The organism is Azohydromonas lata (assembly GCF_034427735.1).
Lineage (GTDB): Bacteria > Pseudomonadota > Gammaproteobacteria > Burkholderiales > Burkholderiaceae_C > Azohydromonas > Azohydromonas lata.
This window is the reverse complement of sequence record NZ_JAXOJX010000009.1, coordinates 1-112,542: the sequence shown is the minus strand read 5'-3', so window position 1 is coordinate 112,542 and position 112,542 is coordinate 1. Positions and strand designations below refer to the sequence as shown.

At 69.3% G+C, this 112,542-nt stretch carries 108 protein-coding genes (1 of these 108 only partly in view); 47 read left to right on the top strand and 61 right to left on the bottom strand.

What is annotated here, in order from left to right; translation table 11 throughout:
* From fabF to SM757_RS08185, 8 genes are all read right to left on the bottom strand, one after another.
* Window positions 1-516: the 5' end (the start) of a beta-ketoacyl-ACP synthase II gene (fabF, locus tag SM757_RS08220; protein WP_066337794.1), read on the bottom strand. 729 nt of this gene lie to the left of the window's left edge; only the first 516 of its 1,245 coding nucleotides appear in the window; it begins with the start codon at window positions 514-516; its stop codon lies beyond the left edge, outside the window.
* Between the two features lie 7 nt (window positions 517-523).
* The gene (acpP, locus tag SM757_RS08215; protein WP_066337796.1) at window positions 524-763 is read right to left on the bottom strand and encodes an acyl carrier protein; all 240 of its coding nucleotides are present in this window, start codon (window positions 761-763) and stop codon (window positions 524-526) included.
* Window positions 764-870: 107 nt separating this feature from the next.
* Window positions 871-1,620 (bottom strand): 3-oxoacyl-ACP reductase FabG, encoded by a 750-nt coding sequence (fabG, locus tag SM757_RS08210; protein ID WP_066337798.1) that lies wholly within the window; start codon window positions 1,618-1,620, stop codon window positions 871-873.
* Window positions 1,617-2,555 (bottom strand): ACP S-malonyltransferase, encoded by a 939-nt coding sequence (gene fabD / locus SM757_RS08205; protein WP_322465080.1) that lies wholly within the window; start codon window positions 2,553-2,555, stop codon window positions 1,617-1,619. Before fabD ends, fabG begins: the two co-directional genes overlap by 4 nt.
* 54 nt (window positions 2,556-2,609) lie before the next feature.
* Complete coding sequence (locus tag SM757_RS08200; protein ID WP_066337802.1) at window positions 2,610-3,605, bottom strand: beta-ketoacyl-ACP synthase III; 996 nt, start codon at window positions 3,603-3,605, stop codon at window positions 2,610-2,612.
* Window positions 3,602-4,648 (bottom strand): phosphate acyltransferase PlsX, encoded by a 1,047-nt coding sequence (gene plsX, locus SM757_RS08195; protein ID WP_259375522.1) that lies wholly within the window; start codon window positions 4,646-4,648, stop codon window positions 3,602-3,604. The genes SM757_RS08200 and plsX overlap by 4 nt, the downstream gene beginning before the upstream one ends.
* A 210-nt stretch (window positions 4,649-4,858) precedes the next feature.
* Window positions 4,859-5,041: a 50S ribosomal protein L32 gene (gene rpmF, locus SM757_RS08190; RefSeq protein ID WP_066337804.1), complete on the bottom strand. Its 183-nt coding sequence runs from the start codon at window positions 5,039-5,041 to the stop codon at window positions 4,859-4,861.
* A gap of 291 nt (window positions 5,042-5,332) precedes the next feature.
* Window positions 5,333-5,914 (bottom strand): YceD family protein, encoded by a 582-nt coding sequence (locus SM757_RS08185; RefSeq protein ID WP_066337805.1) that lies wholly within the window; start codon window positions 5,912-5,914, stop codon window positions 5,333-5,335.
* Between the two features lie 49 nt (window positions 5,915-5,963).
* Here SM757_RS08185 and SM757_RS08180 point away from each other — a divergent pair, with 49 nt between their 5' ends.
* The 3 genes from SM757_RS08180 (at window position 5,964) to SM757_RS08170 (ending at window position 8,705) form a co-directional block, all read left to right on the top strand.
* Window positions 5,964-6,560, top strand: a complete 597-nt coding sequence (locus tag SM757_RS08180) for a Maf family nucleotide pyrophosphatase (RefSeq protein ID WP_322465079.1) — start codon at window positions 5,964-5,966, stop codon at window positions 6,558-6,560.
* 163 nt (window positions 6,561-6,723) lie between these two features.
* A complete protein-coding gene (locus tag SM757_RS08175; protein WP_322465078.1) occupies window positions 6,724-7,932 on the top strand; it encodes a capsule assembly Wzi family protein in 1,209 nt (402 codons plus the stop codon).
* Window positions 7,929-8,705, top strand: coding sequence for an SAM-dependent methyltransferase (locus tag SM757_RS08170; protein WP_066337811.1), 777 nt, complete (start codon window positions 7,929-7,931; stop codon window positions 8,703-8,705). Before SM757_RS08175 ends, SM757_RS08170 begins: the two co-directional genes overlap by 4 nt.
* Window positions 8,706-8,731: 26 nt before the next feature.
* Here SM757_RS08170 and SM757_RS08165 read toward each other — a convergent pair whose 3' ends face one another.
* Together SM757_RS08165 and SM757_RS08160 are read right to left on the bottom strand one after the other, a co-directional pair.
* Window positions 8,732-10,258, bottom strand: coding sequence for a DEAD/DEAH box helicase (locus SM757_RS08165; RefSeq protein WP_322465077.1), 1,527 nt, complete (start codon window positions 10,256-10,258; stop codon window positions 8,732-8,734).
* The gene (locus SM757_RS08160) at window positions 10,203-11,387 is read right to left on the bottom strand and encodes an MraY family glycosyltransferase (protein ID WP_322465076.1); all 1,185 of its coding nucleotides are present in this window, start codon (window positions 11,385-11,387) and stop codon (window positions 10,203-10,205) included. The genes SM757_RS08165 and SM757_RS08160 overlap by 56 nt, the downstream gene beginning before the upstream one ends.
* A gap of 185 nt (window positions 11,388-11,572) precedes the next feature.
* On the opposite strand from SM757_RS08160, the gene SM757_RS08155 reads away from it, so the two are divergent.
* From SM757_RS08155 to SM757_RS08010, 30 genes are all read left to right on the top strand, one after another.
* Window positions 11,573-13,552 carry an SLBB domain-containing protein gene (locus SM757_RS08155; protein ID WP_322465075.1) on the top strand — a complete coding sequence of 660 codons (1,980 nt, stop codon included), beginning with the start codon at window positions 11,573-11,575 and terminating at the stop codon, window positions 13,550-13,552.
* 13 nt (window positions 13,553-13,565) lie between these two features.
* A complete protein-coding gene (locus SM757_RS08150) occupies window positions 13,566-14,726 on the top strand; it encodes a Wzz/FepE/Etk N-terminal domain-containing protein (protein ID WP_322465074.1) in 1,161 nt (386 codons plus the stop codon).
* 39 nt (window positions 14,727-14,765) lie between these two features.
* Window positions 14,766-15,827 carry a dTDP-glucose 4,6-dehydratase gene (rfbB, locus tag SM757_RS08145; protein ID WP_322465073.1) on the top strand — a complete coding sequence of 354 codons (1,062 nt, stop codon included), beginning with the start codon at window positions 14,766-14,768 and terminating at the stop codon, window positions 15,825-15,827.
* A 33-nt stretch (window positions 15,828-15,860) separates the two neighbouring features.
* Window positions 15,861-16,757, top strand: a complete 897-nt coding sequence (gene rfbD / locus SM757_RS08140) for a dTDP-4-dehydrorhamnose reductase (RefSeq protein WP_322465072.1) — start codon at window positions 15,861-15,863, stop codon at window positions 16,755-16,757.
* Window positions 16,758-16,798: 41 nt separating this feature from the next.
* Window positions 16,799-17,692, top strand: coding sequence for a glucose-1-phosphate thymidylyltransferase RfbA (gene rfbA / locus SM757_RS08135; RefSeq protein ID WP_174548630.1), 894 nt, complete (start codon window positions 16,799-16,801; stop codon window positions 17,690-17,692).
* Window positions 17,693-17,720: 28 nt separating this feature from the next.
* The gene (gene rfbC / locus SM757_RS08130; RefSeq protein ID WP_322465071.1) at window positions 17,721-18,272 is read left to right on the top strand and encodes a dTDP-4-dehydrorhamnose 3,5-epimerase; all 552 of its coding nucleotides are present in this window, start codon (window positions 17,721-17,723) and stop codon (window positions 18,270-18,272) included.
* Between the two features lie 107 nt (window positions 18,273-18,379).
* Window positions 18,380-18,769, top strand: coding sequence for a MarR family EPS-associated transcriptional regulator (locus SM757_RS08125; protein ID WP_322465070.1), 390 nt, complete (start codon window positions 18,380-18,382; stop codon window positions 18,767-18,769).
* Window positions 18,770-18,862: 93 nt separating this feature from the next.
* Window positions 18,863-19,843 carry an NAD-dependent 4,6-dehydratase LegB gene (locus SM757_RS08120; protein ID WP_322465069.1) on the top strand — a complete coding sequence of 327 codons (981 nt, stop codon included), beginning with the start codon at window positions 18,863-18,865 and terminating at the stop codon, window positions 19,841-19,843.
* A gap of 15 nt (window positions 19,844-19,858) precedes the next feature.
* Window positions 19,859-21,007, top strand: coding sequence for a LegC family aminotransferase (locus SM757_RS08115; RefSeq protein WP_322465068.1), 1,149 nt, complete (start codon window positions 19,859-19,861; stop codon window positions 21,005-21,007).
* 2 nt (window positions 21,008-21,009) lie between these two features.
* Window positions 21,010-21,810 (top strand): GNAT family N-acetyltransferase, encoded by an 801-nt coding sequence (locus SM757_RS08110; RefSeq protein WP_322465067.1) that lies wholly within the window; start codon window positions 21,010-21,012, stop codon window positions 21,808-21,810.
* A gap of 3 nt (window positions 21,811-21,813) precedes the next feature.
* Complete coding sequence (neuC, locus tag SM757_RS08105; RefSeq protein ID WP_322465066.1) at window positions 21,814-22,983, top strand: UDP-N-acetylglucosamine 2-epimerase; 1,170 nt, start codon at window positions 21,814-21,816, stop codon at window positions 22,981-22,983.
* On the top strand, window positions 22,970-23,656 hold the full coding sequence (locus SM757_RS08100; protein WP_322465065.1) for a PIG-L deacetylase family protein: 687 nt from the start codon (window positions 22,970-22,972) through the stop codon (window positions 23,654-23,656). The genes neuC and SM757_RS08100 overlap by 14 nt, the downstream gene beginning before the upstream one ends.
* Entirely contained in the window at window positions 23,653-24,732 is a 1,080-nt protein-coding gene (gene neuB, locus SM757_RS08095) for an N-acetylneuraminate synthase (RefSeq protein WP_322465064.1), read from the top strand. Before SM757_RS08100 ends, neuB begins: the two co-directional genes overlap by 4 nt.
* A complete protein-coding gene (locus tag SM757_RS08090; protein WP_322465063.1) occupies window positions 24,729-25,424 on the top strand; it encodes an acetyltransferase in 696 nt (231 codons plus the stop codon). The genes neuB and SM757_RS08090 overlap by 4 nt, the downstream gene beginning before the upstream one ends.
* On the top strand, window positions 25,421-26,476 hold the full coding sequence (locus SM757_RS08085) for a nucleotidyltransferase family protein (protein ID WP_322465062.1): 1,056 nt from the start codon (window positions 25,421-25,423) through the stop codon (window positions 26,474-26,476). The genes SM757_RS08090 and SM757_RS08085 overlap by 4 nt, the downstream gene beginning before the upstream one ends.
* The gene (locus tag SM757_RS08080) at window positions 26,469-27,197 is read left to right on the top strand and encodes an acylneuraminate cytidylyltransferase family protein (RefSeq protein WP_322465061.1); all 729 of its coding nucleotides are present in this window, start codon (window positions 26,469-26,471) and stop codon (window positions 27,195-27,197) included. The genes SM757_RS08085 and SM757_RS08080 overlap by 8 nt, the downstream gene beginning before the upstream one ends.
* Before the next feature lie 63 nt (window positions 27,198-27,260).
* On the top strand, window positions 27,261-28,370 hold the full coding sequence (gene gmd, locus SM757_RS08075; RefSeq protein WP_322465060.1) for a GDP-mannose 4,6-dehydratase: 1,110 nt from the start codon (window positions 27,261-27,263) through the stop codon (window positions 28,368-28,370).
* A gap of 50 nt (window positions 28,371-28,420) precedes the next feature.
* Window positions 28,421-29,833: a lipopolysaccharide biosynthesis protein gene (locus SM757_RS08070; RefSeq protein WP_322465059.1), complete on the top strand. Its 1,413-nt coding sequence runs from the start codon at window positions 28,421-28,423 to the stop codon at window positions 29,831-29,833.
* A gap of 3 nt (window positions 29,834-29,836) precedes the next feature.
* Window positions 29,837-31,453 (top strand): capsular polysaccharide export protein, LipB/KpsS family, encoded by a 1,617-nt coding sequence (locus SM757_RS08065; protein ID WP_322465058.1) that lies wholly within the window; start codon window positions 29,837-29,839, stop codon window positions 31,451-31,453.
* Window positions 31,454-31,465: 12 nt separating this feature from the next.
* Complete coding sequence (locus tag SM757_RS08060) at window positions 31,466-32,179, top strand: acyltransferase (RefSeq protein ID WP_322465057.1); 714 nt, start codon at window positions 31,466-31,468, stop codon at window positions 32,177-32,179.
* A 20-nt stretch (window positions 32,180-32,199) separates the two neighbouring features.
* The gene (locus SM757_RS08055; protein WP_322465056.1) at window positions 32,200-33,135 is read left to right on the top strand and encodes an NAD-dependent epimerase/dehydratase family protein; all 936 of its coding nucleotides are present in this window, start codon (window positions 32,200-32,202) and stop codon (window positions 33,133-33,135) included.
* Window positions 33,123-34,346, top strand: coding sequence for a glycosyltransferase family 4 protein (locus SM757_RS08050; RefSeq protein ID WP_322465055.1), 1,224 nt, complete (start codon window positions 33,123-33,125; stop codon window positions 34,344-34,346). Before SM757_RS08055 ends, SM757_RS08050 begins: the two co-directional genes overlap by 13 nt.
* Window positions 34,347-34,386: 40 nt before the next feature.
* Entirely contained in the window at window positions 34,387-35,598 is a 1,212-nt protein-coding gene (locus tag SM757_RS08045; protein ID WP_322465054.1) for a hypothetical protein, read from the top strand.
* Complete coding sequence (locus SM757_RS08040; RefSeq protein ID WP_322465053.1) at window positions 35,595-36,461, top strand: glycosyltransferase family 2 protein; 867 nt, start codon at window positions 35,595-35,597, stop codon at window positions 36,459-36,461. Before SM757_RS08045 ends, SM757_RS08040 begins: the two co-directional genes overlap by 4 nt.
* Window positions 36,458-37,228, top strand: coding sequence for a glycosyltransferase family 2 protein (locus SM757_RS08035; RefSeq protein WP_322465052.1), 771 nt, complete (start codon window positions 36,458-36,460; stop codon window positions 37,226-37,228). Before SM757_RS08040 ends, SM757_RS08035 begins: the two co-directional genes overlap by 4 nt.
* A gap of 33 nt (window positions 37,229-37,261) precedes the next feature.
* Window positions 37,262-38,296, top strand: a complete 1,035-nt coding sequence (locus SM757_RS08030; RefSeq protein ID WP_322465051.1) for a polysaccharide biosynthesis protein — start codon at window positions 37,262-37,264, stop codon at window positions 38,294-38,296.
* Between the two features lie 124 nt (window positions 38,297-38,420).
* Window positions 38,421-39,542 carry a UDP-2-acetamido-2,6-beta-L-arabino-hexul-4-ose reductase gene (gene wbjC / locus SM757_RS08025; RefSeq protein ID WP_322465050.1) on the top strand — a complete coding sequence of 374 codons (1,122 nt, stop codon included), beginning with the start codon at window positions 38,421-38,423 and terminating at the stop codon, window positions 39,540-39,542.
* Window positions 39,542-40,678: a non-hydrolyzing UDP-N-acetylglucosamine 2-epimerase gene (gene wecB / locus SM757_RS08020; protein WP_322465049.1), complete on the top strand. Its 1,137-nt coding sequence runs from the start codon at window positions 39,542-39,544 to the stop codon at window positions 40,676-40,678. The genes wbjC and wecB overlap by 1 nt, the downstream gene beginning before the upstream one ends.
* A 12-nt stretch (window positions 40,679-40,690) precedes the next feature.
* Window positions 40,691-42,007 carry a glycosyltransferase family 4 protein gene (locus SM757_RS08015; RefSeq protein ID WP_322465048.1) on the top strand — a complete coding sequence of 439 codons (1,317 nt, stop codon included), beginning with the start codon at window positions 40,691-40,693 and terminating at the stop codon, window positions 42,005-42,007.
* 4 nt (window positions 42,008-42,011) lie between these two features.
* Window positions 42,012-43,808 carry an acyltransferase family protein gene (locus SM757_RS08010; protein ID WP_322465047.1) on the top strand — a complete coding sequence of 599 codons (1,797 nt, stop codon included), beginning with the start codon at window positions 42,012-42,014 and terminating at the stop codon, window positions 43,806-43,808.
* Between the two features lie 112 nt (window positions 43,809-43,920).
* Here the strand turns inward: SM757_RS08010 and SM757_RS08005 are convergent, their stop codons facing one another.
* From SM757_RS08005 to SM757_RS07945, 13 genes are all read right to left on the bottom strand, one after another.
* Window positions 43,921-45,513 carry a hypothetical protein gene (locus tag SM757_RS08005; protein WP_322465046.1) on the bottom strand — a complete coding sequence of 531 codons (1,593 nt, stop codon included), beginning with the start codon at window positions 45,511-45,513 and terminating at the stop codon, window positions 43,921-43,923.
* Window positions 45,514-45,702: 189 nt separating this feature from the next.
* A complete protein-coding gene (locus SM757_RS08000) occupies window positions 45,703-47,745 on the bottom strand; it encodes an acyltransferase family protein (RefSeq protein WP_322465045.1) in 2,043 nt (680 codons plus the stop codon).
* Window positions 47,746-47,752: 7 nt separating this feature from the next.
* Entirely contained in the window at window positions 47,753-49,183 is a 1,431-nt protein-coding gene (locus SM757_RS07995; RefSeq protein ID WP_322465044.1) for a mannose-1-phosphate guanylyltransferase/mannose-6-phosphate isomerase, read from the bottom strand.
* Between the two features lie 152 nt (window positions 49,184-49,335).
* Complete coding sequence (locus SM757_RS07990; protein WP_322465043.1) at window positions 49,336-51,222, bottom strand: polysaccharide biosynthesis protein; 1,887 nt, start codon at window positions 51,220-51,222, stop codon at window positions 49,336-49,338.
* Entirely contained in the window at window positions 51,219-51,809 is a 591-nt protein-coding gene (locus tag SM757_RS07985; RefSeq protein WP_322465042.1) for a sugar transferase, read from the bottom strand. Before SM757_RS07985 ends, SM757_RS07990 begins: the two co-directional genes overlap by 4 nt.
* A gap of 17 nt (window positions 51,810-51,826) precedes the next feature.
* Window positions 51,827-52,981, bottom strand: a complete 1,155-nt coding sequence (locus SM757_RS07980; protein ID WP_066342550.1) for a DegT/DnrJ/EryC1/StrS family aminotransferase — start codon at window positions 52,979-52,981, stop codon at window positions 51,827-51,829.
* Window positions 52,978-54,336, bottom strand: coding sequence for a UDP-glucose dehydrogenase family protein (locus SM757_RS07975; protein ID WP_322465041.1), 1,359 nt, complete (start codon window positions 54,334-54,336; stop codon window positions 52,978-52,980). The genes SM757_RS07980 and SM757_RS07975 overlap by 4 nt, the downstream gene beginning before the upstream one ends.
* Before the next feature lie 18 nt (window positions 54,337-54,354).
* Entirely contained in the window at window positions 54,355-55,056 is a 702-nt protein-coding gene (locus SM757_RS07970; RefSeq protein ID WP_322465040.1) for a class I SAM-dependent methyltransferase, read from the bottom strand.
* A 22-nt stretch (window positions 55,057-55,078) separates the two neighbouring features.
* Window positions 55,079-56,107, bottom strand: coding sequence for a glycosyltransferase family 2 protein (locus SM757_RS07965; RefSeq protein ID WP_322465039.1), 1,029 nt, complete (start codon window positions 56,105-56,107; stop codon window positions 55,079-55,081).
* Window positions 56,104-57,252: a glycosyltransferase gene (locus SM757_RS07960; RefSeq protein WP_322465038.1), complete on the bottom strand. Its 1,149-nt coding sequence runs from the start codon at window positions 57,250-57,252 to the stop codon at window positions 56,104-56,106. The genes SM757_RS07965 and SM757_RS07960 overlap by 4 nt, the downstream gene beginning before the upstream one ends.
* Window positions 57,249-57,824: an acyltransferase gene (locus SM757_RS07955; RefSeq protein ID WP_373862994.1), complete on the bottom strand. Its 576-nt coding sequence runs from the start codon at window positions 57,822-57,824 to the stop codon at window positions 57,249-57,251. The genes SM757_RS07960 and SM757_RS07955 overlap by 4 nt, the downstream gene beginning before the upstream one ends.
* Before the next feature lie 35 nt (window positions 57,825-57,859).
* The gene (locus tag SM757_RS07950) at window positions 57,860-59,116 is read right to left on the bottom strand and encodes an MATE family efflux transporter (protein ID WP_322465037.1); all 1,257 of its coding nucleotides are present in this window, start codon (window positions 59,114-59,116) and stop codon (window positions 57,860-57,862) included.
* 72 nt (window positions 59,117-59,188) lie between these two features.
* On the bottom strand, window positions 59,189-59,749 hold the full coding sequence (locus SM757_RS07945) for a Uma2 family endonuclease (RefSeq protein ID WP_322465036.1): 561 nt from the start codon (window positions 59,747-59,749) through the stop codon (window positions 59,189-59,191).
* A gap of 99 nt (window positions 59,750-59,848) precedes the next feature.
* Between SM757_RS07945 and lysS the strand changes: the two genes are divergently transcribed.
* Both lysS and SM757_RS07935 read left to right on the top strand, forming a co-directional pair.
* A complete protein-coding gene (gene lysS / locus SM757_RS07940; protein ID WP_066337452.1) occupies window positions 59,849-61,387 on the top strand; it encodes a lysine--tRNA ligase in 1,539 nt (512 codons plus the stop codon).
* A 197-nt stretch (window positions 61,388-61,584) separates the two neighbouring features.
* On the top strand, window positions 61,585-62,151 hold the full coding sequence (locus SM757_RS07935) for a pyridoxamine 5'-phosphate oxidase family protein (RefSeq protein WP_322465035.1): 567 nt from the start codon (window positions 61,585-61,587) through the stop codon (window positions 62,149-62,151).
* Between the two features lie 115 nt (window positions 62,152-62,266).
* Here the strand turns inward: SM757_RS07935 and SM757_RS07930 are convergent, their stop codons facing one another.
* The 8 genes from SM757_RS07930 to SM757_RS07895 all read right to left on the bottom strand — a co-directional run bounded on the left by SM757_RS07930 (window position 62,267) and on the right by SM757_RS07895 (window position 69,735).
* Window positions 62,267-62,662, bottom strand: a complete 396-nt coding sequence (locus tag SM757_RS07930; protein WP_322465034.1) for a PilZ domain-containing protein — start codon at window positions 62,660-62,662, stop codon at window positions 62,267-62,269.
* A 168-nt stretch (window positions 62,663-62,830) separates the two neighbouring features.
* On the bottom strand, window positions 62,831-63,226 hold the full coding sequence (locus SM757_RS07925; RefSeq protein ID WP_322465033.1) for a PilZ domain-containing protein: 396 nt from the start codon (window positions 63,224-63,226) through the stop codon (window positions 62,831-62,833).
* Window positions 63,227-63,263: 37 nt separating this feature from the next.
* Window positions 63,264-64,040: an enoyl-CoA hydratase gene (locus tag SM757_RS07920; RefSeq protein ID WP_322465093.1), complete on the bottom strand. Its 777-nt coding sequence runs from the start codon at window positions 64,038-64,040 to the stop codon at window positions 63,264-63,266.
* 130 nt (window positions 64,041-64,170) lie between these two features.
* Window positions 64,171-65,421 (bottom strand): DUF3108 domain-containing protein, encoded by a 1,251-nt coding sequence (locus SM757_RS07915; RefSeq protein WP_322465032.1) that lies wholly within the window; start codon window positions 65,419-65,421, stop codon window positions 64,171-64,173.
* Window positions 65,422-65,474: 53 nt separating this feature from the next.
* On the bottom strand, window positions 65,475-67,226 hold the full coding sequence (locus tag SM757_RS07910; RefSeq protein ID WP_322465031.1) for a M61 family metallopeptidase: 1,752 nt from the start codon (window positions 67,224-67,226) through the stop codon (window positions 65,475-65,477).
* Window positions 67,227-67,303: 77 nt separating this feature from the next.
* Window positions 67,304-67,756 carry a DUF3429 domain-containing protein gene (locus tag SM757_RS07905; protein ID WP_066337436.1) on the bottom strand — a complete coding sequence of 151 codons (453 nt, stop codon included), beginning with the start codon at window positions 67,754-67,756 and terminating at the stop codon, window positions 67,304-67,306.
* Between the two features lie 101 nt (window positions 67,757-67,857).
* Window positions 67,858-68,613 carry a DsbC family protein gene (locus SM757_RS07900; RefSeq protein ID WP_322465030.1) on the bottom strand — a complete coding sequence of 252 codons (756 nt, stop codon included), beginning with the start codon at window positions 68,611-68,613 and terminating at the stop codon, window positions 67,858-67,860.
* A gap of 9 nt (window positions 68,614-68,622) precedes the next feature.
* Complete coding sequence (locus tag SM757_RS07895) at window positions 68,623-69,735, bottom strand: FAD-dependent monooxygenase (protein WP_322465029.1); 1,113 nt, start codon at window positions 69,733-69,735, stop codon at window positions 68,623-68,625.
* Between the two features lie 94 nt (window positions 69,736-69,829).
* Here SM757_RS07895 and SM757_RS07890 point away from each other — a divergent pair, with 94 nt between their 5' ends.
* From SM757_RS07890 to rpoH, 6 genes are all read left to right on the top strand, one after another.
* A complete protein-coding gene (locus tag SM757_RS07890) occupies window positions 69,830-70,675 on the top strand; it encodes an MOSC domain-containing protein (RefSeq protein WP_066337432.1) in 846 nt (281 codons plus the stop codon).
* A 142-nt stretch (window positions 70,676-70,817) separates the two neighbouring features.
* Window positions 70,818-71,912 carry a redox-regulated ATPase YchF gene (gene ychF / locus SM757_RS07885; RefSeq protein WP_066337430.1) on the top strand — a complete coding sequence of 365 codons (1,095 nt, stop codon included), beginning with the start codon at window positions 70,818-70,820 and terminating at the stop codon, window positions 71,910-71,912.
* 175 nt (window positions 71,913-72,087) lie between these two features.
* Complete coding sequence (locus SM757_RS07880) at window positions 72,088-72,690, top strand: RNA polymerase sigma factor (RefSeq protein WP_322465028.1); 603 nt, start codon at window positions 72,088-72,090, stop codon at window positions 72,688-72,690.
* Window positions 72,687-72,953, top strand: coding sequence for a hypothetical protein (locus SM757_RS07875; RefSeq protein WP_322465027.1), 267 nt, complete (start codon window positions 72,687-72,689; stop codon window positions 72,951-72,953). Before SM757_RS07880 ends, SM757_RS07875 begins: the two co-directional genes overlap by 4 nt.
* An 89-nt stretch (window positions 72,954-73,042) precedes the next feature.
* A complete protein-coding gene (gene lepB / locus SM757_RS07870; RefSeq protein ID WP_322465026.1) occupies window positions 73,043-73,993 on the top strand; it encodes a signal peptidase I in 951 nt (316 codons plus the stop codon).
* Between the two features lie 82 nt (window positions 73,994-74,075).
* Window positions 74,076-75,005, top strand: coding sequence for an RNA polymerase sigma factor RpoH (gene rpoH / locus SM757_RS07865; RefSeq protein WP_322465025.1), 930 nt, complete (start codon window positions 74,076-74,078; stop codon window positions 75,003-75,005).
* Window positions 75,006-75,104: 99 nt separating this feature from the next.
* On the opposite strand, the gene SM757_RS07860 is transcribed toward rpoH, so the two are convergent.
* The 5 genes from SM757_RS07860 to SM757_RS07840 are packed head-to-tail and all read right to left on the bottom strand — an operon-like array spanning window position 75,105 to window position 79,305.
* On the bottom strand, window positions 75,105-75,773 hold the full coding sequence (locus SM757_RS07860; protein ID WP_322465024.1) for an SCO family protein: 669 nt from the start codon (window positions 75,771-75,773) through the stop codon (window positions 75,105-75,107).
* Window positions 75,770-76,732, bottom strand: a complete 963-nt coding sequence (gene cyoE, locus SM757_RS07855) for a heme o synthase (RefSeq protein WP_322465023.1) — start codon at window positions 76,730-76,732, stop codon at window positions 75,770-75,772. The genes SM757_RS07860 and cyoE overlap by 4 nt, the downstream gene beginning before the upstream one ends.
* Window positions 76,729-77,901, bottom strand: a complete 1,173-nt coding sequence (locus SM757_RS07850; protein WP_322465022.1) for a COX15/CtaA family protein — start codon at window positions 77,899-77,901, stop codon at window positions 76,729-76,731. Before SM757_RS07850 ends, cyoE begins: the two co-directional genes overlap by 4 nt.
* An 8-nt stretch (window positions 77,902-77,909) precedes the next feature.
* Complete coding sequence (locus SM757_RS07845) at window positions 77,910-78,608, bottom strand: SCO family protein (protein WP_066337418.1); 699 nt, start codon at window positions 78,606-78,608, stop codon at window positions 77,910-77,912.
* Complete coding sequence (locus tag SM757_RS07840) at window positions 78,565-79,305, bottom strand: SURF1 family protein (protein ID WP_322465021.1); 741 nt, start codon at window positions 79,303-79,305, stop codon at window positions 78,565-78,567. The genes SM757_RS07845 and SM757_RS07840 overlap by 44 nt, the downstream gene beginning before the upstream one ends.
* Before the next feature lie 42 nt (window positions 79,306-79,347).
* Between SM757_RS07840 and SM757_RS07835 the strand changes: the two genes are divergently transcribed.
* Window positions 79,348-79,581, top strand: a complete 234-nt coding sequence (locus tag SM757_RS07835; RefSeq protein WP_066337415.1) for a twin transmembrane helix small protein — start codon at window positions 79,348-79,350, stop codon at window positions 79,579-79,581.
* A 58-nt stretch (window positions 79,582-79,639) separates the two neighbouring features.
* Here SM757_RS07835 and SM757_RS07830 read toward each other — a convergent pair whose 3' ends face one another.
* The 8 genes from SM757_RS07830 to SM757_RS07795 all read right to left on the bottom strand — a co-directional run bounded on the left by SM757_RS07830 (window position 79,640) and on the right by SM757_RS07795 (window position 86,071).
* Entirely contained in the window at window positions 79,640-80,524 is an 885-nt protein-coding gene (locus tag SM757_RS07830) for a cytochrome c oxidase subunit 3 (RefSeq protein ID WP_066337412.1), read from the bottom strand.
* Window positions 80,525-80,562: 38 nt separating this feature from the next.
* Entirely contained in the window at window positions 80,563-80,808 is a 246-nt protein-coding gene (locus tag SM757_RS07825; protein ID WP_066337411.1) for a DUF2970 domain-containing protein, read from the bottom strand.
* Window positions 80,805-81,401 (bottom strand): cytochrome c oxidase assembly protein, encoded by a 597-nt coding sequence (locus SM757_RS07820; protein WP_322465020.1) that lies wholly within the window; start codon window positions 81,399-81,401, stop codon window positions 80,805-80,807. Before SM757_RS07820 ends, SM757_RS07825 begins: the two co-directional genes overlap by 4 nt.
* 27 nt (window positions 81,402-81,428) lie before the next feature.
* Window positions 81,429-81,563: a cytochrome oxidase small assembly protein gene (locus tag SM757_RS07815; protein WP_373862993.1), complete on the bottom strand. Its 135-nt coding sequence runs from the start codon at window positions 81,561-81,563 to the stop codon at window positions 81,429-81,431.
* 19 nt (window positions 81,564-81,582) lie between these two features.
* Window positions 81,583-83,199 (bottom strand): cytochrome c oxidase subunit I, encoded by a 1,617-nt coding sequence (ctaD, locus tag SM757_RS07810; RefSeq protein WP_322465019.1) that lies wholly within the window; start codon window positions 83,197-83,199, stop codon window positions 81,583-81,585.
* A gap of 29 nt (window positions 83,200-83,228) precedes the next feature.
* Window positions 83,229-84,398 carry a cytochrome c oxidase subunit II gene (coxB, locus tag SM757_RS07805; protein ID WP_322465018.1) on the bottom strand — a complete coding sequence of 390 codons (1,170 nt, stop codon included), beginning with the start codon at window positions 84,396-84,398 and terminating at the stop codon, window positions 83,229-83,231.
* Window positions 84,399-84,403: 5 nt separating this feature from the next.
* Window positions 84,404-84,973: a DUF2244 domain-containing protein gene (locus SM757_RS07800; RefSeq protein WP_322465017.1), complete on the bottom strand. Its 570-nt coding sequence runs from the start codon at window positions 84,971-84,973 to the stop codon at window positions 84,404-84,406.
* 189 nt (window positions 84,974-85,162) lie between these two features.
* Complete coding sequence (locus SM757_RS07795; protein ID WP_322465016.1) at window positions 85,163-86,071, bottom strand: methyltransferase domain-containing protein; 909 nt, start codon at window positions 86,069-86,071, stop codon at window positions 85,163-85,165.
* A 27-nt stretch (window positions 86,072-86,098) separates the two neighbouring features.
* Here SM757_RS07795 and SM757_RS07790 point away from each other — a divergent pair, with 27 nt between their 5' ends.
* Window positions 86,099-86,836 carry a ComF family protein gene (locus tag SM757_RS07790; RefSeq protein ID WP_322465015.1) on the top strand — a complete coding sequence of 246 codons (738 nt, stop codon included), beginning with the start codon at window positions 86,099-86,101 and terminating at the stop codon, window positions 86,834-86,836.
* A gap of 40 nt (window positions 86,837-86,876) precedes the next feature.
* The gene (trmL, locus tag SM757_RS07785; protein ID WP_322465014.1) at window positions 86,877-87,347 is read left to right on the top strand and encodes a tRNA (uridine(34)/cytosine(34)/5-carboxymethylaminomethyluridine(34)-2'-O)-methyltransferase TrmL; all 471 of its coding nucleotides are present in this window, start codon (window positions 86,877-86,879) and stop codon (window positions 87,345-87,347) included.
* Window positions 87,348-87,428: 81 nt separating this feature from the next.
* Here the strand turns inward: trmL and SM757_RS07780 are convergent, their stop codons facing one another.
* The 4 genes from SM757_RS07780 to SM757_RS07765 all read right to left on the bottom strand — a co-directional run bounded on the left by SM757_RS07780 (window position 87,429) and on the right by SM757_RS07765 (window position 89,851).
* On the bottom strand, window positions 87,429-88,415 hold the full coding sequence (locus SM757_RS07780) for an NAD(P)H-dependent glycerol-3-phosphate dehydrogenase (protein ID WP_322465013.1): 987 nt from the start codon (window positions 88,413-88,415) through the stop codon (window positions 87,429-87,431).
* A 22-nt stretch (window positions 88,416-88,437) separates the two neighbouring features.
* Window positions 88,438-88,893 (bottom strand): protein-export chaperone SecB, encoded by a 456-nt coding sequence (gene secB, locus SM757_RS07775; protein WP_322465012.1) that lies wholly within the window; start codon window positions 88,891-88,893, stop codon window positions 88,438-88,440.
* 99 nt (window positions 88,894-88,992) lie between these two features.
* Window positions 88,993-89,250 (bottom strand): glutaredoxin 3, encoded by a 258-nt coding sequence (grxC, locus tag SM757_RS07770; RefSeq protein ID WP_066337400.1) that lies wholly within the window; start codon window positions 89,248-89,250, stop codon window positions 88,993-88,995.
* A 187-nt stretch (window positions 89,251-89,437) separates the two neighbouring features.
* A complete protein-coding gene (locus SM757_RS07765) occupies window positions 89,438-89,851 on the bottom strand; it encodes a rhodanese-like domain-containing protein (protein ID WP_066337463.1) in 414 nt (137 codons plus the stop codon).
* A 133-nt stretch (window positions 89,852-89,984) separates the two neighbouring features.
* Here SM757_RS07765 and gpmA point away from each other — a divergent pair, with 133 nt between their 5' ends.
* Window positions 89,985-90,728 (top strand): 2,3-diphosphoglycerate-dependent phosphoglycerate mutase, encoded by a 744-nt coding sequence (gene gpmA / locus SM757_RS07760; RefSeq protein WP_322465011.1) that lies wholly within the window; start codon window positions 89,985-89,987, stop codon window positions 90,726-90,728.
* Window positions 90,729-90,824: 96 nt separating this feature from the next.
* On the opposite strand, the gene SM757_RS07755 is transcribed toward gpmA, so the two are convergent.
* The 7 genes from SM757_RS07755 to SM757_RS07725 form a co-directional block, all read right to left on the bottom strand.
* Window positions 90,825-91,718 (bottom strand): ribose-phosphate diphosphokinase, encoded by an 894-nt coding sequence (locus SM757_RS07755; RefSeq protein ID WP_322465010.1) that lies wholly within the window; start codon window positions 91,716-91,718, stop codon window positions 90,825-90,827.
* A 63-nt stretch (window positions 91,719-91,781) separates the two neighbouring features.
* Window positions 91,782-92,585, bottom strand: a complete 804-nt coding sequence (locus SM757_RS07750; RefSeq protein ID WP_322465009.1) for a lysophospholipid acyltransferase family protein — start codon at window positions 92,583-92,585, stop codon at window positions 91,782-91,784.
* Between the two features lie 25 nt (window positions 92,586-92,610).
* On the bottom strand, window positions 92,611-93,918 hold the full coding sequence (locus tag SM757_RS07745) for a dihydroorotase (RefSeq protein ID WP_322465008.1): 1,308 nt from the start codon (window positions 93,916-93,918) through the stop codon (window positions 92,611-92,613).
* 22 nt (window positions 93,919-93,940) lie between these two features.
* Window positions 93,941-94,903, bottom strand: coding sequence for an aspartate carbamoyltransferase catalytic subunit (locus SM757_RS07740; RefSeq protein ID WP_322465007.1), 963 nt, complete (start codon window positions 94,901-94,903; stop codon window positions 93,941-93,943).
* Entirely contained in the window at window positions 94,903-95,415 is a 513-nt protein-coding gene (gene pyrR, locus SM757_RS07735; protein ID WP_066337391.1) for a bifunctional pyr operon transcriptional regulator/uracil phosphoribosyltransferase PyrR, read from the bottom strand. The genes SM757_RS07740 and pyrR overlap by 1 nt, the downstream gene beginning before the upstream one ends.
* The gene (gene ruvX, locus SM757_RS07730; RefSeq protein WP_066337390.1) at window positions 95,412-95,816 is read right to left on the bottom strand and encodes a Holliday junction resolvase RuvX; all 405 of its coding nucleotides are present in this window, start codon (window positions 95,814-95,816) and stop codon (window positions 95,412-95,414) included. Before ruvX ends, pyrR begins: the two co-directional genes overlap by 4 nt.
* 76 nt (window positions 95,817-95,892) lie before the next feature.
* Window positions 95,893-96,471, bottom strand: a complete 579-nt coding sequence (locus SM757_RS07725; protein ID WP_066337389.1) for a YqgE/AlgH family protein — start codon at window positions 96,469-96,471, stop codon at window positions 95,893-95,895.
* A gap of 35 nt (window positions 96,472-96,506) precedes the next feature.
* On the opposite strand from SM757_RS07725, the gene SM757_RS07720 reads away from it, so the two are divergent.
* Window positions 96,507-98,042, top strand: coding sequence for a cryptochrome/photolyase family protein (locus SM757_RS07720; RefSeq protein WP_322465006.1), 1,536 nt, complete (start codon window positions 96,507-96,509; stop codon window positions 98,040-98,042).
* 21 nt (window positions 98,043-98,063) lie between these two features.
* On the opposite strand, the gene SM757_RS07715 is transcribed toward SM757_RS07720, so the two are convergent.
* Window positions 98,064-99,032 carry a GlxA family transcriptional regulator gene (locus tag SM757_RS07715; RefSeq protein WP_066337385.1) on the bottom strand — a complete coding sequence of 323 codons (969 nt, stop codon included), beginning with the start codon at window positions 99,030-99,032 and terminating at the stop codon, window positions 98,064-98,066.
* 120 nt (window positions 99,033-99,152) lie between these two features.
* Here SM757_RS07715 and SM757_RS07710 point away from each other — a divergent pair, with 120 nt between their 5' ends.
* Window positions 99,153-99,803 (top strand): cysteine hydrolase family protein, encoded by a 651-nt coding sequence (locus SM757_RS07710; RefSeq protein ID WP_322465005.1) that lies wholly within the window; start codon window positions 99,153-99,155, stop codon window positions 99,801-99,803.
* A gap of 16 nt (window positions 99,804-99,819) precedes the next feature.
* On the opposite strand, the gene SM757_RS07705 is transcribed toward SM757_RS07710, so the two are convergent.
* From SM757_RS07705 to SM757_RS07685, 5 genes are all read right to left on the bottom strand, one after another.
* On the bottom strand, window positions 99,820-102,924 hold the full coding sequence (locus tag SM757_RS07705; RefSeq protein ID WP_322465004.1) for an efflux RND transporter permease subunit: 3,105 nt from the start codon (window positions 102,922-102,924) through the stop codon (window positions 99,820-99,822).
* The gene (locus SM757_RS07700) at window positions 102,921-104,111 is read right to left on the bottom strand and encodes an efflux RND transporter periplasmic adaptor subunit (protein WP_066337379.1); all 1,191 of its coding nucleotides are present in this window, start codon (window positions 104,109-104,111) and stop codon (window positions 102,921-102,923) included. Before SM757_RS07700 ends, SM757_RS07705 begins: the two co-directional genes overlap by 4 nt.
* Window positions 104,108-105,568: an efflux transporter outer membrane subunit gene (locus tag SM757_RS07695; protein WP_322465092.1), complete on the bottom strand. Its 1,461-nt coding sequence runs from the start codon at window positions 105,566-105,568 to the stop codon at window positions 104,108-104,110. Before SM757_RS07695 ends, SM757_RS07700 begins: the two co-directional genes overlap by 4 nt.
* Before the next feature lie 366 nt (window positions 105,569-105,934).
* Window positions 105,935-106,957 carry a GGDEF domain-containing protein gene (locus SM757_RS07690; protein WP_322465003.1) on the bottom strand — a complete coding sequence of 341 codons (1,023 nt, stop codon included), beginning with the start codon at window positions 106,955-106,957 and terminating at the stop codon, window positions 105,935-105,937.
* A 15-nt stretch (window positions 106,958-106,972) separates the two neighbouring features.
* Window positions 106,973-112,198: a response regulator gene (locus SM757_RS07685; RefSeq protein WP_322465002.1), complete on the bottom strand. Its 5,226-nt coding sequence runs from the start codon at window positions 112,196-112,198 to the stop codon at window positions 106,973-106,975.
* Window positions 112,199-112,542 lie beyond the last annotated feature (344 nt).

Below are 112,542 nucleotides of genomic sequence, written 5' to 3'. Positions count from 1 at the left end.
CAGGCCCGTGGTGCAGGCGGTGACGACGGCCAGGTTGGGACCCGTGAATCCGAAGCGGATGGACACGTGGCCCGAGATCATGTTGATGATCGACGACGGAACGAAGAACGGCGAGATGCGGCGTGCGCCGCGGGCCCGGTATTCGTCCTGGGTCTGCTCGATCAGGGGCAGGCCGCCGATGCCCGACCCCACGATCACGCCGATGCGCTCGGCGCTTTCCTCGGTGAGCTCGCTGCCGGTGGGCAAGCCGGCGTCTTGCACGGCCTGAATGGACGCTGCCATCCCGTAATGGATGAACGTGTCCATGTGGCGAGCTTCCTTGCCGGGGATGTACTCCTCCACATTGAAGCCGCGCACCTCGCCGGCGAAGCGACAGGACAGCCCCGACGCGTCGAACTTCGTGATGTGGTCAATACCCGACTGGCCGGCGAGCAAGTTGGCCCAACCTTCGGCCACCGAGTTGCCGACCGGGCTGATCAACCCCAGCCCGGTAATGACGACGCGACGACGGCTCATGCTCCGTTCAGCCCTTGTTGTTCTTGACGGCGTAGTCGATCGCCAGTTGCACCGTGGTGATCTTCTCGGCGTCCTCGTCCGGAATCTCGATGCCGAACTCGTCTTCCAGCGCCATCACCAGCTCCACCGTGTCGAGCGAGTCCGCGCCCAAATCGGCCACGAAGGCCTTCTCGTTGGTCACTTCGGCCTCGGGCACGCCGAGTTGCTCGGCGATGATTTTCTTGACACGTGCTTCGATATCGCTCATTGACTCCTCCAGGAGGGAATTGCTCAAACGGCCCGGATTCTACGCGTCCGAGGGGGAGACCCCTTGACGCCCCGGTGGGCCAACTCGGTGCTACTTCTCAGGGCATCTCAATGCATGAACATGCCGCCATTGACATGCAGCTCGGAACCAGTGATGTAGCCGGCCTGCGGCGAGGCCAGGAAACACACCGCATCGGCGATTTCCTGCGGCTGCCCCAGACGGCCCAGCGGAATCTGCTGCAGCAGCGCGGTCTTTTGCGCCTCGGGCAGCACTTCGGTCATGTCGGTAGCGATGAAGCCGGGGGCCACGCAGTTCACCGTGACGCCGCGGCTGCCGAGCTCGCGCGCCAGCGCCCGCGTCATGCCCGCCACGCCGGCCTTGGCGGCGGCGTAGTTGGCCTGGCCCGGGTTGCCGGAGGCGCCCACCACGGAAGTGATGTTCACGATGCGGCCATATCGTTGCTTCATCATCGGACGCATCACGGCGCGGCTCATGCGAAACACTGCCTTGAGATTGGTGTCCAGCACCGCGTCCCAGTCGGCGTCCTTCATGCGCATGGCCAGCTGGTCGCGCGTGATGCCGGCGTTGTTGACCAGCACGTGCAGCGCGCCGTGGTCCTTGACGATGGCGTCTATGGCGGCATCGGCGCCGGCGGCGTCGGTGACGTCGAGCTTCAGGCCGCTGCAGCCGGCAAAAGCCGACAGCGCCTCGGTGATGGCTTGCGCGCCCGCATCGGTCGTGGCCGTGCCTATGACCTTCATGCCGGACTGCGCCAGCGCCAGCGCGATGGCGCGGCCGATGCCGCGCGAGGCGCCCGTCACGAGCGCGACTTGTTCGTTCAGAGCAGGAGCGCTCATGCCAGGAATCCCTTCACTTCGGCCAGCGAGGCCGGATCGAACAGCGCCGCGCCCTGCAGCTCGGCGTCGATGCGCTTGACCATGCCGGCCAGCACCTTGCCCGGGCCGCACTCGACCACGTGCGTGATGCCGCGGGCCTTGAGCGCCTGCACCACTTCCACCCAGCGCACCGGGCCGAAGGCCTGGCGGTAGAGTGCGTCGCGGATGGCGTTAGGCTCCACGGGCGCGGCCACGTCGATGTTGTTGACCACGGCAATGGCGGGCACGTTGAGCGTCACCGTCGCCAGCTTCTCGCGCAGCCGCTCGGCGGCGGGCTTCATCAGGCTGGAGTGGAACGGTGCGGACACGGGCAACGGCAACGCGCGCTTGGCGCCCTTGGCCTTGAGCACCTCGCAGCCCTTCTCGACGCCGGCCTTGGTGCCGGCGATCACGGTCTGCTTGGCGTCGTTGAAATTCACGGCCTCGACCACCTCGCCGCAGGCCGCGGCGGCCTCGGCGCAGCCCTCGCGCACGATCTGCGCGTCCAGGCCCAGGATGGCGGCCATGGCGCCGGTGCCCACGGGCACGGCCTCCTGCATGGCCTGCGCACGCAGCCGCACCAGCGGCAGCGCATCGGCCAGGCTCAGCGCGCCCGCGGCCACAAGCGCCGTGTACTCGCCCAGCGAGTGTCCGGCCAGCGCCTGCGGCTGCGCGCCGCCTTCGGCCAGCCAGGCGCGCCAGCAGGCGATGCCGGCCGTGAGCATGACGGGCTGGGTGTTGGTGGTGAGGTCCAGCTGCGCCTTCGGACCCTCCTGGATCAGGCGCGCCACGTCCTCGCCCAGCGCGGCCGAAGCCTCTTCAAGCGTGCTGCGCACGGCCGGATGGTCGCCCCAGGCGTCGAGCATGCCCACGGCCTGCGAGCCTTGGCCGGGAAAGACGAATGCGAACGTAGTCATCTCTGCTGAAACGGGAAAGTGGATGCCAATGGGCGGGCGCGGGCGCTGCTCTTTTCAGAAGTCCAGCAGGACGGCGCCCCAGGTGAAGCCGCCGCCCACGCCTTCGAGCATGAGCGTATCGCCACGCTTGATGCGGCCATCGCGCACGCCGGCGTCCAGCGCCAGCGGGATGGATGCCGCCGATGTGTTGCCCTGCTGGTCCACCGTGACGATGACCTTGTCGGCGGGCAGCTTGAGCTTGCGCGCCGTGCTTTGCATGATGCGGATGTTGGCCTGGTGCGGGATGAGCCAGTCGATGTCGGCCTCGGTGCGGCCGGCCTTGGCCAGCACTGAGTGCGCCACCTCGGCCAGCACGCTCACGGCCAGCTTGAACACCGCCTGGCCGTCCATCTTGAGCACCGGGTCACCAATGACCTGCCCTCCCGAAACCGTGCCCGGCGTGCACAGGATGTCGGCGTAGCGGCCGTCGGCATGCAGCTCGCTGGCCACGATGCCGGGCTTGTCGCTGGCTTCGAGCACCACGGCGCCGGCGCCGTCGCCAAACAGCACGCAGGTGGTGCGGTCGTTGAAGTCGAGGATGCGCGAGAACACTTCCGCGCCAATCACCAGCGCGCGCGAGGCGCTGCCGCAGCGGATCATGGCGTCGGCGATGGTCAGCCCGTAGACGAAGCCCGAGCACACGGCCTGCACGTCGAAAGCCGCACCGCCCGGAATGCCCAGCTTGCGCTGCACCATGCAGGCCACCGAGGGAAACACCATGTCCGGCGTGGACGTGGCGACGATGACCAGATCGATCTGCGCCGGCTGCACGCCGGCGGCCTCCATGGCCTGGCGTGCCGCCTGCGCCGCCAGGTCGCTGGAGTTGACGCCCGGGTCTGCGAAGTGGCGCGCCTTGATGCCGGTGCGCTCGACGATCCACTCGTCGGACGTTTCCAGGCCTCGCTCGGCCAGTTGTTGCACCAGGTCGGCATTGGTGAGCCGGCGCGGCGGCAGCACGCTGCCGGTGCCGGCAATGCGCGAGAGCGAGAAGCGGGATGCGTTGGAAGTCATGCAGCGTGAACCACCGGACCCGGCGCGGCCGCCTGCAGGGTACCGAGAATGCGATCGTGAACCCGGTCCAGCAGCCGGTTGCGGGCGGCATCATAGGCACGCGCCAGGGCGTTCTCGAAGGCGAAGGCGTCGGCCGAGCCGTGGCTCTTGAACACCAGCCCGCGCAACCCAAGCAGCGCCCCGCCGTTGTAGCGCCGGGGATCCACCCGCGCCTTGAAACGATTGAGCACGGGCAGCGCCGCCAGCGCGGCCAGCCGCGTGAAGACGTTGCGCGTGAATTCCTGACGTATGAAGTCGGCCATCATCGAGGCCAGGCCTTCGGAGGCCTTGAGCAGCACGTTGCCGACGAAGCCGTCGCACACCACGATGTCCGTGGTGCCTTTGAAGACGTCGTTGCCTTCGACGTTGCCATGGAAGTTGAGCTGCCCGGCGGCGGCGGCCGCGCGCAGCAGTTCGGCGGCCCGCTTGATGGTGTCGCTGCCCTTGATGGCTTCCTCGCCAATGTTGAGCAGCCCCACCGTGGGCTCTTCCTTGCCTTCCACCGCCGACACCAGCGCACTGCCCATGACGGCGAATTGCAGCAGGTGCTCGGCCGTGCAGTCCACGTTGGCGCCCAAGTCGAGCATGGTGGTGAAGCCGTCGCGCCGATTGGGCATGACCGTGGCGATGGCCGGGCGGTCTATGCCTTGCAGCGTCTTGAGCACGTAGCGCGCCACGGCCATCAGCGCGCCGGTGTTGCCGGCGGAGACGCAGGCGTCGGCGCGCGCGCTCTGGCCCTCGGCCGCCTTGAGCAGCGAAATGGCCACGCGCATGGACGAATCCTTCTTGCGCCTCAAGGCCACTTCCACCGGATCGTCCATGGTGACGACCTCGGTAGCCACCACCGGCGTGCAGCGCTCCCAGCCGCGCACCGCGGCCAGCGCCTGTTCGGTACCCACGAGCAACAGCTCAGCGTCCGGATGCTTGCGCAAAAACGACTGGCAGGCCGGCAGCGTGACGGCCGGCCCATGGTCGCCGCCCATGCAGTCGACGGCCAGACGCACCTTGGAAAGTGCAGCGTGAGACGAAGAGGACACGAGTGGATCCAGAAACGGCCTGCCCGCTGTGAACCGGCACAGGACAGACGGCAGCGCGGCAAGCGCAATGCCGCCCGGCGCGAAAACACCCGCAGACGCCATATGCGACCAGCGGACGAGCAGCATGAGGCTCAGGCAGGCGGAACCGGCAGCGCAGCGCCGGCCCTCAGATCACGCTCAGGCGTCGGACTTGGTGGCCAGCACCTTGCGCCCACGGTAGAAACCGTTGGGGCTGATGTGGTGACGCAGATGCACTTCACCGGTGGTGGGCTCGACCGCGGTGCCCGGCTGGGTCAGCGCATTGTGCGAGCGGTGCATGCCACGCTTGGAAGGGGACTTCTTGTTTTGTTGAACGGCCATGTTGGATTCTCCTGCGCTCTTGCCGAGCAGAACCTGCGCCGGCCGGAAAGCACCGGATCCGAGTGCAGCGACGGCCCCCACGCGACATGAAGCAGGCAGCGGGCACGGCGAAACAACTGCCGTGCAAAAAGGAAGAAGGCTCCTTGAAATGCCTTCTTCCCTGCTGCCCCGCCTCCCGGTTTGCGCAACCCAACCATCGGGCAGCGCCATGGGGCACCAATGAACGAAGCCCGCGAGTATAGCAGGCGAGCTTTCCCAGCCCAAGTGCCGGACTTTGCCGGCCGTCAAAAATCAGGCGTCGCTGCCATCGGAACCATTGCCGGAGCCCTGCGGGCGCCTGCGCAGCCGGGCCAATGCGGCAAAGGGATTTTCCCGCGCAGGCTCTTCCTCTTCCTCCGGCTCGGCCGGGACGGCCAGCGGCTGCGGGCACTGCTCGTGGCGCGGCACCAGCGGCATGTCCAGCAGTAGCTCGTCTTCCACCAGGGCGCGCAGGTTGAAGGCGCGCTCCAGTGCCAGCACGTCGTCCTCGCTTTCGCTGTCCAGCCGCGCGGCCTCGGCCTCGTCGCGCACGAAGCGCAGGCTGCGCTGCAGCGACAGCGGTACCGCCACGGGCTGCAAACAGCGCTGGCAATCGCGCCAGACCTGCGTGTGCGCCTCCAGGTGCAGCCAGCGCTCGGGCTCCAGCGACTTGGGCTTGCGCAGCTCGCCGCTGGCGGACCACTGCACGTCGCCGTCGGCCGCCGGCGCCTCGGCGGGCCAGCCATCCAGCAGCCGCTCGAACTGCGTCAGCGGCCAGCTTCCCTGCAGCGAGGCCTCGTCGGCAATGAAGTTTTCGAGGTCCAGGCGCAGGGGATCATGGGAACGGGCTTTCATCGCGGGCAGTTTAAGCGGGCACACAGCCCCTTCCGGGACGGATGGGACAATGCCGAGGATGAAGCCCTCGCTGATCCTTGCCTCCACTTCGCGCTACCGGCGCGAGCTGCTGCAGCGGCTGCGGCTGCCCTTTACGGTGCAGGCGCCGCACACCGATGAAACGCCGCTGCCGGGCGAAAGGCCGGCCGCGCTGGCCCTGCGCCTGGCGCTGGCCAAGGCCCAGGCGGTAGCGGCGGAGCATCCTGAAGCCATCGTCATCGGTTCGGACCAGGTCGCCGACCTGCATGGCGAGCCCATAGGCAAGCCCGGTGACTTCGAGCGTGCCGTTCAGCAATTGCGCCGCATGAGCGCGCAGCAGGTGGTGTTTCAAACCGCGGTGGCCGTTGTGCGGCTCGACACCGGCTTCGCGCAGGCGCTGCTGGCGCCCGTGACGGTGACGTTTCGCGCACTCTCCGACGCCGAGATCGAACGCTACCTGCACCTGGACCAGCCCTTTGACTGCGCCGGCAGCGCCAAGAGCGAAAGCCTCGGAGTGACACTGCTGCAGCGCATAGACTCCGACGACCCCACCGCGCTGGTCGGCCTGCCGCTGATGCGCACCTGCGAACTGCTGCGCCAGGCCGGCCTCGATCCGCTGGCCACTTGACCCCCGTGGCCGCCGCACACAGCCGACCACTCTCCCCTTCGACGAAAAGCCGCAAGCGCCGATGTCACAGCCCTTTTCTTACCGTCCCCTGTGTGGCGCTGCGGCGCTGCTGGCCTGCGCCGCGGCGCTACCCGCCCACGCCGGCCCGTCGCTGAGCCAAGCCTTGGCGCGCAATCAACAGATGCTGGAACGCGACGCCGCCCCAGAAGGCGGCTTCGCCGAAACGCTGCCCACGCCGCCCGACGGCGTGCTGCTGGCCGGCGGCAACAAGCTGCAAAAGCAGCCCAAATTCGTGGCCTCACCGCTGGGCACGCCCGGCAGCGGGCTGCGCCTGCTGCACACCTTCGGCGAATCCCAAGACGGCGCCGTGCTGCGCCTGGGCGTGCTGGGAAGCACCGGCGCAAGGCGCCAGTGGACGCTGGAAGGCACGGAAGCCGCCCTGCCGCTTGGACCCGGACAGCTCTACGCTTCGGTGCAGCGCCGGCATTGGGGCCCGGCCTGGAGCGGCAGCCTGATCCTCGACGCCGCTGCTCCTGCGGTGCCCGCACTGGGCTGGCGCAAGACGTCGAACACCCCCTTCGAGAGCCGCTGGCTGTCCTGGCTCGGCCCGTGGAACGCCGACGTGTTCTTCGGCGGACTGCAAGGCCACACCCAGCCGGCACATCCTTACCTCGTCGGCATGCGGCTGCAAGTGCAGCCCCTGCCGTCACTGCAGATCGGCGCCGCGCGCACCATGCAATGGGGCGGCCGCGGGCGCGACCAGAGCTTCAAGTCCATGGTCAACGGGCTGCTGGGCCGCGACAACCAGGACGCCAGCGACCAGCAACCCGGCAACCAGCTCGCCGCCATCGATGCTCGCTGGCACCACGCCTTAGGCAACGGACACCAGGTGGCCCTGTATGCCCAAATCACCGGCGAGGACGAGGCCGGCTACCGCCCGGCCAAGAACATGAAGCTTGCCGGCGCCGAATGGGCACTGCAGCGTGACGGGCGCAGCATGCGGCTGTTCGTCGAGCGCGCCGACACAGTCGCGGGCGTGCTGGGCGTGGCCTACCGCCACCACATCTACCTGCAGGGCTACACGCAGGACGGCGTGGTGCTGGGCTACCCCAGCGGCGGCGACACCAAGGTGACCACCGTGGGCGCGCTGCTGGATGCCGGCAGCGTCAGCGGCGAGATCGTGGCGTACCGGGGTGACGCCATCGCCTCCATTGCGCAGCGGCTGACGCCGGGCTCACTCAGCGGCATCAATGCCGCCGTGGCCTGGAGCCCGCGCAGCGGCCAGGCACTGGGCTTGTCGCTGTGGAGCGGCAAGGACGGCGCCGGGCGCGACAACGCTGCGCAACTGTGGTGGCAGACCACTTGGCGATGAAAGGCCACCTGCTGCTCATTCCCAGCCCGCTGGATTTTGGAACCGGCGGCACGGGTGAGGCCGGCGGTGCAGCCGTGCCCGATATCCGCCAGGTGCTGCCCATGGGCGCGCTGGAGGCTGCGGCCGGGCTGCGGCACTGGGTGGTGGAAAACGCTCGCACGGCGCGTGCCGTGCTCAAGCGCGTGAATGCCGTGGTGCCGCTGGCGGTACCGCTGCAGCAACTGCAGATCGCGGAGCTGCCGCGCCCGCCCAAGGGCCGCGCCGCTCAGCCGGCGGCCGACCTGCGACCGCTGCTGCAGCCGGCGCTGCAGGGACACGACATTGGCTTGATGTCCGAAGCCGGCATGCCGGCAGTGGCCGATCCGGGCGCCGCGCTGGTAGCCGCAGCCCATGGGTTGGACATCGCCGTGCGCCCCTTACCGGGGCCCAGCGCGCTGCTGCTGGCACTGGCGGCCAGTGGGCTGGACGGGCAGCGCTTCGCCTTCAACGGCTACCTGCCCGTGGACGCGGCTGAGCGCGCTGCCCGCATCCGCGAACTTGAAGGCCTTTCGCGCCGCGCCGTGCAGGCGCAACTGGTGATTGAAACGCCCTACCGCAACGAGCCTCTGCTCGCCGCGCTGCTGTCCACGCTGCAGGGCAGCACGCGGCTGTCGGTGAGCTGCGGGCTGACGCTGGCTGGCGGCTGGACGCGCAGCGACACCGTGGCACGCTGGCGCGCACAGCCGCGCACACTGCCGGCCGACGTGCCGGCAGTCTTCGTGTTCCAAGCTTGAGCCGGGGGCCGCGAGGCCCCGGCCGGTCAGGAGGCGGCCGACGCCGCGCTCTTCTTGGCGCCGAACAGCGCGGCAATCTTCTTGCGCGGCTTGTGGTGCAGCGCACCGGGCTGCACCACGCTGGGCGCGTCCTGCTCCCACGCCGGCGTGCCGGACATGGTGCTGGGCTCGTAGGGCCGGTCGAAGAAGGGGTCCGACGCCGGCGCGGAGTTGCGCCGCGGTGCGGCCGGGCGCTCGGCGCGCTCGAAGCGTTCGCGCTCCGGGCGGCGGAATTCGCCACGGTCGCCGCCGCCGGCAGGCGCCTCGCTGCGGCGCGGGGGGCGCCAGCGGTCGTCCTCCAGCTCCAGCGGCTCCAACTCCAGTTTCTTCTTGATGAGCTTTTCCACCTCGGCCACCAATCGCGCGTCCTCGCGCGTGACCAGCGTCACAGCCAGACCGGAGGCGCCAGCGCGGCCCGTGCGGCCGATGCGGTGCACGTAGTCCTCGGCGTTGAAAGGCACGTCGAAGTTGAAGACGGCCGGCAGGTCGGCGATGTCCAGGCCGCGGGCGGCCACGTCGGTGCACACCAGCACATCCACCTCGCCGCGCTTGAAGGCGTCCAGCGCCTTGAGCCGCTCGTCCTGCGACTTGTCGCCGTGCAGCGCATTGGTGCGCAGCCCGTCGCGTTCGAAGGAGCGCGCCAGCCGCGCGCAGCCCAGCTTGGAGTTGACGAAGACAATGGCCTGCTTGATGTCGCGATCGCGCAGCAGCTTGAGCACGGCGGCGCGCTTGTCGTCGGCGGACACGCTGTAGAAGCGCTGCTCGACCGTGGAGGCCGTGGCGTTGGGCCGCGCCACTTCCACCAGCACCGGCTCCTGCAGGTAGCTCTCGGCCAGGCGCTTGATCTCCGGCGAGAACGTGGCCGAGAACAGCAGCGTTTGCCGCGTCTTGGGCAGGTAGCTCAGGATGCGCTGCAGGTCGGGCAGGAAGCCGATGTCGAGCATGCGGTCGGCTTCGTCCAGCACCACGTACTCGACCTGGTTGAGCACCGCGTTGCGCGCCTCGATGTGGTCCAGCAGCCGCCCCGGCGTGGCGATGAGCACCTCCACGCCTGCCTTGAGCTCGGCCGTCTGGGGCTTCATGTCCACACCGCCAAACACCACGGCCGCGCGCAGCTTGGTGTGGCGCGAGTAAGCCTTGACGTTGTTGGCCACCTGGTCGGCCAGCTCGCGCGTGGGCGCCAGCACCAGCGCGCGCACCGGATGGCGCGCCGGCGACATGCTGCTGTTCTCGTGGCGCAGCATGCGCTGCAGCAGCGGAATGGAGAAGGCGGCGGTCTTGCCCGTGCCCGTTTGGGCCGCACCCATCACGTCACGGCCGGCCAGCACCACCGGAATGGCCTTGGCCTGTATAGGCGTCATGGTCGCGTAGCCCTGGTCGGCTACGGCGCGCAGCAGCTTGGCGTCGAGCGGCAGCGTGTCGAAGCAGGCTGCTGCGGCGGGAGTTTCGGTGTGCGCCTCAGTGGGGGCGTTGGGGGCGGCAGCCGGTGCCGCGGTTTGCGTGGGATCCATCATGTCGCGCGATTATCCCCGCTGCGGCCATGCCACGGCGGCGGCGGCGATGCAAGACCATCCAGCGCGGAGCCCTGAAACGCACGATACGCCAGTACAGCGTGACGTAGCTCACGCCGAACAGCACGATGAAACCCGCCAGCACCGCCGTGTTGTCCCACCACAACATCGCCGGGACGACGGAAAGCATGCACAGCAGCCACAGGTAAGGCGCCGTCATGGAATTGCGCCGGGTGAGCTCGCGTGCGGTGCGCTCGCCCGCGGCCCAGCGCAGCAGCCTGCGGTAGATCAGGCTGTGCAGGTGTGCGCCGTCGGGCATGCCCACCGGGCGCCCCTGCAGCCACTTGCGCCGGTACATGGAGAACACTGTCTCGAACACCGGGTAGATGACCAGCATCAGCGGGAACATCGGCGACACCTCGGGGTTGCGCGCCAGCAGCAGGATGGACAGCTCCGAAAGGTAAAAGCCCAGGAAGTACGCCCCGCCGTCGCCCAGGAACACCAGCCCGGCCGGGAAGTTCCAGACAAAAAAGCCCAGCACCGCGCCCACGCCCACCAGCGCCATCACCGCCACGAGACGGTCATCCACGGCGAAGCCGACGTAGGCCAGGCTGCCCAGCATCATCAGCACGCACATCGATGACAGGCCGTTGAAGCCATCGATCAGGTTGACGGCATTGGCAATGCCAGCCACAGCCAGCACCGTCAGCAGCAAGGCGCCGATGGAGAACGACACCACCCAGTCCAGGCCCGGGATGTCGGTGCGGCGGATGAGCGCGTCCAGCAGCCAGCCCGCCAGCAGGGCCGACACCGCGGTGAACAACAGCCGCTGGCGCGGGCTCACGCGCTTGGTGATGTCTTCGGTGATGCCCGCGCCAAACGCCGGCAAGGCACAGGCCAGCAGCAGCAATCCCGTATCGCCCACGCTCCGGTCCTGCCACCACAGCGACAGCGCACCAGCCACCACCGCGCACACGATGCCCAGCCCGCCCACGCGGGGCACAGGCCGGGCGTGGAACTTCTGCGGCCCTTCGCCGTGGTCATTGACCAAGTGCGCATGCGTATGCGCCAGGCGCACGACGCCCATCGTCAAAAGAAATGCCACGACAAATGCGGTGAACAGCAGACTCATCCACTCATTATCACAGGCTGCTGCAACGCAACAAAGATTGAGCAGGGTCTGCGGCGACGGCTGGCGTCACCAGCCGCACCGCTAGAATCCCCTTACACATCGTGCAATTGCACGCGCCGCAGCACCCCCATTCCATTGAGCCCCGGGCCGCGCATCGGCCCTGGACTGCGCCTGCTCCAACGCCAATGAGATCCTCCCCCCGCCCACCCTCCATTGCCTGCCACCGTGCTCTGCGCGTGGGCAGCCTGCGCAAGACTGTCGGCGCAGCGCTGCTGGCGCTGACCGGTGCGGTACAGGTCTGCGCGCAGACCCAGTCCACCGCCGACTCCGCCACTACAGGTCCTATCCGGCTGCGCCAGCCGCTGACCAGCGGCTCCAGCAACAGCAACAGCAACAGCGGCAACATAGACGCCGCGCAACTGCTGCAGCAGCAGGCGGCCGGGGCCAGCGCCCCGGCGGCGGGCATGGCGTCGGCGCAGCCGACCACTCCGGCACCCTACAAGCCCAGCGAGTTCGAGCTGTTCGTGCAGCAGCGCGCGGGCGTGGCCGAACTGGGAGAAGGCGCCGATGCGCTCGTGGTGCGCCGCCTGGGTGCCGAGCTGCTCACGCGAGCCGACGACCCTGACAGTGCCGACTACAACCCGCAAATTCCGCCGGACTACCTCGTCAAGAGTGGCGACGAGATCGTGGTCACGCTTTGGGGCTCAGTGGACGCGGACGTGCGCCTGGTCGTGGACCGCAGTGGCCGCGTGAGCATCCCGCGCGTGGGCCCGGTGCTGGTGGCCGGCGTGCGCTACGCGGACTTGCCCGACGTGATTCGCCGCCGCGTGGGCCAAGTGTTCCGCAACTTCGAGCTCAGCGTCTCGCTGGGGCAACTGCGCGGCGTGCGCGTGTACGTCACGGGTTTTGTGACCCGCCCGGGCGCCTACAGCGTCAGCAGCCTCTCCAACGTGCTCAGTGCGCTGCTGCGAGCCGGCGGGCCTTCAGCCGCGGGCAGCATGCGCAACGTCACCGTGCAGCGCGGCCGCCAGACGGTGGCGCGGCTGGACCTCTACGACTTCCTGCTCAAGGGCGACCGCGGCGCGGACATGCTGGTGCAGCCCGAGGATGTGATCAACGTCGGTCCGGTAGGCGCACAGGTCGGCGTGATCGGCAGCGTCAACCGGCCTTCCATCCTGGAAATCAAGCCCGGCGAAACGGTGGACGACGCGCTGCGCATGGTGGGCGGTTTCACGACCGTGGCCGACCGCAGCCGGCTGGCCGTGGAGCGGCTGGAGCAGCGCAGCGGCGAGCGCATCGCCGAGCTGCCGTTGCCCATCAGCGCACGGCTGCCCTTGAGCGGCGGCGACGTGCTGCGGGCCTTCAGTGCCGTGGAGTCGCAGCTGTCGGTGCAAAAGCAGAACAAGCGCGTCATCATCGAAGGCGAAGTGCTGCGTCCCGGCGAGTACGTGCTGCCCCCGGGCAGCTCCATAGGCGATGCGCTGCGCGCCGCCGGCGGCTTGAGCCCCTCGGCCTACGTCTTCGGCACCCAGTTCACCCGGCAAAGCGTACAGCGCACGCAGCAGGAAAATTACGAGCGTGCGCTGCGCGACCTGGAAACCGACCTCTCGCGCAACAACGCTACCCAGCGCACCACCTCTACCCAGGAAGTGGAGGCGCAGAGCGCTCGCACCGTAGCCACGTCGCAACTCATCACGCGGCTGCGCGCGGTCAAGCCCAACGGCCGCATCGTCCTGCAAACTCCACCTGAGAGTGCCACGTTGCCGGACATGCCGCTGGAGGATGGCGACCGCATCACCATCCCCACACGCGGCAGCACGGTGGGCGTGTTCGGCAGCGTCTTCAACGCGGGCAGCTTCGTCTGGAGCGGCCAGCGCAGCATTGACGACTACCTGCGCCAGGCGGGCGGCCCAACACGCGGCGCCGACCGTGGCAGTGTGTTCGTCATCCGCGCCAACGGCAGCGTGGTCAGCGCGCTGCAGGACGGCGGCTCCTGGTTCAGCCGCAGCCACGGCATGAACAACATCGCCGCGCTGCCGGGCGACACCATCTTCGTGCCCGAGGAAATGAACAAGACCACCTTCGCCCAGTCCGCCCGCGACTGGACGCAGATCATTTATCAGCTCGGCTTGGGCGCGGCTGCCATCAAAGTGTTGCGTGACTGATATGCGAGACGACATGAGAGCCGACGAGGCCGCCTACGCGAACGAGGACGATGAGGGCCTGGGCCTACTGGACCTGGCTTTGCCACTGGCACAGAGCCTCAAGCAGCTCGTCGTCGGCCCATTGCTTGCCGGGGTATTGGCCTTGGGCGCGGCTTTCCTCATCACGCCGATGTACACGGCCAAGACCGTCATCATCCCGCCAACGCAGTCTCAAGGCGGTGCGGCCGCAGCGCTGAGCTCGCTTGGCGCACTGGCCAACCTGGCCGGCGCCTCGGTGGGCAGCGTGAAGAATCCCGCCGACCAGTATGTCGGCCTGCTGCAAAGCGCCACAGTGGCCGACCGCATCATCGACCGCTTCAAGCTCGTGGAGGTATACGACGTCAAATACCGCGAGGACGCACGTAAGGTGCTCTCCAACGTCGTGCATGCCACGGTGGGCAAAAAGGACGGCCTGATCACCGTGGAGGTGGACGACCACGACGCACAGCGCGCGGCCGAAATCGCCAACCAACTCGTGGCCGAGCTTCGCTCGCTTTCTTCCGGGTTGGCGTTGTCCGAGGCGCAACAGCGGCGAGCTTTTTTTGAGGACCAGCTCAAACAAACCCGGGATAACCTCATCGCAGCCCAAAAGGCACTGGAGACCAGCGGCTTCAATCAGGGCGCGATCAAGGCTGAACCCCAGGCCGCAGCCGAAGGCTACGCCGCGCTGCTGGCGGAGATCACGGCCGGCGAAGTGCGGCTGCAGGCCTTGCGCCGCAGCTTGGCGGACAACGCACCAGAAGTACAGCAGACGCTGGCACGTCTGTCGGCTCTGCGAGGCCAGCTCAGCCGCCTGGAGGCCAGCACGCCGCGCGGCGGCGATGCCGACTACGTGAGCAAGTACCGCGAATTCAAGTATCAGGAAACGCTCTTTGATCTCATGGCTAAACAGTTCGAGATGGCTCGGCTGGATGAAAGCCACGAGGGCGCCTTGATACAAGTGGTTGACCCGGCAACGCCACCAGAGAGAAAGAGCGCTCCCAAGCGGGCGTTCATTGCAATTGCCGCCACCCTGGCAACGCTGCTGCTCATGGCAAGCTTCCTGATCGTGCGCCACGCTTGGCGTCGTTCGGTTAGCGATCCCGCCAAGGCAGAAAAAATCAATCAACTTCGCACCGCGTTGCGTCGCTCGTAAGCGACGCCACTTCCTTACCCCGACCTATCCCAAGCAAGCATGACGATCCTGGTCACCGGCGGCGCCGGCTTCATCGGCAGCAACTTCGTGCTCGACTGGATTGCTCAAGTGGGCGAGCCCGTCGTCAACCTCGACGCGCTGACCTACGCGGGCAACCTGCGCAACCTGGCCTCGCTGCAGGGCGATGCGCGCCACGTGTTCGTGCACGGCGACATCTGCGACCGTGCGCTGGTGGACAAGCTGCTGGCCGAGCACCGCCCGCGCGCGGTGGTGCACTTCGCCGCCGAGAGCCACGTGGATCGCAGCATCCACGGCCCCGGCGCCTTCATGCGCACCAACGTTGAGGGCACCTTCACGCTGCTGGAGGCCGCGCGCGCGCACTGGGGCGCGCTGCAGGGCGACGAGAAGAGCGGCTTTCGCTTCCTGCACGTCTCCACCGACGAGGTGTACGGCAGCCTCAAGCCCGGCGCCCCGGCCTTCACGGAGGAGCACCCCTACGAGCCCAACAGCCCCTACTCAGCCAGCAAGGCCGCCAGCGACCACCTCGTGCGCGCCTGGCACCACACTTACGGGCTGCCGGTGCTCACCACCAACTGCTCCAACAACTACGGCCCCTATCACTTCCCCGAGAAGCTGATCCCGCTGATGATCGTCAACGCCCTGGCGGGCAAGCCGCTGCCGGTGTACGGCGACGGGCAGCAGATCCGCGACTGGCTCTACGTGCGCGACCACTGCAGCGGCATTCGCGCGGTACTGGCCGGCGGTCGCCTGGGCGAGACCTACAACATCGGCGGCTGGAACGAGCAGGCCAACATCGACATCGTGCACAAGGTCTGCGGCCTGCTCGACGAGCTGCGCCCCGACCCCGCCGGCCCCTACGCGCGGCTCATCACGCACGTCACCGACCGCCCCGGCCACGACCGCCGCTACGCCATCGACGCGCGCAAGCTCGAGCGCGAGCTGGGCTGGCGCCCGGCCGAGACCTTCGACAGCGGCATACGCAAGACGGTGCAGTGGTACCTGGACCACGCCGACTGGGTGGCCGAGGTGCAAAGCGGCGCCTACCGCGATTGGCTGTCCACCAATTACGCCGCGCGCTGACAAGACGAAGACGACGAACCGGAGAGAGCGGCCATGAGGATTCTGCTGTTGGGCAAGAGCGGCCAGGTGGGCTGGGAGCTGCAGCGCGCCCTGGCCCCGCTGGGCGAGGTGGTGGCACTGGACCACGAGGGCGCGCCGGGACTGTGCGGCGACTTCCGCGACCCCGAGGGCGTGGCCGCCACGGTGCGCGCACTGCGCCCGCAGGCCATCGTCAATGCCGCGGCCCACACCGCCGTGGACAAGGCCGAAAGCGAGCCGGAGCTGGTACGGCTGCTCAATGCCGCCACACCCGGCGCCATCGCGCGCGAGGCTGCCGCGCTGGGCGCCTGGCTGCTGCACTACAGCACCGACTACGTCTTTGATGGCAGCGGCCACGCGCCGCGCGACGAGAACGCGCCCACCGCGCCCTTGAGCGTCTACGGCCGCACCAAGCTCGAAGGCGAGCAGCTCGTGCGCGACAGCGGCTGCCCTCACCTCATCCTGCGCACGAGCTGGGTCTACGCCGCGCGCGGCGGCAACTTCGCCCGCACCATGCTGCGCCTGGCCGCCGAGCGCGAGGCGCTCAACGTCATTGACGACCAGATCGGCGCGCCCACCGGCGCGGACTTCCTGGCCGACGTGGCCGCGCACGCCTTGCGCGCGGCCCTGGCCAACCCGCAGCTCGCCGGCACCTACCACGCCGTGGCCGGCGGCGAAACGAGCTGGCACGGCTACGCCCGCTTCGTCATCGACTGGGCGCGCAAGCACGGATTGCCGGTGAAGGTCGCCGCGGATGCGCTGCGCCCCATTGCCACCAGCGACTACCCGACGCCCGCGCGCCGCCCGCTGAACTCGCGGCTGAGCACGGCCAAGCTGCAGGCAGCCTTCGGCCTGGTGCCGCCGCCCTGGCAGCTGGGCGTGCAGCGCATGCTCACCGAGGCGTTCGCCTGAAAAATGAAGTGCGGGGCCTGGGGCCCCTGGAGAGAGAAGGCATGACATCCGAGATCCAGCGCAAGGGCATCATCCTGGCCGGCGGCTCCGGCACGCGGCTGCACCCGGCCACCCTGTCCATCAGCAAGCAACTGCTGCCGGTGTATGACAAGCCCATGGTGTACTACCCGCTGACCACGCTGATGCTCGCCGGGATGCGCGACATCCTGCTCATCAGCACGCCGCAGGACGTGCCGCGCTTCCAGGCGTTGCTGGGCGACGGCAGCCAGTGGGGCATCAACCTGAGCTACTGCGTGCAGCCCAGCCCCGACGGCCTGGCGCAGGCCTTCATCTTGGGCCGCGACTTCGTCGGCGGCGCTCCCAGCGCGCTGGTGCTGGGCGACAACATCTTCTACGGCCACGACTTCTACAGCCTGCTACAGCGCGCCTCGCTGCGTACCGAGGGCGCGTCGGTCTTCGCCTACCACGTCAACGACCCCGAGCGCTACGGCGTGGTGGAGTTCGACCAGCGCCAGCGCGCGCTGAGCATCGAGGAAAAGCCCGCTGCGCCCAAGAGCAACTACGCCGTCACGGGGCTGTACTTCTACGACAACCGCGTGTGCGACATCGCCGCGGGCATCCAGCCCAGCCCGCGCGGGGAGCTGGAGATCACCGACGTCAACGCTGCCTACCTGCGCGAAGGGCTGCTGGACGTGGAGATCATGGGCCGCGGCTACGCGTGGCTGGACACCGGCACGCACGACAGCCTGCTCGAAGCCGGCCAGTTCATCGCCACGCTGGAAAAGCGCCAAGGCCTCAAGGTGGCCTGCCCCGAGGAGATCGCCTGGCGCGCGGGCTGGATAGACGCCGCGCAACTGGAGCGGCTGGCCAAGCCCATGCTCAAGAACGGCTATGGGCAGTACCTGATGAAGCTGCTGCGCGAAACCACCTTCTGACACGGCATTTTTTCGCCAAGGCAAGCACATGAACGTCATCAAGACTGCGCTGGAAGGCGTGCTCATCCTGGAGCCCAAGGTGTTCGGCGACGAGCGCGGCTTTTTCATGGAAAGCTTCAACCAGCGCGCCTTCGACGAGGCCGTGGGCCACCACGTCGACTTCGTGCAGGACAACCACTCGCGCTCCTCGCGCGGCGTGCTGCGCGGGCTGCACTTCCAGCTGCCGCCGCACGCGCAGGGCAAGCTCGTGCGCGTGACGCAGGGCAGCGTCTTCGACGTGGCCGTGGACATGCGCAAGAGCAGCCCGACCTTCGGCCGCTGGGTGGGCGTGGAGCTCACGGGCACCAACCACCGCCAGTTCTGGATTCCGCCGGGCTTTGCCCACGGCTTCGTGGTCACCAGCGACAGCGCCGACTTCCTCTACAAGACCACCGACTACTACGCACCGCAGGCCGAGGGCGCGCTGCGCTGGGACGACCCCACGGTGGGCGTGCAGTGGCCGCTGCAGGACTTGACGCCGCTGCTGTCGCCCAAGGACGCGCAGGCGCCGCTGCTGGCCGACGCGCGACACTTCGACTGACCACCCCGGCAAAGAGCTGCCGACCGAACCTGTCCTTCAGCTTGCAGCCTGTCAGGGATTGCTCGTAATCCCCTTGTAAAATCGCGTGTTCAGCAGTTGAACACACCATGCCCAGCACCAGCAACACCGAAGAAAGACTCGATGCCGCAAGGCTGGAGTTGCTTCGGCTGTTGGAGCAAGAGCCCGCGATGTCGCAGCGCCAGCTCTCGCAGACTTTGGGCCTGAGCCTGGGCAAGACGCACTATCTGCTGCACGCGCTGCTGGACATGGGGCTGCTGAAAGTCCGCAACTTTCAGCGCAGCGACCGCAAGCTGGCTTATGCCTACGTGCTCACGCCCAGCGGGCTGCGCGAGAAGCTGCGGCTCACGCGCACCTTTCTCGCGCGCAAGGAAGAGGAATTCGAGACGCTGCGCTACACCATTGCCACGCTGCGCCGGGAACTGGGCGCCGTGGACACGCGCGACGAAAACCGCGCACGGCAAGGCGGCAAGCCATGAGCACGGCAGCGGCGCGCCCGGCCCATTCAAGATGCGCGCGCAACATCGGGCAAGAACGGCGGCGCACCGCCTGACACGAAGGAAGAACACGACATGAAGCGAGTATTGGTCACCGGCGCGGACGGTTTCATTGGCTCCCACCTGGTGGAGCTGCTGGTGCGCGAGGGCCTGGAGGTCAAGGCGCTGTCGCAATACAACTCCTTCAACCACTGGGGCTGGCTGGAGGACATCGACTGCCTCTCCAGCGTGGAGGTGCTCAACGGCGACGTGCGCGACCCCCATTACTGCAAGCACATCACCAAGGGCGTGGACGCGGTGTTCCACCTGGCCGCGCTCATCGCCATTCCCTACTCCTACGTCGCGCCCGACAGCTACGTGGACACCAACGTCAAGGGCACGCTCAACATCTGCCAGGCCGCGCTGGACAACGGCGTGCAGCGCGTCATCCACACCTCCACCAGCGAGGTGTACGGCACGGCGCGCTACGTGCCCATAGACGAGAAGCACCCGCTGCAGCCGCAGTCGCCCTACAGCGCCTCCAAGATAGGCGCCGACGCCATGGCGATGAGCTTTCACAGCGCCTTCAACCTGCCGCTGACGGTGGCACGGCCCTTCAACACCTACGGCCCCCGCCAGTCCGCGCGCGCGGTGATTCCCACCATCATCAGCCAGATCGCCAGCGGCATGCGGCAGATCAAGCTCGGCGACGTCACGCCCACGCGCGACTTCAACTACGTCAGCGACACCTGCCGCGGCTTCCTGGCGCTGGCGCGCTGCGAACAGGCCGTGGGCGAGGTGGTCAACATCGGCTCCAATTTCGAGATCTCGGTGGGCGACACGCTTAATCTCATCCGCGAGCTCATGGGCAGCGACGTGGAGTTCGTGTTCGACGCGCAGCGCGCGCGCCCCGAGAAGTCCGAGGTGTTCCGGCTGTGGTGCGACAACACCAAGATCCGCGAGCTCACCGGCTTCGAGCCGCAGGTGGACATCCGCGAGGGCCTGCGCCGCACCGTCGAGTGGTTCACCCGCGCCGAGAACCTGGCCCGCTACAAGGCCAACATCTACAACGTGTGATGGGAGTGCCGTCGCATGTTTGACGCCCTCATCCGCTTCGTGCGCGAGCAGTACGCCACGAACGACTTCATCCCGCTGCACGCCCCGGTGTTCCCGGGGCGCGAGCGCGACTACGTGCTCGACACGCTGGAGTCCACCTTCGTCTCCAGCGTGGGCGCCTACGTGGACCGTTTCGAGCAGGAGATGGCGCGCTACACCGGCAGTGCGCGCGCCGTGGCCGTGGCCAACGGCACGGCGGCGCTGCACGTGGCGCTGCTGCTGGCCGGGGTGCGGCCAGGCGAGCTGGTGGTGACGCAGTCGCTGACCTTCGTGGCCACCTGCAACGCCATCGCCTACTGCCATGCCGAGCCCGTGTTCGTGGACGTGGAGCGCGCCACGCTGGGCATGTCGCCCGCGGCGCTGCAGCAGTGGCTGCAGGACAACACCGAGATCGACGCCGAGGGCCTGTGCCGCACGCGCGGCCCCGACGCCCGCGTGGTGCGCGCCTGCGTGCCCATGCATACCTTCGGCCACCCGGCGGACCTCGACGGGCTGATGGAGGTTTGCCGGCGCTGGAACCTGGTGCTGGTGGAGGACGCCGCCGAGTCGCTGGGCAGCCTCTACCACGGCCGCCACACCGGCACCTTCGGCCGCCTGGGCACGCAAAGCTTCAACGGCAACAAGATCATCACCACCGGCGGCGGCGGCATGGTGCTCACCGGCGACGAGGCGCTGGGCGCACGCGCCAAGCACCTCACCACCACTGCCAAGCAACCTCACCCCTACGAGTTCTTCCACGACGAGGTGGGCTTCAACTACCGGCTGCCCAACCTCAACGCGGCGCTGGGCTGCGCGCAGCTGGAACACATCGAGGACTTCGTGGCCGCCAAGCGGTTGCTGGCGCAGCGCTATGCCGAGCTGCTGCGCGGCAGCGCGCTGGAGTTCGTGCACGAGCCCACGGGCTGCCGCTCCAACTACTGGCTCAACGCCGTGGTGTGCGACAGCCGCGAGCAGCGCGACGCGCTGCTCAAGGCCACCAACGATGCGGGCGTGATGACGCGCCCCATCTGGCAGCTCATGAACCGGCTGCCCGCGTTCGCGCACTGCCGCCGCGGCGACCTCTCCACCGCCGAGTGGCTGGAGGCGCGCGTGGTGAACCTGCCCAGCTCAGTGATCGGAGGTTGACGATGCAAACCACCACCCTGGCCAGCAAGACCGAGCTGGCCAAACACGAAGCCGCCATAGAAGCGCTGTTTGGCGAGTGCTTTGGCGACCGGCTGTCGCTGGCGCTGTGGCGTTGGGCCTATCTCGACAACCCCCATGGCGAGCCTTATGTCTCGCTGTGCTACGACGCGGACCGCCTGGTGGCCCACTACGCCATGATTCCCATGCCGCTGTCGTCGGCCGGCGGCAGGCTCAACGCGTACCTGTCCATGACCACCATGGTGGCGGCCTCGCACCGCCAGCATGGCCTGTTCGTCAAGCTGGCCGAAGCCACCTACGAGCGCGCCCGCGCCGATGGTGTCGATTTCGTCATGGGCTTTCCCAACGAGATGTCCACGCCCGGCTTTCGCAAGCGGCTGAGCTGGGATCTGCCGCCCAGCGATTACGTCGCCTCGGTCACCAAGGAGCAACTGCTTGAGGTGGCCCAAGCCGTGCCGCTGCCGCAGCGCACTCGCCATGCGCTGAACCTGCGCGACCCGGCCACGCGCGCCTGGCGCCTGGCGCGCCCGGGCGCGCAGTACCAGTGGGAAGACGGCCTGGCCTACAAGGCCTTCGGCGACGCGCTGGACCTGCTGGCCTTCGACGATCCGACCCAACTCCAGGCGCTGCCCGCACAGCGCAAGATCAACCTGCTGCTGCCCGCCGAGTGCACGGCGCTAGCCCCGTTCAAGGCGTTCGACTACCAGTTCGGCGGCCGCTCCCTGGCCGGCACCTTCGACGCTTCGGCCATCGTGCGCCAGATGGCCCTGTCCGACGTGTTCTGAGCCATGCGCAAGATCCTCGCACTGACCTCCATACGCTCGGAGTACGACCTCATGAGCCGCGTCTACCAGCGGCTGCACGCCATGCCGGGCGTAGAGCTGCAGTTGCTGGTATCGGGCGCGCACCTCTCGCCCACGCACGGGCTGACGGTGGAAAACATCCGCGCCGACGGCCTGAACATCCTGGCCGAGGTCGAAACGCTCATCAGTGCCGACACGCGCTCCTCGCGGCTGAAGACGGCCTCCGGGCTGCTGGGCGGCAGCATCGACATCGTCAAGCGCTACGCCCCGGACGTGCTGGTGTTCGCCGGCGACCGCGAGGACGTGCTGGTGGGGGCCATGCTCGGCGGCTTCCTGGGCATCCCGACCGCGCACTTTTTCGGCGGCGACCACGCCGCGGACAGCCACATCGACAACCCGGTGCGCCATGCCACTTCCAAGCTGGCGTCGGCCCACTTCGTCAGCATCCCCGAGCACCGCGAGCGGCTGCTGCGCCTGGGCGAAAGCGCTCACCGCATCTTCGTCATCGGCAGCGTCGCGCTGGACAAGTTCGTCGTGGAGCCCGCGCTGCCGCTGCAGCAGGTGCTGCAGGCCATGGGGGCCAAGCCGCATGCGGCCCAGGCACCGCTGGCACTGCTGATCTTCCACCCCATAGACGCCGAAAAGCACGTCGCGCACGAGTACCTGGCCAACGCCACGCAGGCGCTCGTCGAACAGGGCTTCCACGTCTGCCTGGGCTCGCCCAACACCGACCCCGGCAACTTCAGGCTCAACCAGTTGCTGGACCAGCTGGCTCTGCAGGATCAGGTCACCTGCTACCGCAACCTGTCGCGGCCGCAGTTCGTGAACCTGTTCCGGCACGCCGCACTCATCGCGGGCAATTCCTCGGCCGGCATCCTGGAGGCCGCCACGCTGCGCATACCCGCCATCAACGTCGGCGAGCGCCAGCGCGGCCGGCTGTGCGGGGACAACGTCATCTTCACCGGCGGCTCGCTGGCCGAGATACGCGCCGCCCTGGAGCAGGCGCGCTCGCCCGCCTTCACCGAGCGGCTGCGCACGTCGCGCAACCCCTATGGGGACGGCCACAGTGCCGACACCGCCGCCGAGCTGCTGCGCACCCTGCCCTTCGACGAGCTGCTGCGCAAACCCGAGGACCCCCTGCATGCCAACGCCTGAATCCCGGCAAGTCGTCCTTTGCGTCGCGCCGCACCCCGACGACGAGACGCTGGGCTGCGGCATGACGCTGCTGCGCCACGTGGCCGAAGGCGCCCAGGTGCACTGGCTGATCATGACCGCCATGCACGCCTCGCAAGGCTTTGGCCAGGAACGCATGGCCGCGCGCGAGGCCGAGATAGCGCAGGTGGCGCGCGCCTACGGCTTCGCGGACGTGCACCGTGCCGGGCTGCCCACCACGCGGCTGGACACACTGCCTATGGGCGACTTGGTGGGCGTCGTCTCCGCCGTGGTGTCCCAGGTGCGCCCGGGCATCGTCTACCTGCCCTACCGCAACGACGTGCACAGTGACCATGCCGCGGTGTTCGACGCCGCCGCGGCCTGCTGCAAGAGCTTTCGCTACCCCAGCATCCGCCAGGTCTGCGCCTACGAAACCCTGTCCGAGACCGAGTTCGGCCTGCGCCCGGACGACCCGGGCTTTCGCCCCAACCTGTTCGTCGACGGCACGCCCTGGCTGGAGCGCAAGCTCGAAATCATGCGCATGTTCGCCGGCGAGATGGGTGACTTTCCCTTTCCGCGCAGCGAGGAATGCCTGCGCGCGCAGGCCATGCTGCGCGGCAGCCAGGCCGGCGTGCGCGCGGCCGAAGCTTTCATGATGCTCAAGGAAGTGCGATGAGCCCGCAACCGGTCTACGTCATCGCCGAAGCCGGCGTCAACCACAACGGCCAGCGCGAGCTGGCCTTCGCGCTGGTGGACAGCGCCGCCGAGGCCGGCGCCGACGCGGTGAAGTTCCAGACCTTCGACGCCGCGCGGCTGGCCAGCAAGCAAGCGCCCAAGGCCGCCTACCAGAAGCAAAGCACCGACGCCGCCGAGAGCCAGCTCGACATGCTGCGCAAGCTGGAGCTGCCGCGCGCCTGGCACGCCGAGTTGCAGGCGCATGCCCGCGCGCGCGGCATCGAGTTCCTCTCCACGGCCTTCGACGCCGACAGCCTGGACTTCCTCTGCGATCTGGGCATGCCGCTGTTCAAGGTGCCCTCGGGCGAGCTGGTCAACGCGCCGCTGCTGTGGCAGTTCGCGCGCACGGACAAGCCGCTGGTGGTCTCCACCGGCATGGCCACGCTCTCCGAGGTGGAGCAGGCACTGGCCGTGATCGCGCATGCCTTCAACGCGCAGGGCGAGCCCGCCGGCATGGACGAGGTCTGGCAGGGCTGGAGCCGCCAGGACTGGCGCGCGTCGCTGCAGCAGCGCGTGACGCTGCTGCACTGCACCTCGCAGTACCCCACGCCGGCGCACGAGGTGAACCTGCGCGCCATGGACACGCTGGCCCACGCTTTCGGCCTGCCCGTGGGCTACTCCGACCACACCGAGGGCACGCTCATCCCCGTGGCCGCCGTGGCCCGCGGCGCCACCGTGATCGAAAAGCACTTCACGCTGGACCGCACCCTGCCCGGCCCCGACCACAAGGCCTCGCTGGAGCCGGACGAGCTTGCGCGCATGGTGCGTGACATCCGCGCGCTGCAGCAGGCCCTGGGCCATGGCGCCAAGGCGCCGCAGCCCAGCGAAGTCGACACGCGACGCGCCGCGCGGCAGCAGGTGGTGGCCGCGCGCGACATCACCGCGGGACAGACGATCGCGCGCGCCGACCTCGCCACGGCGCGCTGCGGCCGCGGGATGCCGGCCGCGGCGCTGTGGGACCTGGTGGGCCAGGCCGCGGCGCGCGGCTACGCCGCGGGCGACGTGATAGAGCCATGAGCGACCTGGCCGCTTTCCAGGCGCTGCCGCTGGTCCTGCTGGGCGCGGGCGGCCATGCCAAGGTGGTGCTGTCGCTGGTGCGCGCGGCCGGCCTGGCGCTGCACGGCGTGTGCGACCCCGCGCTGGCGCGCCAGGGCGTGGCGCAGTGGCGCGGCCTGCCCGTGCTGGGTGGGGACGAGGCGCTGGACGCCCTGGCGCCTTCGGCCGTGGCGCTGGCCAACGGCATAGGCCAGTTGGCGCAGGGCACGCTGCGGCGCGACGTCTACGAGCGGCTGGCACGGCGGGGCTTTCGCTTTCCCGCGCTGGTGCACCCGCAGGCCTGGGTGGACCCCAGCGCGGTGCTTGCCGACGGCGTGCAGGTCATGGCCGGCGCCGTAGTGCAGGCCGACTGCCGCGTGGGCGAGAACACCATCGTCAACACCCGCGCCTCGCTGGACCACGACTGCCTGATAGGCGCGCACGTACACGTCGCGCCAGGCGCCTGCCTGTGCGGCACCGTCAGCGTGGGCGACGGTGCCTTCGTGGGCGCCGGCGCCACGGTGCTGCCCAACCTCACGCTGGGCGAGCGCGCGGTGGTGGCCGCCGGGGCCACGCTGGCGCGCTCCCTGCCCGCCGACGCCCACCACTTGCCCCACCGGAGCGGCCCGCGCGCCGGCCACTCTCAAGACAACCCGCAGGACCTGAACCGATGAAACCCTGGGAGTCCGTACTCGTCGGACCGCAAGCCTCGCTGCACGAGGCCATCAGCGCGCTGGACAAGGGCGCGCTGCAGATCGCCATCGTTGTAGACGAGCAGCGTCGCATCCTGGGCAGCCTGACCGATGGCGACGTGCGCCGCGCGCTGCTGCGCCAGGTGGCGCTCACCACGCCCGTGGCCGAGGTCATGCACCGGCACCCGCACACCATGCCCGCCAGCAGCAGCCCCGATCAGATGCTGGCCCTCATGGAAAGCCGGCGGCTGCTGCAGATTCCGCTGGTGGACGAACTCGGCCGCATCGTGGGCCTGCAGACGCTGCACGAGCTGCTGCAAAGCCGACACAGGGCCAACGCCGTGTTCCTCATGGCCGGGGGCTTCGGCAAGCGGCTGCAGCCGCTCACCGACCACTGCCCCAAGCCGCTGCTCAAGGTGGGCGACAAGCCCATCCTGGAGCTGATCATCGAGGGCTTCGTCAAAGCCGGCTTCCACCGCTTCTTCATCTCCACCCACTACCGGCCGGAAATGATTCGCGACGGCATAGGCGACGGCAGCCGCTGGGGCGTGAGCGTGGAGTACGTGCACGAGGACCAGCCGCTGGGCACCGGCGGCGCGCTTGGTTTGCTGCCGCACGAACAGATCCAGGAGCCGCTGTTCATGATGAACGGCGACCTGCTGACCAACCTGGACTTCGCCAAGCTGCTGCAGTTCCACGACGAGCACGACGGCGTGGCCACCATGTGCGTGCGCGAGTACGAGCACCGCGTGCCCTACGGCGTGATCGAGACCGACGGGCTGCGCATCACCTCCATGGTGGAAAAGCCCGCCTACCGCCACTTCATCAACGCCGGCATCTACGTGCTTTCGCCCGAGGTCGTGCACGCCGTGGCGCCGGGGCGCCAAGTGGACATGCCCACGCTGCTGCAGGAGCACATGGACAGCGGCCGCCCGGTCAACATGTTCCCGCTGCACGAGTACTGGCTGGACATCGGCCGCATGGAGGACTTCCAGCGCGCGCAGGCCGAGGTGACGGGGCTGTTCCATGGCTGAAGTCGCCCCCGGCCGCCTGCTGGCGGTGATTCCGGCGCGCGGGGGCAGCAAGCGGCTGCCGCGCAAGAACGTGTTGCCGTTGGCGGGCCGCCCGCTCATCCAATGGAGCATAGACGCGGCCCTGGCCAGCGGCGTGTTCGACGCCGTGCTGGTCTCGACCGACGACGAGGAAATTGCCGCCGCGGCACGCGCGGCCGGCGCACTCGTGCCCTGGCTGCGCCCGGCCGATTTGGCCAGCGACACCGCAACCAGTGCCGCCGTGCTGCAGCACGCGCTGGAGTGGTACGAGTGCGAGCGCGGCCCGGCCGAGGCCGTGGTGCTGCTGCAGCCCACCAGCCCCTTTCGTCGCGCCGGCTCCATACGCGAGGCAGTGGCTGCCTATCACGTGCAAAACGCGGTCGCGCCGCGCGCCGCCGTAGTCAGCGTCAGCCCCGCGGCGCAGCACCCGGCCTGGTGCTTCCGATTGGGCGAAGGTGCGACCATGGAGCCTTTCCAGGGCTGGGACGCGCTGCAGCGCCGCTCGCAGGATCTGCCACCCGCCTACGCGCTCAACGGCTCCATCTACGTGCTGCCCGCGCCGCTGGTGCGCGGCGGCGGCGCGCTGCTGCAACCGGGCACGCGCGCCTTCGTCATGGCCGACCTGCACGAGTCGCTGGACATAGACACCGCCGAGGACTGGGCCCAGGCCCAGGCCCAGGCCACCCACTGGGAACGCGGCTGAAGCGGCTGCGGCCTGCAGACCCGCCCTGCGCGCCCTCACACCTGATCACGACACATCATTTTCATGAGCAAAGTTGCACTCATCACCGGCATCACCGGCCAGGACGGCGCCTACCTGGCCGAGCTCCTGCTGAGCAAGGGCTACATCGTCCACGGCATACGCCGGCGCGCCTCGCTGTTCAACACCGACCGCATAGACCACCTCTACCAGGACCCGCACCTGCCCGACACACGGCTGTTCCTGCACTACGGGGACATGACCGACAGCTCCGCGCTGGTGCGCATCATCCAGCAGGTGCAGCCTGACGAGATTTACAACCTCGCGGCGCAATCGCACGTGCACGTGAGCTTCGAGGAGCCGGAGTACACGGCAAACTCCGACGCGCTGGGCCCGCTGCGCATCCTGGAGGCCATACGGCTGCTCGGCCTGCAGAAGAAGACGCGCTTCTACCAGGCCAGTACCTCCGAGCTCTACGGCTTGGTGCGCGAAACGCCGCAGACCGAGGCCACGCCCTTCTACCCGCGCAGCCCCTACGGCGTGGCCAAGCTCTACGCCTACTGGATCACGGTCAACTACCGCGAGGCGTACGGCATGTACGCCTGCAACGGCATCCTCTTCAACCACGAGTCGCCCATCCGCGGCGAGACCTTCGTCACCCGCAAGATCACGCGCGCACTGGCACGCATCAAGCTGGGCCTGCAGAACTGCCTGTACCTGGGCAACCTGGACGCGCGGCGCGACTGGGGCCACGCGCGCGACTACGTCGAGGCACAGTGGCTGATGCTGCAGCAGGACAACCCCGAGGATTTCGTCATCGCCACCGGACGCCAGTACAGCGTGCGCGACTTCGTCAACGCCGCGGCCGCCGAGCTGGGCATGGCGCTGCGCTGGGAAGGCCTGGGCGTGGACGAAAAGGGCTACTGGGTAGACCCGGCGGCCGCCGACGGTGCGCGCGAGCGCCTGGTGGTGGCCGTGGACCCGCGCTACTTCCGCCCTGCCGAGGTGGAGACGCTGCTGGGCGACGCGGCCAAGGCACGCGCCAAGCTGAACTGGGAGCCGCGCACCAGCTTCGAGGCCCTGGTCAAGGAAATGGTGAGCGAGGACCTGGCCGCCGCGCAGCGCGACGAGCTGGTCAAAGGCCACGGCTACAAGACCATGGACTGCCACGAGTGACCTGAAGCCCCTGGCGCCGCATCCCGCGCGGCGCCCCGATGTGAGCCGCCTTGGATACCCGCCGCCTCCTTTCCTCCACCGTGCTGTACGGCGTTGCCAACATCGCCGTCATGGCCGTTGGCGGCTTTTTGCTGCTGCCGCTGTACACGCGCACGCTCAGCCAGGGCGAGTTCGGCATGTACGTGGCCATCAGGGCCAACATCGACCTGCTGACCTACCTGCTGCAGTTCGGACTGCCCTCGGCTTTGGGCCGCAACTACTTTGACTACAAGAAGAAGCAGCAGCAGCACGAGTACGTGGGCAGCGTCGCGCTCATGTTCCTGGTAATGCTGGCCGCGTGGGCCGGGGTGCTGGCCCTGTGGGGCGACGCGCTGTGGCAATGGCTGTCGCCGTCCACGCCGGCGCAGCCGTACCTGGCGCTGAGCGCGGCCATCGCGGCGGCGAGCTTTCCCTCGGCCGTGGCCGCACTGTGGCTGCGCATGGAAGGCCGCGTCATGGCGGTGGTCGGCCTGCAAGTGGGCTCGGCGGCGCTGCTGGCCGTCCTGGCGGTGCTGAACCTGGCACTGTTGCGCACCGGCCTGGTGGGTCTGCTGGGCGCGCTGCTGGCGAGCTCGGCTCTGGCGGCCGCGGTGCTGCCCAAGCTGCTGCAGGGCCGGCTGCGGCTTGCCTGGCGGCCACAGCACGTCAAAGCCACGCTGCACTACGCGCTGCCCGTGCTGGTGGGCTATATCGCCTACTTCGTGCTCAACCGCTTCAGCACGCTGGTGCTGCAGCACCACGTGAGCCCGCAGGAGCTTGCCGTGTACGGGCTGGCGCTGCAGTTGTCCATGGCCGTGGGGGTGGCGGCCAACGCCTTCGGCATGGCGCTGCAGCCCCGGGTGTTCGCGGCCGAGCAGGCGCAGGCCCAGGCCGTGCTGCGGCATGCGGCGCGGCTGTTCACGCTGCTGATGCTGGGCCTCACGGGCGGCCTCGTTCTTTTCGCCCCCGAACTGCTAGCGTTGGTCGGCCCGCCCGGCTACGCCGGCGCCCTGCCGCTGCTGGTGCTGCTGCTGGTGGCCAACTTCACCAGCACCTTCACGCTCATCTCCGACACGGCGCTGCTGTACCTGCGCCGTCCAAAGACCTCGGTGGCCATTTCCCTGGCCGGCGCGGCGGTGGCCGCGCTGGGCAGCTTGTGGCTGGTGCCCCTTCTCCACCTGGAAGGGGCTGCGCTGGCCGTGGCCGCAGGCCTAGTCACCCGCATGCTGCTGAGCCATTGGGCTGCCGCGCAAGCCCTGGACTACTCTGCCTGGGGCAGCATGCTGGGCGGCTTGGGGGCGCTGGCGGCGCTGGCGGCGCTCATGGCCGGGCTGCGCGAGGTGGCGCTGCCGCCGGGCATGGCCACGGCCTTGAAAATTTTTCTGACGGCTCTGGCGGCGGGCATTGCCCTGGCACGCCACCGCTACACCCGCTCCTGCGCCTGAAAAATGAAGAAACTCCTCGCTCCCATCAAAAGAAAACTCGGCCAGAAGCTTGGGCTCAATCCCATGAAATGGCTGAAAAGCACGGAGCAGATCCAGGCCCTGCTGCAGGAGAGCGTGCGCGGCGCGCCCGCCACGCGGCACCCTCCCAAAGGGGCGGAGAATTTCGCCATCCTGGTCAATCCTTTTCTAGCGACTTGGGTGCCCTGGTATTCTGTCGTGATGGGCCTGCTGCTGGCGCAGCGCGGCTCGAAAGTCAGCTTCATTTTCGACGACCTGCCTTTCGGCGAAATGCCCCAGCGCGCCGCCTTCATTAGAATGTGCATACGCCGGGTATTGCGGACCGTCGCGCCCCACCATGCCGTTTTGACGCTGAGCGAATTTTCCGGCAAAAGCGGGGCCGTGGCCGCGGACCGTGAGGCATTGATCGAAAAACTGGCCACCCTGAATGCCATACACCATTTGCGTGGCGAAATGGTGGCACGGGGCCGCCGCGAGTATGTGGCGCTCGTTCGCGAGCAGCTCACGCACGCCGATCCGGCTATACGCCAGCTGCTGAGCCTGCATGCCTTCAATGCCCTGCTGATCCCGGGCGGCGTTTTCGGCACCAGCGGCTTATGGTTGGAAAATGCCCGCCAGGCCAATATCCGCGTGTGCAGCTACGATGCGGGCGCCACCGTGATGCTGGCGGCCGCCAACGGCATTGCCGCCCAGCTCAAGGATATACCGGTGGCCTACTGCACGCTCAAGGCCCAGGCCGTATCGGCTGGTGAAAAAGAATTCATCCTGCAGACGGCGCGGGCCGAGCTTGAAAAAAGGCACCAGGGTAGGGACACCTTCAGTTATCAAAAGGTCAACACCAGCGCCGGCCCGCTGGAAAAATACCGTGGCGCCATCCTGATGGCGCTCAACTCCTCCTGGGACCAGGCAGCCCTGGGCCTGCATGCCGTATTTGACAACAGTGCCCGCTGGATAGAGGAAACCGTGCGCTGGGTGGTCGAAAATACGCAGGCCACCATCATCATCCGGCAGCACCCGGCCGAGCGATTTGCCATTGCCAGCACGTCCGATGACTATGGAAAAATGCTGCAGCAGCATTTTGGAAACCATCCACGCGTGGTTTTCATCGCCGCAGACGACCCCATCAACACTTATGAATTGATGGCGGTGGCGTCCACCGTGCTGACCTACACCTCCACGATAGGCGTGGAGGCTGCCGCCTTGGGAAAACCCGTCATCGTGGCGTCACATTGCTATTACGCGAATTTGGGCTTCGTATCGGCGGCACAATCCCGGCAAGACTACTGGCAGTTTATTCGCATGGCACTGGAGGGCAGACTCAATCCCAGCCAGGAAGTGCAGCACGATGCCACCTATTGTTATTACGCCACCCAAGTGTGCAATTGGGTATTCACGCCGTTCAATCCGGTTAATGACGAATTCTTCAGCCAGGAGTCGATTGCCAGCCTCAATGCCAATCCGAGCATAGACCTTATTTTGACGGCCTTGCAGCACAATATTCCCGTGTCCGTGCTGAACCACAAAATAAAATACGCCAGCCATCGCGGCGCGCAGGCCAGCCTCGTGGCGGCCGATCTGGCAGCGAATCTGGCAACGGAGTAATACGGCACGCCCATGATCAAGACCCTGGTCCGCGCTTTTCTGCCCATCAGGCTGCGCGTTATTATTTCCCTGCGGTCCAGGCGGGGCCGTTTGAGCATAGGCCGCGGATCGCGAATCCACCGGACCACGCAAATTTTCGGGCGTGCGCATGTTCGCATCGGAAACAATACGTCGCTGGCCGAACGGACGTGGCTCAACGTCAATCACCCCTCAGGCGACACGCCGGCCATTATCATTGGCAACAACTGCTTCATAGGCCGGGATAATTTCTTTACGTCGGGCAAAAGCATTGTCATAGGCGATTATTGCCTCACCGGCATTGGTTGCCGCTTCGTGGGCAGCACCCACGTGGCCGACGATCCCAGGCGGCCCATTATCTCCACGGGAACAACGGCCACGGACATCATCAGCGTGGGCAGCAATTGTTTTTTCGGAACCGACGCGACGGTATTGGGCCACGTCAACATAGGGCACGGCTGCGTGATTGGCGCGCGGTCCGTGGTGACCAAGGACGTGCCGCCTTTCAGCGTGGTAGTCGGCAGCCCGGCCCGCGTCATCAAGCGCTTCAGTTTCCGGCGCAATGCGTGGATATCGGTAGACCAGCTTGCCGAGGGCGATCTGGATGACAACCCGGACGCGCAAAAATACTCCACTCTGCTGCGCAGCCAATATCCCGAAGTCATGCTTCCCTGGGTGGCCGCGGGCACTGAAATGGGCAGCTTTTGAGCGGGTCGGTAGAGATATTCATGGAAATGAAAACACCCCGCACGGCGCTGGTAACGGGCGGCCTGGGTTTTCTGGGCCAGGCCGTTGCGCACAGTTTGCGGCGCGATGGATACCGCGTCGTAGGCCTGGGCCACGGCCAGCGGCCGGCCGAGGAAATCAGGGCCGCGGGATTCGATCGCTGGGTTTGCGGCGACGTGTCGCTACAATTGCTGAGCACCCTGGAGGAATCTTTCGAGCTGGTGGTGCATTGCGCCAGCAACAGCGCCGTGGGTTATTCGCTGGCCCATCCCCACGAGGCTTTCCTGCGCACCGTTCAAAGCACGGCCGATTTGCTGGAACACCTACGCTCGACCCAATCCAGAGCCCTGGTGATCTACCCTTCCAGCGCGGCCGTGTACGGCGCGGCGCAGGACCGGCCGCTGCAAGAAAGCGATGTGCCCAACCCCGTGTCGCCCTACGGCGTGCACAAGCTGATCACCGAGGAACTGCTCGCCGGCCACGCCCGCCATTTCAGTGTGCGCGTGGCCATCGTGAGGTTTTTCTCCATCTATGGCGCCGGGCTATCCAAACAATTGCTGTGGGATGCCGCCGTCAAAATGTCGTCAGGCCAGAAAACCGTGGAATTCTGGGGCACGGGCGAAGAAACCCGTGACTGGATTCATGTGCAGGATGCCGCCGACCTCATTGCCCGCCTGGCATGCAGCGATGCCGATTTCTTCCTGCTCAATGGCGCAGCCGGAGAAAGGGTAACGGTGCGGGACGTACTGGAAAAACTCAGGGCCGCCCTGGGACTGGATATTGACATCCGTTTCAACAGCATGGTCCGGCCAGGCGACCCACGTTTTTACCATGCCGACGTATCGCGCCTGAAAACCCTGCCCTGGCAACCCCGCGTGACGCTGGAACAGGGCCTGGAAAACTACGCCAACTGGTTCAAGGCATCATGGTCAAAGTAGCTTTCTGGTTTGATGCGCCGCTGCAGTACACGGGCGGCCTCAATTACATCAAGAACCTGCTGCACGCGCTGTCGCTGGTCAACGACGGCTCGGTGCAGCCTTATGTATTCTTCACGCACGACGTGCCTGACGATATCGCGCGGCAATTTGAACGCCTTGCCTGCGTGGTGCGCACGCGGCTGCTGCAGCGCCGCACGCTGCCGTGGTTCACTCACAAGGTGCTCTACAAGAAATTCGACTCCATGGCCATGGCCAATGCGCTGATGAGGTCGCACGGCATAGACGTGGTTTCGCATGCCTGGTTTCATTACAAGGGCCGGCCGCCTTTCAAGGTGATTTCCTGGATTCCCGATTTCCAGTACCTGCACCTGCCAGAGCTGTTTCCCACCATCAACCCGGCGGCGGAGACGCGAAAATACCAGGACGTCATACGCAAGAGCGACGTGGTGGTGCTCAGCAGCAACGACGCCTTCGAGGATTTCCGTCGCATCGCCCCGCCGGGCCATGAATCCCGCGTCGCCGTGCTGCGCTTCGTATCCCAGCCCAGCCAAAGCGCCACCGCCTCCACGTTAACCCTGCAGGCCATGGAACAAAAGCATGGTTTCAAGGGCCGGTATTTCCTGCTGCCCAACCAGTTCTGGGCCCACAAGAACCACACGGTGGTGCTGGAGGCCGTGCGGCTATTGCAGGAAAAAGGCGTGCCGGTGCAGGTACTCTGCACGGGCAATACAGTGGATTACCGCGTGGGCGGCACGCCTTATATCGACGGCCTGCGTGCCTTCATGGCCCGGCACGGGCTGGACGGCCAGGTGAAAATCCTTGGCCTCATCGATTACGCCGACGTGCTGTGCCTCATGCGCCATTGCGTAGCGGTGCTCAACCCGTCCCGTTTCGAGGGCTGGAGCTCCAGCGTCGAAGAGGCCAAGAGCATGGGCAAGCCGGTGGTTCTGTCGCGCATAGGCGTGCACGTGGAACAGGCGCCGGCCCAGGGCCACTATTTCGATCCGGACGATGCGGCCGGGCTGGCGGATATTCTGGGTCGGCTGTGGGAAAAGACGAACGATGTTTCCCAGGTCGACCTGGAAAATGCCGCCACCGCGGCCCTGCGGGAACGCACCCTGGCTTTTGGCCGGAATTACCTGCAAATACTCAAGGACGTGGCCGACGGCCGCAAGGCGCTGGCGCGGCCGGCGCTGGGCACCGGCGGTTAAGGCGTGCGCAAACCATCCAGGCACCCAAGCTTGCATTCTCATGACCAGCCTTGAATTCCAGCGGCACGGGCCTTACGAGCGACCGGCCGCCAACCTTGCCCCCAACCGAAACGGCTGGGTAGGCACGCTGCTGAGCCTGTTTCTCATCACGTCCATCATCGTGCCCGCCGCGCCCGTGAACAAGCTGATATTCATCATGCTTTTTGCCAGGGTGCTGTTCGACCTGTTGTTGAGGGCAAGGCTTTCAAAAATTGCAGCTCCCGCCCTGATCGTGCCGGGAATTTTCATGTACGGCTTTTTCAGGGGAATGGCGGGCGAGGTACGACTCGATTTTTCCATTCAATTTCTGCTTGCCGTTTTCATTCTTTCACTCATTCACTTGGTGGAACGGTACGACATTGACATGGACCGCATTGCGGCAAAGGCGGGCGTGTGGTTTTGCATATTTTCCATCATGTTCTGGGTGATGAAAATCAATCCCGAAATTCCTTTTTCAACCACACTCGTACCCTTGTTTGAAGATTACAGCCTGAGCGCCGCGGCCGAACGCGACTATCTCGAGGAACCGACCTTGGTGCTCCGGCTGGGCAACGTGCCTTTCCTTTTCATTCCGTGGTGCCTCACCGCCATGGAATTCACGACTACGTGGAAGCTGCGGCATTTACTGTGGCTGTTGGTACTGGGCACCATCATCACCATCAGTGGCTCGCGGGCGCTGGTGGTGCTGAGCCTGCTGTTTCTCATAGTGGCCCTGATGCGCCGCACGAGCATTCCGGCAAGGGTATTGCTCGGCATCGCTGTTGGATTTTCTGTTTTTGCGCTGATTGGAATCATCGTCCAGAGCACAGCGCTGCTGAGCATGGATGAAGTTTCCAACGCGGGCAAGATTGGGCATTTTCTTTCGTTCGTGGACTACCTGACGCCGTTCAATTCGATATTCGGGTCCGGGCTTGCCAGCTTTTACTACTCCATGGGCAACGGGCTTATCACGCCGGTGACTGAAATTACGCCGCTGGACATGGTGCGGTATTTCGGCTTTCCGCTGACTTTGCTGCTGTTCACGGTGATTGCCATGCCGACCACGCGGCTGTCGGCCTACGGCGGGGACAACCGCATGCACGTGTTCGCGTTCGCGCTGTTCCTGCTGATGTCGACCACCAACCCGGTGCTGTTCAACTCGGTGGGCATGCTGGTGACGCTGTGGTACTGGGCCCGCATACGGCGCGCGCTGCCGGGCGCGAGGCAGCGATGAAGGCCGTGGCCGTGGTGGTGGCCTACCACTTGGAGCCGCCCGCGCTGCGCCCGCTGCTGGACAGCGTGGCCGAGGCCGGGCTGCAGGCGGTGGTGGTGGACAACACGCCCGGGCGCGCCGTGGCCCCCCCCGGCGCGGGCCCCGAGTGGCTGGTGCTGGGCCGCAACAGCGGCATCGCGCATGCGCAGAACGTGGGCGTGGCGCGCGCGCGGGCGCTGGGCGCGCAGGCGGTGCTGCTGCTGGACCAGGACAGCCGGCTGGGTGCGGACATGGTGCGGCGGCTGCTGGCCGGGCTGCGCCCGGGCGTGCCCGCGATCGTAGCGCCGGTGAGCCGCGACGCGCGGCTGGGGGTGGAATACCCGTCGTTCCGCTTCAGCGCGCTGGGCTACCCCAGGCGCGTGTACGCGGCCCACGCCGCCGCGCCGGTGCCGGTGGACTTGGTCATCGCCTCCGGCTCGGCGGCCACCATGGCGGTGTTCGACCTGGCCGGCGGCATGGACGAGGACTTTTTCATCGACTACGTGGATTTCGAGTGGTGCATACGCTGCCGCGCCCGCGGCGTGGACATCCACGTGCTGCCCGGGGTGGAAATGGAGCACGCCATAGGCGCTGCGGCGGTGCAGGCCGGGCCGCTGACGGTGTTCGTGCACGGTCCGGCGCGCTGCTATTACCGCCTGCGCAACGCCTTCCTGCTGTGGCGCAAGCCCCTGGTGCCGCGACTGTTCGCGTTCAAGACGCTGGCGGCCTCGCTGATGCACCACCTGCTGCAGTTGCGCGCCGTGGCAGACAGGCGGCAGCACCTGGCCGCGGGCTGGGCCGCGCTGTGCCACGGCCTCAGCGGCGTGCGCGGGGAGCGGCCATGAACGCGCGGCCCAGTGTGAGCGTGTGCATGGCCACCTACAACGGTGCGGCCTACGTGCTGGAGCAGGCGCGCAGCATCCTGGAGCAGTTGGAGCCGGGCGACGAGCTGGTGGTCTGCGACGACGGCTCGCGCGACGACACCCTGGCGCTGCTGCGCGCGCTGGGCGATGCGCGCGTGAAAATCCACACTTTCGCGGCCAACGTCGGCCATGTGCGCAACTTCGAGCGCTGCCTGGCGCTGGCGCGCGGCGAGATCGTGTTCCTGTCGGACCAGGACGATGTCTGGAAGCCCGGCAAGGTGCAGGTGGTGCTGCAGTGCTTCGCCGCAAACGCGCGGGTGCTGATGGTGCAGCACGCCCTGTCAACCATGGACGCCGCCGGGCGCACCCTGGCACCGCTGTGGAACCCGCTGCCCGCGGGCGTGCACGGCGGCGCGGCCTTCGTGGCCCGGCAGCTTGGGCGCTGCCAGGTCTTCGGCTGCGCCGTGGCCGTGCGCCGCGCACTGCTGCGGGTGCTGCTGCCCTTCCCGGCCCAGGCGTATGCGCACGACCACTGGCTGGCGGTGGCCGCGGGACTGGCCGGGCGCGTGTGCTTCATCAACCAGCCCCTGGTGGGCTACCGGCAGCACGCGGCCAACGTCACGCCCAAGAAAGGCCTGGGCTGGCGCCGCCGCGTGACCGTGCGCGTGCTCATGCTGCAGATGATGGCCATTGCCGCGTGGCGCGTGCGCCCGGCCGCCCGCCGCGCGCCGCGGGCGCCCACCCTCTGAATCCGGCCCAATCCTGAAACGGACCCCAAACTCATGTTCACTGACGCAACCCTCCTGATCACCGGCGGCACCGGTTCGTTCGGCAACGCCGTGCTGCGCCGCTTCCTGGACTCGCCGCTGCGCGAGATCCGCATCTTCAGTCGCGACGAGAAGAAGCAGGACGACATGCGCAAGCGCTACGGCAGCGCCAAGCTCAAGTTCTACATCGGCGACGTGCGCGACCCGCGCAGCGTGCAGGCCGCCATGCGCGGCGTGGATTTCTGCTTCCACGCCGCCGCGCTCAAGCAGGTGCCCTCGTGCGAGTTCCACCCCATGGAGGCCGTGCGCACCAACGTGCTGGGCACGGAAAACGTGCTGGAGGCGGCCATCGCGGCCGGCGTCAGCCGCGTGGTGTGCCTATCCACCGACAAGGCGGTGTATCCCATCAACGCCATGGGCATCTCCAAGGCGCTGATGGAGAAGGTGATGGTGGCCACCTCGCGCAACCTGGAGGGCACGGGCACCGTCATCTGCGGCACGCGCTACGGCAACGTGATGGCCTCGCGCGGGTCGGTGATTCCCCTCTTCGTGGAGCAGGTGCTGGCGGGCCGGCCCATCACCATCACCGACCCGGCCATGACGCGCTTCATGATGACGCTGGAGGACGCGGTGGAGCTGGTGATGTACGCCTTCGAGCATGGCGGCAACGGCGACATCTTCGTGCAGAAGGCGCCCGCGGCGACGGTGCGCACGCTGGCGCAGGCCATCGTGGAACTGCTTGAGCGCCCCGACCACGAGGTGCGCGAGATAGGCACGCGCCACGGCGAGAAGCTCTACGAAGCACTGCTCAGCCGCGAGGAAATGGCCTGCGCTGAAGACCTGGGCGGCTACTACCGCGTGCCGCCGGACGGCCGCGACCTCAACTACGCCAAGTTCGTCGAGCAGGGCGAGCAGCGCATCAGCCATGCAGAGGACTACAACTCCCACAACACGCAGCGCCTGGACGTGCAGGGCATGAAGCAGCTGCTGATGAAGTTGGAATTCATGTGCCGCATCGCGCGCGGCGAGCCTGCGCAGTTCGAAGACTGAGGCGCGCCGTGAACACCTTGGACCCATCGCGGCATGGCCGCAACGAGCCCGCGTTGCCGCTGCGGCGGCTGCTGATCCGGCACATACGGCGCGACAGCTTTCTTCTCATTTCCCACAAGGCGCCATGAGCACTCCTCAACGCATCGTCATCACCGGCGCGGCCGGTTTCATGGGCCGCAACCTGAGCCTGCGCCTGCGCGAGCTCGGCCATGCCGAGATCGTGGCCGTCACGCGCGAAACACCGGCTCAGGCGCTGCAGCAGGCGCTGGCATCGGCCGACTTCGTGTTCCACCTGGCCGGCGTGAACCGGCCGCAGGACCCAGCCGAGTTCGCCAGCGGCAACGCCGGCTTCACGGCGCGGCTGTGCGAGCTGCTGGTCGCAAGCGGGCGGCGCACGCCGGTGGCGTTCGCCTCGTCCACGCAGGCGGCACTGGACAACGCCTACGGCGCGAGCAAGCGCGAGGCCGAGGAAGCGCTGCTGGCCTACGGCCACGACAGCGGCGCCGCGGTGTACGTGCTGCGGCTGACCAACGTGTTCGGCAAGTGGGCACGGCCCAACTACAACTCGGCGGTGGCCACGTTCTGCCACAACGTCGCGCGGGGCCTGCCCATTACCGTCAACGACCCGGCCGCGCCGCTGAAGCTGCTCTACATCGACGACGTGGTCGATGCCCTGGTGCGGCTGCTGGAGGGCACCACGCCGGCGGGCCGCGTGGAGCCCGGCCCGGTGTACGACACCACAGTGGGCGAGCTGGCGCAGACCGTGCGCGGCTTTGCCGACAGCCGCGGCTCGCTGATGACGGACCGCGTGGGCACGGGCCTGACGCGGGCGCTGTACTCGACCTACGTCAGCTGCCTGCCTCCCGAGTCCTTCGCCTACGAGGTGCCGCGCCATGGCGACGCGCGCGGCGTGTTCGTGGAAATGCTCAAGACGCCCGACTGCGGCCAGTTCTCCTACTTCACCGCCCACCCCGGCGTCACCCGCGGCGGGCACTACCACCACAGCAAAACCGAGAAGTTCCTGGTGATCAAGGGCACGGCGCGCTTTGGCTTTCGCCACGTGGACACGCAGCAGACGCACGAGCTGGTCACGCGCGGCGGCGAGGTGCGCATCGTGGAGACGGTGCCGGGCTGGACGCACGACATCACCAACATCGGCGATGAGGAACTCATCGTCATGCTGTGGGCCAACGAGGTCTTCGACCGCGCGCGCCCCGACACCATCGCCATGAAGGTTCAACCGTGATGAAGAAGCTCAAGATCATGACCGTGGTGGGCACGCGGCCGGAAATCATCCGGCTCTCGCGCGTGTTGGCCCGCCTGGACGAGCACTGCGACCACGTGCTGGTGCACACCGGCCAGAACTACGACTACGAGCTCAACCAGGTCTTCTTCGACGACCTGGGCGTGCGCAAGCCCGACCACTTCCTCGACAGCGCCGCGGGCAGCAGCGGCGCGGCCCACACCATAGGCAACCTCATCATCGCCGTGGACCGGGTGCTGGAGCAGGAGCAGCCCGCGGCGCTGCTGGTGCTGGGCGACACCAACAGCTGCCTGGCCGTGATCCCGGCCAAGCGGCGCAAGGTGCCCATCTTCCACATGGAGGCGGGCAACCGCTGCTTCGACCAGCGCGTGCCGGAGGAGACCAACCGCCGCATCGTGGACCACACGGCCGACATCAACCTCACCTACAGCGCCATCGCGCGCGAGTACCTGCTGCGCGAGGGCCTGCCGCCGGACCAGGTCATCAAGACCGGCAGCCCGATGTACGAGGTGCTGCACCACTACCTGCCGCGCATCGAGGCTTCGGACGTGCTGCAGCGCCTGGGCCTGCAGGCGCAGCGCTACTTCGTGGTCAGCGCGCACCGCGAGGAGAACATCGAGTCCGAGCGCTGCTTCACCAAGCTGGTGGCGGTGCTCAACGCGGTGGCCGAGGACCACGGGCTGCCCGTGATCGTCTCCACCCACCCGCGCACGCAAAAGCGCGTGGACGTCACCGGGGCGCGCTTTCATCCGCAGGTGCGGCTGCTCAAGCCGCTGGGCTTCCATGACTACGTTCAGCTGCAGCGCTCGGCGCGCGCGGTGCTCTCGGACAGCGGCACGATCACGGAGGAGTCCTCCATCCTCAACTTCCCGGCGCTGAATCTGCGCGAGGCGCACGAGCGGCCCGAGGGCATGGAAGAAGCCGCCGTGATGATGGTTGGGCTGGAGGTGGAGCGGGTGCGCCAGGGGCTGGTGATCCTGGCCTCGCAGCCGCGCGGCCAGGAGCGCGGGCTGCGCCTGGTGGCCGACTACGCCATGCCCAACGTCTCCGACAAGGTGCTGCGCATCGTCCACAGCTACACCGACTACGTGAACCGCGTGGTCTGGAAGAAGTATTGAAAGCCTCCGCCCATGCGCATTGCCCTGATTGCCGACACCTTCCCGCCTCTGCGCACCTCAGGCGCGGTGCAGTTGCGGGACCTGTCGCGCGAGTTCGTGCGCCAGGGGCATGAGCTCACGGTGCTGCTGCCCGCGGCCGAACTGCAGTCGCCCTGGAGCCTGGAGCACGTGGACGGCGTGCGGGTGCTGCGGCTGCGCGCGCCGCGCACCAAGGACATCGGCTACCTGCGCCGCACGGTGGGCGAGTTCCTCATGCCCTTCGCGATGCTGCGCAACCTGCGCAGGAGCCCGCTGGCCCACGAGCGCTGGGACGGCGTGGCCTGGTATGCACCCACCATTTTCCTGGGGCCCATCGCGCGCGCGCTCAAGCGCGCCAGCGGCTGCCGGGGCTACCTCGTCATTCGCGACATCTTTCCCGAGTGGGCCGCGGACATGGGCCTGATGGGGCGCGGCCTGCCCTACCGCTTCTTCAAGGCCGTGGCGCGCTACCAGTACTCGGTGGCCGACGTCATCGGCGTGCAGACCCCGGGCAACGCCGCGTACTTCGACGACTGGGTGCGCGGCCCCGGGCGCCGCCTGGAGGTGCTGCAGAACTGGCTGGCCGAGGCGCCCGTGGGCGGCTGCTCCATCGCGGTGGCCGACACGCCGCTGGCCGGGCGCAAGCTGTTCGTGTACGCGGGCAACATGGGCGTGGCCCAGGGCATGGGCATCCTGCTGGAGCTGGCGCAGCAGCTGCAGTCGCGCCGGGACGTGGGCTTTCTGTTTGTAGGCCGCGGCAGCGAGGCGCGGCGCCTGGCGGCCGACGCGCAGGCACGGGGGTTGGACAACGTGCTGTTCCGCGACGAGATCCATCCCGACGAGATACCGGGCCTGTACGCGCAGTGCCACGTCGGCCTGGTGGCGCTGGACCCCCGCCACAAAACGCACAACATTCCCGGCAAGTTCCTGACCTACATGCAAAGCGGCCTGCCCGTGCTGGCCAACATCAACCCGGGCAACGACCTGGCCGCGCTCATACGCGAGGAGGGTGTGGGCCGCGTGAGCACGGACCAGTCGGTGCAGTCGCTGCGGCAAATGGCGCTGGAGCTGGTGGACAGCCTGGACGCGGACCCCGGCATGCCCATGCGCTGTAAGGCCCTGTTCGCCCGGCTGTTCTCGCCGCAGACGGCGGTGCGGCAGATCGTGGCCGCGCTGCAGGCGCCGGGCCGCGCCCCGGCCGGGGCCGTCACGCAGGACACGGCCCGGGCGCCGCTTCAGGCGGGCCAGGACGGCGCAGCGGCCAGCACCCAGACACCGAAGCGGGTGCGCCTGCTGGATTCCGCCCACTGAAACCATGAAATTCAGACCCGACATCAACGGGCTGCGGGCCATTGCGGTTTTGCCCGTTTTGTTTTTCCACGCCGGCGTGCCCTGGTTTTCCGGTGGTTATCTGGGCGTGGATGTTTTCTTCGTCATCAGCGGGTTTCTGATCACTGGCATCCTGGCCGCCGATATACAGGAGGGCATTTACTCTCCGGCGCGGTTTTATGAAAAAAGGCTGCGCCGCATCATGCCCGTGATGCTGCTGGTAGCGCTGTGCACGTCGGCACTTTCATTTTTCTTCATGGTGCCGTACAGCCTGAAGAATTATGGCCAATCGCTGGTGGCCACCATGCTGTCCGCCAACAACGTGCTGCTGTACCTGACTTCAGGATACTGGAGCCTGGCTGCTGAATTCAAGCCGCTCTACCACACCTGGAGCCTGGCGGTCGAAGAACAGTATTATCTTGTCGCGCCGGCCCTGATTTACTTGCTGCTGTTCCGCCTGCGGCTGGGAAAACGGAGCACCCTGGGGGTGCTGCTGGGGCTCCTGGGCCTGAGCCTGTGGTATTCCATAAGCCTGTACAATGCTGAATTCAGATTCCTGATGATTTTCTCCCGCGCCTGGGAATTATTGCTGGGCGCCGTCTTGGCCTTGCTGCCGGAAGAAAAGAAGAATGGGCGCGCCGGTTGGACCGCCCTGGGACTGGTTGCCATTTTGGCGGCTTATGTACTGCCCTCCGGCACGGAAGCGGCTTCCCTGGTTTCGCAATTGGCGGCGGCCCTGGGCGCGGCACTGGTGATTCGTTACTCGAACGGCAGCCATGCCGTCGGGCAATTGCTTTCCATCCGTCCTCTGGCTTTCATGGGCCTGATCAGCTACAGCGCCTACCTCTGGCACCAGCCGCTGCTGGCCTTCGTCAGGCTGAGCTCCGAGCAGGCACCGCATTACCTGAAACTCCTGGCGGCGGCGCTTCTTGCCATTCCTCTGGCCTACCTGTCCTGGCGGTATGTTGAAAATACGCTGAGAAATCCGGCCAGGTTCAGCTCCAGAAAGTTCTACGCCGTCACCGGAATTGGACTGACCCTCAATCTGGCACTGGGCGTGCTGTTTTACAAGACCTACGGACTGCAGCAACTGGCGCCCCAGTTCTCGTATGGAGTAAATCCGCAGGCCTACGTGGATGCGCCACGCGCCTTTGTGCGCGCCGAGTTCAGAAATGATGGCCGCAAGAAACTGCTCGTCATGGGCAGCTCATTTGCCCGAGACTATATAAACATACTTCAGGAAGAGAAGTCCGCCGAAGCTTTCGACCTGGTTTACTGGGAAGGAGAATGCCGCACCAGCAGCCCGGAAAAACTAGCATCCCTGTTGAAGCACAGTGATTTGGTGGTTTACACAAGCAATTGGGGCCAGGCTGGCTTCCAGGCTGCGGAAATCGCTGGTGTGGAAAGTTGCTTCAAGCATATCCAGGCATTGGCAGGCGGTGAAGCGTACGTACTTGGCGTGAAAAATTTTGGCTGGAACAATGATTTCGTCAAAGTTTCTTTACGTCCCCCGGAAGCCATCAAAACCCAGCCATTGGAAGGCGTGATTCGCTCTGAACAAGCCATGCGCGGCCTGTTTGGAAGCAAATACCTGAGCATCATGGACCTGGTCATGGACCCCAATGGGCTGGTTCCGGTATTTACCGACAGCGGGCGTTTCATCACCTACGACACCAACCATTTGACCCAGGCCGGCGCGCAATTCATCGGCCAGCGCTTGTTTGCACGCCACGGTTTCCTGCTGGACAAGTCCTGGACATCCCAGACCGCTTCAGGCGGATGAGCGGATACGCCCGCGCCTCGGCAGGTGGCGGGTGATGACGGTGGCGCCTGAGCCGCGCCAAGGGCCCCCTGGTGAACGCTCATCCCCCGCAGCGTTCACCGGCCCCGGCCGTTCAGACGGCTTCCATGTCAACCCATATATCGCCGGCCGCCCCGTTCAATGCGGCCGCCGTATTCACAATGATGTTTCCCGCCTCGTCATACCTGGCCCGGACAAGGCCGCGCCCGGAATCGCCTTGATATTGAAAAGCCTGGCAAACCATCAGCAAACTGGCCGGCGGGGTGGTCACCGGGTTTCCCGGAAGGCCCAGATCCCGGGTCAACGAAAGTGTCACGCTATTCGCCCCGGCGGGCATGGAAATGGGGCCATGGTAGCAAGTCACCGTTGAACCATCATTATGGTCAAACCAGTCGCGCACCCGGTTGCCAGACCGCGCAATGGCGCCATTGAAAGTATTTCGACGGTATGAATTGTTTCCCCCGGCCCGGGCCTTCAGGGACTGAAGCGTGCCTGCAAGCACGTTGGAGGATATGTCGGCACCGCTGACCGCATTCAGGCTCAGCGCCGTTTCTATGCCTGCGCCCTGCCCGACATCATTGCCTGAAATCACCTTCTTGCCGGTACGATTGACGCCTACATATATTGCAACGGACCCCGCCACGGGCTTGCCGACGAAAAACAGGTCATTGTCCTCTATACGCAGGGAGGCTGGATTGGTAGCCCCCAGGTCGTCAAACGATATACCGGTCACCGGCCCGGCTTTGCCGTTCACGCTGCCAATATAGCTGCTGCGAATCGTCATGCCGCCGTCGCACCCGGCCACCCGCACGCCGTAGCGCAGTGAGGAATCGATGTCGCACTCGGTGACGGAGCCGTGGAAGCATCTGTTGAAAAATACGTTGGTGTCGTAGCCATAGACCATGGTTTCATCGCACAGGCGAATGGCCTCCGGGCGGCGGCCGGTACCGTCCGAATATACGTAATAGTCCACAAAAACACCTATGGACCGGTCACCATACGTGCTCACCTCCGACACGATCTGGCTGGTGCGAATCGTATTGCTGACGCATTGGCCGACAAATGAAACACCGAATTTGTTTTTATAAAGCTTGCATTTGTCGATGATACTCCCCCACATGCTGCGGGCCTGAATGCCGTAAAAGAAATTGTCAATCATCAGGTTTTCGAAGCGGATGCCGTGCGTCCGCTTCAGCGCCGTGTCAAATGCGATCTGAAATGCCGAGTTCTCCCGCGTGTTTCCGCCGTCTATCCAAAAATCCCGGTAAAACGTCATGCCATGGTCGCTGGCGGCGGCCATGGTTTTAAACCCATCGGCTTGCGGCAGGAATTTGCAGCCGTTGCCGGCTATGCTCAATCTTGGCGCCAGCTCCAGCGCTCCGGTCCATTTATATTGGGCATCGGTCGTGCATTCGAGCACCTGGACGCCGGCGGCATTGCATTCCGCAATGGCCTTGCGCATTTGTTCCGTTTCGTCGGCGCCCATGCCTTCGCACCAGTTATTGAGGTTTTTCCTGTTCAGCAGGTTCAAATTGACCCGGCGCTCCTGGGCAGGTTCCGCGGCCCAGGTTTTCGAAGCCGCGAATACTGCGCCCGAGGCCGTGGCCAGCAGGGCTCTTTTCGCGGGAGAGCTCAGTCCCGAAGCATCGGGCGTGTCGACGTATTCATTGTTCCGGTCGTAGGACATGCTCGGTCACCATCCCATGTGCATATCGCGCGGGTGCGGGCAAGCCGTGCCAGTGGAGGTCCCTGAAGCCTTGGCCTGGACGGGCAAGCCCCGCGGTCGCAGTTTGATCCGTCCTGCACTGCGGGTAGCTGAAGGCGCAAAGTTATCTGACCGGAGTTACACGGCTACGGGGCCTTCTCTTCCCTCTTCTCAATAGGGTGGCGTTGAGGCCTGCCCGGCCAGCCCCGCGAGCAGGTCGTCCACCATCCAGCGCGCTGCAAGCTGGCTCAGATGGTCGTCGTCCGCATAGAACAGCTGGCCCCTGGCCTGCACCGCGCAGCGCGAGGCGATGAGGGTGTCGCACAGCCGCGCCTGCGGTCGCACGCGCACGATGCCGGCGCCCGGCACGGCGTCCAGCAGCGCCGTTGCGGCGGCATGGCGCTCGCGCGTGCGCGCCCAGGAGGTGGAAATCTCCTGCGGCGGCTTCCCGTGCAGCACTATGCCCTGCAGGTTGAGCCGGGCCGGCGTCCAACCGACCTCGGGTACCGGGTACAGCAGCGCCAGGCGATGCCGCGTGGCCAAGTCGGCCAAGTAAGCGCCTAGGGCCGCCTGCTTGGGCGCGGCCGTGTCGGTGAGCCGGCCCGCCGTGTCCAGCGCCAGGTTGCGGCGATAGGGGTAGTCGGTTTCCACGCCGCCCTCGCCGTTGTCGAAGGCCGGCGCGTCTATGGCATTGCCCAGCGGGTATAGGCGCGCCGTCCAGCGTATGGCCACGATCACGTCCGCCAGCCCCGCCTCGGACAGGTAGGCGCGCAGCCGCCGGTCGGCCTCGGCACAGTGCGCCACGTACTGCGGCGTGTTGGCCTCGCGGCTGTCGAACACGCCGGGAATGGGATGGTTGCAGCTGGTGTGCACCAGCACGCCGGCGCGGCCCTGCGCGGCCAGCACCTCGTCCAGCGCCGGGGTGATGGCGTAAGCGTGCGAGTCCCCCAGCAGCGCCACGGTGGGCTTGGCGCCGCGCGCGCCCAGCGGGCAGACGTTGAGCCAGGCGTCACGCGCCGGGCAGCCCTTCACGGGCGACATCGCGGGCTGCACGAAGGCCAACTCCGCGGGCGTGAAGCGCTGCGGCAGGCCCTGGCGCGCCACGGTCACGGCCCCCAGCGCCAGGAACAGCAGCGAACCGGCCAGGCTGAAGCCGAAGATGCCGCGGCGCGACCAGCCGCCGGGCTTGCGAAAAGGCGTCTCCACGAAACGCCACGACGCGTGGGCCAGCAGCAGCGTCAGCACGATCAGGCCGGCGAACATCGCCGCCGAAGGCTGGCCCGGCGACATCAGCCGCGCAAAGGCGAACAGCGGCTGGTGCAGCAGGTAGGCGCTGTAGGAGATGAGGCCCACCCAGGTCATGACACGCAGGGTCAGCAGCCGGCCCACCCAGGTGTGCGGCGTGGCCAACGCCAGCAGCAGCACCGTCCCGACCACCACGGGCAGCGCGCTGAGGCCGGGAAAGCGCGTGTCGGCATCGAGCACCAGCATGGGCACGGCTACCAGCAGCAGCCCGGCCACGCACAGCAGGTTGCGCGCCAGCGGGGAGCAGCGCCAGGGCCACGCCGCGCCTTCGCGCAGCGCAAAGGCCAGCAGCGAGCCGGCAAACAGCTCCCAGGCCCGCATGGGCACCAGGAAGAAGCTGGCCGCGGCGCGGTTGGTCCTCAGCGCCCACTCGCTGCCCACTAGGGATGCCAGGGCCAGCGCCCCCAGCAGCCAGGCCAGGCGGCGCAGGCCCAGGCGCCAGCCCAGCACCATCACCAGCGGGAAAAGCAGGTAGTACTGCTCCTCTACGCCCAGGCTCCAGGTGTGCAGCAGCGGCTTTTCCTCGGCCGCCAGGTCAAAGTAGCCCGTGGTGCGCCAGAAGAAGACGTTGGACAGCGACAGCGCCGTGGCGGCCAGGCTGCCACCGAAGGACTCCAGCTCGACCGGCCGCATCCACACCCAGGCCAGCGGCACGCACAGCAGCAGGGTGAACAGCAGCGCCGGCAGGATGCGCCGGGCCCGCCGCTCGTAAAAGCGCACGAAGGAGAAGCGGCCCGCCTGCAGCTCGCGCAGGATGATGGACGTGATCAGGAAGCCGCTGATGACGAAGAACACGTCCACGCCGACATAGCCACCACTGAAGGCGCCCATGCCTGCATGAAAGAGCATGACGGGCAGCACGGCAAGAGCGCGCAGCCCGTCGATTTCCGGCCGGTGCGGTGGCTGCATGGAAACTTCAGCTGCGCCCGTACGTGTCCTCGAACCGCACGATGTCGTCCTCGCCCAGGTAGGAGCCGGACTGCACTTCTATGAGCTCCAGCGGCAGCCGTCCCGGGTTGCGCAGCCGGTGCGTCTCGCCCAAGGGAATGTAGGTGCTCTGGTTCTCGGTGATGAGCATCACCTTGTCGCCGCAGGTCACCTCGGCCGTGCCGCTGACCACGATCCAGTGCTCGGCGCGGTGGTGGTGCATCTGCAGGCTCAAGGACGCGCCGGGCTTGACCATGATGCGCTTGACCTGGAAGCGCGCGCCGGCATCAATGCTGTCGTACCAGCCCCAGGGCCGGTGCACCTTGCGGTGCGCGGTGTGCTCGCCGCGCTGCTGGCCATCGAGGCGGCTCACGATCTTCTTGACGTCCTGGCTGCACTCGCGCCGGCTCACCAGCACGGCGTCCGGCGTCTCCACCACCACCACGTCGTCCAGGCCGACCACGCCCACGAGGCGGCTGGTGGCGCGCACCAGGGTGTTGCGGCTGTCCTGGACGATGGCGTCGCCCATCACGGTGTTGCCCTGCGCGTCCTTGTCCGCCACCTGCCACACGGCGTCCCAGGCGCCCAGGTCGTTCCAGCCGGCGCTCAAGGGCACCATCAGCAGCTCCATGCCGCTGCCCGGACAGTGCTCCATCACGGCGTAGTCCACCGACTCCGAAGGCACAGCGGCGAACTCCTCGCGGCCCGGGCGCACGAAGCGCTCGTCGGTCTTGCGCGAGGCAAAGGCCACGCGGGTGGCCGCGGCGATGTCGGGGCGGAAACGCTCCAGCGCCTTCATCCAGGCCGAGGCGCGCAGCACGAACATGCCGCTGTTCCAGCAGTACCCGCCCTCCTCCAGGTAGCGCTGCGCCGTGGCGGCGTCGGGCTTTTCCACGAAGCGCACCACGGTGGCGCCGTCGGTGCGTATGTAGCCGTAGCCGGTTTCAGGCCGGTCCGGCGTGATGCCCAGGATGACGATGGCGCCGCCGGCGGCCATGCGCACGGCCTGCTGCACGGCGGCGGTGAAGGCCGCGGGGTCGCTGACGGTCTGGTCCGCCGGCGTGACCACCAGCACCGGGTCCTCGCCGCCTTCGAGCGCCTGCAGCGCCGCCAGCGTCATGGCCGGCGCGGTGTTGCGCCCGCAGGGCTCCAGCAGCACGGCCGCGGGATCGACGCGGATTTCGCGCAACTGCTCCAGCACCAGGAAGCGGTGCTCGTCGTTGCCCACCACCAGCGGCGCGGCGAGCTGGATGTCCGGCGCGCCCAACGCCTGCAAGCGCTGCATCGATTGCTGGAACAGGCTGTATTGGCCGGAGAGCACCAGGAACTGCTTGGGATAGCCGGCGCGCGACAGCGGCCACAGCCGCGTGCCGCTGCCCCCGGCCATGACGACGGGAGCAACGGAGATGGAGTGCTGCATGGGGAAAAGCCGGCTCAGGCGTGGAGCCGAGGCGCAATCGAGAAAACGGCAGTATAGGGGCCGCATTCAGGGGGAAAGGCCCCGGGCGGCGCGGCGAAATGCGCAGCGCGGCGGGCTTCATCAACCCTGGCCCGGTACGCGCCGCAGCGCCCTCACCCCCCGCTCCTGAACTCCGGCACCAGCTCGCGCAGGCACTCGCGCACGGCGGCGTCGCCCGCGCCGGCCGCGGCCTCGCAGCGCGCCAGCCAGGGCGCCACGCGCTCGCGCGCGGCAGCGTCGTTCAGCCGCGCGATGCGCAGCCGCTCGAAGCGCGTGGGCAGCGTGGTGTCGTCGTCGGCCAGCAGCTCTTCAAACAGCTTTTCGCCCGGGCGCAGCCCGCTGTAGACGATGGGCACCTCCTGCGTGGTCATGCCCGCCAGCCGTATGAGCTGCCGCGCCAGGTCCACGATGCGCACGGGCTCGCCCATGTCCAGCACCAGCACCTGGCCGCTCTCCCCAATCGCGGCGGCCTGCAGCACCAGCCGCGCCGCCTCGGGGATGGTCATGAAGTAGCGAATGATGTCCGGGTGCGTCACCGTCACCGGGCCGCCGCGGGCGATCTGCTCCTTGAACTTCGGGATCACGCTGCCGCTGGAGCCCAGCACGTTGCCGAAGCGCACGGCCATGAAGCGCGTGCGCGGGAACTGCCCGGCCAGGTGGCTCACCACCAGCTCGGCCGCGCGCTTGGTCGCCCCCATCACGTTGGTCGGGTTCACGGCCTTGTCGGTGCTGATCAGCACGAAACGCTCGGCCCCCGCCTCGGCCGCGGCCAGCGCCGCGTGGTGGGTGCCCAGCGTGTTGTTGCGCAGCGCGGCGCCGGCGTTGTTCTCCTCCATCAGCGGCACGTGCTTGAAGGCCGCGGCATGGAAGACGACCTGCGGCCGCCAGCGCGCGAAGGTGGCGCGCAGGTGGGACAAATCCTTCACGTCGCCCACCAGCCGCACCAGCGGCAGGTGCGCGAAGCGGTCCGACAGCTCCTGCTCGACGCTGTAGAGGTTGAACTCGCTGAGCTCGTAGAGCACCAGCCGCGCCGGGCCGTAGCGCGCGACTTGCCGGCACAGCTCGCTGCCAATCGACCCGCCCGCGCCGGTGATCAGCACCGTCTTGCCGTTGAGCGATTCGGCGATGCCCGCCTCGTCCAGCAGCACGGGGTCGCGGCCCAATAGATCCTCGGCCTCGACCTTGCGCAGCCGGTCCACGGGGCTGGCGCCGTGGCGCAGCTCCTCCAGCGTGGGCATGGTCAGCACGCGCAGCCCGCTGGCCGCGGCCAGCTCCAGGGCGCGGCGGCGCACGGTGTCGGGCGCGCCGGGCATGGCGATGATCAGGTGCGTGGCCTCGCCGCGCACGTCCTCGCGGGCCACGTCCTCCAGGCGGCCCAGCACCTGCACGCCGGCGATGCGCGCGCCCTGCTTGGCCGCGTCGTCGTCCAGCAGGCCCACCACGCGCCAGCCCTGGCGGTGTATGGCCGACAGCAGCAGCCGCGCCGCCTCGCCCGCGCCCATGATGAGCGCGCGCTGCTGCGCGGCGGCCGTGCCGCCGTTGCCCCCGGCGCTCTGGCGCATGTGCTCGTAGAGCATGCGGTAGCCCACGCGCACGGCGCACACGCCCAGCAGGCTCATGAGCGGGTGCAGCGCCAGCACGGCGCGCGGCACCTCGTGCAGGTGGGCCATGAGCACCACCACGGCGCCCGCTGCCCCGGCGCTGAAGCAGGCCGTGGCCAGCCGGCGCAGCTCACCCAGGCCGACGAAGCGCCACATTGAGCGCGGAATGCCCAGCAGCGCGAACACGGCCAGGTACAGCGCGATGACGCCGGCCATCACCGCCGGGTCGTAGGCCGGCCGCGCGCTCCACCAGCGCTCGAAGCCCAGGCGGAAGAGGTAAGTCGCGTTCCATGCCAGCGCGATGACCACGCCGTCGACCACCATGGACAGCGTCTCGCGCCGCGCCCGCGCGGTCGTGAGCAGCCGCTGGGCGCGGCTCCAGAGGGCGGCGCCGCTCATCGCGCGGCCAGCATGCGCAGCGTGCGCAGCAGGATGCGCAGGTCCGACGCCAGCGTGGCGGCGGCGGCGTAGTCCGCGGCCAGCGCCAGCTTGGCCGGCAGCACCTGCTCGATGTAGGCGCGCTCGGGGTCGGCCGCGCGTGCCAGCAGCGCGTCCTCGTCCAGGTGTGCGAGCGAGGCGGGGTCGGTGATGCCCGGGCGCACCGAGAGCACGCGCTCGCGCAGCGCCGCCGGGTAGTGGCGCACGTAGCGCGGCACCTCGGGGCGCGGGCCGACCAGGCTCATGTCGCCCTTGAGCACGTCCAGGAGCTGGGGCAGCTCATCGAGCCGGCGCGAGCGCAGCCAGCGCCCGGCGCGAGTGATGCGCTCGTCGCGCCCAACGGTGAGCAGCAGCCCGGGGGCGTCGGTGCGCATGGTGCGGAACTTGTGGATGCGGAAGGTGCGGCCGTGACGCCCCACCCGCTCCTGCCGGAACAGCGCCGGGCCGGGCGAGTCCAGCCGTATCCACAGGGCGACGCCCAGCAGCAGCGGCGCCAGCAGCAGCAGCGCCAAGGCGGCGACGGCCAGATCGAAGAGACGCTTTGCCATGTCCATGCACTGCCCGCTCAGCCCAGCGCCCCCCGCACCGCCGCCACCACGCGCTGCACGTCCTCGTCGGTCATGCGCGTGTAGATGGGCAGGCTGACCATGCGCTCGTAGGCGTGCTGGCTGTGGGGGAAGTCCTCGGCCTTCAGGCCGTAGCGCTCGCGCCAGTACGGGTGCTGGTGCAGCGGGATGTAGTGCACGCTGCAGCCGATGCCGGCCTCGAACAGGGCGGTCACCAGCGCGTCGCGCTGCAGCGGCGCGCCCTCGGCCAGGCGCAGCACGTAGAGGTGCCAGGCGTGCGCGTCGCCCGCCAGCGGCTGCGGCGGGGTGATGACGGGCAGATCCGCGAAGCAGGCGTCGTAGACGGCGGCGATCTCGGCGCGGCGCCGTTGAAAACCCCGCGCGCGCGCCAGCTGGTGCAGGCCCAGCGCGGCGGCGATGTCGGTGAGGTTGTACTTGAAGCCCGGGGCGACGATCTCGTAGTACCAGCTCGGCACCGTGGCGGTGAAGCGGTCGAAGGCGTCGCGGCTCATGCCGTGCAGCCGCATCACGCGCGCGCGCCTGGCCAGTTCCGGGTCGCGCGTCACCAGCATGCCGCCCTCGCCCGTGGTCATGGTTTTATTGGCATAGAAGCTGAAGACGGTGGCGTCGCTCTCCAGCGTGCCGATCAGCCGCCCGCCACTGGTGGTCGGCAATGCGTGCGCGGCGTCCTCCACCACCTTCAGGCCATGGCGGCGGGCGATGTCCAGCAGCGCGGGCATGTCGGCGGCCAGGCCCGCGTAGTGCACGGGCAGCAGCGCCTTGGTGCGCGGGGTGATGGCGGCCTCCACCGCGGCCGGGTCGATGTTGAGCGTGGCCGGGTCCACGTCCACCAGCTTCACGTCGGCGCCCAGGTAACGCACGACTTCGGCGGTGGCCGTGAAGGTGTGGGTGGTGGTGATGACCTCGTCGCCGGGGCCGATGCCCAGCGCCTCCAGCGCCAGGTGCAGCCCGGCGGTGGCGGAGTTCACAGCGATGGACTGCAGCGACGCGTCGCCCAGGAACTCGGTGAAGGCCTGCTCGAAGCGGCGCGCCTTCGGACCGGTGGTGATCCAGCCGGAGCGCAGCGTGTCCACGACCTCGGCGATCTCCTCCTCGCCGATTTCCGGCAGGGCAAAGGGCAGGAAGCTGCTCACGACGCCGCTCCTTCGCCGGCCGGCTGCGCGGCGGCGCTGCGGCCTATGCCGTGGTACTCCAGGCCCATGGCGCGCATCAGCGCCGGCTCGAACAGGTTGCGGCCGTCGAACACCACCGGCTGGCGCAGCTGGGTACGCAGCGCGTCGAAGTCCGGGCTCTTGAACTCGCGCCACTCGGTGATGAGCACCAGCGCGTCGGCGTCCTGCAGCGCGGCCGCGGCACTGTCCGCGTAGCGGATGCCGGGGTTGTCGCCGAAGACGCGCCGCGCCTCGTCCATGGCCACGGGGTCGTAGGCCACCACGCGCGCGCCGCGCGCCAGCAGTTGCTGCACCAGCACGCGGCTGGGCGCCTCGCGCATGTCGTCGGTGCCGGGCTTGAAGGCCAGGCCCCAGAGGGCGAAGACGCGGCCGGCGAGGTCGGCGCCGAAGCGCGCGGTGATCTTGTCCACCAGGACGAGCTTTTGCTGGTCGTTGGCGCGCTCCACGGCGTCGAGCACGCGCAGCGCCTGGCCCTGGACCGCGGCGGCGTGCAGCAGCGCCTTGACGTCCTTGGGGAAGCAGGAGCCGCCGTAGCCCGCGCCCGCGTACAGGAAGCTGTAGCCGATGCGCGGGTCGCTGCCCATGCCCAGGCGCACGCGCTCGATGTCGGCGCCCACCTTCTCGGCCAGCAGCGCCAGCTCGTTCATGAAGCTGATGCGCGTGGCCAGCATGGCGTTGGCGGCGTACTTGGTGAACTCGGCACTGCGCACGTCCATCACCAGCAGCCGGTCGCGCGAGCGCACGAACGGGGCGTAGAGCGCGCGCATGAGCAGCAGGGCGCGCTCGTCGTCGCCGCCGACGATGATGCGGTCCGGCCGCATGAAGTCCTCCACCGCCGCGCCTTCCTTGAGGAACTCGGGGTTGGAGACCACGGCGAACTCCAGCTCCATGCCGCGCGCGGCCAGCGCCTGCGCCACGGCCTCGCGCACGCGGTCGGCGGTGCCCACGGGCACGGTGGACTTGTCCACGATGACCTTGTAGTCCGTCATGCGCTCGCCGATGGCGCGGGCCGCCGCCACGACGTGGCTCAGGTCGGCCGAGCCGTCCTCGTCCGGCGGCGTGCCCACGGCGATGAACTGCAACGTGCCGTGGCGCACGGCGGCGTCCACGTCGGTGGTGAATTCCAGCCGTTTGGCGGCCACGTTGCGCTGCACCACTTCCAGCAGCCCGGGCTCGTGGATGGGCAACCCGCCCTCGCGCAGCACCTGGATCTTGCGTTCGTCCAGGTCCATGCACAGCACGTGGTTGCCCATTTCGGCCAGGCAGGCGCCGGTGACCAGGCCCACGTAGCCGGAGCCGACGACGGTGACTTTCATGATGGGGCTCTCCCTTGTTTATTCAGGTTTGGCGATCCAGCACAGCCGGTGCGTGCGCAGCCAGGGCACGGCGTCGAGCAGCCGGTGCAGCGCGGGGTGCACGCGGCAGGCCAGGCGCGCCAGCGGCGGGGCCAGGGTGACGCGGCGCGCCGACAGGCGGCCGTGCGGAAACAGCGCGCGCACGCGCGCCAGGGGCACGCCGCGCACGTCGCGGTTGGCGGGGTTGTCGAAGGCGAAGTCGTACCAGAGCACGGCGCCACCGGGGCGCAGCCAGCGCCACATGGCGTCGGCCAGGCGCTGCTGGAAGGCGTCGTCCAGCAGCGAGGAAAAGACGGTGCTTTGAAAGACGATGTCCTGGCTGGCGGGCGGCACCTCGGCCCGCGACGCGTCGCCCAGCAGCACTTGCGTGGCCGCGGGCAGCCGCGCGCACGCCTGGGCATGGCGCTCGGCCAGCAGCTCGATGCCGCGCAGGTGGGCCGGGCTGAAGCCCAGGCGCAGCAGCTCCAGCAGGTTGTCGCCGCTGCCGCAGCCCACTTCCGTGGCGCGCAGCGCCGCGAGGTTGAAGCCCACGTGCTCGCGCAGCAGCGCGCACAGGGCGCGCTCGCGCTGCTGGCGCGCCAGCAGCACCTCGGGGCGCAGCGGGTGGTAGCGCCCGGCCAGGCCGGCGCGGCGCGCATAGCGCTCGCGCACGGCGGCGGGCTCGTCGTGGGGGGTAGTCATGGCTTGAAGCCGCCTGCAGCCCTCAGCGCGTGAGCTTCGTAAAACGCTCGCGCCCGCGGCCGTGGCGCAGCACGTCCCACCAGCCCAGCAGCGTGCCGATGCCATAGCCCACGTGGTGCGCGGCGATCACCACCGGCAGCCGCGGCAGCAGCGCCCAATGCCCGTCGGCCGCCACCAGCAGCGACAGCGCGCCCACGGCGCCCGCGTAGGCCGCGAGCCATGCCAGCGGCAGCGCCCAGGGCGCGCCCAGCAGCGCCAGCGCGGTGAGCAGCAACTGCCCGCCCACGAAGATGCCGGGGACGAGCTGGCGCAGCGCCGCGGGCTGGCCGTGCTTCCTCATCACGAAGGGCTTCCAGTAGCCGTACTGCAGCCACTGGCGAAACAGCGCCTTGACCGAGCCGCGCGGCTCGTACAGCGAGCGTATGCGCGCGCTCTGCCACACCCGGCCGCCGCCGCGCGTGATGCGCAGGTTGTGCTCGTCGTCCTGGTTGCGGACGAGCTGCTCGTCGAAGCCGCCGAAGCGCTCGAAGGTGTCGCGCCGCCAGGCGCCCAGGTACACGGTGTCGGCCTCGCCCTCGTAGTCGAGCTGGCGCGAGCGCGCGCCGCCGGCCACCCAGCGCGACTGGAAGGCCGCGGCGATGGCGCGCTGCCACGGCGCGCGCCCCTCGGCCCGCCAGGGCCCGCCCACGACCGCCGCGCCGCTGCGCTCCAGCGCGGCGATGCACTGCGCCACGTAGTCCGGCGCGTAGCGGGTGTGCACGTCCATGCGGACGATGACCTCGCCTTGCGCCGCCGCCAGGGCCCGGTTCAGCCCGCAGGAGACGATGCGCCCCGGGTTGTCTATCTGGCGGATGCGCGCATCGGCCGCGGCCATGCGCTGCAGCTCGCCGCGCGTGCCGTCGTCGCTGTCGCCGTCGGCGATCAGCAGCTCCAGCGCCCAGCCCGGCGGCAACTGCTGCGCGCGCGCCGAGGCGCAGAAGGCGGCGATGTGCAGCCGCTCGTTGCGGCAGGGGACGATGACGCTGACGATCCTCACGCCCTGCCCGTTCATGCCGCGGCTCCCGAGGCCAGCGGCGCGCGGCCCAGCAGTTGCAGGTACAGGGCGTACATGCGGTCCATGTGGTCCTTGCGCGCGGCGCGCTGCAGCACGATGGCGCGGTTGTGGCGGCCCATGGCGTCCAGCGTGGCGCGCGGCAAGGCGCACAGCTCGCCTATCGCAGCGGCCAGCGCGGCGGCGTCGCCGGCGGGGACGAGCCGGCCGCCCTGCGGGGTGATCCATTGCCGGTTGGCGGGCAGGTCGGAGGCCACCAGCGCCAGCCCGCAGGCCATGGACTCCAGCACCGACACCGAGGTCGCGTCGCTCTCCGGCACGCTCAGCGAGACGTGGCAGCGCTGCATCCACTGCAGCATGCCGGTGTCGTTCTGGCGGCCGACGAAGCGCACCACGTCCTGCAGGCCCAGGGCGCGGGCCTGCTCGCGCAAGCCGGCCTCCAGCGAGCCGCCGCCCAACAGCGCCAGGCGCACTTGGGCGGCCGGGTCGCGCTGCTTGAGCAGGGCCAGCGCCTGCAGGATGACGTCGATGCGGTAGTTGGGCTCCCAGGAGCGCAGGCTCAGCAGCTCCAGCGCGCCGCCCTCGCCCGCGCGCACGCCGGCCGGCGGCAGCTCGAAATGGGCGGTGTCCACGCCCCAGAGCAGCTCCTCGCGCGGGGCGGTGGCGCCATAGCCGTCCATGGCCTCGATGAGGTCGCGCGAGTCGCCGGTGAGCAGCGCGGCGCGGCGCAGCGTCCAGCCGGTGATGGCGTGCATGAGGCGGCTGCGTTTGGGCGTGACCAACAAGTCCGTGCCCCAGGCGGTGAGCACCACGGGGCGGCGCCCGCAGGCCGCGGCCCACAGGCCGTTGGAGCTGACGTAGTGGCCGTGCACCAGGTCCGGCGCGATGCGCGCGGCGTGGCGGCGCACCGCCGGCAGCGCCAGGAACCAGCCGGCCGCATCGCCGCCGGGGCGGATCGCATGCACGGTCGCCGCGCCCGGCACCACGGCCGGGCGGCGCGTGAGCACGTGGCACTCGGCGCCGCGGCGGTGCATCTCCAGCACCCAGCGTTGCAGGTGCACGCTGTCGGCGTCGCCGGTGAAGAGGATGCGCAGGGGACGGCCGTTCATGGCGGTACTGGTGGGCGTGCTGATGGGCATGCTCATGGCAGCTCTCCGGCCCAGGCGCGGTAGTGCTCGCGCATCTCCGGGTGGAGCTGCAGCAGGGTGCGGTCCACGTCGCGCACGTCGCCCACCACGCGGGCGGGCTGGCCCTGGACGATGGCGAAGTCCGGCACGTTGCCGGAGACGTAGCTGTAGGCCGTCACCAGCACGCCGCGCCCAAGCCGGCTGCCCGGGGCGATGACGGCGTGCGGGCCGATGAAGCAGTAGGGGCCGATCTCGGTGGAGGCCTGGCGGTAGCCGGGCGGGCGCGGGTGGCCGAAGTAGCCGCGGCCGCACACGCGCAGCGCGTGGTGCGAGCTGTGGGTGAGGATGGAGACGTGGTTGGTGATCTGGCAGCCCTCGCCCACGGACAGGCCGCCGGAGGCGTCCAGGAAGTTGAAGTGGCCTATGAAGACGTGGTCGCCGACTTGCAGGCTGTCGCGGTGTTCCACGAAGGCGTGGGTGCTGATGCGGGTGTGGCGCAGCAGCCGGCCGTCGGCCGTGCGCCAGCCGTAGACCATGCGTGGAGCGACCACGCGGCTGAACAGGTGCAGCAGGGCTCTCTTGATGGACACGGCGGGCTGTCGGCAGGGGCGATTGGCAAAGACTTCTATTGTCGCGGCTCGCCCGGCGCCTCCTGCGCCTGGGCCTCGCGCGCGGCGCGCCTGAACAGCCACAAGGCCACGCCAATGGCGCCCAGGTAGGCCGCGCTGGTGCTGGCCGCGGCGCCGAAGGCGCCAAAGCGCGGCACCACCAGCAGGCAGCCCAGGGTGTTGAGGGCCAGCGAGAGCGCGGCGATCAGCCCCGACAGGTGGGGCCGCCCAAGGTGGTTGGTGAAGAAGGCCGAGAGGCTGGAGGCCGCCGCGTAGGCCGCGATGCCCGGCAGCAGCGCCGCCAGCGGCAGGAGCGCGCCGGCATAGGCCTCGCCCAGCACGCGCGGCAGCGCCAGGGCCGCGGCGCCCCACAGCAGCGGCGCGGCGCCCGCGGCCAGCGCCACGTTCATGCGCGCGGCGTGCAGCGCGGTGCGGGCCGCCGCCCGGCTGTCGGGCTGCCCAATGCGGTGGTAGGCCGAGATGGTCAGCGCCGAGGACAGCAGCCACAGCAGCTCGGCCACCTGCACGGCCACCGAGTACACGCCCGCGGCCGCCAGGCCCTCGTTGCGCTCGACCAGGAAGAGCGTGACGCGGTAGTTCAGCAGGCTCACAACGTTGGTGATGCCGATTTCGACCACGAAGCGCGCGTCGCGCCGGAGCCCGCCCCAGGGGGCGTCGGCGGCGGCATCGGCACGGGTCTCGCGCAGCGCCGCGCCCGCGGTGGCCAGGCCCACGAGCGCCTTGGCCGCAACCCAGGCCACGAGCACCGGGCCGAGCAGGTCTGTCGAGCCGCCGACGGGCAGCAGCAGCAGCGCCAGCAGGACGAGCGCGGGCGAGGCGACCTGCGGGAGGTTCAAGGGCGCCATGCGGCCCTGGCCCAGCCACAGCCCGGTGGCGGTGGGCACCAGCAGCAGCAGCGGCGCCACCAGCGCCATGAGGCCCAGGCGGTCGTAGGGCGGGCGGTCCGCGGCGAGGGACCCGGCCAGCAGCACCAGCGAGGCCGCGGCGCCGAAGGCGACGCACACCGCCAGCCAGCGCCGCAGTCCCGCCGCGGGCGGCTCGCGGTGGTGCGAGATGCGCCGCGCCAGCGCCAGGCCGAAGCCGGAGCCCAGGGTGAGCAACAGCGACTCCACGGCGACGAAGAGCGCGAAGGCGCCCTGCACCGCCGGCCCAAGCCGCGCGACGTGGACCATGAGGGCCAGGCCCAGCGCCACGGTGGCGGCGCGCGCGATCAGGTTCAGGCTGGCGCCACGGGCCAGGCCGGCAAGGGACATGGGGATTCGATTTGGGCGGCTGCGAGGGGGCCGCATTGTCGCCGGGCGGGGGTGGCGGCCCGCCGCAGCGGATCAGGGCGAGGCGTCCACGCCCTGGAAAACGTCTGCCAGCGGCACGCCGGCTTCAATCACCGGCAGCGAGAGCACGGCGTCCTCGCTCATGTCGTGGAAAGTCCAGCCGCCGTCGGCGGTGCGCCGGAAAGCCTCGGCGCGGCGCGTGTCGGGATCGAGCAGCACGTACTCGCGCAGTGCGGGAATCCGGCGGTAGAGGGCGAATTTTTGGCTGCGGTCGTAAGCCTGCGTGTTGGGTGAAAGCACTTCAATGACCAGCGCCGGTGCGCGAAAGATCATTTCCGTGGCGAGGTCGGCCTTGTCGCAGGTGACGAACACGTCCGGGTACAGGAGGGTGTCGTCCGCCACCTGCACCTTCATGGATTCGCTGAAGACTTGGCCAGGCGAGCCGTCGAGCACATTGCCCAGATGCCGCACCAGGTTGGCCACCACGCGGCCGTGGCTGCGCCGGCCGCCCACCATCGCAAAGACCTCACCGCGGTGGAATTCGTGGCGGTCGGAGTGAGCGTTCTCCCACTCCAGAAACTCAGCCAGCGACAACTTGTGCTGCGGGACGGCCATGAGCGTGCATTCAGTCCGTAAAGCGTTGCGTTGAATACGGCCCAGTATTGTGCGCTTCTACAATCCGCCCTTTTTCCCGCCGCGAAGCCCTCTTCAGCCATGAGCAGCCACGACCTTCCCCAGACTGACGACAACAAGCTCATCGCCGAGCGGCGCGAAAAACTGGCCGCGCTGCGCGGCCGTGGCGGCGTGGTCTTCCCCAACGACTTCAAGCCCACCCACGACGCGGCCGACCTGCAGCAGCGCTTCGGCCAAACGCCCAACGAGGAGCTGGAGCCGCAAGCCATCGCGGTGGCCGTGGCCGGGCGGCTGATGCTCAAGCGCGTCATGGGCAAGGCCAGCTTCGGCACGCTGCAGGACGCCTCCTTCGGCCCAACCCACGGCCGCGTCCAGCTCTACGTCTCCAAGGCCGACGTGGGCGACGAGGCCTACGACGCCTTCAAGCACAACGACCTGGGCGACATCCTGGGCGCCCAGGGCACCCTGTTCCGCACCCGCTCCGGCGAGCTCTCCATCAAGGTCACGCAGCTTCGCCTGCTCACCAAGAGCCTGCGCCCGCTGCCGGACAAGTTCCACGGCATGGCCGACCAGGAGCAGAAGTACCGCCAGCGCTACGTGGACCTCATCACCGACGAGCACGCCCGCTCGCGCTTCGTGGCCCGCAGCAAGGCCGTGAGCTCCATCCGCCACTACATGGTCGAGCACGGCTTCCTGGAAGTCGAAACGCCCATGCTCCACCCCATCCCCGGCGGCGCCAACGCCAAGCCCTTCGTGACGCACCACAACGCGCTGGACCAGGAAATGTTCCTGCGCATCGCGCCGGAGCTCTATCTCAAGCGGCTGCTGGTGGGCGGCTTCGAGCGCGTGTTCGAGATCAACCGCAACTTCCGCAACGAAGGCATCTCGGTCCGGCACAACCCGGAATTCACGATGATGGAGTTCTACGCGGCCTACTGGAACTACCACGACGTGATGGGCTACACCGAGCAGGTCATCCGCCACGCCGCGCGCCAGGCCACGGGCAGCGCCAAGGTGAGCTACCAGGGCCGCGAGGTGGACCTGGAGCAGCCCTTCGAGCGGCTGTCCATCCGCGACGCCATCGTGAAGTACGTGCCCGAAGTCGGCGCCGAGCGCATTGACGACGAGGCCGCGCTGCGCGCGCAGCTCAAGCACGGCGGCCACGAGGCCCCCGCGCACTGGAACCTGGCGCAACTGCAGTTCGGCGTGTTCGAGGAGTACGTGGAGCACCACCTGTGGGCCCCGACCTTCATCGTGGACCACCCGGTGGAAGTCAGCCCCCTGGCCCGCGCCGCGGACGCCGACCCCACCCGCACCGAGCGCTTCGAGCTCTACATCACCGGGCGCGAGATCGCCAACGGCTTCTCCGAGCTCAACGACGCCGAGGACCAGGCCGAGCGCTTCCTCTCCCAGGTGAAGAACAAGGACGCCGGCGACGAGGAGGCCATGTACTTCGACGCCGACTTCATCCGCGCGCTGGAATACGGCATGCCCCCGGCCGGCGGCTGCGGCATCGGCATCGACCGCCTGGTCATGCTCATCACCGACAGCGCCAGCATCCGCGACGTGATCCTCTTCCCCGCGCTGCGCCGCGAGGGCCAGGTCAACAACGGGCACTGAAGCCCCTGACGCAACCGCCGGCGGCGCCCAAGCGCCGCCGCGGGGACGCCACGCACTCCACACGGCGCCGGCCCGGGACGAACCCGCGCCGGCGCTGCGCTTTTGATCCAGGTGAACCTTCGCACTGCCTGCCGCGCCTACGCTGCGCAGCAAAAGAAGTCGGGGGCAGGAGAACACCAACGCCGAGGAGACCGCGCATGGACCGCCCCCAGGAACCGCTGGACGCCCTGCAATCGCTGCACGCCGTGGAGGCCGCCTGTTGGGCCGAGATGGCCAACGCCGCCGCCTCGCGCGGCCACGCCTGGCGCACCATGACGCTGGCCACCACGGACGGGCGCGAGGCCTTCGCGCGCAGCGTGATCCTGCGCGAGGTGGACGCCGAGGCGCGCGAGCTGCTCTTCTTCACCGACTCGCGCAGCACCAAGGTGCGCCACATCGCCGAGCACCCGCGCGGCACGCTGCTGCTGTGGTCGGCGCAACTGGGCTGGCAGTTGCGGCTGCGCGTGACGCTGGAGGTGGAGACCGCGGGCTTGGCCGTCTCCTCGCGCTGGGCGCAATTGAAGCTCACGCCGGCGGCGCAGGACTACCTCTCGCCCGCCGCCCCCGGCACCCCGCTGTGCCCGCCCTCGCCTGAGCGCGCCTCGCGCGGGCACTTCGCCCTGGTGCACGCCCACGTGCGCGCCCTGGACTGGCTGGAGCTTCAACCCGAGGGGCAGCGCCGCGCCTGTTTCGACGCCCTGGGCGGCAAATGGCTGCAACCCTGAAAACTCATGGTGTGCGCAACATGATCAGCGCAGCCCGGCCATTTGAATCCCGCAGGAAAACAGTTCCGCCATTCAAACGCCAAATTCAACTGCATTCAAATACAGAAACCCAAGATCAATCCCCTATGACCAGCGCTCCGCCCTTTGCGGACATGTATTTTTTTACTACCTCTTCCACACTGCCGGTCATATTGTGATATTCCAGACCCAATATATATCCATATTCCCGGCCGCTGAGCACGCAATGCACCACGCGCACGGGGACCGTGATGAAATCCATGCCGTAGCTTTCCCGGGACAGGGCAAAGCGGAGGCGGCAGGGGGTTTCATGGGGGAAGGGTCGCGGCGCGATCACGCCCACGCCGCCCAGGCTGATGTCCTGCGTGTGCACTTCAATGGGCGGCTGACCGGGAACCAGCAGATGCCCCGTACCGGAGATGAACTTGCGTGGAAAGCGGCGCCGGTCCATGCCGGCTGCGGGCCAACTGGTGTCTTCAGATTCTGGAAACATGGGCGCGGGTTCCCGCTGGAATATGACGGGATCACAAGTGGAACGAGGCCGCCAGTATTGCGGCATCCCTTCGCCGGCCCATGCGGCGGCCGCGCCCGCGAGCCCCACATATCACAGTCCGGCCACCATTGGCCGGACGTTTTCATGGATTCTGCAATCTGGGCCGGTTCAACTGCCGGAGCCCATCATCAAGGAAGTGGCCGCCATGAAGCGGCTGATGGTGGCCATGGTGTTGGGCGGCAAATTGACGAATTGCAGGCCCACCAGAAACCCACGCTGCCGGCCGCTCAATATGCTGTGAACCACCCGCACCGACACGGCCAGAACGTCCATGCCGGCCGGCTCGCGCGGCAGCGTGAAATGCATTTCGCACAGCAGCTCATAAGGCAAATTCAGCGGTGACACCACGCCCATGCCGCCCAAGCTGATGTCCTGCGTGTGCACTTCGAAGGCCGGCCGCCCCGGCACCACCACGTAACCGGTGCCTGAGAGGAATTTGCGCGGGTAAAGCCGCCTGTCCTCGTTCAGGTTGACCCAGGTGACGGCTTCTTCTGTTGCGGACATGACGACTCCCTTGACGACGGCGGCTCGGCCAGTGTGCTCAGCGATGCTTGAAGCTGGGCTTGCGTTTGGTCAGGAAAGCGTCCATGCCCTCCTTCTGGTCCTCGGTGGCGAACATGGAGTGGAAGAGGCCGCGCTCGTAGGCGATGCCTTCGGTGAGCGTGCTTTCAAAAGCGCGGTTGACGCAGTCCTTGGCCATCATCACCGCCGGCAGCCCCCAGCCGCAGATGGCGGCGGCGGCGGCAAGCGCCTCCTGCATCAACTGGCCGGCGGGTACCACGCGCGACACCAGCCCGGCGCGCTCGGCTTCCTGCGCGTCCATCATGCGGCCGGTGAGGATGAGGTCCATGGCCTTGCTCTTGCCGATGGCGCGGGGCAGCCGCTGCGTGCCGCCGGCGCCGGGCATGATGCCGATCTTGATTTCCGGCTGGCCGAACTTGGCCGTGTCGGCGGCGATGATGAAGTCGCACATCATGGCCAGCTCGCAGCCGCCGCCCAAGGCAAAGCCGGAGACGGCGGCGATCACGGGCTTGCGCACCTGGCGGATGGTTTCCCAGTTGCGGGTGATGAACCGGGTCTTGAACACGTCCATGAAGTCGCGCTTGGCCATGGCGGCGATGTCGGCGCCGGCGGCAAAGGCCTTTTCGCTGCCGGTGATCACGATGCAGCCCACCGCGTCGTCGGCGTCGAAGGCCAGGAGCGCCTGGCCCAGCTCGTCCATGAGCGGGTCGTTCAGGGCGTTGAGCGCCTTGGGCCGGTGCAGCGTGATCACCGCCGTCTTGAGCGCGCCGTCCTCGCCGCCGTGCAGCGCCGTCATCAGGTTTTCGAATTCCATGGGGTGTCTTCTCTGTCGGGGAGTTCAGGTGCGGCGATGACTATAAGCGCCGCACCCCGGGACCCGGGGAATTGACGGGGGAGGCTTCCCCCGCGGCCCCCGGCGGCGGCCTTCAGCGCGACTGCAGCGGCAGCCGCTTGAGCCGCAGGTCGGCCCACACGTCGGCGGACTGGCGTATGAGCAGCCGCACGGGCAGGTATTGCAGCGACGGCGCAAACCAGGCCTCGGCCGTCATGACCTCGCCCGCCACGGGCTCGCGCCTGGGCTTCACGTGCACGGCGCTGAGGCGGCCCAAGGGGGTTTCGATCTCCTCCTCGCCCAACACGTCGTAGGTCCACGGGTCCAGCCGGCGCGGCAGCGCCAGGGGCAGCTCCACCGCGTTGCCGCGGCGCAGCAGCGAGGGCTGCAGCGTGAAAAGCCAGGTGAGCTGGACGAACTGGCTGGCCGAGTCCTGCACGCCGGCCATGGGCACGCGGCGCGAGCCGTTGGCCAGGACGATGGCGTCGTCCTCGAAGCGCACGGTGGCGCGGCGCGGGGAGAGGAAACCCAGTTGCGTTTCCTCGTCGTAGCGGCGCGGGGACAGGCCGCGGCTGTTGACCTCGCCGTCGCTGGTCATGCGCCGTGTCATCAGCGGCGCGAAGCCGGGGCCCACCACCACTTCCAGCCGCACCTGGTAGCGCCTGTCCTGGCGCAGCCACAGCACGCGGGCGCTGCCGTGCACCTCACCGCGGTACCAGCCGCCGAGCTCGTATTCGAGCTGGGTGGAGGGCGGCCAGTCGCGCAGCGGGTCGGCTACGGCGGTGGCGGCCGGGTCCACGGGCGCGACGGGGACGGCGGAAGCGGCCGGGTCCGGCGGCAGCGGGGCGGAAGCGGCCGCGACGGCGGCAGGCGCGGACGCCGCGGGCGCCGGGTCGGAGGCGGCCTTGGCCACGGTGGATGCAGTCTCGGCCGGGGCGGAAGCCGCCGCCTGCGGCGCCGAGGCGGCGGCTTCGGCGGCAGCCGCGTCCTGGGCGGAAGGCTCCTGGGCGGCCTCTTTCGGCAGCTCTTGCGGCGGTTCCTCTCGCGGTGGTTCCTCGCGCGGCTTGGGCGCCGAGGCGGCCTCGGCCGGCTTGGGTGGCGCCTTGGCCACGGGCGGCGGCGGCGGTGGCTTGGGCGGTGCGGCGGGCGGCGGCGGCGGCACGGTGGGTGCGAGCTCGCGGACGAAGGCGACCTCGATCGGCGGCGGCGGGGCGTCGGCCTGCGGCAGCGACAGCGCGACCTCGTCCAGCAGCCGCACGTGCGCCAGCAGCACGGCCAGGGCCAGCAGGGTCAGGGCGAGCAGGCGGCGGCGCGGGCGAAGCCGAGGCCTGAAGTTCGAGGGCATGGCGCGTCAGGCCGGCTGCGTCAGTACTTGCGGCGACGACGCACCGCCCGCCCTCACCCCAGCAGCCACGCCTTGCGCCGCGCCTTGGCCTCCTCGGCCACGCCCTCGTCCACCGCCAGGGCGACGGTGCCCGGGTGGTCGGCGGGCGGCGCGACGTGGCAGGTCAGCACGCGCTGGTTGCGCACCAGCAGCAGCTCGAACGGGGCGCCCACGGTGAGCCATTGCTGCGCGTCGTCCAGCCGGCGCACGCGCCAGCGGTCCACGGCCAGCAGCTCGTCCCCGGCCGACACGCCCGCGCGCTCCGCGGCGCTGCCGCGCAGCACCGCGCGCACCTGCACGCCCGTCACCGGCCCTTCGCTCAGGCGCAGGCCCAGCGCGGCGGCAAAGCCCTGGGGCTCGGCCTTCCAGGCCACGCCCATGCGCTCCAGCAGCGGGCGCACGTCCACGTCCTGCGTGCCGTGCACCCAGCGGCGCAGCTCCTCGGCCAGCGAGCGCCCGGCCACCTGCTGCACGGCCAGCGCGATGTCGTCCTCGCCGATGGGGCCGCCGCCGCTGTCGCGCCAGAGGGTGCGCATCACCTCGTCCAGCGAGCCGCCGCCGCTGCCGCGCAGCGTCAGATCCAGCGCCAGCGCCACCAGCGCGCCCTTGGCGTAGTAGCTCACCGTGGCGTTGGGCGTGTTCTCGTCGGCCCGGTAGTACTTGACCCAGGCGTCGAAGCTGGACTGCGCCACGCTCTGCACGAAGCGCCCCGGCGTGGCCAGCACGCCGTTCAGGTTCTTGGCCACCAGCTTCAGATAGCGCGCCTCGTCGATGAGCCCCGCGCGCACCAGCAGCAGGTCGTCGTAGTAGGAGGTGAAGCCTTCGAAGAACCACAGGAGCTGGGTGTAGTTCTCCTGCGTGTAATCCAGGGCGTGGAACTCGCGCGGCTTCATGCGCTTGACGTTCCAGCTGTGGAAGTACTCGTGGCTGATGAGGCCCAGCAGGGTGACGTAGCCGTCGGTGAGCGCGGCGGCGGGCGTGCCGCGGCGCGGCAGGTCGCGGCGCGAGGCGATCAGCGCCGTGCTGGCGCGGTGTTCCAGGCCGCCGTAGCCGTCTTCCACCACGTTGAGCAGGAAGACGTAGCGCTCAAAGGGCGCAGCCTCGTCCTGCGGGTGCCAGAAGGCGATCTGCGCCTGGCAGATGCGCCGCGCGTCGTTCAGCAGCCGCTCGCCGTCGAAGCCGGGCCAGGCGCCGGCCACGATGAATTCATGCGGCACGCCGGCCGCTTCGAAGCTGCCGCGCCAGAAGCGGCCCAGCTCGAAGGGGTGGTCGACCAGCTCGTTGTAGTCGGCGGCGGCGTAGGCGTGGGCCCCGGCGCCAGGCGCGGCGGACATGGCGGTGGCGACGTCCCAGCCTTCGGGCAGCGGGCCGAAGCTGATGCCGTGGGGCTCGTGCTCGCGGCCTTCGACGCGCAGGCACAGGCTGGTGCCGTTGAAGAAGCCGCGGTCGGCGTCCAGGAAGGCGGTGCGCACCGAGGTGTCGAAGGCGTAGGCCAGGCAGCTCACTTCCAGCGGTGCGCCGTTGCCGGCGGCGGCGTCGCAGCGCGCCACCCAGGTGGTCTTGTCCAGCTGCTGCAGCGGCACGTCGCGGCCGCCCTGGCGGGCGTGCAGCCCCGAGAGGTGGCGGCCGAACTCGCGCACCATGTAGCTGCCCGGTATCCACACCGGCAGGCTCAGCCGCTGCTCGGCGGCGGGTTGCGGCACGGTGAGCGTGACGCGCCAGAGGTGAGAGGCGGCGTCCTCGACGTCAATGCGGTACTGGATCATGGCTGCGGGCGATGGTCAGGCGTTGAACGACAGGGCCGCCGCGCCGGCGCCCCGGGGAATGGGGCGTGTCGGGCAGCTCAGGTGCCCGCCGCGCCCAGGAAGCAGCTCAGCGCGCCCACGGCGGTGAGGCGAAAGCGCAAGGTCAGCCAGGCCTGCAGGCCCAGCGAGGGGTAGACGCGGCGGTCCACCAGGTAGCAGGCCACCAGCAGCACGCCCTGCAGCACCAGGCCGGCGTAGGGCGGCATCAGGAGCGCCACCCAGGCCAGCAGCGAGGGCACCACGCCCCAGGTGAAGAGGCGCGGCTGGCCGTGTATGAAACCCAGCCCCCAGTGGATGCCGCCGAGGAAGGAGACGATGAGCGCCGCGTAGGCGGCCAGCACGTCCACGACGTAGGGGTGCGCATCCGGACGGACGAACCACACCAGCAACGCACCGAGGACGAAGGGAATCAGTCCGGCATAGCCCAGGCGCAGCGCGGGCTGCACGGGCAGGTAGGGGCCGGATGGGGCGACGGTGACGGGCGTATGCATGTGCAACATTGTGCCGCCGCACCCCCTTGCGGCCGGCTGACCCGGTGGGCCCGGCGCGACACCGGCCGGTGTCCTGGCCGGGACAGCGGCCGCAGGGCCGATCAGGACTTGCGGGCGCTCTCGGCAAGCTGCTTCTCGACCTCGGCGGCGGAGACGGCGCCGGGCACGCGGGTGCCGTCCTCGAATATCAGCGCCGGCGTACCCTGCACGCGGTGCTTCTTGCCGAAGGCCACGTTGCGCTCCAGCGCGGCGGTGTCGCAGTCGCCGCCCATGCTGCGCGGCGGGGTGACGCCGCCCAACATCCAGTCGCGCCAGGTCTTGCCCTGGTCCTTGGCGCACCAGATGGCCTTGGACTTCACGTCCGAGTCCGGCCCAAGGATGGGATAGAGGAAGGTGTAGACCGTGACGTCCTTGATGGTGGCCAAGTCCTTCTCGAAGCGCTTGCAGTAGCCGCAGTTGGGGTCCACGAACACGGCGAGCTTGCGCGAGCCGTTGCCCTGCTTGATGACCACGGCGTCCTTGAGCGGCAGGCTGGCGAACTCGATGGCGGTGAGCTTGTTGAGCCGCGCCTCGGTGAGGTTGGTCTTGGTGCGGGTGTCGACGATCTGGCCCTGGATGAGGTGGTCGCCCTTGTCGTCGGTGTACATGACGTCGGTGCCGATGCGCACCTCCCACAGGCCCGGCACGGTGGTGCGGCTGACCTCGTCGATCTTGGGCAGGTTGGGCAGCCGCTCGGCGAGGTTCTTGCGGATCTGCGCCTCCTGCGCCACGGCGCCGAAGGCGGCCGCGGCCAGCAGCGCCGAGAGGGCCAGGCGTTGCAGGCCCCGGGGGGCGGCGGGGGATTCGGTGCGCTTCATGGCGGCTCCTTAGGTGCCCAGGGCGCGGCCGGCGAGCCAGCGCTTGAGCGGCGTGAGTTGATTGACCAGGTCGAGGCCGCGGTTGCGCAGCTCGCGCAGCACGGGGGCGTCCTGTTCGAAGAGGTGCAGCAGGCCGTCGGTGAGCTGCTGCATGGCCATCGTCGGCACGGCGCGCTCGCGCACGTAGCGGCGCAGCAGCTTTTCGTCGGAAAGGGGCCGCCACGGCTCGCGCTGCGCGATGACCAGCGCCAGCGCCTGCACGTCGCCCAGGCCCAGGTTCAGGCCCTGGCCGGAGAGCGGGTGCACGGTGTGGGCCGAGTCGCCCAGCAGCACCCAGCCGGGGCCGCACAGGGCTTCAGCACGCGAGAGCTGCAAAGGCCAGCCGACGCGGGGGCCGTCCAGCTTCAAGGTGCCGGCGGCGCCGCCCGTGGCTTCATTCAAGGCGGCGTCGAAGTCGGCGTCGGACAGGGCCTGCAGGGCCTGCGCGCGCTCGGCGGGCATGGACCACACCAGCCCGTAGGAGCACCGCGGCTGCGGCCGGTCGAAGGGCAGCAGGGCCAGGATGTCGGGGCTGCGGAACCACTGCCGCGCCACGCCCTCGTGCGGCCGGTCGGCCACCAGGCGCGCGGCCACGGCGGTGTGGCCATAGGGCTTCACCTGGAAATTCACGCCGAGCGCCTCGCGGGTGGCGGAGTGCTTGCCTTCGCACAGCGCCGTGAGCGTGGCCTGCACTTGGGCGTCGGCCGGCAGCTTGGTGACGTGGGGGGCGAAGCGGATGGCGGTGGCCAGGGCTTCGTCCAGCGCCTGCGCGTCCACGATCCAGCACAGCGCGTCCACGCACTGGCCCCAGGCCGAGAACTCCAAGCGGCTGCCGTGGGCGTCGCCGTGCACCAGCATTTCGGAGACGGCGGTGGCGGCGTCGGCCGGCATCGCGTCCCAGACCTTCAGGTTGCGCAGCAGGTTCACCGCCTGCGCGTTGAGCGCGTAGGCGCGCACGTCCGGGCCGGCGCCGCGGGGCGGCGAGGCCAGCAGCGCGACGCTCAAACCTTGGCGGGAGAGCGCCAGCGCCAGGCTGCGGCCCACCGCACCGGCGCCGCGCACGGCGATGTCGTAGGAACTCATGCCAGGAATTGTAGGCAGCGCCGCCAACCCATCCTTTCAGGGGGATGCGCGGGTAGGATGCCGGCCCTCCCCCGTCCCCTCCGAGGCTTTATCCGTGAGCGACCTCTCCCTGCGCCTGCACTCGCTGTTTACGTATCCGGTGAAGTCCTGCGCCGGCATCGCGCTGCAACAGGCCCACCTCACGGCCACCGGGCTGGAATACGACCGTGCCTGGATGCTGGTGGACGCGGACGGCGATTTCGCCAGCCAGCGCCAGTGGCCGCGCATGCAGCTCATCCGGCCCAGCTTCGAGGGCGACACGCTGCTGCTGCACGCGCCTGACATGCTGCCGCTGGCGCTGCCGCTGGAAGTCCAGGGCACGCCGCGCCAAGTGAAGGTCTGGGACGACGAGGTGACGGCGCTGGACCAGGGCGACGCCGCCGCAAACTGGTTCGAGGCCGCCGTGGGCACGCCGCTGCGGCTGGTGCGCTTCGACCCGGCGCAGCGCCGGCTGTCGCAAGCGAAGTGGAGCGCCGGTGTGGAGGCGGAGAACGCCTTCAGCGACGGGTTTCCCATCCTGGTGGCTTCGACGGCGTCGCTGGCTGAGCTGAACGCGCGGCTGGCGTCGCGCGGCCAGCCGCCGGTGACCCTGGAGCGTTTCCGGCCCAACGTGGTGCTGGACGGGCTGGAAGACGCCAACGGCGAAGACTTCATCGACACGCTGGATTTCGAAGGCGGCGTGCAGTTGAAACTCGTGAAGCCGTGCGTGCGCTGCTCGATTCCCAACGTCGATCCGGCCACCGCCGAGCGCGGCCACGAGCCGGGCGACACGCTGGCCACCTACCGAGCCGATGCGCGCATGAAGGGGCGCATCACCTTCGCCATGAACGCCGTGATCACGGCCGGCGTGGGCGCCGGGCTGCGCGTGGGCGAGGCGGTGGAAGCGGAGCTGGCCGTCTGAAGCCGTGTGAGAAACGCCGCGCCGGCGCCGCCGCGCAAGCCCCGTGCGGGGCTGGTCAAGGGGCCGGGCGACTAGAATTTCGCCCCTCTTCGGCCTCTTGCGCCGCCTTCCGCTTTTCAGCCTTCTTACCCGGAATCTCCCCATGAGCCTCAAGTGCGGCATCGTGGGCCTGCCCAACGTGGGCAAGTCCACCCTCTTCAATGCGCTGACCAAGGCGGGCATCGCTGCCGAGAACTACCCCTTCTGCACCATCGAGCCCAACGTGGGCGTGGTGGAGCTGCCCGACCCGCGGCTGGACAAGCTGTCGGAAATCGTGAAGCCGGAGCGCGTGGTGCCGGCCATCGTGGAATTCGTGGACATCGCCGGCCTGGTGGCGGGCGCGTCCAAGGGCGAAGGCCTGGGCAACCAGTTTCTCTCGCACATCCGCGAGACGGACGCCATCGTCAACGTGGTGCGCTGCTTCGAGGACGAGAACGTCATCCACGTGGCCGGCAAGGTGGACCCGATTGCCGACATCGAGGTGATCCAGACCGAGCTGTGCCTGGCCGACCTGGGCACGGTCGAGAAAAGCCTGCACCGCTACGTCAAGGCCGCGCGGTCGGGCAACGACAAGGAAGCCGCCGCGCTGGTCAAGGTGCTGGAGAAGTGCCAGGCCGCGCTGGACCAGGCCAAGCCGGTGCGCACGATTGACTTCAGCAAGGAAGAGCTGGTCATTCTCAAGCCGCTGTGCCTGATCACGGCCAAGCCGGCGATGTTCGTGGGCAACGTGGCCGAGGACGGCTTCGAGAACAACCCCTTCCTGGACCGCCTGCAGGAGTACGCCGCCAGCCAGAACGCCCCGGTGGTGGCCATCTGCGCCAAGACCGAGTCCGAGCTGGCCGACATGGAAGACGAAGACCGCGCCATGTTCCTGGCCGAGATGGGGCAGGACGAGCCGGGCTTGAACCGCCTGATCCGCGCCGCCTTCAAGCTGCTGGGCCTGCAGACCTACTTCACCGCCGGCGTGAAGGAAGTGCGCGCCTGGACCATCCACATCGGCGACACCGCCCCGCAGGCCGCGGGCGTGATCCACACCGACTTCGAGCGCGGCTTCATCCGCGCGCAGACCATCGCGTTTGACGACTTCATCGCCTACAAGGGCGAGCAAGGCGCCAAGGACGCCGGGAAGATGCGCGCCGAGGGCAAGGAATACGTGGTCAAGGATGGCGACGTGATGAACTTCCTGTTCAACGTCTGATCCCGCGCCGGCCGCTTGGGCGCTGAAAGCGCGCCCCGCCGCGCCGCCTCGCCAAGCTTCTACAGCCCCGCCCATCCTCGCGATGGCGGGGCTTTTCGTTGGGCGCTGCGCCGCCTGTAACCACTCCACGCCTCGCCGGTATAAGCCCCTGACAAGACAAAAACAGGGGGTCGACGTGGACGCAGCGGGAGCCGAGCCGCCGTTGGCGCGCACCGTGGCGCGCGCCGCCGCGGGCGATCGCGCGGCCTACGCGGCGCTGGTGCGGCAGTTCCAGCGCCCGCTGTTCGCCTTCCTGGGCCGCATGGGGCTGCGCCAGGCCGAGGCCGAGGAACTGGCGCAAGACACCTTCATTCGCGCCTGGCAGCACCTGCCCCGCTACGACGCGGCGCAGGGCGCCTTCTCCACCTGGCTCTTCACCATCGCCCGCCGCCTGGCGCTCAACGCGCTGGACCGCGCCGAGCACCAGCGGCTGCAGGGCGGGCTGGACTTATCCGCCGACGACGGCGCCGCGGCGCCCGCGTGCGACGCCCCCGGCCCGGCGCAGGCCCTGCAGGCGCGCCAGGACGGCGCCGCGCTGCAGGCCGCGCTGCGCCGCCTGCCCCCGCACGACCGCAGCGTGCTGGCGCTGGCCTACGTGCACGAGCTGTCGCTGGCCGACGTGGCCCGCATCGAGGACTGCACGCCCGCCGCCGCCAAGGCCCGGCTGCACCGCGCCCGCGAACGGCTGCGCCAGGCGCTGGCCGACGCATCACACCTTCCCGCACGGGAGCAAGCATGAATCACCTGCCTGAGGACGACGAGCGCTGGCTGGACGAGGCCCTGGACGCGCCGCTGCTGCTGCCGCCCGCCGATTTCACCGAGCGCGTGATGGCCGCGCTGCCGCCGCCCGCCGTACCGCCCTCGCCCGCCGCACTGGCCCGCCAGCGCGCCGCGCGCTGGCTCAAGGCGCTGGCGCTGGCCGCCGGCGGCACCGCGGGGCTGGCGCAGGCGCTGTCCTTCGCCTGGGGCCTGTGGACGGCCACGACCCTGGGCGCGGGCTGAAGGCGCTGCGCATCACCGCCATTCCACCAGCCCGGGGCGCGCACCGCACCGGGCCCGCCAAGACACATCGAGGAGAGGACGGAACCGTCATGAATCCGCTGGACCTGAACCTGCGCACCGCCGCCGCCGTGCGCCCGCAGCCGGCACGGGCTGCTTTGAAATCGCTGGTCCTGCCCGGGCTGGGGCAGTGGCACAACGGGCAGATAGACCGCGCGGCCTGGTTCTTCCTGGCCTTCGCCTTCCTGTGCGTGCCGGCCATGGCCGTGGTGGCGCTGTGGCTGCCGCCCTCCTGGACGGCGCCGGCGCTGGCGCTGGGGCTGCTGCTGACGCTGGGCGTGTGGGCGGGCTCGGTGGTGGACGCCTGGCGCACGGCGCGGCGCGGCGATCTGCCCGCGGCCGACCCGCTGCCCGGCCTCGCCACCGCCGGCACGCCGGTGTGGCGCATGGCGGGGGTGACGCTGCTGCTCGTCGTCCTGTTCGACGTGGTGGCACTGCCGCTGCTCATCATCACCGTGCGCGCCTACGTGGTGGAGCCCTTCCGCATTCCGTCCGGCAGCATGGCGCCGGCGCTGTGGCCGGGCGACTTCGTCTTTGCCGACAAGCGCTATGCCCGCAACTTCGGCGCACCGGTGCGGCGCGGCGACGTGGCCATCTTTACCTACCCCAACGACCGCACCGTGCTCTACGTCAAGCGCGTGGTGGCGCTGCCGGGCGACAAGGTGCAGATGCGCGGTACCGAGCTGCTGGTCAACGGCGAGCCCTCGCCCGTGCCGGACGCGCCGCAGCCGCCGGCCGCCGAACTGCAAACGGCGCACGTGCCGCCGGGCAGCTTGTCGACTGACAAGCGGCCGGCGCAGTGGGACATGGTCGTCCCGCCGGGGCAGGTGTTCGTCCTGGGCGACAACCGCGTGGCCAGTGTGGACTCGCGCGACTTCGGCACCGTGCCCATGCACGACGTGGTCGGCCGCGTGCGGCAGATCTGGTTCTCCTGGGGAGCGGATGGCGTGCGCTGGCAGCGGCTGGGGCGCGTAATGAAGTGAGTAGTCTCCCGCTTAGCACTCCTACACCACGAGTGCTAATATTTTGGGAACCAAACGCACACCCCCCGTGTCTGAGCACTCCATGAACATGTCCTCTGCGAATGCTGTTGCTCTGCGTGACCCGTGGGCCCTGGTGCCGTCGCTCGGCAACCTGGACGCCTACATCACCGCCGTCAACCGGATCCCGCTGCTGACGGCTGAAGAAGAGAAGGACTGCGCCACCCGGCTGCGCGACCATGGCGACGTGCAGGCCGCCGGTCGCCTGGTGCTGTCGCACCTGCGCCTGGTGGTGTCGGTCTCGCGCCAATACCTGGGCTATGGGCTGCCGCACGGCGACCTGATCCAGGAAGGCAACGTGGGCCTGATGAAGGCCGTCAAGCGCTTCGACCCCGACCAGGGCGTGCGCCTGGTCAGCTACGCGCTGCACTGGATCAAGGCCGAGATCCACGAGTACATCCTGCGCAACTGGCGCATGGTCAAGCTGGCCACGACCAAGGCGCAGCGCAAGCTGTTCTTCAACCTGCGCTCGCTCAAGCAGGGTTTCAAGAACGAGGCCGAATCCGGCCGCAGCTGGCGCAATTCGCTCAGCGGCGACGAGGTGCGTACGGTGGCCGAGCAGCTCAACGTGAAGGCCGAGGAAGTGCGCGAGATGGAAACGCGCCTGTCCGGCGGCGACGTCGCGCTGGAACCCCAGGGCGACGACAGCGAGGAAATGACCTTCGCCCCCATCGCCTACCTGGCCGACGAGGCAAGCGAGCCCACCCGCGTGCTGGAGGCGCGCCGCCGCGACGTGATGGCCAGCGACGGCATCCTGCGCGCGCTGGACGCGCTGGACGCGCGCAGCCGCCGCATCGTCGAGCAGCGCTGGTTGCAGGTGAATGACGACAACTCCGGCGGCAAGACACTGCACGAGCTGGCCGAGGAGTACGGCGTCAGCGCCGAGCGCATCCGCCAGATCGAGGTCGCGGCCATGAAGAAGATGCGCAAGGCCATGGAGGCCACGGCGGCCTGAACGGCGGGGCCGCGCAGGCACCCTGCTTCTTCAAGTCTGCCCAAACGACGACGGCCCCCGCGGGGGCCGTCTGCTTTTGTGGCGCCTATCCGCCGCCGTTCAGGCCGGGGCGGTATTGGACAGCAGCTTCTTGATGTCGTCGGCCAGTGCCTGCGGACCACCGGCACCGTAGCGGCTGAACAGGCGCACGCGGCCTTGCGGGTCATAGATGTAGCTGCCGGCGGTGTGGTCCAGGGTGTAGGCGTCGTCGGTCTTGCCCGGCACCTTCATGTAGAAAACCTTGAACTCGCGCGCCAGCGCCTTGAGCTGCGTGGGCTCGGGGCGCAGGGCGATGAAGCCGGCGTCGAAGTTTTTCACGTAGGCGCTCAGCAGCTCCGGTGTGTCGCGCTCGGGGTCCAGCGTCACGAAGATGCCTTGCACCTTGTCGCCGTCGGCGCCCAGCGAACGCTTGACCTCGGCCAGCTCGGCCAGCGTGGTGGGGCACACGTCCGGGCAATGCGTGTAGCCGAAGAAGACCACGACCACCTTGCCCTTGAACTCGGAAAGCGTGCGCACCTTGCCCTGGGCGTCCGGCATCTCCAGCTTGCCGGCGTAGTCGGCGCCGGTGATGTCCACGGCGTTGAACGTGGCGACGGTGGCCTTGGGCTGAGCGGCCTCGCCGCCGCTGCCGACGCGATCGCAACCGGACAGGGCCAGCAGCAGGGAGGAGACGCCGGCCAGGGTGAAGCTGCGGCGTGAGGCGCGATGGGTGATGCAGCGTGAGGTCACAGGGCTATCCATGGGCTCAGGTAGTGGTCCAGCAGCAGCGCCGCGAACAGCAGCGACAGGTACAGGATGGAGAAGCGGAAGGTCTTGCGCGCTTGGGCGTCGCTGTAGTCACGCCACAGTTTCCAGGCGTAAGCGATGAAGAGGCCGCCCAGCACCAGCGCGGACACGAGATAGGTCAGGCCGCTCATGCCGTAGAGCCAGGGCAGCAGCGTGGCGGCCAGCAGCACCAGGCTGTAGAGCAGCACCTGCAGCCGCGTGAACTCCGAGCCATGGGTGACGGGCAGCATGGGCAACCCGGCACGGCGGTAGTCCTCGGTGCGGTACAGGGCCAGGGCCCAGAAGTGCGGCGGCGTCCACAGGAAGATGATGAGGCACAGCATCAGCGCCTCCGGACCCACGTCGCCGCGCACGGCGGCCCAGCCCAGCACCGGCGGCATGGCGCCGGAGGCGCCGCCGATGACGATGTTCTGCGGCGTCATGGGCTTGAGCACCACCGTGTAGATCACGGCGTAGCCGACGAAGGTGGCGAAGGTCAGCACCATGGTCAGCGGGTTCACGAAGGCCCACAGCAGCGCACTGCCCGCGGCGCACAGCAGCGCGGAAAAGAGCAGCGTCTGCCGGTTGCCGAGTTGCCCGCGCGCGGTGGGCCGCCAGGCCGTACGCGACATGCGGGCGTCTATGTGCTGCTCCACGACACAGTTGAAGGCAGCCGCGGCTGCGGCCACCAGCCAGATGCCGGCCGTGGCCGCCAGCACCGTGACGGCCGGCGGCAGCCCCGGCGCGGCCAGCAGCATGCCTATGAGAGCACAGAACACGATGAGCTGCACCACGCGCGGCTTGGTCAGCGCATAGAACTGGCGCCACAGCGGGATGTGTACCTGCGAGGCGTTGCGCACGGCAGCGGCGGTGCCGGCCACGGGTGGTGGGGTCACGGAGGAATGGGTTGCGCTTTGGGTCATGGGTATCTCACTCCGGGAGCCAGTGCGGGCTGCGTACCGCGGCGAGCGGGTAAAACTTGGCGCGCGCCGCGGTGGGCACGCATGAGCATCATGCTCAGGATCACGATCAGGGCGGCGGCGCCGCCGGTGTGGCCCACGGCGGCCAGCAGCGGCCAGCCCAGCACCACGTTGGACACGCCGCTGGCAAGCTGCCACCCGCCCACCGCGAGCAGCGCGCATGCCCAGCGCCGCGCCTGTGCCTCATCCAGGCGCCACAGCCGCCAGGCCATCAAGACCAGCGCGGCGAGCACCGCCAATGCCATCAGCCGGTGCGTGAAGTGGATGGCGGTGAGTGCGGCAAACGGCAAGTAATCACCGTCGCCGGTATTACCCAGCGCGCGCTGCAAAGTAAAACCGTGCTGGAAGTCCATGTCCGGCCACCAGCGACCCTGGCAGGTCGGGAAATCGCCGCAGGCCAGCACCGCGTAGTTGGTGCTGACCCAACCGCCCAGAGCCATTTGCGCCACGGCCAGGGCGGCCAGCGCCCACAGGCCACGGCGCAGGCCGGCGGGCAACGCCAGCGGGCGGCTGTCCGGCCCGTCGAAGGCCTGGGATTGCGCGGCCAGCAGCGCCAGCAGCCCCAGGCCGCCGAGCAGGTGCGCGGTGACGATGGCCGGGTAGAGCTTCATGGTCACCGTCAGCGCGCCGAAGGCGCCCTGCATGCACACCCACAGCAGCGTCGCGCCGGCCCACCAGGAAGAAATCACGCCCGGCGTACCGCGGCGGTGCAGCCGCCAGCTCATGGCGGCCAGCACCGTGATCAGCACCCCGACGGCGGTGGCGAAGTAGCGGTGCAGCATCTCTATCCACGCCTTGGCATGCGTCACCGGTCCGTCCGGCAGCAACGACTGTGCGGCGGCGATGTGGTGCTGCGCGCCCAAGGGACTTGCGTTGCCGTAGCAGCCGGGCCAGTCGGGACAGCCCAGGCCGGAGTCGGTGAGCCGGGTGAAGGCGCCAAAGAGCACGAGGTCGAAGCACAGGAACAGCGTGAGCGCGGTGAGCGCGCGCAGCCGCGCCGCGGAGCCGCGGTGGCGCAAGGCGATCCAGGCCAGCGGCACCAGCGCCAGCACGGCACCCAAGAGGGCCATGCGCAGCAGCGGCGAGAGGTCCCAGGCGGCAACGGTCGTCATGGGCTACCTCAGCGTCCTTCGCGATCCCAACTGGCCGAGGCGCGCAGCAGCCGCTCCAGGTCACGCTTGAGCTTGGCGGGGTCGGGGCGCAGGGGGGCGCGCATCATCCATTGCCCCATGGGATCGACGATGTAGATGTGCGAGGCCAGCGACTCGCCCGGCGCAGGCTGCAGCCACTGCGCCACCTGCATGGCGTCGGCACGCAGGATGTGCGCGGCGCCGGTGTCCTGCACTGCCTTTTGCAGCGCCGCCGGGGGCATCTGCGTGTCGGTGACCAGCCAGACCTTGTCGATGCGCTCGCGCTCGCGGCCGGTCATCTCGCGAAGCTGGCGCTGCAGGTAGAGCAGCTTTTCGCAGTCGCTGTCGCAGTCGCCGCTGCCGGCCACGACCAGCAGCCACTGGCCCTTGAGCGAATCGGCCGGCACGCTCTGGCCCTCCAGCGTGCTCAGCGTGAGCGCGGGCATGGGGTGCGGCGGCTCAATCAGCGCGGCGTAGTTGCTGCGGCCCTCGGGGCGGACGACGAAATAGGTGAAGTAGGAGGCGACCACGGGCGAAGCGCACACCAGCAGCACCAACAGCATCTTCAAACGCCCGCTGCGCGTGCGCCGCGCCTGCGCGTCGAGCTCAGGCCGGGGCATGGAATGCACCGTCAGGCCCAGCGGCTCAGGCGGCACGCCGGCGGGGGCGGAGGAGTTGGAACCAGACATAAAGACCCGTGATCAGCGCCGCCAGTGAGAACCACTGGACGGCATAGCCGTAGTGCTTGTGCACGTCCACCGCCGGCAAGGGCCAGTGGCGGCGCAGCCCGTCATCGGCAACAGGCGCCGCCGCATCATCGAGCTGCAGCAGTGTGAGGGGACGCAGCGAGAGGTGGGTCTCGTGCGCAAAGGCGTCCAGGGCGAGATTTTGACGGATGGGTCCTGTCTCACTGCCCTGCGGGGTGAATTCGTAGAGGCGGGCCGGCGAGCCCTCTATGCGCGCCGTAATGGCCACGGGCTGCGCCGGCGTGGGAATGGCCGGCAGCCGGGTACGCTCCTGCATGTCGCGCGGCACCCAGCCGCGCTGCACCAGCACCGCGCTGCCGTCGTCCAATTGCAGCGGCGTGAGGACGAAGAAGCCGGGACGCGCGTCCATCTGTCGGTTGTCGAGAAAGACCGTGCGTTCCGCCAGCCAGCGGCCCTGCACGATGACACGCCTGTGCAGTTGCTGTTCGGCTTGCTGTGGCGTGCGAGCCAGGCCGGGCGCGGGCAACGGGGGCAGTGCGGCATGGGCATCGACGGCCTGCTGCAACGATTCCTTTTGCGCCGCACGGTCCAGTTGCCACCAGCCCAGCCGAGCGGTCAGCGAGGTGCCCAGCACGGCCGCCAGCGCCACCATCGTCCGCCGCGCACGCAGGCTCAACATGGACACCGGCCTGCGAGCGGTGCGGTGCCAGAATGGGCGCCCATGAAGTTCATCATCGTGCTGGTGCTGCTGGGCATCTTGGGCGCACTGGCCAGCGCCGGCGTGCTGATGCTGCGCAAGCGGCCGCCGGAAGCGGGAACGGCCGGACAGCCCGATAAACGCATGGCGCGCGCGTTGGCGCTGCGGGTTGGGCTGTCGGTGGCGCTGTTCCTGTTCATTCTTTTCAGCTACTGGATGGGCTGGATACAGCCCACCGGCCTCCCCGTGGCGCGCTGAGGGCCTGGCGCCGCGCCTGGATGGCGTTGACGGGCGCGCAATTGCGCGCCCTGCGGCTTCAGAGCCAGTAGACCAGCAGGTACAGGCCCAGCCAGACCACGTCCACGAAGTGCCAGTACCAGGCCGCGCCCTCGAACCCGAAGTGGCGTTCGGGGGTGAAGTGGCCCTTCATCAGCCGCAGTGTGATGAACAGCAGCATCAGCATGCCCACGAAGACGTGGAAGCCGTGGAAGCCGGTGAGCATGAAGAAAGTGGAGCCGAAGATGCCGGAGCTGAGCTTGAGGTTGAGTTCCTGATAGGCGTGGTGGTATTCGAAGGCCTGCACGCACAGGAAGGTCGCACCCAGCAGCACCGTGAGCCACATCCAGGCAATGGCCTTGGCACGGCGGCCAGCGATGAGGGCATGGTGGGCGATGGTCAGCGTCACGCCGGAGGTCAGCAGCAGCGCGGTATTGATGGTGGGCAGCGGCCACGGGCCTATGGTGCTGAAGGGCTCGACGATGCCGGCCGGCGAGGCAGTATTGCCGGGCTGGTCGGTGGGCCAGGCCGCCTTGAAGTCCGGCCACAGCAGGCTGTTTTCCAGGCTACCCAAGGTGGGCACGGTGTAGAAGCGCGACCAGAACAGCGCCCCGAAGAAGGCACCAAAGAACATCACCTCCGAGAAGATGAACCAGCTCATGCTCCAGCGGTAGGAGATGTCGATGTTGCGGCCGTAGAGGCCGCCCTCGCTCTCGCGCACCGCGTCGCTGAACCACTGGAACATGACCACGGCCCACCACAGCAGGCCGAACAGCAGCGAGTAGGCGCCCCAGCCATGGCCGTTGATCCATTGGGCCGCGCCCAAGATCACGAAGAACAGGCCAATGGCCGTCATCAGCGGATGCCGTGACGGACTGGGTACGAAGTAGTTGGGCACGCTGCCTTGGTGCGTCACTGCGGACATGCTTGCTCTCTCCTCGACGGTTGCTGTTGTGTCGCGGGTCAGCCGGCCACGCCGCTGCCCACCACCCATCTCACCAGCAGCACCAGCAGCGCCACGAACAGCGCCGCGGCCACGAGGCCGGCGACGATGACGTGTTGCGGCTTGAGCTGGCTGACATCCTGTTCATAGTCGCTGGCGCGGCGCACGCCGAAAAAAGACCACGCCACGGCCTTGAAACTGCGCAACCACGAGCCCCGGCGGCGCAGCGCCCGCCCCGCATCGCCATGGTCGGGGCGGCCGTTCACAGCCGTGGCTCCGCGCGGGCCGCCGCGCTCTTGCCCACCACTTCAAAGAAGGTGTAGGACAGCGTGATGGTCGTGACGTCGCGAGGCAACTTGGGGTCGATCACGAAAGCCACCGGCCACTGCCGCGATTCGCCCGGCGCAAGCGTGTACTCGTTGAAGCAGAAACACTCGACCTTGTTGAAGTAGGCCGTGGCCTGCTTGGGCGCATAGCTGGGAATGGCCTGCGCCGTCATGACGCGCGGCTGGCGGTTGCGGAATTCGTACATCACGGTGGCAAGCTCACCCGGATGCACCTTGAGTGTGGCCAGCGCGGGTTTGAAGTCCCAGGGTCCACGCGCATTGGCATCGAATTCCACAGTAATGGTGCGGCTGCGATCAACCTGGCTGTTGGCCGGCTGCGCGCTTGGGCGGCCAAATCCGGCGGCCTGGCGCTCCGACAGCGACAGCACGTTGATGCCCAGCGCCTCGCAGATGTGCTTGTACAGCGGCACCAACGCGTAACCAAAGCCGAACATCAGCACCGCCACCAGCGTGAGCTTGCCCACCATGCGCAGGTTGTCGCGGCGCAGGCGGGCGTGGCGGCGGGTGTCCATGCGCTGTGCTTTCCTGAGGTTGCCGGCTCAGGGGCCCAGCAGCACGATCTTGGCGACGTAGCCCGCGGCAAAAGCCGCGGCAACAGAGGCCAGGATCAGCGCCAGCCGCACGTTGCCGCGGCGGCGCTGCGCGTGCAGCTCATCGTCGCTCGGCGTGGTCACGACGTGCTCCATGCCGCGTTCAGCCCACCACGCGCGTGGCCGTGGCGTCGAGTTGCGGCGGCTTCTCGAAGGTATGGAAGGGCGCGGGTGACGGCACCTCCCACTCCAGCCCCTCGGCGCCGTCCCAGGGACGCTGCGGCGCAGGCTGTCCACGGCCGCGCATCATGGGCAGCACCACAAAAACGAAGAAGTACACCTGCATCAAGCCGAAGCCGAAAGCGCCGATGGAGGCCAGCGCGTTGAAGTCGGCGAACTGCATGGGGTAGTCGGCGTAGCGGCGCGGCATGCCGGCCAAGCCGAGGAAGTGCATGGGGAAAAAGGTAACGTTGAAGAAGATCAGCGAGCCCCAGAAATGCAGCTTGCCGCGGGTCTCGGAGTACATCGTCCCGGTCCACTTCGGACCCCAGTAGTACACGCCGGCGAAGAGCGCGAACAGCGATCCTGCCACCAGCACATAGTGGAAGTGGGCCACGACGTAGTAGGTGTCCTGCAGCTGTATGTCCACCGGCGCCATGGACAGGATCAGCCCCGTGAAGCCGCCCATGGAGAACACGAAGATGAAGCCCACGGCAAACAGCATGGGGGTCTCGAAGGTCATGGAGCCGCGCCACATGGTGGCGACCCAGTTGAACACCTTCACCCCCGTGGGGATGGCGATGAGCATGGTCGCGTACATGAAGAAGAGCTGTCCCGTCACTGGCATGCCGGTGGTGAACATGTGGTGCGCCCACACGATGAAGGACAGGATGGCGATGGACGCGGTGGCGTACACCATGGAGGTGTAGCCGAAGAGCTTCTTGCGGGCGAAGGCCGGAACGATCTGGCTGATGATGCCGAAGGCCGGCAAGATCATGATGTAGACCTCGGGGTGGCCAAAGAACCAGAAGATGTGCTGGTACATCACCGGGTCGCCGCCGCCGCCGGGCTGGAAGAAGGCGGTGCCGAAGTGGCGGTCCGTGAGCGTCATGGTGATGGCGCCGGCGAGCACGGGCATCACGGCGATCAGCAGATAGGCCGTGATCAGCCAGGTCCAGCAGAACAGCGGCATCTTCATCAGCGTCATGCCCGGCGCGCGCATGTTCAGGATGGTGACGATGATGTTGATGGAGCCCATGATGGAGCTCGCGCCCAGGATGTGCATGGCGAAGATGCCGGCGTCCATCGAGGGGCCCATCTGCAGCGTCAGCGGCGCGTAGAGCGTCCAGCCGGCTGCCGGCGCACCGCCGGGCATGAAGAAGGACGACACCAGCATCACCGCTGCGGGCACCATCAGCCAGAAGCTGAAGTTGTTCATGCGCGCAAACGCCATGTCAGGTGCACCGATCTGCAGCGGCACCATCCAGTTCGCGAAGCCCACGAACGCCGGCATGATGGCGCCGAACACCATGATGAGGCCATGCATGGTGGTGAACTGGTTGAACAGCTGCGGGTTGACGAACTGCAGCCCGGGCTGGAACAGCTCCAGCCGTATCAGCAGCGCCAGGATCCCGCCCACCATGAGCATGGTGAAGCTGAACAGCAGGTACAGCGTGCCTATGTCCTTGTGGTTGGTGGCAAAGAGCCAGCGCCGCCAGCCGTGCGGATGGTCGTGATGTTCGTCGTGGGCGGCGCCGTGATGGGGCAGAACTGCGCTCATGGAGGCTTTTTCCTTTCAGGCGACGCGGGTCACTTACGGGCCGCCACGATCTCGGCGGGCTGCACGATCTGGCCGGTATGGTTAGACCACGAGTTCTTGGTGTAGGTGATGACGGCGGCGATCTCGGTGTCGGAGAGCTGTTTCCACGAGGGCATGCCGTTGGGCAGTCCGTTGAGCAGCACGGTGATCTGCTTGCCCTTGTCGGCGTCGTTGACCACGGGCGAGCCGTCGAGTCTCTTGATGGGACCTGCGCCCTGCCCGTCAGGGCGGTGGCACACAGCGCAGTTGGCGGCATAGACCTTCTCGCCACGCGCCAACAAGTCGGCCTGCGTCCATACCTTGGCCGGATCGTCGGCCGCTGCGGCCATCTTCTTCTGCTGCGCCGCCACCCAGGCGCTGTAGTCGGCCTGCGACAGCACCTTCACGTGTATGGGCATATACGCGTGCTCCTTGCCGCAGAGTTCGGCGCACTGACCATAGAAGTCGCCGGTTTTGTCGGCGCGAAACCATGTGTCGCGCACAAAGCCGGGAATGGCATCCTGCTTGACGCCGAAGGCCGGAATCATCCAGGCATGAATCACGTCGCTGGCGGTGGTGACGATGCGGATCTTCTTGTCCACCGGCACCACCAGCGGGTTGTCGACCTTGAGCAGGTAATCGTCGCCTTGGGGCTTGCCGGCGTCGGACATCTGGCGCTGGCCCACGTCCAGCGTTGAGAGGAAGTTGATGCCCTGTCCTTCGCCGTTGAGGTAGTCGTAACCCCACTTCCATTGGTAGCCCGTGGCCTTGATGGTGAGGTCGGCGTTGGTGGTGTCCTTCATGGCCACCACGGCCTTCGTGGCAGGCAGCGCCATGCCGATGACGATGAGGAAGGGGACTATGGTCCAGGCCACTTCCACCGCCGTGCTTTCATGGAAGTTGGCGGCCTTGGCGCCACGCGAACGGCGGTGCTTGAGGATGGAATAGAACATCACGCCAAACACGGCCACGAAGATGACCGAGCAGATAACCAGCATGAAGTTGTGCAGCCACATCAGCTCAGCCGCCACGCGGGTGGCCGGCGGGTGCAGGTTGGTCTGATTGACGGCCGGGCCACCGGGCAGGTCGTTGACCGCCAGGGCCGCATGGGTGGCCAGCAGTGCACCCATGGCCAGTGCGGCGTGGGTGAAACGGTGCGTGAGCGTCCTGATGTTCTGCATGGTCCTCACTTGTGTTGCATTGCCGTGTTCTGGCGTTGGGCCGGTTGCAGGCTCATGGTGGTGTGCAGGGCCTGCCGCAGCTCCTGCGCCAGTTGCCAGCGCAGTTCCGGGCGCAGGTAGCGGCCTACGCGCATCTGTCGTCCCTCGCCCGACAGCTCGACCAGCGAGCCCTGCGCGCGCGCGGGCTCCACGCGCACACGCTCAGCGCGAAAGCGCGCCCGCTCCGTGCGCGTGCCGCAACAGTGCTCGACCACCAGCGCGCCATCGGCCAGGGTCAGCATTTCGCGGTCGGCGGCATGGCGGGCGCACAACAGCAGCACCGTGCCCAGCAAGGCCAGCTCACCAGCGACCAGCGCTGCCGCAACGGCCACCCCCTGCCACCAGAAGATGAGCGTCACCCCCAGCGCCACGCCGGCCAGCGCGCACCACAGGCCCACGTGCCGGCGTGGGCCCAGCGCGCCGTTGCGCCCGAGCACCCAGCGCAGGCCGTGGCCACCGTCGATTTCGCAACCAAACCGCCAGGCACCACGTGCAGCCGGTGTGGACCAGGGGCTTGGAGCAACGGTCGCAGTCATGTTGAAAGTCAAGGGACTGGGCCCGCCACAGAGACGCCGACGCGCCGTTGCCGCTGAAGCAGGTTTTGCAGGTTTCGTCATTGACTAAACGCAAATCCTGCTCCGGAACCGATGGATTCTAGGCAGAGTTTGCGCTGCGTCGAAGCATCTTTGCCTGATTCCGACGCCCCGTGCAACCTTGGGAAAACCTCAGGTGCGCCGCGATCTCACCATTTGCCGCATTTCTTCAAGGCCCACTTCGGTGCGTTCGGCCACGCGCGGACGCGGTGCGGCCTTGAAGGCGTGGCCATAGACCAGCTCGAAGGACAGCACCGGGCGCCCGTGCGTGCCGGCCAGGGCCTGCAGCGCCTCGCCCAGCCGGGCCTGCCAGCGCGGCGTGCGCAATCCTGGAACACGGCGCGGATCGGCGTTGGCGCCCAACCCGCGCAGCTCGGCCAGCAACGCGGCAGCGTCGGCCCAAGTCAGACGCACGGTTTCCTGGTCCATCACCGGATCGGCGAAGCCGGCGTGCACCAGCATGTCGCCCAAATCGTGCATGTCCACGAAGTCGGCCATGGGCGAGCCCCAGCCACGCTCGCGGTAGAGGCCGCGCAGCTCGGCCAGGGTGCCCGCGCCAAAGGTGGAGAACATCAGAAAGCCGTCCACCGCCAGCGCTGCGTGCCATCGGGCAAGCAGCGCCGTGGGATCGGCCTCGCCGTGCAGCGCCATGTTGGACCACAGCAACTCGGCACTGCCCGGCGCCACGGCCTGCTCGTCCAGCAGCGTGACGGCGGCGGGGCCCGCCCAGCGCTTGGGCGACCACCAGGGTGCCGGCACCGGGACAGAGCGGGCCTCCAGCACCTCGGCCGGTTCGACAGCCAGCAGTCGCGCCTGCGGATAGGCGTCCCGCAGCACCGCCTCGCTCGCACCCAGAAAGGACGACCACTGCAGCACCGTCTGCGGCGTGCGTCGGATCATGGGCAGCCGCTCGGCCATGCGGCGCGCCGCCTCGGCGTGCAGCCACGGCGGCTGTTCGGCGGCTGCCATGCGCCGCACGGCGCGCTGCGCGGCGCGCGTGTCGAAGGCGCGGGACGGGGTGGAGTCGGTGGAGGCGTTCATGGCGGGGCCGCGCAGTATATTGAGGCGATGCCCGCCAGCCGCGTTGAACGGGGTTTATCGGCCTTGGCCGCGCTGGCGGCGGCGATGCCCAGCCAGTGCGCCGTGTGCCGCTCCTGGGACGCCGGCCGGCTGTGCCGCCGCTGCCGCGAACGTTTCATTCCTCTGCTCCCCCGTTGCCCGGGCTGCGCGCTGCCGCTGGTGTGCGCGCACGCTCTTTGCGCCGATTGCCTGCGCCATCCCCTGCCCTTCGAGCGCTGCGTCGCCGCCCTGGACTACGCCTGGCCCTGGAGCAGCATCATCGGCCAGCTCAAGTTCCGCGGCGGGCTGGATCTGACGGGCGCGCTGTCCGCGCTGCTGCTACAGGCGCTGCGCCGCGAGGGCACGCCGCCGGCCGATCTACTGCTGCCGCTGCCCCTGGGCCCGCAGCGGCTGCGCGAGCGCGGCTACAACCAGTCGTGGGAGCTGGCACGGCGCGTGGCGCCGCCGCTGGACTTGGCCGCCGATGCGAAGCTGCTGCTGCGCCTTTTCGAGACACCGCGCCAAAGTGGCCTCGCGCAGGCCGAGCGCAGCGCCAACGTCCGGGGCGCCTTCGGGATCGCCCCGGGCCGCGCCAGTGCACTGCGCGGGTGCCGCGTCGCGTTGCTGGACGACGTCATGACCACCGGCGCCACCGCCGCCGAGGCCGCGCGCACGCTGCTGGACGCCGGGGCCGCGTCGGTGCAGCTGTGGGTGCTGGCGCGCACGCCACGGCCATCGGACACCTGAGCCCCGGCGGCCCTCCCGCACCCTCCCGCACAATCGCGCGATGTTTCACATCGTCCTCGTGCATCCGCAGATCCCGCCCAACACGGGCAACGTCATACGGCTGGCCGCCAACACCGGCTGCTCGCTGCACCTGGTGGAGCCGCTGGGTTTTTCGATGGAGGACAAGCTGCTGCAGCGCGCCGGCCTGGACTACCACGAGTACGCCAGCGTGCAGTGCCACGCTGACTGGGAGGCCTTCCTCGCCACCGCGCGGCCGGACCCGGCACGAATCTTTGCCTTCACCACCCGCGGCACACGCCACTTGGGCGACGTGGCCTGGCAGCCGGGGGACTGGCTGGTCTTCGGCAGCGAGACGGCCGGCTTGCCGCCTGAGCTGCGCGAGCGCTTCGCCCCCGAACAACGGCTGCGCCTGCCCATGCTGCCCGGCCAGCGCAGCCTCAACCTGAGCAACGCGGTGGCGGTGTCGGTGTTCGAGGCGTGGCGGCAAAACGGCTACGCCGGCGCCGTGTAAGGTTCCGCGCGTCGTCACAGACCGCGAAAAGCAACGGGGCCGGTCAAGCCGGCCCCAGATTCATTCGAGCGTGCGGACGGCTTACCCGCAGCGCTCCGTGTTGGGCGCACGCTGCATGAGCTGGCCCACGGCCTGCTGCGGCGTGAGGCGCCCTTCGAGCACGGCCACCACGGCCTCGGTGATGGGCATCTCCACGCCCTTGTCACGCGCGCGACGGGCCACGGTAGCGGCGCTGTAGACGCCCTCGGCCACGTGGCCCAACTCGGCCAGCACCTGCGCCAGCGTCTTGCCGGCAGCCAATTGCAGGCCTACGCGGCGGTTGCGCGAGAGGTCACCCGTGGCGGTGAGCACCAGATCGCCCAAGCCGGAGAGGCCCATGAAAGTCTCGACCTTCGCGCCCAGCGCCAGGCCCAGCCGCGTCATCTCGGCCAGGCCGCGCGTGATGACGGCGGCGCGGGCGTTGAGGCCCAGTTCCAGCCCGTCACACATCCCGGTGGCGATGGCCAACACGTTTTTCACCGCGCCGCCCACCTCAACGCCGACCGGGTCGTCGCAGGTGTAGATGCGCAGCGCCTCACCGTGGAAAGCCTGCACCGCCAACTCGCACAGCGCTGCGTTGGCGCTGGCGGCCACCAGTGCCGTGGGCTGCAGCTTTGCCACCTCGGCGGCGAAGCTGGGCCCGGAGAGCACGCCGGTGACGGCTTGTGGGCAGGCTTCGCGCGCGATCTCGTGGCCCAACAGGCCCGTACCGGCTTCGAAACCCTTGCACAGCCATAAGGCGCGCGAGCCCGCGGGCAGCGCCTGCAGCATGCCGCGCAGTCCCGCCATGGGCGTGGCGATGACGAGCAGGCCCTCGCGCGCATGCGCCAGCGCCGCATCGAAATCGCTGCCCACGGCCAGCGCCGCGGGCAGCTCCACTTCCGGCAGGTAGCGGGTGTTGCGGCGCTGCGCGTGCAGGGCCTGCGCCTGCTGCGCATCGCGCGCCCACAGCAGCACCTCGTGGCGCACGGCCGCCTGCACTCCCAGTGCGGTGCCCCAGGCGCCCGCGCCCAGCACGCTGATCTTCATGCCGCGGCCGGACAAGGCGTCGTCAGGCGACGGCGCCCTGCGCGGCCAGCTGCTGCTGCTGCGCTTCGAACATGGCCTGGAAGTTCACCTCGGCCAGCATCACCGGCGGGAAGCCGGCGCGGGTGCATATGTCGGAGACGATGGCGCGCAGGTACGGGTAGACCATGCCCGGGCAGGCAATGCCGATGATGGCCTGCAGCTGGTCCTGCGGAATGTTGCGGATCTCGAAGATGCCGGCCTGCTTGGCCTCGACCAGGAACAGCGTCTTTTCGCCGATCTTGGTGGTGACGGTGGCGGTCACGCAGACTTCGTAGATGCCCTCTTCGCTGATGGTCTCGGCAGACAGGCCCAGGTTGATCTCGACCTGCGGCTGCTGCTGCTCGGTGAGGATCTGGGGCGAGTTCGGCTGCTCCAGCGACAGGTCCTTAAGGTACATGCGCTGGATCTGGAACACCGGGGTCTGCTCTTGGTCGGCCATGGTTCTGTCTCTGAGAAAAGAAGGCCCGCGACATGCGGGCGTGGCCGATTATTACGCAGCGCCGGAGCGCTCCTTTGCACCCGCCGGGGGCGCGCCGGCTCAGGCGTTGAGCAGCGGCATGAGGCCACCGCGCTGGTCCAGCGCGATGAGGTCATCGCAGCCGCCGACATGCGTATCGCCGATGAAGATCTGCGGCACCGTGCGGCGCCCGGTGATCTTCATCATGGTCTCGCGCTGCGAGGGGTCTTGGTCGATGCGCACTTCCTCGATGTGCTCGACACCGCGCTGCTTGAGCAACTGCTTGGCTCGCTGGCAGTAGGGACAGACCAGCGTGGTGTACATCTTGACGGCATTCATCACGGGAAACGCGGCTCGCGCGGCGGTTGGTGAAAACGAAGTGAATTGTCCGCAGCGCCTTCAACCCTTGCCGGCGGCGGGCGACTTGCCCCTGCCACCGGCCGGCTCAAGGCGCAGCTCAGCATCCCATGCCGTTGCGCAGGCAACCGCCTGCGCGAGGCTTGCGGCGGATGCAGCGCACGGGGCTTCAGGCCGCGGTTTCGGTGGGCAGGTTGGCTTCGCGCCAGGCCGCCAGGCCACCGGCCACGACCTGGGTGTTTTCATAGCCGCGCTTCTTGAGCAGGGCCACGGCACGGCCGGCGCGCGCGCCGGTGGCGCACAGCACCAGCAGCGGCAGCGCCTTGTTGGCGGGCAGGTTGGTGGCGGCCTCGATCTGCGACAGCGGCACGTTGCGCGCACCCACCGCATGCCCGGCGGCAAATTCGGCAGGCTCGCGCACGTCTATGAGCACGCCTTTTTCGCGGTTGATCAGCCGCACCGCTTCCGCGGTGCTCACGCCACCACCACCGCCGGCACCGCCGCGAATGACGGGCCACAGCAACAGCCCGCCGGAGACGAGCGCGGTGAGGATCAGGTACCAGTTGTCGAGCAGGAATCTCACGGCGTTCAGTAGGGTGGCCAAAGCGGCGGATTATAGAATTTGCAGCTTTGCCGCCGCCCGCGCCACCTGTGCCGTCCGGGATGAGCGCCGGCCGCGACGCAGCGCCTTTCGTCCACTTTTGAGCAGCCCGCCCATGTACAAGCTTGTCCTGATCCGCCACGGCGAATCGACCTGGAACCTCGAAAACCGCTTCACCGGCTGGACCGACGTGCCGCTGACCGACACCGGCGTGGCCCAGGCCCGCCAGGCCGGCAAGCTGCTCAAGGAAGGCGGCTGGGAATTCGACGTCGCCTACACCTCCGTGCTCAAGCGCGCCATCTGGACGCTGTGGCACTGCCTGGACGAGATGGACCGCACCTGGCTGCCCGTGGTCAAGGACTGGCGCCTCAACGAGCGCCACTACGGCGCGCTGCAAGGCCTCAACAAGGCCGACATGGCCAAGCAGTACGGCGACGAGCAGGTGCTGGTGTGGCGCCGCAGCTACGACACCCCGCCGCCCGCCCTGGAGTCCGACGACCCCCGCGGCCAGCGCCAGGACCTGCGCTACGGCCAGCTCGCGGCCGAGCAGATCCCGCTGACCGAGTGCCTCAAGGACACCGTCGCCCGCGTGCTGCCGGCCTGGAACGAAGTGCTCGCCCCCGCCATCAAGTCCGGCCAGCGCATCGTCATCGCCGCCCACGGCAACAGCATCCGCGCCCTGGTGAAGTACCTCGACGGCATCAGCGACGCCGACATCGTGGGCCTGAACATCCCCAACGGCATCCCCATGGTCTACGAGCTCGACGCCGAGCTGAAGCCCATCCGCCGCTACTACTTGGGTGACGCCGAAGCCGCCGCCAAGGCCGCCGCCGCCGTGGCCAGCCAGGGCAAGGCCTGACGCGCCAAAGCGCGCTCATCCGCGCAAAAGCAAAGGGGCCGCAAGGCCCCTTTTCATTTGACGTGACGCCTTCAGCGGCAGGCCCGCCCCGCTGCCCTATTCACAGCCCCACAGCTCCCGTACCGCCTGCGCCAGCAGCGGCGCCACGCTCACGGCGTTGGAGGCATGCGGCACGGCGTCCGTGCTCCAGACGTGGCGCACGCCGGCCTCGTGCAGCCGCTGCAGCGCATCGCCCACGAAGAGCGCGTGCGTCACCGCCACGTCCACCGAGGCCGCACCGCGCGCCAGCGCCTGCTGCGCCGCGGCGATGAGCGTCTGCCCCGTGCTGGCCACGTCGTCCAGCAGCACGACGGCGCGGCCCTGCAACGCCAGCGGCGGCAGCTCCAGGACGACCTCGTGGTCGCCCAGGCGGCGCTTGCGGCCCACGCCGTGCGTCAGGCCGCGCTCCTGCGCCGCAACGCTCACCCACTGCGCCGCCTCCTCGTCCGGGCCGATCAGCACCGGCTCGCCCAACTGCTGCGCCACCCACTGGCCCAACAGCGGCGCCGCCGACAGCGCCACGCCGCGCCGGCCCGGGAACAGCGCCTCCATGGAACGCACGCGGTGCAGGTGCGGGTCCACCGTCAGCACCGCGTCGAACAGGCCGCCCAACAGCGCCGCCACGTGGCGCTGGCTCACCACCTCGCCCGGCGTGAAGGCCATGTCCTGGCGCATGTAGGCCAGGTAGGGCGACAGCAGCACGATCTCATTCGCCCCCAGCTCGCGCGCCGCCGGCGCGCACAGCAGCAGCTCCACCAGCTTCTCGTTGGGCTGCTGCAGCCCCCGCAGCAGCAGCACGCGCGGCGGCAAGTTGTCGGGCAACCGCAGCCGCAACTCGCCGTCCGGGAAACGGTGGCACCGCACCCAGCCCAGCGGCACGTCCAGCGCGTAGGCCAGGGCCTGCGCCAGCGGCGCCTCGTCGTCGAAAGCCAGCAGCATGTGCTCGCTCATGCCATCTCCAGACTTATTGCGATAAGGGGAAGCGGCGGCACGGCTGCGGCTTCCTGCGTGGCTTCAGCGCCCGTCCCGCAGCGCCTGCGCGATGGTCTCGCGCAACTGCGCGGCCAGCGCACGGCGGTCGGCGTGCGCCACCGCCTGCGGTGCCAGCACCTGCAGCGACACCGACAAATCCTGCGCGCAGGCCAGCCGCCACAGGCTCTGGCCCAGCGACATGTCGCCCACGAAGGCGGCCGACGGGCTCACCAAATGCCCCGGCTCGCTGTAGCGCAGCGCCACGGGCTGCACCGGGGCGCCGCTGGCGATCACGGCCTGCAGCAAGTTGGCGTGAAAGGGCAGCGGCTCATGGCCCGTGCCCGTGGTGCCCTCGGGGAAGACGGCCACCGTGTCGCCCTCCTGCAGCGCCTGCGTGATGGTGTGCAGCACGCGCATGGCGTCGCGCGCGCGCTCGCGCTGCAGGTACAGCGTGCCCGCACCGTCCACCAGCCGCCCAACCAGCGGCCACTGCCGCACCTCGGCCTTGGAGACGAAGCGTGCGCTTGGGCACAGCGCGTGAATGGCGGCGATGTCCAGCCACGACACGTGGTTGGCCACGATGAGCTTGGCCCCGGCGTGGAAGCCGCCGTGCGCATGCAGCTCCAGCCCAAGCCCGGCCAGCAGCTGGCGCGACCACGAGGCGATGCGCGCCTGCCGCCGCGCCGGCGTCCAGCCGGGGAACAGCAGCAGGACGATCAAGAGCCCGCGCACCCCGTGCAGCACCGTGCGCGCCAGGCGCCAGAGGGCGCGCAGCCGCCGCAATGGCGGCACCGTACCCAGCGCGGGCACCGCCCGCAACGAAGTCGAGTCGGACGGTCCTTGCATGGGGCCGGTGCGCCGGGGTGAGCGGTTAGAAAGCCTCGTGCGCCACCGTGCCGGCCACCAGCGTGGCCACCACGCGCCCGGGCAGCAGGCTGCCGGTGAGCTCGAAGGCAAAGGGCGTGTGCTTGCCCTGGCTGCGCAGTTGCGCGGCGTCCAGACCCCACTGCGCCTGCGGGTCGAACAGGCAGATGTCGGCCACGCCGCCCTCCACCACGCGGCCCGCGCTGGAGGCCAGCGAGCCCAGCGCCTCGCCCAACACGGCCACCGGGCCGCAGGTCACGCGCGCCAGCGACTCGGCTATGGACAGCTGCTGCTCCTGGCCCCACTTGAGCGCCAGGCTCAGCAGCAGCTCCAGGCCCGTGGCGCCGGGCTCGGCCTCGGCGAAGGGCAGGTTCTTGGCGTCCTCGTCCACCGGCGTGTGGTCCGACACCAGCGCGTCTACCGTCCCATCGGCCAGCGCGGCGCGCAGCGCATCGCGGTCGCGCTGCTGGCGCAGCGGCGGCGTGAGGCGCATGGCGGCGTTGAAGTAGCCGATGTCCACGTCGGTGAGGTGCAGCGAGTTGATGCTCACGTCCGCCGTCACCGGCAGGCCCTGGGCCTTGGCCTGGCGCAGCAGTTCCACGCCTTCGGCGCTGGAGAGGCGGCACAGGTGCACGCGCGCGCCGGTGGCCCGCACCAGCTCGAAGATGGTGTGCAGCGCCACCGTCTCGGCCGCCACCGGCACGCCGGCCAGGCCCAGCCGCGTGGCCACCGCGCCGCTGGCCGCCACGCCCGCGCCCAGCCACGGGTCCTGCGGGCGCAGCCACACGGTGTAGCCGTAGGTGGAGGCGTACTGCATGGCGCGCAGCAGCACCTGGGTGTCGCGCACCGGCGCCTCGGCCTGCGCGAAGCCCACGCAGCCGGACTCGGTGAGCTCGGCCATCTCCGTGAGCGCCTTGCCCTCCAGCCCGCGGGTGAGCGCCCCCAGCGGGAAGAGGCGGCAGCGGCTGAGCTTGCGGGCGCGGAACTTGAGCATGTCCACCAGGCCCGGCTCGTCCAGCGCGGGGTCGGTGTCGGGCGGGCAGACCAGGCTGGTGACGCCGCCGGCCGCCGCGGCGGCGAGCTCGCTTTCCAGCATGCCCTCGTGCTCGTGGCCGGGCTCGCGCAGCCGCGCGGAGAGGTCCACCAGGCCCGGGGCGACCACCAGGCCCGCGGCGTCGATGACGCGCTCGGCCTCGAAGTCCGGGTTGACGTTGCCCACGGTGAGGATGCGGCCCGCGGCGATGGCCACGTCGGCCACTTCGTCGCGGCCGGAGGCCGGGTCCACGACGCGGCCGTTCTTGATCAGGATCTTCATGAACTGGAGAACGCGTTCGTTGTCAGGCGTCGTTGCCGGCCAGGATGCTCATCACCGCCATGCGCACGGCGATGCCGAAAGTGACCTGCGGCAGGATCACGCTGTGGCGCCCGTCGGCCACGCTGGAGTCGATCTCCACGCCGCGGTTGATGGGGCCCGGGTGCATGACGATGGCGTCAGGCCGCGCCAGCGCGAGCTTTTCCTCGGTCAGGCCGTAGTGCTTGAAGAACTCGCCGGCCGAGGGCAGCAGCGCGCCGCCCATGCGCTCGTTCTGCAGCCGCAGCATGATGATCACGTCGGCGTCGCGGATGCCCTCGGCCATGTCGCGGCACACGCGCACGCCCATGTCGCGCAGGTTGTCCGGCACCAGCGTCTTGGGGCCCACCGCGCGGATCTCCGGCACGCCCAACGTGGACAGCGCATGGATGTCCGAGCGCGCCACGCGCGAGTGGACGATGTCGCCCACGAGGGCCACCGTGAGGTTGGTGAAGTCCTTCTTGAAGTGCCGGATCGTGTACATGTCCAGCAGCCCCTGCGTCGGGTGCGCATGGCGCCCGTCGCCGGCGTTGACCACGTGCACGTGCGGCGCGCAGTGCTGGGCGATCAGGTAGGGCGCGCCGGACTCGCTGTGCCGCACCACGAACATGTCGGCCTGCATGGCCGAGAGGTTGGCGATGGTGTCGAGCAGGCTCTCGCCCTTGGCGGTGGAAGAGCGCGCGATGTCCAGGTTGATCACGTCGGCCGACAGCCGCTTGGCCGCGATCTCGAACGTGGTGCGCGTGCGCGTGGAGTTCTCGAAGAACAGGTTGAACACGCTCTTGCCGCGCAGCAGCGGCACCTTCTTGATGTCGCGCTCGCCCACGGCGAGGAAGGTGGAAGCGGTGTCCAGGATCTGCGTGAGCACCGCGCGCGGCAGGCCCTCGGTGGACAGCAGGTGGATCAGCTCGCCGTGGCTGTTGAGCTGGGGATTGCGGCGCGAGAGCATCAGGCGGCGGCCTCCAGTGCGAAGGTGAAGCGGCCCGCGGCGTCACGCGCGAGCGACAGGCGTTGTTCGGCCGGCAGCGTGAGCTTGGCCGCGGCGTAGGCGGGCTCTATGGGCAGCTCGCGTCCGCCGCGGTCCACCAGCACGGCCAGCGTGACGCTGGCGGGGCGGCCGAAGTCGAAGAGCTCGTTGATCACCGCGCGCGTGGTGCGCCCGGTGTAGAGCACGTCGTCTATGAGGATGACGTGGCGCCCGTCGATGCTGAAGGGCAGCTTGGTGGCGTCGGAGGCGTGCATGCCGCGCTCGCTGAAGTCGTCGCGGTGCAGCGCGCTGGAGATGACGCCGTGCGTGCCGGCAAGGCGCAGGTCGGCCTGCAGCCGCTCGGCCAGCCAGGCGCCGCCGCTCCAGATGCCCACCAGCGCGGCTTGTTCGGTTTGGGCGGGGCGCAACAGGCGCGAAACGCCGCGCAGCAGCTCGCCGTACAGCGCCTCGGCGTCCAGGGAAAGGGTGCTCATGCTTGTCGGAGGAATTGCTCCAGGATCAACGCGGCCGAGGCCGCGTCCAGGTCGCGCGCACCGCCGGCCTCGGCCTCGGTGCTGGTGTAGCGCTCGTCCACCTCATGCACCGGCAGCCTGAAGCGGCCGTGCAACTGGCGGGCAAAGCGCTGCGCGCGGCGCGTATTGTCGTGCGGCGCCCCGTCGGGGTGGCGCGGCACGCCCACCACCAGCGCGTCAGGCTGGTAGTCGCGTATGAATTTCTCTATGGCGGCGAAGCGCTCGTCAGCCTTCTCGGTGGCGATGGTCTTGAGCGGCGTGGCGCTGCGCGTGACGGTGTTGCCGCTGGCCACGCCGGTGCGCTTGGCACCGAAGTCGAAGGCGAGAAAGCTTTGCGCGCGGCCTGCGGGACCCGCGCTCATTGGGGCACCCTCGCGCTGCGCGCGGTCCCGCCAAGCGGGACGGAGCGCCCCCTTCGGAGCGGCCGGGCGGGGGCGCTCATGCGTGCCCCGCCTCGCCGCTGAGCATGCGCGGGTCTATGCCCAGCAGCGCCAGCGCGCGCTCGTAGCGCTGTTCCACCGGAGTGTCGAAGATGATTTGCGGGTCGGCCGCCACGTTGAGCCAGCCGTTGCGCGCGATCTCGCTCTCCAGCTGCCCGGCGCCCCAGCCGCTGTAGCCCAGCGTCACCAGCACCTTGCGCGGGCCCGCGCCCTGGGAGAGGGCTTCGAGCACGTCCTTGCTGGTGGTCATGCCCAGGCCGCCCGGGACGACGAGCGTGGAGCTGTACTGCCCGCTGCCGCTGCCGTGCGCCTCGTGCAGCACGAAACCGCGCTCGGTCTGCACCGGGCCGCCGAAGTACACCGGCTCGTCCATCAGGTCGTCGCGGTCCAGCCGCAGGTCCACCTTCTCGAACAGGTTCTTCAGCGAGATGTCGGTGGGCTTGTTGATCATCAGCCCAAGGGCGCCCTTGTCGCTGTGCTCGCACAGGTACACCACCGCACCGGCGAAGTTGTCGTCCGCCATGCCAGGCATGGCAATCAGGAACTGGTTTGTCAGGTCGATGCCACGCTCAGCCATGCTCCAATTCTATTCCCCGGGCCACACTGCCACCCGTGAACAAGGACCTTGACACCGCCTTGGTCTGGTTCCGGCGCGACCTGCGCGCCGACGACCAGGCCGCCCTCTACCACGCCCTGCGCCATGCCCGGCGCGTGTGGTGCGCCTTCGTCTTCGACACCGACATCCTCGCCGGCCTGCCGCGCCAGGACCGGCGCGTGGAGTTCATACGCGACAGCCTCATCGGCCTGGACGCGCAGCTGCACGCCCTGGGCGCCGCGCACGGCCACGAGCACTGCGGGCTGATCGTGCGCCACGGCCACGGCGCCGAGGAGATCGTGCGCCTGGCCCGCCAGCTCCACGTGCAGGCCGTCTACCTCAACCACGACGACGAGCCCGCCGCGCTGGAGCGCGACGCCCGCGTGCGCGGCACCCTGGCCGGCGACGGCATCGCCCTGCACGCCAGCAAGGACCACCTCATCTTCGAGCGCAACGAGGTGCTCAGCGGCGGTGGCACGCCCTACAGCGTGTTCACGCCCTACTTCAACGCCTGGCTGAAGAAGCTCGACGAGTTTTATCTCTCGCCCTACCCCGTCTCGCGCCACGCCGCGTCGCTGGCCCCCGTGCCGCAGGAGTTCCGCCAAGGCATCCCGTCCCTGGAAGCCCTGGGCTTCGAGCCCACCAACCTGCACCAGTTGAAGTTGCCCACGGGCCCGACCGGCGCGCAGGCGCTGCTGGAGGAATTCCTGGCCGAGCGCGTGGACCGTTACGACGCCACGCGCGACTTCCCCGCGGTGAAAGGCCCAAGCTACCTGGGCACGCACCTGCGCTTCGGCACGGTGTCGGTGCGCCAGCTCGCGCGCGAGGCCTGGCACCGCGTGCAGGCGGGCTCCAGCGGCGCGCGGGTGTGGCTGTCGGAGCTGGCTTGGCGCGACTTCTTCCAGCAGGTCCTCTTCCACCACCCGCGCGTGGTGGAGCACGCCTACCGCGCCGAGTTCGACCACGTGAAGTGGGAAAAGGGCAAGCACGCCGACGCCCTCTTCGCCGCCTGGTGCGAGGGCCGCACCGGCTACCCGCTGGTGGACGCCGCCATGCTGCAGCTCGCCCAAAGCGGCTACCAGCACAACCGGCTGCGCATGGTCACGGCCAGCTTCCTGGTCAAGGACTTGGGGCTGGACTGGAAGCGCGGCGAGCGCTGGTTCGCCTTGAAGCTCAACGACTACGAGCTGGCCTCCAACAACGGCAACTGGCAGTGGGCGGCGGGCACGGGCTGCGACCCGCAGCCGTGGTTCCGCATCTTCAACCCGGTGAGCCAGAGCAAGCGATTCGACCCGCAAGGCCGCTTCATACGCCGCTACCTGCCGCAACTGGCGAAGTTGCCGGACGACATGATCCACGCGCCCTGGCTGGCCAAGCCGCTGGACCTGCAGGCCGCCGGTATAGCGCTGGGCGTGGACTACCCGCAGCCCATCGTGGACCACGAGGCGGCGCGGCAGAAGACGATGGCGCGCTTTGACGTGGTGAAGCAGGCCAAGGCCGCCAAGGCCGCGGCCGCCGCGGCCAGGAAGGCGCAGGCCGCCGGGGTGGATTGAGCGCCCGGCCCTGCCCGCCGCTCAGCCCCGCTGCGCCCCCCGCAGTCCGAACTCCCGCCGGTACTGCCCCGGCGTCGTGCCCAGCTCCTTGGCAAAGGCCAGCCGCAGCGACAGTGCCGTGCCGAAGCCCGCTTGGGCGGCGACCTGCTCCGTCGTCGCCTCGCCCGTTTCCAGCAGCCGCCGCGCCAGGTGCAGGCGCTGCGCCGTCAGCCACTGCACCACGCTCAGCCCCGTGGCGCGCTGGAAGCGCCGGGTGAAGGTGCGCCGGCTCATGGCCGCGTGCTCGGCCAGCCGGTCCAGGCCCAGCTTCTCGTCGAGCCGCCCCAAGCACCACTGCATGGTGCGCGCAATGCGGTCGCTGCCGCTGTTGGCCGGCGCCGGCTGCTCCACGTACTGCGCCTGGCTGCCCTGGCGGTGCGGCGGCGTCACCAGCCGCCGCGCCACCCGGTTGGCCAACTCAGCACCCAGCTCGCGGCGCAGCAGGTGCAGGCAGCAGTCCAGCCCGGCGGCGGTACCGGCGGAGGTCACGACGTCGCCGTGGTCCACGTAGAGCACCTGCGGATCCAGCTCCACGCGCGGAAAGCGCCGCGCGAACACCTCCGCCCAGGCCCAGTGCGTGGTGGCGCGCCGCCCGTCCAGCAAGCCGGCGTCGGCCAGGCCGAAAGCCCCCAGGCACAGCCCAATGAGCGTGCGGCCGCGCCGGTGCGCCTCCTGCAGCGCCTCGACCAGCGCCGCCGAAGCCGGCCGCTGCACGTCAGGCCAGGACGGGATGAGCACCCAGTCCGCCTCCGGCAAGGCCGACAAGTCCTGCGCCGCCGCCAGCTCAAAGCCCATGGAGCTGCGCACGCGCCCGCGCTGCTCGGCGCAGACGACCAGCTCGCACGGCGGCAGGCCCAGCGTGCTCCAGTCGTCGCCGAACACCGCGTGCGGCACGGCCAAGTGAAAAGCGCTGATGCCGTCGAAAGCCAGCATGGCGATGCGTCGGGGCATGGCAGGAGCCTTGAAAATCAAGTTGGCCCGATATTAATCTTAAATTTCCCCAAGGCCACTCGCGATGCAAAAGGCAAGTTTTCAAAATAAGGCCTCGTCCATTCAATTACGGAGCCGGCCATGACCCCATTCAACGAAAGCACCCCCAAGCGCGCACTGATATTGATTGACGTGCAAAACGAATATGTCAGCGGCAATTTGCCCATCGAATATCCGCCGATGGAAACATCACTGCCCAATATTTCCCGCGCCCTGGCGGCCGCCCGCGAGGCGGGCCTGCCCGTCGTGCTGGTGCAGCACACGGAAGCGCCCGGGGCGCCGGTCTTCGCCGAGGGCTCGCACGGCTGGGAACTGCACGACAGCGTGCGCGGCGTCGCGCCGGACCTGCTGGTGCAAAAGACGCTGCCTTCTGCTCTCGCGGGCACCGGCCTGGGCCCCTGGCTGCGCCAGCGCGGCGTGGATACCCTGGTGGTGGCGGGTTACATGTCGCAGAACTGCAATGAATCCACCATCCGCCAGGCGGCCCACGAGGGTTGGGCGGTGGAATATCTGCACGACGCCGCCGGCGCCATTTCCTACAGCAACGACCTGGGCCATTTGCCGGCGCGGCAAATGCACGAGGCCTCGTGCATCGTGCTGCAGTCGCGTTTCGCGGCGGTCCTGGGCACGGCCCAATGGCTGCAGTTGCTGCGCAGCGGCGAGCGCGCGCCGCGCGACAACCTGTACGCGTCCTACCAGCGGGCGCGGGACCAGGCCACCGAGGCGGCCTGAAGGCCCGCGGCGCGGCTCAGGCCGGGCCCGTCTTCTCCTGCGTCGCCGGATGGTGGTGGTGCGTGCGCAGCCGCCGCAGATGGCGCAGCGTGAACTCCACCGCGTCGTCCACGAAGGTGAACACCACCGGGATCACCAGCAGGCTCAGGAAGGTGCTGGTGATGAGGCCGCCGATGACGGAAACCGCCATGGGCGCGCGGAAGCTCGGGTCGGCGCCCCAGCCCATGGCGATGGGCAGCATGCCCGCGCCCATGGCGATGGTGGTCATCACGATGGGCCGCGCGCGCTTGTGGCAGGCGTCCAGGAGCGCGTCCCAGCGGTTCATGCCCTCGCGCCGCGCCAGGATGGCGTAGTCCACCAGCAGGATGGAGTTCTTGGTGGCGATGCCCATGAGCATGATCAGGCCGATGAGCGAAGGCATGGAGAAGGCGCTGCGCGTCACCAGCAGCGCCACGAAGGCCCCGCCCAGCGACAGCGGCAGCGCCGCCAGGATGGTCACCGGCTGCATGAAGTTCTTGAACAGCAGCACCAGCACCACGTAGATGCACAGCACGCCGGTGAGCATGGCCAGGCCGAAGCTGGCGAAGAGCTCGCCCATCACCTCCGCGTCGCCCAGCGCCTGCTGGCTCACGCCCGGGGGCAGGCGCTGCAGGCTGGGGAGCTGCTGCACCGCGGCGGCCACGTCGCCCAGGGGCACGCCGTTGAGCTCGATCTCGAAGTTGACGTTGCGCAGGCGGTCGTACCGGTTGATCAGCGCCGGGCCGCTTTCGAGCTGCAGCGTGGCCACGTTGGCCAGTTGCACCGGGCGGCCGTTGTGGCCGGGCACCGAGAGCTGCGACAGCAGCGCCAGGTCCTCGCGGGCGCTTTCCGGCAGCCGCACGACGATGGGCACCTGGCGCTGCGCCAGGTTGAGCTTGGGCAGCGCCGCGTCGTAGTCGCCGGTGGTGGCGATGCGCAGCGTGTCGGCGATCACGGCCGAGCTCACGCCGGCCTCGGCGGCGCGGGCGAAGTCCGGCCGCACCACCAGCTCCGGGCGCACCAGCGCGGCCGTGGAGCGCACGTTGCCGATGCCGGGGATGGTGCGCAGGTCGCGCTCCACGTCCTGCGCGGCCTGCAGCAGCGCGTTGCCGTCCTCGCCGGCGAGCACCAGCATGTACTTCTCGCCGGAGGCGTTCAGGCCCACGGCCACGCGCACGCCGGGCAGCACCTGCAGCGCCTGGCGCAACTGCGCCTCGATCGCCTGCTTGCGCAGCCCCGGGCGGTCCTGGCGCGCCGTGAGGTTGAGCGTGAGCGAGGCCTTGTTCACCTCGGCCACGCCGCCGGGCATGAAGGGGTCGGCGCCCGTGGCGCCGCCGCCTATGGTCGTGTAGACCAGCTTGACGTGCTCGTTCTTCTGCAGGATGGCGCGCGCCTGCTCGGCCACGGCGCGCGTTTCCTCGAAGGTGCTGCCCGGGGGCAGCTCCAGCCGCACCTGCGACTGGCCGAAGTCGTCGGCCGGGATGAAGCCCGTGGGCAGCAGCGGGATGAGCATCACCGAGCCCACGAAGAACAGCGCCGCCCCGCCCGCGGTGAGCCAGCGGTGGCGCAGGCACTTGGCGGCAAAGCGCATGTACCAGCGCATCACGCGCCCTTCGGCCGGCGTGTGCACCAGCGGCTTGAGCAGGTAGGCCGCCATCATGGGCGTGAGCATGCGCGCCACCACCAGCGAAGCGAACACCGCCAGCGACGCCGTCCAGCCGAACTGCTTGAAGAACTTGCCGGGGATGCCGGCCATGAAGGCCGTGGGCAGGAACACCGCGATCAGCGCGAAGGTGGTGGCGATCACGGCCAGGCCGATCTCGTCGGCCGCCTCCATGGCTGCCTGGTAGGGCGTCTTGCCCATGCGCAGGTGGCGCACGATGTTCTCGATCTCGACGATGGCGTCGTCCACCAGGATGCCCACCACCAGCGACAGCGACAGCAGCGTCACCACGTTGACGGAGAAGCCCAGCAGGTACATGCCCACGAAGGCCGGGATCACCGACAGCGGCAGCGCCGTGGCGGCCACGAAGGTGGCACGCCAGTCGCGCAGGAAGAACCACACCACCACCACCGCCAGGAACGCGCCCTCGTACAGCAGGTGCATGGAGCCCTCGTAGTTCTCCGCCACCGGGTCTACGAAGTTGAAGGCCTGGGCAATCTGCAGGTCCGGGTGCTCCTGGCGCAGTTGGGCCAGCGCCCTGGTGACGCCCTGGTCCACGTCGATCTCGCCGGCGCCGCGGGCGCGGGTGATCTCAAAGCCCACCACCGGGCGGCCGTCCAGCAGCGCCTGGCTGCGCACCTCGGCCACGGTGTCGATGACGCGGGCCACCTGGTCCAGCCGGATGCGGCGCCCGTCGGACAGCGTGAGCTGCACGGCGCCCAGCTCCTGGGCCGAGGCCACCGTGCCCAGCGTGCGCACGGCCTGCTCGCCGCCGCCCAAGTCCACGCGGCCGCCGGAGGACTCCTGCTGCACGCGCTTGAGCTCGCGCGAGACCTCCGCGGCGGTGGCGCCCAGCGAGAGCAGCCGCGCCGGGTCCAGCTCCACGCGCAGCTCGCGCGTGACGCCGCCCACCCGCGACACCGAGCCCACGCCCGGCACGCTCAGCAGCCGCTTGGCCACCGTGTTGTCCACGAACCAGGACAGCGCCTCGTCGTCCATGCGCCCGCTGGCGATGGTGTAGGTGAGGATGGGCACGCCCGACAGGTTCATCTTGGTGATGCTCGGGTCGCGCAGGTCCGCGGGCAGTTGCGAGCGCACGCGGTTGACGGCGTCGCGCACGTCGTCCACGGCCTCCTGCACGGGCTTCTCCAGCCGGAACTCCACCGTGATGGTGGCCGCACCGTCCTGCAGCGCGGTGTAGATGTGCTTGATGCCCTGCACCGTGGAGATGGAGTTCTCCATCTTGCGCGCCACCTCGGTCTCCATCTGCGCGGGCGAGGCGCCGGGCAGCGAGGCCGAGACGATGACGGTGGGCAGCTCGATGTCCGGGAAGTTCTGCACCTTCATGGCGCGAAAGCTCATCAGCCCTGCCACCGTGAGCAGGAAGAAGAGCATCAGCGCCGGGATCGGGTTGCGTATGGACCAGGCCGAGACGTTCATCGCGCCGCCTTCGCATCAAGGGGTTGCGCCGCGCCGGCCGCGGCCTGGCGCGAGGCGCCGGGGGCGGCCGCCGCCGGCGGCGCGTCCACCACCTGCACCGTGTCGCCGTCGGCCAGGAAGGCCGCGCCGCGGTCCACCACGCGCGCATCGGCCTTCACGCCGCGCACTTCCACGCGGTCGCCCTGGCGCTGGCCCGCTTCCACTTTGAGCTGGGTGATCTTGGAATCCGGGCCGACCACCATGACGGAGCTGAAACCCTCGCGCAGCAGCACGGCCGAGGCCGGCAGCGTGAGCACCGCGCGGCGCGCCAGCGTGAGATCGCCGCGGGCGAACATGCCCGCGCGCACGTCGGAGCCCGGCGCGCTTTGCAGGTCCACGTAGACCAGGGCGTTGCGCGTCTGCGGGTCGATGGTGGGGGCGATCTGGCGCACCTTGCCCGGCACGCGCGTGCCCGCCGGCGTCACCAGCGTCACCGCCTGGCCGGCCTTGACCTGCGGCAGCTCGGTGGCCGGCACCTCGGCGCGCCACTCCAGGCGGCCCTGGCGAATGAGGCGGAACAGTTCCAGCCCCGGCTGCGCCACGCTGCCCACGGCGGCGTTGCGCGCGCTGACCACGCCGTCGTCCGGCGCGAGCACCTGCGTCTTGCGCAGCCGCAGCTCCTGCGCCTGCAGCTGGGCGCGGGCGGACTGCACGCGCGCGGCGGCGGTCTGCTCGCCGGTGAGGTATTGCGAAATCTGCTGCGCGCTCAAAGCGCCGCTTTGCTGCAGGGCGCGCGCGCGCTCGGCGTTGGCCTGGGCCTCGGCCAGCGCGGCCTGCGCCTCGGCCAGCGCGGCCTGGGCCTGGGCCACGTCGGCGCGAATGGTGTCGTCCACCATGCGCGCCAGGGGCTGGCCACGCTTGACCACGTCGCCCACGTTGACCAGCACCTGCGACAGCGCCACGCCGCCGAGCTCGGCGCCGACGATGGTTTCCTGCCACGCGGCCACGTTGCCGTTGGCCGAAAGCGTCTGCGCCCACTGCGCGGGCTGCGGCTGCGTCACGGTGACGGTGAGCGCCGCGCGCGGCGCGGAGGCCTTGGCATCACCCTTGGCCGGGGCCTGGGCCTGCACGAGAGGCACCGACAACAGCAGGCCGGCCAGCGCCAGCGCAGCGGCCAGCGCGGTGGAATTCAGGGAACTGAGCTTCATGGTTTCGACAGGTTGGATTCGGGGGCCGTGGTCGCGGCGGCGGTGGCGGCCAGGTTGCGGGACGCGCCGGCCTCCTCGCCCACGGCGAGCGAGCCGTCCCAGCCGCCGCCGCTGGCCTTGTAGAGCTGGACCCAGGCCGCCACGCGCTCGCGGCGCACGGCCAGCAGCGCGGCCTCGGCGGCGATGCGCTGGCGCCGCGCGTCCTGCAGCTCGATGAGGCTGGCGTTGCCCAGCTCCCAGCGCGCCTGCGTGGCCTCAACGAAGCGCTGCCAGTTCTCGGCGGCAAGGCGGGCGTCCTCTTCACGCCGCGCCGCCGCGTCCAGCCGCACCAGGGCTTCCTCGACCTCGCGCACCGCGGCACGGCTGCGCTGCTGCCAGGCGGCCAGGGCCTCGTCCAGGCGGGCGCGCGCGGCATCGACTTCGGCGCGGCGGCGACCGCCGTCCAGCAGCGGCAGCGTCAGCGCCGGGCCCAGCGCCCAATTGGCGCCGCTGTCCTGCACGCCGCCTATGCGCACCGCGCCCAAGGTGATGGCGCCGGTGAGCAGCAGCTTGGGCCAGCGCTGGGCCTGGGCCACGTCCACGCTGGCGGCGGCGGCGCGCAACTGCTGCTCGGCCGCGGCCAGGTCCGGCCGCTGCGCCAGCACCTGCGCCGGCAGCGCCGCGATGCTGAAACCCGCGGGCTGCGGCAACTGCGCCGCGCGCGCGGCCAGTTGCGCGCGCAGCGCCGGCTCTTCCAGCCCGGTGAGCGCCACCAGCGCCTTGACCACGACCTCGCACTCGGCCTGCTGGGCCTGCGCGCGGGCGCGCGTGTCGGAGAGCGTGGCCTGCGCCAGCGCGCCGTTGGCCGGCGACTCGAAGCCCACCTCCACCTTGCGCCGCGTGAGGTCGGCGATCTGCCCTGCCGCGGCCACGTTCTGCGCGTCCAGCGCCACCTGCGCCTCGCAGGCGCGCAGCGACAGGTAGTTCAGCGCCACCTCGGCGGCCAGGCTCACGCGCGCGTCGTGCCACTGCGCGGCGGCGGCGTCGGCCTGCGCCTGCGCCGCGGCGATGCCGGCACGGCGACCGCCGAAGAGGTCCAGCTCCCAGGCTGCGTCCACCCGCGAGGTCACGGCCGTGTAGGTCAGCGTGGGCGGCGGGAAGTTGTTGCTGGTCCGCGAGGCGGCGAGGTTGCCGTCCAGCGTAGGCGACAGCGCCGCGCCGGCCACCGTGAGCTGCGCGCGGGCTTGGGCGATGCGCGCCACGGCCTGCGCCAGCGTGGGGTTGTCGGCCTGCGCCCGCGCCACCAGGGCGGCGAGCTGCGGATCGTCGAAACGATCCCACCAGCGCGCAAGCGCCTGCGGCTCGCCCTCATGCGGACGCGGCGCCTGCCAGGACGGCGGCGCGGGCGGCGGCGGAGGCGGCGTGGTGGAGGCACAACCGGCCAGCAAGGCCAGGCACAGCGGAAAGGCAGGTCGCATCACGTTACAAACTGCAAAATTCTTTGAGCGCGGCAGTGTAAGCAGGCCAACGGGGCCGCCGCGGGCGCCGTCGCCGCTCGCACACGGCGCGGCCCATGGAAAGCGGGCAGGCGGCAAGGCGGTTTTTTTGCCCTGCGGCAGGTGAGCCTCCCGTGCAGACGAGGCTGGCGCCGGAAGGCGTATTTCTTGCGCAAGGCCGCTGCGACGCGCCTTCAAAACTTCTGGCGCAAGCGTCCGGCCCTGCCGGGCGAAGCTTGGCATGCGCGCGGCGCCGGCCACAACGAAGCCGCTGGCCCTTCAGGGCAAAAAGGCGGGCAAAGCCGCTTCAACGCACGGCCGGCGTGGGCCGAGCGCGACTGCGGCGCCTCAGAACAGGTCGACGCCGCCGGACTTCACCTCGGGTTCGGCGATGCCGGCCGCGGCCAGCGCCGTGGGCCCGGACACACGGTTGCGGCCACTGGTCTTGGCGAGATACAGGGCCTTGTCGGCGCGGTCGAAGGCGGCCGTGGGCAGGTCGCCCGCACGCACGTCGCTGAAGCCCAGGCTCACCGTGACGCGGCCCACCTGAGGAAAGTCGAACTGCTCCACCTGCGCGCGCAGCCGCTCCAGCACCGCGGCCACGTCGGACTCCTGGGCCGCGGACAGCAGCACCACGAACTCCTCGCCACCGAAGCGGAAGATCTGGTCGTCAAAGCGCAGCACCGAGCGCATCAGCCGCGCCAGCAGCAGCAGCACCTCGTCACCCAGGAGGTGGCCGAAGCGGTCGTTGATGCGCTTGAAATGGTCCACGTCCAGCACCGCCAGCCAGTGGCGGCAATCGCTGCGCGAGGCGCGCGTGTCCTGGGCCATGGCCTGCGCCTCGGGACCCATCAGCGTGTTCATGAAGGCGTCGTCGAAGGTCTTGCGGTTGAGCAGCCCCGTGAGCGCGTCGCGCTGGCCGTAGTCCAGCAGCGCCAGGAAGTTGCCGTAGAGCTTGACGATGGCCTGCACCGTGTCGCGCGACTCGGTGGACAGCGGCTGCGCCACCTGCAGCTCCAGCACGCCGGCCGCGCCCGGCTGCGCACCGGCGGCCACGGGGAAGAGCTCCCGCACGGGCTCCCCGGCCAGGGTTTGCGGCTGCCCGCTGCGCACGCAGGCCAGCCACTCGGCGCGGCTGTCCAGCGGCGGCAGTTGCTCGAAGTCCAGGCGGCGGGCGCCCTGATGGCGCGCCGTGCGGCCCTGCCAGGGCCGCGACAGCCAGCGCGCCTGCGGCGGCTCACCCACACAGCGGTGCAGTGCCAGCGCAAGCGGCCGAATCAAGTCGGCCAGCGTTTCCATCAGCAGCGCGTCGGCCTGGTCGCGATCGCGGAAACGGGTGAGTTCGACCAGGTGATCGACCAGTGACGACATGGGCAAACGGCGGCTTCAGTGCGGCAGGGAGGGGCGAACACTGTAACGTGCCACCAGCGTCAACATCTCGTCCTGGGCGTAAGGCTTGCCCAGGTAATGCCGTGCACCGAGCCCGGCGGCGCGCTCGCGGTGGCGTGCGGCCAGCCGCGAGGTGATGACGATGACGGGCAGCGCCGCCCACCGCGCGTCCTCTCGCAGCCGCGCCAGCAATTCAAAACCGTCCATGTGCGGCATCTCCAAATCGGTGAGCACCAGTGCCGGCGCCTCCTGCTGCAGTTGCTGCAGCGCCTGCAGCCCGTCCTTGGCCAACGCCACGCGGTAGCCCTCGCGCTGCAGTAGCCGCTGCGTGGCGCGGCGCACGGTGAGCGAGTCGTCCACCACCAGCACCAGCGGCGCGGCGGCGGCGAGGCCTGCCGCGCCCGTGCCACCGTCCCACAGCGGCGCGGGCGCCACGGGGCTGGGCCCGGCACCGGCCGCCTGCGCGGCGTGGCGCTGCGCCAGCACCGCGGGTTGGTAGACGGGCAGCGGCAGGCCCGTGGGCAGCAGCGCCATGCCGGCCAGCCCGGGCAGCGTGGAGAGTTGCGGGCCCAGGGGCTGCAGCAGGGCGTCCTGCCGGCCCACGATCTCGCGCACCTGCAGCGCCAGGGTTTCCCCGTCCTGCGCGGCACGCAGCAGCAGCACGGTGGCCTGCTGGTCGTCACTTGCCGGCGGCGCCGGGGGCTGCAGCAGCAGCGTTTCCAAGGCATGGAAAACCGGGGCGTCGGGGCCGTCGCCCAAGCGGCCCGCCTGCGCGGCCTGCTGTGCCTCAGGCACCGCCAGTTGCCGCACCTCCTCGACCTGCGCCGCGGGCACGGCCACGGTGGCCTCGCCGCAGCGCAGCAGCAGCACGGGCATCACCGCCGTGCTCAGGGGCAGGTGCAGCGTGAAGCGGCTGCCCTGCGCGGGCGCGTCGTCCATGGCGACGTGGCCGCCCAGGGTTTCGACTTCGGCGCGCAGGGCCTGCGGCGGCGGCGCGAGCCCGCCGCTGTCGCATTCCACCGTGACTTGCGAACCTTCGCGGGCGAGTTTCAGCCGCACGCGGTTTTCGGCCGGCGGCGCCACGCCCTGCGACGCGGCGTGGCGCAGCCACTGCTCCAGCACCGGGGCGATGCGCTCCAGCACGCCGCGGTCCATTTCGGCCTCGCCGCCCTCGATGTCCAGCCGCGCCTGGCGCTGCGCTGCGTGCGCGGCCTGGGCCACGGCGTCGCGCAGCCGGCCGGCCAGGGTGCTGAAGGGCTGGCGCCGCGCGTCCAACAAGTCGTCCTGCAGCTCTGCAGCCGCGCGGCCCAGGCCGACCAGCTCGTCCTCCGTGCCCCGCAAGCCCTGGCGCAGGCCGTGCTGGACGGTGGACAGGTCGTCCAGCGACTCGGCCATCATGCGCGCCAGCTCCTGCAGCCGGGTGCGGCTGTCCTGCTCCGACAGCCCTGCCGGCGCGTCGGCCTGCGACTCGACCTCGCGCAGTTGGCTGCGCAGTCGGGCGAGGTTTTCGTCCAGATCCACCAGCGAGGCGCCGAGCTGCCGCACCTGCGCGCCCAACCGCGCGCGGGTGATGCCCACTTCGCCGGCCTGCGACACCAGGCGATCCAGCGCCGCCGCGCGCAGGCTGACCGGCGCCGCGGGCGCTGCCGAGGCGGCGGGCGGCGGCGGTGCCGGCGGCTGCGCCGCAAAGCGCGACCAGTCGATGCGCGGTTGAGGCGGCTGCGTGTGCGCGGAAAGCTGCGGCGCGGGGGCCCCATCGGCCTGGTCCGGGACGGCGCGGTCCAAGGCGGGCACATCGCCCAAGCCTGCTGAACCGGCTGAATCGCCCGCTTCACCCAGGTCACCCAGGTCGCCCAGGTCAACCCAGTCGGACATGCCGGCCGAATCCATTTCCGCCAGGTCCGGCGCCGGCGGCGGGACGGGGACATCGGCCGCCTCGTCCCTGGGCGGCTGCGCGCAGGCCGCACGCAGCCGCTCGAAGGCGGCACCGAGCACGCCGGCGCGTCCCTGCATGGCCTCAATGCGGGAGCGCTCCGGCAGGCCAGAGCTGCTCACCAGGTCTTCCAGGGCGCATTCCAGCGCGTGGGCCGCATCGCCCAGCCGCATGGCACCGGCCAGCCGTGCGCCGCCCTTGAGGGTGTGCAGCGCGCGCATGCCCGCGGCGGCGTGCTCCTCGCCGCCGCAGTCCTGGGCCCAGGCCTGCAGGGCCTGCGACAACTGCGGCAGCAGCTCCAGCGCCTCTTCCTCGAATACGGGGAACAGCGCCATGTCCAGCGCCTGCAGGTCGTCCTCGCCGACCTCCCAGGGCGTGTCCTCCGCGCCGCCGTCCGCCGCGGCACTTTCGCCAGCCGGCACCGCGGCGGGCGTTTCGTCCTCGCTCCAGACCAGCGCATCGACTTGTGCATCGAACGCCGGATCGGCAATCGCCTCGTCCGCCTCGGCGGGCTCGGCCGCGTCAGCCAAGTCAAGCGACGGCGCTGCCTCGGCAGAGGCGTCTTCCAGGCTCGCCGTCGGCTGCGGCGCGGCTTCTGGCCAAGCCAGCGCATCAAGCGCCGGATCGGCAATCGACCCGGCCACCTCGGCGGGCTCGGCCGCGTCAGCCAGGTCAAGCAACGGCGCTGCCTCGGCTGAGGCGTCTTCCAGGCTCGCCGCCGGTTGCGGCGCGGCTTCTGGCCAAGCCAGCGCATCAAGCGCCGGATCGGCAATCGACCCGGCCACCTCGGCGGGCTCGGCCGCGTCAGCCAGGTCAAGCAACGGCGCTGCCTCGGCGGAGGCATCTTCCAGGCTCGCCGCCGGTTGCGGCGCGGCTTCAGGCCAATCCAGCGCATCGACCGCCGTATCGGCAAGCGACCCGGCCGCCTCGGCGGGCTCGGCCGCGTCAGCCAGGTCAAGCAACGGCGCGACCTCGGCTGAGGCGTCTTCCAGGCTCGCCGTCGGCGGCTGCTCGACTTCGGTCCAGTCCAGCGCATCAAGCGCCGGATCGGCAATCGACCCGTCCGCCTCAGCGGGCTCGGCCGCGTCAGCCAGGTCAAGCAACGGCGCTGCCTCGGCGGAGGCATCTTCCAGGCTCGCCGCCGGTTGCGGCTCGGCTTCAGGCCAGTCCAGCGCATCGAGCGCCGGATCGGCAATCGACCCGGCCGCCTCGGCGGGCTCGGCCGCGTCAGCCAGGTCAAGCAACGGCGCTGCCTCGGTGGAGGCGTCGTCGTCCAGGCTCGCCGCCGGCTTGGGTGCCGCTTGCGGCCAGTCCGACAGGCCGGCAGCGCCATCCAGCTCGTCCGCCGGCACGGCGGATTCGTCGGTCAGTGCGACGGGAAGGCTGCGGTCGCGCATCGGCGGCGGGGGGCCGAAGGGGTTGTGCGAAGGTGCGGACGCCACTTCGTGCAACGTGCGCAGGCCCCGCAGCAGTTCGGCTGGCGCGGGCGACGGCAGCTCGCCGGCGGCAAACTGCTCCAGCATCCGGCGCAGGCACAGGGCGCCCTCGACCAGCACTTGGGCCATGGCCGCCGTGCCGCAACCTTCCAGGCGGCAAGGCGCCATGGCGTCGCCCAACGCGCGGGCCAGCTCCGCCAGGGCCTGGTCGCCCACGGTGTCGGCCATGCCCGCCAGGGCCTGCGTCACCACGACCAGCTCGCGCTCCAGCGCCTGCGGCGGTGCCCACGCCCCCAGGCGCTGCAGCAGCCGGCCGCAAAGGGCTTGCGCTTCATCCACGTAGACGTCGAACAGCGCGTGCGGCACGCGCAGCGGGCCGATTAGGCAGTCCTCGCCGTCCAGCGGCGCCAGCGCGCCGGCCACGGCGGCCATGGGTGCGGGCGCCAGGGGCCTGTGCGGCGGTGCGACCGGCGCCGCGGGAACGTCCAGATCGAAGTTGAAATCCGAGACCGGAGCCGGAGCCGGAGCCGGAGCCGAAGCCGGCGCTGGGGCCGGCACGGCCAGGCCGGCGTCGAAATTCAGGTCGAAGTCCGGGTCCGCGCCGGCCAATGGCTGATCGGGGCTGGCCTGCGCCGCCATGGCGGGGGGTACGGCGTCGTCGAGGTCGAAGGACAGCTCGAAGGGTGTATCGGCCTGCTCCGAGGGGCCGGCCAGCGGGTGGTTGGGCGGCAGGTCGAAGGAGAGATCAAAGGACAGGCCGTCGTCCACGGCCGGCTGCGGCGCGCTGAGGGCACCGTCCTGGGGCGCGGCCTGGGCCTGCGCCGCCTCGGCCAGCGGGCTTTCGAACGGAGCACCATCGGCCGGCGGCTCGTCGGCGGGGACGCTTGCGGCAGCCGTGGGCCAGGGCTCGGCGGCGAGGTCGTCGGCCAGCAGTGCCGCGACGGCCGCATCCTCGCCGGCCGGCTCATCGCCTGATGGCGCCGCGGGCGCGTCTTCGACGTCCAGGTCGATGGCGGCGGCATCGCCGGCCGGCGGCAGCACCTCCGTCGCCACAGGCGGCGCTTCAAGGGCCGGCCCGCTCTCGGCGGCGGCTGGCGGCGGCTCGGACCAGTCCTCCAGGTCCAAGGCGTCATGGGCCGGCTGGGGGGCGGATACGTCCAGGGCTGGAGCCTGGGCCGCCGTCGCAGCGGCGCTGGCGCCCTCCTCGCTCTTCACCGGTGCCTCAGTCAGGTCCGGCACCAGCGCGGACACCTGTGCCTCTTGCGCCTCTTGTATCTCTTGCGCCTGCGCGGCGGCCACGGCCTGCCCGACAGGCGGCAAGGGGTCGGCGGGCTGCGTTTCAACACGCTTTGCGGCCGATTGGGCCGGCACCGGCCACCCCTGCGGAGCCCTATTGGCAAGCGGTGCGGCAGCGGCCTCGCCGGCCTGCTTCCCGATCGGGAGGAAAGGCACAACCTCCCTGCCCTTCAAGCGGGCCAAGGCCACGGCGCGGGAGGACGTCTCGGCGGGCGCCCGTGCCGGCGCGGCGCTCTGGGCATCGCGGTGCTTGAGCAGCGAGGCCAGTTCGATAGGCGCGCCCATGACGGGCTGATTGAGCGTCAGCGGCTGCGCCAGGTCCACCAGCTCTGGCAATTCGTCCAGCGGCGGGCCCCAGTCCGGCGCCAGGTCGGCCAGCTCCACGGGCTCGTCCAACAGGGCAAGGGGCATCGTTTCCTGCAGCACCGGCAGCGGTACGCCCACAGGCTCCAGCGTCGGCAAGGCATCCAGCCCAATGCCGGGTGCGGACAGCGGTTGGCCCGCGGGCTCCGGCGTGCTCTGGGCACGGGGCGAGACCTCGGCCCCGGGAGCGGACACAGGCTCGGCCTCAGGCACCGGCTCGGCTTCAGCCACAGGTGCGGGCCCAGGCTCGACCCCGGAAGCCGGCGCGGGCGCGGGCTCCGGCTCGGCGGCCCGCTCCGGCACGGCTTGGGCAGCACGCGCGGCTTCAAGCTCAGCCGCAGGTTCTGGCGCAGGCCCGGAGACGGCGGCAGGCACAGGCAGCGTCGCGTGCTCAGGCACCGCTTCCGAAGGCGGTGCGTAAGGCATGGGCGCGAAGGTCGGGGCGGCGCTCGCGGCCGTCCCGGCGTCCTGGCGGACCTGTGCCGCAGGCGCGGCACTTGGCATGGGTGGCGGGGCGACGGCAGGCGGCGCCACGGGCG

Coding starts and splice junctions, on each gene's coding strand:
- wecB (WP_322465049.1), top strand. CDS start 39,542: ATGAAGAAGCTCAAGATCATGACCGTGGTGGGCACGCGGCCGGAAATC.
- SM757_RS08015 (WP_322465048.1), top strand. CDS start 40,691: ATGCGCATTGCCCTGATTGCCGACACCTTCCCGCCTCTGCGCACCTCA.
- SM757_RS07995 (WP_322465044.1), bottom strand. CDS start 49,183: ATGCAGCACTCCATCTCCGTTGCTCCCGTCGTCATGGCCGGGGGCAGC.
- SM757_RS08085 (WP_322465062.1), top strand. CDS start 25,421: ATGAAACCCTGGGAGTCCGTACTCGTCGGACCGCAAGCCTCGCTGCAC.
- SM757_RS07835 (WP_066337415.1), top strand. CDS start 79,348: ATGAAGTTCATCATCGTGCTGGTGCTGCTGGGCATCTTGGGCGCACTG.
- SM757_RS07925 (WP_322465033.1), bottom strand. CDS start 63,226: ATGTCCGCAACAGAAGAAGCCGTCACCTGGGTCAACCTGAACGAGGAC.
- SM757_RS08040 (WP_322465053.1), top strand. CDS start 35,595: ATGAAGGCCGTGGCCGTGGTGGTGGCCTACCACTTGGAGCCGCCCGCG.
- cyoE (WP_322465023.1), bottom strand. CDS start 76,732: ATGACCCAAAGCGCAACCCATTCCTCCGTGACCCCACCACCCGTGGCC.
- rpmF (WP_066337804.1), bottom strand. CDS start 5,041: ATGGCCGTTCAACAAAACAAGAAGTCCCCTTCCAAGCGTGGCATGCAC.
- SM757_RS08180 (WP_322465079.1), top strand. CDS start 5,964: ATGCCGAGGATGAAGCCCTCGCTGATCCTTGCCTCCACTTCGCGCTAC.
- SM757_RS08170 (WP_066337811.1), top strand. CDS start 7,929: ATGAAAGGCCACCTGCTGCTCATTCCCAGCCCGCTGGATTTTGGAACC.
- fabG (WP_066337798.1), bottom strand. CDS start 1,620: ATGAGCGCTCCTGCTCTGAACGAACAAGTCGCGCTCGTGACGGGCGCC.
- SM757_RS07820 (WP_322465020.1), bottom strand. CDS start 81,401: ATGGACACCCGCCGCCACGCCCGCCTGCGCCGCGACAACCTGCGCATG.
- fabD (WP_322465080.1), bottom strand. CDS start 2,555: ATGACTACGTTCGCATTCGTCTTTCCCGGCCAAGGCTCGCAGGCCGTG.
- rpoH (WP_322465025.1), top strand. CDS start 74,076: ATGAACATGTCCTCTGCGAATGCTGTTGCTCTGCGTGACCCGTGGGCC.
- neuC (WP_322465066.1), top strand. CDS start 21,814: ATGCGCAAGATCCTCGCACTGACCTCCATACGCTCGGAGTACGACCTC.
- SM757_RS07930 (WP_322465034.1), bottom strand. CDS start 62,662: ATGTTTCCAGAATCTGAAGACACCAGTTGGCCCGCAGCCGGCATGGAC.
- SM757_RS08110 (WP_322465067.1), top strand. CDS start 21,010: ATGCAAACCACCACCCTGGCCAGCAAGACCGAGCTGGCCAAACACGAA.
- SM757_RS08155 (WP_322465075.1), top strand. CDS start 11,573: ATGAGATCCTCCCCCCGCCCACCCTCCATTGCCTGCCACCGTGCTCTG.
- lysS (WP_066337452.1), top strand. CDS start 59,849: ATGAGCAGCCACGACCTTCCCCAGACTGACGACAACAAGCTCATCGCC.
- SM757_RS08000 (WP_322465045.1), bottom strand. CDS start 47,745: ATGCAGCCACCGCACCGGCCGGAAATCGACGGGCTGCGCGCTCTTGCC.
- ctaD (WP_322465019.1), bottom strand. CDS start 83,199: ATGAGCGCAGTTCTGCCCCATCACGGCGCCGCCCACGACGAACATCAC.
- rfbD (WP_322465072.1), top strand. CDS start 15,861: ATGAGGATTCTGCTGTTGGGCAAGAGCGGCCAGGTGGGCTGGGAGCTG.
- SM757_RS07755 (WP_322465010.1), bottom strand. CDS start 91,718: ATGAGCGAGCACATGCTGCTGGCTTTCGACGACGAGGCGCCGCTGGCG.
- SM757_RS07960 (WP_322465038.1), bottom strand. CDS start 57,252: ATGAGCATGCCCATCAGCACGCCCACCAGTACCGCCATGAACGGCCGT.
- SM757_RS07950 (WP_322465037.1), bottom strand. CDS start 59,116: ATGTCCCTTGCCGGCCTGGCCCGTGGCGCCAGCCTGAACCTGATCGCG.
- SM757_RS07975 (WP_322465041.1), bottom strand. CDS start 54,336: ATGAAAGTCACCGTCGTCGGCTCCGGCTACGTGGGCCTGGTCACCGGC.
- SM757_RS08050 (WP_322465055.1), top strand. CDS start 33,123: ATGGTCAAAGTAGCTTTCTGGTTTGATGCGCCGCTGCAGTACACGGGC.
- SM757_RS08005 (WP_322465046.1), bottom strand. CDS start 45,513: ATGTCCTACGACCGGAACAATGAATACGTCGACACGCCCGATGCTTCG.
- ychF (WP_066337430.1), top strand. CDS start 70,818: ATGAGCCTCAAGTGCGGCATCGTGGGCCTGCCCAACGTGGGCAAGTCC.
- coxB (WP_322465018.1), bottom strand. CDS start 84,398: ATGCAGAACATCAGGACGCTCACGCACCGTTTCACCCACGCCGCACTG.
- SM757_RS07910 (WP_322465031.1), bottom strand. CDS start 67,226: ATGATCCAGTACCGCATTGACGTCGAGGACGCCGCCTCTCACCTCTGG.
- neuB (WP_322465064.1), top strand. CDS start 23,653: ATGAGCCCGCAACCGGTCTACGTCATCGCCGAAGCCGGCGTCAACCAC.
- secB (WP_322465012.1), bottom strand. CDS start 88,893: ATGGCCGACCAAGAGCAGACCCCGGTGTTCCAGATCCAGCGCATGTAC.
- gpmA (WP_322465011.1), top strand. CDS start 89,985: ATGTACAAGCTTGTCCTGATCCGCCACGGCGAATCGACCTGGAACCTC.
- SM757_RS07690 (WP_322465003.1), bottom strand. CDS start 106,957: ATGTCGTCACTGGTCGATCACCTGGTCGAACTCACCCGTTTCCGCGAT.
- SM757_RS07985 (WP_322465042.1), bottom strand. CDS start 51,809: ATGGCAAAGCGTCTCTTCGATCTGGCCGTCGCCGCCTTGGCGCTGCTG.
- SM757_RS07705 (WP_322465004.1), bottom strand. CDS start 102,924: ATGAACGTCTCGGCCTGGTCCATACGCAACCCGATCCCGGCGCTGATG.
- SM757_RS08060 (WP_322465057.1), top strand. CDS start 31,466: ATGATCAAGACCCTGGTCCGCGCTTTTCTGCCCATCAGGCTGCGCGTT.
- SM757_RS07740 (WP_322465007.1), bottom strand. CDS start 94,903: ATGCTCTCGCGCCGCAATCCCCAGCTCAACAGCCACGGCGAGCTGATC.
- gmd (WP_322465060.1), top strand. CDS start 27,261: ATGAGCAAAGTTGCACTCATCACCGGCATCACCGGCCAGGACGGCGCC.
- SM757_RS07725 (WP_066337389.1), bottom strand. CDS start 96,471: ATGGCTGAGCGTGGCATCGACCTGACAAACCAGTTCCTGATTGCCATG.
- wbjC (WP_322465050.1), top strand. CDS start 38,421: ATGAGCACTCCTCAACGCATCGTCATCACCGGCGCGGCCGGTTTCATG.
- SM757_RS08160 (WP_322465076.1), bottom strand. CDS start 11,387: ATGAGTCTGCTGTTCACCGCATTTGTCGTGGCATTTCTTTTGACGATG.
- SM757_RS07715 (WP_066337385.1), bottom strand. CDS start 99,032: ATGCCCCGACGCATCGCCATGCTGGCTTTCGACGGCATCAGCGCTTTT.
- SM757_RS07915 (WP_322465032.1), bottom strand. CDS start 65,421: ATGCCCTCGAACTTCAGGCCTCGGCTTCGCCCGCGCCGCCGCCTGCTC.
- SM757_RS08090 (WP_322465063.1), top strand. CDS start 24,729: ATGAGCGACCTGGCCGCTTTCCAGGCGCTGCCGCTGGTCCTGCTGGGC.
- SM757_RS07695 (WP_322465092.1), bottom strand. CDS start 105,568: ATGCGACCTGCCTTTCCGCTGTGCCTGGCCTTGCTGGCCGGTTGTGCC.
- SM757_RS08030 (WP_322465051.1), top strand. CDS start 37,262: ATGTTCACTGACGCAACCCTCCTGATCACCGGCGGCACCGGTTCGTTC.
- SM757_RS07745 (WP_322465008.1), bottom strand. CDS start 93,918: ATGAAGATCCTGATCAAGAACGGCCGCGTCGTGGACCCGGCCTCCGGC.
- rfbC (WP_322465071.1), top strand. CDS start 17,721: ATGAACGTCATCAAGACTGCGCTGGAAGGCGTGCTCATCCTGGAGCCC.
- trmL (WP_322465014.1), top strand. CDS start 86,877: ATGTTTCACATCGTCCTCGTGCATCCGCAGATCCCGCCCAACACGGGC.
- SM757_RS07965 (WP_322465039.1), bottom strand. CDS start 56,107: ATGAACGGGCAGGGCGTGAGGATCGTCAGCGTCATCGTCCCCTGCCGC.
- SM757_RS08035 (WP_322465052.1), top strand. CDS start 36,458: ATGAACGCGCGGCCCAGTGTGAGCGTGTGCATGGCCACCTACAACGGT.
- SM757_RS08165 (WP_322465077.1), bottom strand. CDS start 10,258: ATGATGGATCCCACGCAAACCGCGGCACCGGCTGCCGCCCCCAACGCC.
- SM757_RS07945 (WP_322465036.1), bottom strand. CDS start 59,749: ATGGCCGTCCCGCAGCACAAGTTGTCGCTGGCTGAGTTTCTGGAGTGG.
- SM757_RS07795 (WP_322465016.1), bottom strand. CDS start 86,071: ATGAACGCCTCCACCGACTCCACCCCGTCCCGCGCCTTCGACACGCGC.
- SM757_RS08065 (WP_322465058.1), top strand. CDS start 29,837: ATGAAGAAACTCCTCGCTCCCATCAAAAGAAAACTCGGCCAGAAGCTT.
- SM757_RS08045 (WP_322465054.1), top strand. CDS start 34,387: ATGACCAGCCTTGAATTCCAGCGGCACGGGCCTTACGAGCGACCGGCC.
- SM757_RS07895 (WP_322465029.1), bottom strand. CDS start 69,735: ATGAGTTCCTACGACATCGCCGTGCGCGGCGCCGGTGCGGTGGGCCGC.
- SM757_RS07840 (WP_322465021.1), bottom strand. CDS start 79,305: ATGTTGAGCCTGCGTGCGCGGCGGACGATGGTGGCGCTGGCGGCCGTG.
- grxC (WP_066337400.1), bottom strand. CDS start 89,250: ATGAATGCCGTCAAGATGTACACCACGCTGGTCTGTCCCTACTGCCAG.
- SM757_RS07905 (WP_066337436.1), bottom strand. CDS start 67,756: ATGCATACGCCCGTCACCGTCGCCCCATCCGGCCCCTACCTGCCCGTG.
- SM757_RS07790 (WP_322465015.1), top strand. CDS start 86,099: ATGCCCGCCAGCCGCGTTGAACGGGGTTTATCGGCCTTGGCCGCGCTG.
- SM757_RS08150 (WP_322465074.1), top strand. CDS start 13,566: ATGAGAGCCGACGAGGCCGCCTACGCGAACGAGGACGATGAGGGCCTG.
- SM757_RS07850 (WP_322465022.1), bottom strand. CDS start 77,901: ATGACGACCGTTGCCGCCTGGGACCTCTCGCCGCTGCTGCGCATGGCC.
- SM757_RS08125 (WP_322465070.1), top strand. CDS start 18,380: ATGCCCAGCACCAGCAACACCGAAGAAAGACTCGATGCCGCAAGGCTG.
- SM757_RS08120 (WP_322465069.1), top strand. CDS start 18,863: ATGAAGCGAGTATTGGTCACCGGCGCGGACGGTTTCATTGGCTCCCAC.
- SM757_RS07990 (WP_322465043.1), bottom strand. CDS start 51,222: ATGAGCGGCGCCGCCCTCTGGAGCCGCGCCCAGCGGCTGCTCACGACC.
- SM757_RS08010 (WP_322465047.1), top strand. CDS start 42,012: ATGAAATTCAGACCCGACATCAACGGGCTGCGGGCCATTGCGGTTTTG.
- SM757_RS07900 (WP_322465030.1), bottom strand. CDS start 68,613: ATGAAGCGCACCGAATCCCCCGCCGCCCCCCGGGGCCTGCAACGCCTG.
- SM757_RS08115 (WP_322465068.1), top strand. CDS start 19,859: ATGTTTGACGCCCTCATCCGCTTCGTGCGCGAGCAGTACGCCACGAAC.
- lepB (WP_322465026.1), top strand. CDS start 73,043: ATGAATCCGCTGGACCTGAACCTGCGCACCGCCGCCGCCGTGCGCCCG.
- SM757_RS07935 (WP_322465035.1), top strand. CDS start 61,585: ATGGACCGCCCCCAGGAACCGCTGGACGCCCTGCAATCGCTGCACGCC.
- ruvX (WP_066337390.1), bottom strand. CDS start 95,816: ATGAGCGCGGGTCCCGCAGGCCGCGCGCAAAGCTTTCTCGCCTTCGAC.
- SM757_RS07700 (WP_066337379.1), bottom strand. CDS start 104,111: ATGAAGCTCAGTTCCCTGAATTCCACCGCGCTGGCCGCTGCGCTGGCG.
- rfbB (WP_322465073.1), top strand. CDS start 14,766: ATGACGATCCTGGTCACCGGCGGCGCCGGCTTCATCGGCAGCAACTTC.
- SM757_RS07875 (WP_322465027.1), top strand. CDS start 72,687: ATGAATCACCTGCCTGAGGACGACGAGCGCTGGCTGGACGAGGCCCTG.
- SM757_RS07780 (WP_322465013.1), bottom strand. CDS start 88,415: ATGAAGATCAGCGTGCTGGGCGCGGGCGCCTGGGGCACCGCACTGGGA.
- SM757_RS08200 (WP_066337802.1), bottom strand. CDS start 3,605: ATGACTTCCAACGCATCCCGCTTCTCGCTCTCGCGCATTGCCGGCACC.
- SM757_RS07970 (WP_322465040.1), bottom strand. CDS start 55,056: ATGACTACCCCCCACGACGAGCCCGCCGCCGTGCGCGAGCGCTATGCG.
- pyrR (WP_066337391.1), bottom strand. CDS start 95,415: ATGAGCACCCTTTCCCTGGACGCCGAGGCGCTGTACGGCGAGCTGCTG.
- SM757_RS08100 (WP_322465065.1), top strand. CDS start 22,970: ATGCCAACGCCTGAATCCCGGCAAGTCGTCCTTTGCGTCGCGCCGCAC.
- SM757_RS08080 (WP_322465061.1), top strand. CDS start 26,469: ATGGCTGAAGTCGCCCCCGGCCGCCTGCTGGCGGTGATTCCGGCGCGC.
- SM757_RS07830 (WP_066337412.1), bottom strand. CDS start 80,524: ATGTCCGCAGTGACGCACCAAGGCAGCGTGCCCAACTACTTCGTACCC.
- acpP (WP_066337796.1), bottom strand. CDS start 763: ATGAGCGATATCGAAGCACGTGTCAAGAAAATCATCGCCGAGCAACTC.
- SM757_RS08055 (WP_322465056.1), top strand. CDS start 32,200: ATGGAAATGAAAACACCCCGCACGGCGCTGGTAACGGGCGGCCTGGGT.
- SM757_RS07800 (WP_322465017.1), bottom strand. CDS start 84,973: ATGACTGCGACCGTTGCTCCAAGCCCCTGGTCCACACCGGCTGCACGT.
- SM757_RS07710 (WP_322465005.1), top strand. CDS start 99,153: ATGACCCCATTCAACGAAAGCACCCCCAAGCGCGCACTGATATTGATT.
- SM757_RS07750 (WP_322465009.1), bottom strand. CDS start 92,585: ATGCAAGGACCGTCCGACTCGACTTCGTTGCGGGCGGTGCCCGCGCTG.
- SM757_RS07845 (WP_066337418.1), bottom strand. CDS start 78,608: ATGTCTGGTTCCAACTCCTCCGCCCCCGCCGGCGTGCCGCCTGAGCCG.
- rfbA (WP_174548630.1), top strand. CDS start 16,799: ATGACATCCGAGATCCAGCGCAAGGGCATCATCCTGGCCGGCGGCTCC.
- SM757_RS07920 (WP_322465093.1), bottom strand. CDS start 64,040: ATGACGGCGCTGCACGGCGGCGAGGACGGCGCGCTCAAGACGGCGGTG.
- SM757_RS08185 (WP_066337805.1), bottom strand. CDS start 5,914: ATGAAAGCCCGTTCCCATGATCCCCTGCGCCTGGACCTCGAAAACTTC.